We start from the raw sequence: 99,356 nt of genomic DNA on the forward strand, positions 1-99,356 counted from the left end.
GAAACAGAAACCTAAGTCGTGAGTCTTAGGAATCCCCCACTATATCGGTACTCCGATTAGTGGCGGGAGGATGTCAACATTGCCTCTGTATATTGATTTTCCGCTTCCAGATAGGCAATGACTTCAGGATTTTCGCGATCGCGCAACCAGTGGTAACTATCCAGCCGCTCATCTCCATGAATCGAGTGAGTATGTGACTGTTTGGGGGCGATGGGAGGAGAAAATTGCTCTTGCTCAGTCATTTGATCGAGTTTTGAATTTTACGAGTTCAATGCGTTCAAGTTTTAAGTTTTAGTTTAGCTTTTTAGCTCTTTAACCCTAAACAAGCTGATTTATGGACGATAGAGCCACAGGGGTAAACCATTAGTGGACAGTTCAAACTGAAGTTCATCGATCGCCATCCCAATACCTGACTTAGTTTGACTGCGACCAGGAATAAAACGATTAATAAAGGGCTTCGGTTCTTCAATATTAAAACATTCTGTTTTATCAGGGTCTAAACCTGCTAATTCTGCTGCCCAACGACGGGCATCTTCTTCTGTACCTAAACGGTCTACTAAACCCAATTCTAGAGCCTGTTCTCCCGTAAATACTCGACCATCAGCAAAGCTTCGCACTGTCTCTTCCTCTAATCCTCGTCCTTTAGCAACGGTTGCCACAAACTGACTATAGCTCACGTCAATCAGCTGCTGGAGAATTTGTTCTTCTGCTGCGGTAGTTTGGCGATCGAACGCCAAAATATCTTTATATGGGCCAGACTTAATTACTTTGAAAGAGACTCCTACTTTATCCAACAGACGTTCTAAATTGTTACCTCGCAGGATAACGCCAATACTGCCTGTGATTGTGCCTGGATTAGAAACAATATGCTTTGCGCCAACACCAATATATACTCCACCAGAGGCAGAAATGTTACCAAAGCTAGCAACTACCTTAACGTTTTTATCTGACTGTAGCCGTTGTAGAGCGGTAAAGATCTCATGAGAATCGGTTACTGTTCCCCCTGGAGAATCTATACGTAATAGTAGGGCGGGAAACTTTTTTTCTTCAATGGTTTTAAAAGCTTTAAGAACTTGCTTGCGAGTTTCCGAAGCGATCGCACCAGTGACTTCAATGCGCGCAATTTGTTTTTTAGTTTTGTTAAACGGCCAAATCATTAAATAATATCTGCTGTGTATAGTCAGGAATAATCCCTAATTAAAGGTAGCTGACATTTTATATATTTGTATCAACTGTAACTTACTTCTCGTTAAATTTTAACCGATTGCGATCGGCAAATTATTATAGATTGATTCAAGCAAATTACTAAAACCATATTTTGTGGCTCAAATAACAGAAAGTCCGTACCGATTAATCTATTCAGTACGGACTTGGGAGATTTAAACAACTAATAGTTGTCTTTACAGACGTTACTGCCTAGGAATTTTGACCAGATCGATCTAGCTTGTAGTTACTTGTCAGTTCTGCTTCAGAATTTTCCCTAGCTGGCACGCGACCATTATCAGAATCGTTTGACTTGCCATGACCAGAACTGCCTGAGCCTTTATCTTTTTTGATTAGAGATTCAAGACTTTTGATCATGATATAAAGAGAAGGGACGATAAATAAACCAATGACCGTTGTAACCAGCATTCCCCCAAACACTGCCGTTCCTAGTGACCAACGGCTTGATGCACCTGCACCAGTAGCAACTAGCAAAGGATAAAAACCAACTAAACTAGAGATGGCAGTCATCAAAATGGGGCGAAAACGTTCTTGTCCTGCCTTAATTGCTGCTCTAACAATATTTAGTCCCTGTTCTCTTAGTTGATTAGCATATTCCACAATTAAAATTGCGTTTTTACTAGCTAACCCAATCAACATTACTAACCCTACCTGAACATAAACATCGTTATTGATGATCGGCCAAACACTGCCAGCTTGAAAAATATTTGCTCTAATCCAAATAGCCGCGATCGCTCCCAATACCGCCAGAGGCACAGTAAGGATAATAATAAATGGGTCTACATAGCTTTCGTATTGAGCAGCTAAGACTAGAAACGCCATTAATAAGCCCAAACCAAAGATCAAGACCGACTGTCCTCCAGAGGATTTTTCTTCTAAGGCTGTACCAGTCCATTCATAACCCAAACTGCTTGGTAAAGTTTGTGTCGCCACCTCTTCCATTGCTTGAATTGCCTGTCCTGTACTAAAGCCAGGAGCAGGAGTACCTTGAATGTTAATTGAGCGGAAAAGATTATAGTGGGTAATAGTTTGAGGCCCAGTGAATTCTTTCAGTTCAACCAGAGTTCCCAAGGAAACTAACTGATCGTTAGCAGAACTTACATACAGTTTGTTGATATCTTGAGGATTAGCGCGAAAATTACTGTCTGCCTGGACATAAACGCGGTATTGTCTTTGTTCAAGGACAAAGTCATTAACATATCTCGAACCCAAATAAGATTGTAGGGTATCAAAAATATCGTCAACGTTAATTCCCAAGGCTTTAGCGCGATCGCGATTTACCGATACTTCAATTTGAGGAGTATTAGCAGCAAATTGGGTGAAGACGTTGGCAAGTTCTGGTCTTTGGCTAGCAGCAGCAATTACATTGTTGGCATTTTCTACCAGCGCTGAAATCGGTAAGCCAATTCGATCTTGTAATTGGAATTCAAAACCACCAAAGGTGCTTAAACCCCTGACAGGAGGAGCATTAACCGCCAAAGCTCTTGCCCCTGTAATACTTTGGAAAGAAGCATTAAGACGACCCAAAATTGCATAAACTGACTGTTCTGTGTCCCGTCTTTCGTCCCAAGGCTTGAGTTTGGTAAAAGCAAAACCACGATTACTGCCGTTACCGTCAAAACCAAAACCGCTCAGGGCAAAATAACTTTCAACATCTTCTACCTCGCCGAGCTTGTTTCCTATCTGTTCCATGATGTCTTGGGTGTAGTTGAGGGATACACCATCGGGAGCTTGAACAATGGTAAAGAAATAACCCTGATCCTCTTCAGGAATAAAACCTGTAGGAATTGAGTTATACAAAAAGTAGGTAAACAAAACCAAGGCAGTAAAGGCCGCCAAAACAAAAGGACGAACAATTTTTTTCGCCAAGAAAGTAATCGCTTGGGTATATTTATCAATAATCCAGCTAAATACTTGATTAAATTTGTTAAAAAACTTGCCTAAAATATTTCGCTCTCTGTTTGGGTTGGCAGGACGTAATAACAGACCTGCCATCGCAGGAGAGAAAGACAGGGCGTTAAAAGTAGATAAAGCGATCGCAAACACGATTGTTAGAGAAAATTGCTTGAAAATTACCCCTGTCGACCCAGGAAAGAAAGATACAGGAATAAACACCGCAGCTAGAACTAAAGATGTCGCAATTACTGCTCCGCTCAACTCATCCATGGTGTCCATAGCAGCCAGACGAGGCTTCATCCCCCGTTCCACTTTAGTGGCGATCGCTTCTACCACCACAATGGCATCATCTACTACTACCCCTGTAGACAGTACCATCGCAAATAAAGTCAAGGTATTAATTTGAAATCCGAAGATATTCAAAAAGGTAAACGCGCCAACTAGAGATACAGGAATAGCGATCGCTGGAATTAGGGTAGTCCGCCAGTCTTGCAGAAAGATAAATAGAATTAAAACTACTAGTAAAACTGCTTGAACTAGGGTAATTACCACTTCCTTTAAAGACACCTGCACGAACTCTGTCGCATCCAAAGCAATTTGGTAATTCATGCCTGGGGGAAAAGCCTGAGATAATTCGGCGATCGCTTCTTTAACTGCCGTGCCAACTTCTAGAGCATTACTTCCAGGTAACTGAAATATCCCCATCCCCACAGCAGGGTCACCTTTGAACTTGGCGGAGGTATCGTAATTTTCGGCCCCTAATTCTGCACGCCCAACATCTTTGAGCTTAATTAAATTACCTTCTTCTCCTGTAGCGACTACTAGATTTTCAAATTCTTCAACGCTCTCTAATCTACTGTTAGCACGGAGAGTAAACTCAAACTTTTGCTCCTGGGGAGAAGGTTGTTGACCAATTTTACCTGCACCTACTTGAATGTTCTGTTCTTCTAAAGCATTTACTACCGTATCTGCACCAAGATTGCGAGCTGCCAAAGCATCAGGATTAAGCCAGAGACGCATGGCATATTTTCTCTCACCAAAAATAACTGCCTGTCCTACCCCTTCAATTCGTTTAACCTGGTCGAGTAGATAAAGATCGAGATAGTTACTCAAAAACAGATCGTCATATTCTCCATTCTCGGCAAAAAAAGCAATCCCCAATAACAAGTCTGGGGAAGATTTCTGTACAGTTACGCCTGTTTGTTGGACAGCACTGGGTAATTGAGGATCCGCTAGAGCAACTCGGTTTTGTACATTGACTTGTGCAATATCACGATCTACATCTGGAGGAAAGGAAACGACAATGTTGCTAACGCCATCATTACTAGTATTAGAGGAGATATAACTCATATTCTCCACCCCGTTTACTTCTCGTTCAATGACGCTAGTAACGTTGGTTTCGGCAGTTTCTGCATCGGCTCCGATGTAGCTAGAAGTTACTTCTACCTGGATTGGCGCAATTTGTGGTAGCTGAGAGATAGGCAACATCGGAATGCTGATCACTCCAACTAGCACCGTAATGATAGAAATTACTGTCGTTAATACCGGTCTTTTGATGAAAGTATTAGCAATACTAAGAAGCATGATTTTTTAGGTAGAACAAGGTTACTAGGTACTTAGGACAAAATTAAATTCAACAGAACATCTATGATCTTGTAGCCTTTTTTTATTCATCTGCTTCTTGCTCACTGGTCATTGATACTACTCACTGATTCTTTGCTAGGTGCTTGTGTGGTAACAGCAGCACCGTTGGTAAGATTGAGAATGCCAGAGGTAATTAAGCGATCGCCTTTTTCTAAACCAGAAATAACCTGATAAGACTGACCCTGAATTTCTCCTAATTCAACGGGCTTTTGTTTGGCCACCAGCGCTGTTTTACCGTCTTTTTGCTTTTGTTCTACGGCTACAAAGACAAAGTTTTTCCCCGCAATCCGCGATACAGCTTCAGTGGGAATGAGCATTCCCGACTCTTCTGACCAAATAATTCTAGCTCTAGCGAAACTATCGTCTTTTAGCTTGCCGTTGTTGTTAATCGCTGCCTTAACTAAGATTGCCTGGCTGCTGCGATCTGCTCTGGGAGAGATAAAATTAATATCACCTTCGGCGATCGCTTTGCCTGTGCTGTCGAGGATTTCTACAGGCAAGCCCATTTTTAGCTTACTTGCCTGTTCGATTGGTACGCCTACATTAAGCTGTAGAGTCTCATCCTGAGTAATGCTAGTTATCTGATCTCCTGCTTCTAGATAATCACCAACTTTGGGCTGAATATCACCAACAATGCCGTCTATAGGGGCAGTAACCCGATTAAAGTCTAAATTATCGGTGGCAATGCCCACTCTGCTTTGCGCCTGATTAAGAGCCGCCTGCTGTCCCGCAATTTCTGACCTAGCAGAAACTACCCTCTGTTGAGCAGCACTAAGAGCTTTCTGACTAGAATTTAAGGCTGCCTTGAGAGCATCTGCTTGTGCCTTGGCTGCACTAAGATCTCTAGTGCGATCGTCTAATACCTGCTGAGACTGCGCCCCCTGTTTAACTAAAAATTTAGTTCTCTCTAAATTAGTTTGTGCTAGCTTCAGTTCCGCTTCTTGTCTGCGCAAATCTGCTTTGCTTTGTTCGACATCTGCTTCGGCACTGGCTACATCAGCCTCAGCGACTCCTAATTCTGCTTCAGCATTGCTCACGTTAGATTTTTGAATATTAACTTGAGACTTGGCTGCGTCTACTTCTCCTTGTTCTCGACTGGTTTGTAGTTGCAGGATTAAATCTCCCTGCTTGACTGTATCTCCTTCCTGCACGGCAATTTCTGTAATCCTACCGTCAACTCGTGGAGCCAAAGCTACTCTTTGTTTAGCTTCCAATCTACCAACAAATTCTGAACTTATTTTGACCTGATTGTTGTCTAAATTTTTGACGGCGACAGGAACGGCAGGTGGTGGAGCTTGTGCTTCTGGCTGTTGTTTACCGCAGCCTGTTAAAACTAAAAACAACAAGGATGCACCTATGGCTTTGCTGGCGATCGCGCTATTTTTCTTCATAGCAATATAAATAAATAATTAAGGTTGTACCCTTGGTTTATAATATGGCGTAGATAGACTCTTTTTTTCAAGTAGGTACTTAAAAGTTTCGTAGTTACCTTATGGTTTCCAAAACAGAACCAGAACTTATATTAGATAAAGATTGTCCCGTACGCCAGGTCATCAATATTGTGGGGGATAAATGGACATTGCCAGTTTTATATGTTCTTAATCAGGGGACAAAAAGGTATAGTGAAATACAGCGAGAAATTCCTGGCATCTCAAAAAAAATGCTAACTCAGACCTTAAGAAGGCTAGAGTCAGACAATATAATAAAGCGTAAAATCTATCCTGTCGTCCCTCCTAAGACAGAGTATGCTCTAACCACGTTTGGCAAGCAGCTCATCGAACCGCTGGAAATTTTAGCCAACTGGGCATGGGAGCATCAAGCCGAATTAAAATTAATTTGCGATCGCCGAGCGTTGACGGAGTCAAATCGCCGTCAAAAATCGACTGCCAAAAAATTAAAAAATCCTCACAAAAAGACGAATTAAGGTTAGGCTACGGCTAAGTTTTTGTCTCTTCTCTGTACCCATGAAAATTGGCGCATTAAAATTAATCGATCCCAAGAAAGTTGGTTTATCCGTGATGAATCTCTACATCATCAAGGAATTGATCTTGCCATTCTTGTTCGGCATGGGCATATTTACATCTTTAGGTTTATCTATTGGCGCAGTCTTTGAATTAATCCGCAAGGTGACGGACTCAGGACTACATTGGAGCATAGCTGCCAAAATCATGCTCTTGAGAATGCCTGAATTTGTCGTATTTGCTTTTCCGATGTCAATTTTGCTGGCAACTTTGATGACCTATAGTCGTCTTTCTAGCGATAGCGAACTCATTGCTTTACGCAGTATTGGTGTAAGCATTTATCGTCTAATCCTGCCAGCGATCGCTTTTAGTTTATGTATTGTGGCAACAACTTTTTTGTTCAATAATTTTGTCGCTCCCGCAGCGAGCTATCAGGCTTCATTGACTCTCAAGCAAGCACTGGGAGAAACTCGTGCCGAATTCGAGACTAAGAATATTCTGTTTCCCGAGTATGCAGAGATTGAAACAGAAAATGGTGAAACTAGAGAAGTATTGACCCGTTTATTCTATGCCGAAAAATTCAACGGCAAGCAAATGACTAACCTAACGGTATTAGATCGTTCCCGTAGACCAGTTAGTCAAATTGTCGTTGCGCGATCGGCCCAGTGGAATGTCTTAGAAAATATCTGGGATTTCTATGACGGGACAATTTATTTAATTGGCTCAGATGGAGGCTATAACAATATTGTTCGGTTCGAGCATCAAAAGTTAGCACTGCCAAAAGAGGCGCTTGATATCACGCAAACAAGCCGCAATCCTAATGAAATGAACGTTTTCCAGGCAATTGACTATCTTAAATTAATCAGACCTGGTAGTGATGAACCAAGAATTCGCAAGTGGCAGGTACGAATTCACGAAAAGATTGCCTTGCCGTTTGCCTGTTTAGTATTTGCCATGATCGGTGCAGTACTTGGGGTTCAACCTCAAGACTCGGGCAAAGCAACTAGCTTTGGTATTTGTCTGGTGCTGATTTTTGGCTATTATTTATTGTCTTTTATCTCTCAATCTTTGGGTATTTCAGGAGCTATTCCTCCTTGGTTCGCTGTTTGGTTACCTAATTTAATCTGCTTTGGCGCTGCTACTGGTTTACTGGTCAAAGCAACCGCTTAATATAGCAGTACTGTTTGATTCATGAAACTACATTGATTGGTTTTTAGGTAGTAGGTAGTAGGTAGTAGGTAGTAGGTAGTAAGTAGTAGGTAGTAGAAATTTTTCATTTCATTTAGGATTGCTATATAACAATTCTGATTGAATAGCAAAATTTTGGTTGAGCCAAACTAAAGAAATTGTCTTTACTATTCCTTGGCGCAGGGTTACCAGGGAGAAGCTCCGTTTGACATCTTGAGCAGTTTTGACTACACGGGGTACACAGGCAGCATTGAAATACACGGTTTGCTCTCTTACTTCGACTAACTTTCGCCGTTTACCACGGGGAATTTTCAACTCATGGTGCATGTGTCCGAAAGTGACCAGAGGAATAGATTTACCTGAATTTTGTACTTGAGCGATCGCTTTGGTTAAGTCAGGATCGCCGTAATCTCCCCCTTCTGCTTTCCAGTCTCGACCACAGATGGATTCTGTCTTTTTGCCTAGACCATCAGGGCCATTATGGGCAATAAAAATTAGAGTTTGATAAGCTGTATTTTGCGCAGACTCGACTATTTGCTGAGTGGATTCCTCAAAACTTTTAATGTTGTAGCGATCGCGATAAAACTGGCTATTTCTCCAGGTAGAGCCACCCCAGCTAAAGGGACGACTACCAACTACTGAAACATCAAACTGAGGAAAATCTAGCTTGCTATACCCGACGTGTGTTTCGCCTAATAAATCCAGTTGCTGCTGTACTCGATCCTCTTTAGACTTGTCGTAGGGTGCTTTTTGTCTACCCCAGGAAGAAGCACTATACCAAGCATCATGATTGCCCATAATTACGGCTTTGGGGATGGGGACTGCGGCAATTTCACGGACTATTTCTACTGCCTCGTTGCCAAAATCTCCCACAAATAGGACTAAATCTACCTTGAGGTGCTGCAATGCCAAACTATCTGCCGCTGACCATTGGTCGTGAACATCCCCTACTATCGCGATCGTAATCTCTGACTGCTGGCTCATTAAAACTTGATATCTGGTGCTATGTTGCTACTCTTTACAGATTAATAAAGTGGGTAACATCAATTATTTAATTTTAAACTGCGCCATTATTTTTACTAAAAATAATCATCACGGTTTTAAAAATTAGTTTGAGGTCGTATCGTAAACTCCAGTTGCGCTGATATCTTAAATCTAGCTTAATTACATCTTCAAAGTTGCGTACTTGAGAGCGACCGTGTACCTGCCATTCCCCAGTCATTCCAGGCTTGACGTTAAGTCTTTGCCACTCTGGAATTTGATAGGTTTCTACTTCTTCAGGAGTTGGCGGACGAGTTCCCACCAGACTCATATCTCCCTTAAGAACATTCCAAAACTGGGGTAGCTCATCTAAACTAGTACGCCTTAGAAAATTACCGATGGAAGTGATGCGAGGATCTTTGTCATTCTTAAAAAAAGCACCACTTGCCTGATTTTCAATTTGCTGCTTGAGAGCTTCAGCATTGGCATACATCGAGCGAAATTTCCAAATTTGAAACTTACGACCCATCCAACCGCAGCGAGTGTGATGAAACAAAACTGGGCCTTTACTATTAGATTTAATGGCGATCGCCACAGGAATAAATATGACTCCTGTAATGGTTAAACCAACAATTGCCCCCAGTATATCTATTAGTCGCTTAACAATAGATCTGACTGATGGATGAGTTTCAGGAGACTCTTTTGGCGACCACTTTGCCGAGGATTTGATGCTTAAGACATCACATAGCCCCGTCATTGAGAGAGTAGCCATTACAGGGGATTGAACTGACTCTAGGATTAATTCAATATTGCTTGCTTGGGCAAGCTTAAAATTGGCAATTAGCGCACCGATACCACTACTATCAATAAACCTGGTTTGACTAAAATCGAGCAGGATCTGGTGGTCGGCAATATTTTGCTCCAACAATTTTGCCACAGTTTGCTTAAAAACCAAAGCTTCTAAAACTGTCAAGCGTTCAGGTATTTCTATAATTGGGCTATCCTGTAAGCTGGACAAGGGAAACAAGATTTCTGGTGTCTCGTCTATCATTAATTCTCAACTTTAGCTATCAGCAAAATCAAACTGTACTTTGAGCCACTAGGCTTAATCGATCAAAATCGGCAAATTTATCTATCTTCTGAATTTTGAACCAGAAAACTAAATGAAATGGACTAAACTACTTGCCATGCTCCTCAAGCCTAAATATTACTAATTTGCCCAAACGCCTTATTTTACCAACATTTATTTATTTTTGTTGATTTAATTTAACAATTGAATTTTGATGAAACCCAGTATTGTCCCTGTCTAAAACAGGTGCAACAAATACAATGGTTTTAATGTATTTTAAAGACGATTATCTCTTCTGCCAATAGGTTCTCTACCTTCTTTCGCCTTTGCCTGATCTCTAGAAGCAGCACGACGTAGTGCTTGTAATCGCTCTTCATATTTTTTGCGTTTGCGACGGCTAGGGGTCATTTCAATCAGACTTCTTAAGGCGCTAGCAAGACTTTTATAGGCATTAGGTAAAGAATAACCAAAGCGAGTAGCTAAAGCGATCGCTTTTTCATCGGCTTCAATTGCTTCTGCGATAGTTTTTTCATTGCTATTTTTTTGCCAAAGTCGATACCCAGAAATACCACAGAGTGACATGGCGAGTAATAATAGTAAACCGTCTTGTACCCACAATTCCCCGACAGCACCACCCAAACCAATGGCTAAGGCTGCCATTTCCCAGCCTTCCTTGGGAATCGTATCATTTTGAACCCGCGCGACCTCATGCCAAAACAGCAGGTTGCGTTGGTCGATCGCTAAACTATCCCATTTAGCTAAATCAATTTGAATTTCAATCTCATCTTTGCCAATTTCTTCGCTACGGATTAAAGGCGGATTGACTTCGGTTGAACCTTCGACAATTACCCAGCTTTGCAGTTCAGGGGGAAGCAGGGTTTTTAAGCGACGCAGTTCATTGATTTCTGCTCTGGCGGAAGAGGTTGCATAACTCATACGTCTAACAAATTAGTATGGTGACTATTAGTAATTTCTAAGTGTACTCACTATATTCCTATAATATCGAAATTTATCTATTGATTTAAAAATGCTTGGGTTATGGATGATTCCCAGATACACTTGATATTTAGCATATTTATAAATGTTTTAGATTTGGGATTACTATACTATGTCTAGGCAGACCAACAATTATAAAAGTCTACTTTATTTTTTAGGCTTTGGTCTTGTATTTACCCTGATTTTTAATCAGCTAGGTCATAACCTCGTGCTTGCCAGTTCACCAGAACTTGTCTCACAAAATGAGGCAGCAGCGGGAGTAACCCAGGTAAATCTTTTTCAGGCAATAGTTTTGGGATTCGTCCAAGGGGCGACAGAGTTTATTCCCATCAGTAGTACGGCGCATTTAAAAGCCATTCCCGTATTTTTTGGCTGGGACGATCCTGGAGTTTCTTTTACGGCTGTGATCCAGCTTGGTAGTATTGCTGCGGTTATCTCTTACTTTTGGTCAGATTTAAATCAGATTGTCAAAGGAATAATTAAAGCAATTCGCCATTCTAATTATGAGTCTCCAGATTTTTGGTTAGCGGTAGGATTAGCGTTAGGTTCACTCCCACTTATTTTTGCTGGTTTGGTGCTGACAATTTTTGAACCACCAATTTATGAAACAGTTTTTAGAAGTATGCCTTCAATTGCGATTGTTTCAATTGTGATGGCTTCTTTGTTAGCTTTGGCAGAATATGTCGGGACTCAAAAACGTAATTTTGAAGATTTAACAGTCAAAGATGGTGTTTTCATTGGTCTTGCTCAAGCCTTAGCAATTATACCTGGAGTGTCTCGTTCTGGTTCGACAATGACTGCCAGTTTATTTAATAATATTGATCGCGCCTCAGCAGCCAGATTTTCTTTTCTGTTAGGAATTCCAGCGATTACTGCTGCTGGATTAGTTGGACTAAAAGACTTGATCGATACTGGTGGAGGTGATGCGGGATTTTTACCTTTAATTGCTGGGTTAATCTCTTCAACCGTATTTTCTTATTTAGCGATCGCCTGGTTATTAGCATTTCTGAAAAGAAGAAGTACCTGGGTATTTGTTTGGTATCGATTAGGCTTTGGCGTGTTTATCTTGGCTGCTGTCGCGCTAGGATGGATTAAGGGATAAGGGCAAAAATGAGTTTAGCTACTGTTCAACCAGCCAAAATTAGCCGTGTACTGCCAGATTCGATCGCTCAAGAGATTGGATTTGAAGTTGGGGATGCGATCGTGTCGATCAATCAAACTCAGCCACGAGATTTGATTGATTATCGTTTTCTTTGTAGTGATGAATATCTGGAATTAGAAGTAATCGATACGGCGGGGGATCTGCATCAGATTGAGATTGAAAAAGATTACGATGATGATCTGGGTTTAGAGTTTGAAACGGCTTTATTTGATGGTCTGATTCAGTGTAATAATCGCTGTCCTTTTTGTTTTATCGATCAGCAACCTCCTGGTAAACGGCAAAGCCTTTACTTAAAAGATGATGATTATCGCCTGAGCTTTTTATATGGTAGCTATCTTACTCTCACCAACCTGACAGAGAAAGAATGGCAACGCATCGAACAGATGCGCCTGTCTCCTTTATTTGTTTCTGTACACGCTACTGAAGCAAAAATTAGAACTCGATTACTAAAAAACGAGCGCGCAGGGCTAATTATGTCTCAGCTTCGATGGTTTCAAAAGAGACGTTTGCAAATCCACGCTCAAGTAGTTGTTTGTCCAGGCATTAATGATGGCGAACATCTAACCAGAACTTTATTAGATTTAGCTTCTTTCCATCAGGGAGAAATACCTGCTGTTGTCTCTGCTGCGGTTGTTCCTGTTGGTTTAACCCGCTTTCGCCCTCCAGAAGATGAATTAACTCCTGTCAGTCAGCAACAAGCGATCGCCGTCATTGAACAGGTACAACAATTGCAAGCTAAGTTTAAACGACAGTTGGGCAGCACTTTTGCCTGGTTGGCCGATGAATGGTTTTTGATTGCTCGTGAAGATATTCCCCCTGAATCACACTACGAGGACTATCCGCAAATTGGCAATGGTGTCGGCTCAATCCGTCTATTTCTCAAGCAATTTCAAGCTACTGCCCAAAAAATGTTGCCCAAGGCGATTCCTCAACCTCGTCGTTTTACCTGGGTAGTCGGCAACGCAGTTGAACAGGCTTTTCAACCCTTAGTCGCCCAACTTAATGAGGTACAGGGATTAGAAGTTAACTTAGTGGCATTAAATAGCCAATATTGGGGACAGGAAATTACCGTCACGGGTTTATTAACAGGACAAGATCTGCTTACTGGCTTGTCAAATAAAGATTTAGGGGATGGTGTGTTACTACCTTCCTTGATGCTCAAGCACGATGACACTAAATTCCTCGACGATCTAACGGTTGCAGATGTTAGTACTCAATTAGCAAGACCAATTTTTCCTGTTAGCGGTGTGGAAGAATTAATTAACCAATGTTTAGATTTAAATATCGTCGGGGTTTCAAGCTAAATAAATGATTACTCTATTTTTGACACTTCGTGAGCATGTTTACTTAAAATTTTCTGAACAATCGAGGCTACTTCGTTAGGTGCTTCAATCATACCCAAGTGACCACAATTATCAATTTGAAAAACATTGCTATCTTGCGAAGCAAATAAACTGTGAAAACTTGCTAAATGCTTAACATATTTAATTTCCATAACGCGATCGCGATCGCCAGCAATAAAATAAACTGGTTGTTGTAGACGAGAAACTAACTGAGGCAATAAATGTACTTCAGTCTCGGTGGTAGATTCAAGTAATGCCCCCATTGCAGCTTGTTCATCAGCCCGAATAAAATCCAGCACTCTTTGACGACCCCATTTCAGTGCTAGAGGACGTGCCACCATCATCCGAGAAAATACTAGGTTAAGCAAAGGAACGTAAGACAGCCAGCGTGGGCGAAACTTAACTAATTGTTGACCTGCATTACGGAAACGTTCAAATTCTTCCTTAAGATAAATACCGCCACCTGCATTGAGACAAACTACCCCCTGAACTACTTGAGGATAAAGTTCTGCTGCCCATAAAGCCACACTACCTCCCAATGAATGTCCGATTACCCAAGCGTATTCAATCGATAAACTGGCAAGTAAACAACCCAAGTCTTCTGCATAAGCTTTTAAGCTATAACTTTTCGGGTTTAATAACTCATCCTCCGTCAGGGAGACTTCGCCCTGAAATAACGGAGTTTCTTCTGACTGCGTTAAGCTAGCATCATGGGAAGTGGTGATGTGAGACGATTTAGACCGATAAGCTAATTGAGACTGAGACTCGCCAAAGCCACGAGCATCGTAAATCAAACATTGATATTCAGACTGCAACAGATCTACCAACGGCTGCCAATAACGACGACTGAGCAGCCAACCATGTACGAATACTAATACAGGTCGTTTTGAGTCGGCGACAGGTGCAGTTAGCTCATAAATATGAGGTGTTGTTAGTATGGTTATGGATGGCATTGTCTTATCGTATCATCACAGTCTAGCAGAATTCTAGATACAATCAACTATACAGTTGACGCGATTAATTTAGACGCTGAAAATCTTGATTCATTGTGCTTGGAACTAAAAAACTCATGTTTGCTTTAAACGGTAGCAGTTTTTCTGCTCAGAAATGATTTTGCGTCAGAAAATAGACTAATATAACAGACATATCATATTAAAAAACCACAAATAATTAAAGCCACATTGGCATGGTCTTTTGGAAAAAATTATTTAGTAGTTCAGACGCAGTTAATGCTGCTGAAAGCACTAGACTCAAGGAAGATTTATTTAACCTAGAAAACAACGATAGTTCTCAACCTCAAATTATCTTTAGTACCGAGAAAGATATTGACTTTTATGAACTAGAAGAACTTTGCGATCGCGTCGGTTGGGCGCGACGCCCTTTGCGCAAGGTGAAAAAAGCGATTGAACATAGTTTTCTAGTGGTTTCAATGTGGGAAGTTACTGGCAAAAAACGACGTTTAATTGGATTTGCTAGAGCTACTTCAGATCATGCTTTTAACGCTACGATTTGGGATGTGGTTGTTGACCCCAAGTTTCAAAGTCGAGGCTTAGGCAAAGCCATGATGAAATACGCGATCGCTCAGCTTCGCAGTGCAGACATTAGCAATATTACTTTGTTTGCCGATCCTCAAGTAATTAAATTTTATCAAAGATTGGGATTTATCTTAGATCCAGAGGGAATTAAAGGTATGTTCTGGTATCCAGACTAGAGCAATGAGCAATAAGGTAAAAATACGACTTGGGACTGCTGATGATCAATTAAAGCTGCGTTACAATCCGTAACTAACAAAGATATTAAAGATATTATTTAATTTGAGGATTATGACAACGGCTTTAATTACTGGGGCATCAACGGGAATTGGCGAGAAATTTGCCAAAGAATTAGCATCTAGACAAACTAACTTGGTTTTGGTAGCGCGATCGCAAGATAAGCTAGATAACTTAGCGACAGAATTGAGTAGTAAATATCAAATTAAAACGACCGTAATTGCCCAAGATCTGACCACAACCGCAGCCAGAAAAGCTGTCTTTGATACAGTTCAGGCACAAAATATAACTATCGACCTGTTGATTAATAATGCGGGATTTGGCGATTATGGCGCATTTAGCGATCGCCCCCTAAGTAAGATGATGGAGATGGTACAGCTTAATATTAGTGCTGTAGTTGAATTAACAGGCTTATTTTTACCTCTGATGCAAACAAGAAAAGACGGGGCTATTATCAACGTCTCGTCGATCGCAGCTTTTCAGCCCATTCCTTATATGTCTGTCTATGCAGCCAGCAAAGCCTTTATCCTGAATTTTAGTGAGGCGTTGTGGGCAGAAAACAAAGATTTGGGGGTAAGAATTTTAGCAATATGTCCTGGGCCGACCGAATCGGAATTTTACGATCGGGCGGATTTTCCTAAATCAACAACAGCATTCAATACTATGACCATGGCTTCAGCTGAGGCAGTTGTTAAAGAGAGTTTAAGGGCTTTAGATAAAAGCCAATCTACCGCAGTAGTAGGTGGCTTTAAGAACCAAATTATTGTTAATTTACCCAGACTGATGCCTAGAGATCTACTAGTTGGCGTTGTCGGCAAGCAATTCAAACATATTTGAGCTGTGATTTAATTGCTTTGGGTTGTCAATTTTTTGTCTGCCTATCTACAGATTGTCAAGCTAGTTATTTTTTTTCTAGAATTTCTAGACAGAAGTGTTTTTTTCTGTTCATCTTACTGAGATCAAACAATAGAGGTATTAATGTATTTAGTTACTGGCGCAACAGGATCATTAGGACGTAGGATTGTCAGACAATTAAGAGAAGATCAAGAGTCAGTGAGAGCTTTTGTCCGTTTATCAGCCCATTTTGGTGAACTAGAAGATCGTGGGGCTGAGATTTTTATTGGCGATCTTAAAATTGAACAAGACATTATTAAAGCCTGTGAAGGAGTTAAATACATTATTAGTAGTCATGGAGGCACTGATGCTCAAGCCATCGACTATCGAGCCAATATTAACTTGATCGATCGGGCGATCGCCAATAACATCGAACATTTTGTGTTTATTTCTGTCTTAGGAGTAGATCGCGGTTATCAAGATTCAGCCACTTTTAAAGCCAAGCGAGAAGTCGAAAAGTATCTGATTAAGAGCGGTCTAAACTACACAATTTTGCGACCTTCTGGATTTGCCAACAACTTAATTCCTCTGGCAGAGAGATTTCGCGATACGGGAATTTATTTTTCAATTGGGGAACAGCAAAATCGCTCTTCAATCGTTAGTACTGATGATTTAGCTAGAATTGCGATCGCCTCTACTAAAATTGAGGCAGCCAAAAATAAGATTTTTGCCGTGGGTGGGCCTGATATTCTTAAGCGCGAAGATATCCCACGTATTTTTGCTCGTTTGTTTAATCAAGAGCCAATTGTAATTAATCCTCCCCTACAGCTTTTTGATGGCTTAAGGTTTGGGGTTGGTTTAATTAATCCTCAATTAAACAAATCCTTGGGAACTTTACGCACCCTCTTAGCTCATGAATTTTTCTGTACTAGAGATGAAATTACTCTGTTAGAATCTACCTTTAATCTCAAACTGGAATCCCTAGAAAGTTTCTTACGGCGTTATGTAGGACAGTAAAAAAAGTCAGAAGTCAGAAGTCACAAATAAATCTGCGCAAACTAATTGGAATGACCATAACGCATTTACTTTGTTACAGCTTCTATTATCAAGACAGGTCTATTGACTGCGGTGCTAAATACAACTACTGTTAGCTGCTTAAAATGTTAAAAATGTACTGGCGCAAATCAATTGGCAGAAACATTTAATGAACATATTGCTGACTTGGATTAAAAAGTATTGGATATTTTGCACCCTGTTTATCTTGACATTAATCACTATTCTCTCGCTTCGGCCGCTAGAAACATTACCTCCCGTACCTGGAACAGATAAAATCCATCATTTTGTCGCCTATGCTACATTGATGTTGCCTACTGCTTTGAAAAAACCGAAATATTGGCTGGTAATTACGCTGTTATTTATTGCTTGTAGTGGATTGATTGAACTAATTCAACCTTACGTAAATAGATATTGTGAGGTTAAAGATTTGCTGGCAAATACTGCTGGTTTAGCCTGTGGATTAATCATTGCCGAAATTTTAAAACGCTTATTTTCTCTTGATGCCAAAGCTTCTTAAAAATAGCTTATAGCTTTAATCACAATCTTCATCATAATCCCCAATACTCAATCCTGTCTTGCAGCCATCCAGACTGTTTCCATCTAGCGATCGCGCGATTGACTTTGGTACGTAATTCTTGATATTGCAAACCTTTAGGCATTACTACCGCTAATGCCTCCCCAGATAGTCTTTCTGGCAGTAGGTGATAGTCGGGATATTCCTGGGTTAAACCGCTCAGGATAGAGCGATCGCCAGCAAAAGCATCCACCTGGTTGCTTTCCATTAATTTTAAGGCTGCCGTGTAAGAATCTACACCAATTAAAGCAGCGTTGGGTAGTCGATATTGAATTACGGCAATAGTGGCAGAATGGTTAAGTACAGCAATTCTTTTAAGAGGGAGACTATTGATATTTTTAATCTGCTGATTTTTCGTAACTATACCTGTACCGTCTAAATAGTAATAAGGACTAAAATCGACGATCCTACTGCGAGGAGTTGTCACCGCTACTCTGGCGATCGCAATATCTACTTCATCTTTTAAAACTACTTGCGATCGTTCGACATTATCAACAGGAATAAGCTCAATTGCTTTGGGATCGTTTAACAATTCTGCTGCTAACTGATGAGCAATATCGATTTCTAAACCAACTAAATTACCATTTTCCTTGGTAAAACCTAAAGGACGCAGATTATTTTTAACTGCAACTTTTAATTCTCCCTGGGATGCAATTTCTGACCATTCCCGCGCAGCTACTGACTTGGGAGTAATTGTCTGACTGGCGATCGCCAAGCTAATTGAAGATAGCGCTGTGATTAGATGTAAAAGCCTATATTTCATGATGCTGTCAGATTGATGCTCTCAAGCAAATCTAACACCTGACGAGGGTTTTGGAGAATAATAACCTGTTTATTTTCTTGCTGTTGATACTTGGCTAATTTAGCCTTAATCCTAGAGCGATGTACTTGGGGAAAGTTCCATACATATTGTATAAATTCTCTATTTAATCTTTCGGGACAATTAGCTGCCATATCTGGTCTTGTTTTACCAGGATACTTTAAATATCTTTGGCAAACTCTCCACAGACATAAGTAACGATTAAAATCGAGCCAGATGACTGTATCTGCTGCTGCTAAACGGATATTCATTGTATTGCCATAATTGCCATCAATAATCCAGCGATTCTGCTCAATTAATTTTTCCTGTATCTGTAGCCATTGTTGGGCATCGGTTGCCTGCCATCCAGACTGCCAATAGTAAGCATCTAAATGAATTACGGGTAAATCTAGTTTTTTGCCTAAGTTCACAGCTAATGTAGATTTTCCTGCACCGCAAGAGCCAACGATCGCTACTCTTTGCATCATAATCACCTCTGCGTTATTGGTAGCTCAAAAGCGTGAAACTCGGCTTCATAATGAAAACCGAGTCTCTACAAAATTAATCGCCATTCAATTAAACTTTAAATTTAATTTGCTGATTGAGCTACTTCCACTACTTTAGTAAAAGCTTCAGGATCTACCATTGCTAGTTGTGCGAGCATTTTGCGATTTAAACCTACTTCAGCTTGTTTAAGTTGATGAGTCAACTTGCTATAGCTTAAGCCGTTCATTCTGGCTGCTGCATTAATGCGGGTAATCCAAAGACGGCGAAAATCGCGTTTACGTTTACGGCGATCGCGATAAGCATTACGTAATGCCTTCATTACCTGCTGGTTAGCAGTGCGAAATAGTTTGGAATGAGAACCACGGAAGCCTTTAGCTAGCTTGAGGATTTTTTTACGACGTTTACGGGCGACATTACCCCGTTTTACTCTACTCATAGTTAATAGTTAATATTTATGGATCTTATTCAATGGACGTTAGCAACTAATATTTAGCTGTAAGGCATCATAGTGCGAACTGCTTTTTCATCAGTCTCGTGTACTACTGCCATATTAGATAGGCGACGGCGAGTACGCTCTTTGCTTTTGCGCTCTAACAAATGGTTTTTGAACGCCTTGCGACGCATGATTTTTTTGCCACTACCAGTAATACGAAAACGCTTGGCAGCAGACTTTTTGGTTTTTAGCTTAGGCATGAGCTACAGATAATTAAACACAATTTATAATTGTACCTTGTTTTATTAAGATCTCCAGCAATTCAGTATTCAAATAAATACTTGATGATCTAACGGCATATGCTTTAATGGCTTTGAGTGATTATCATAAAATGTTTCTATGGCTCAATTCACCATTTACATTGCGGTAACTAGTCACGGTTTTGGTCATGCTGTACGAGCAGCGACGGTAGCCGAAAAATTACAGCAGTTACGTCCTGATATTGCCTTGCATCTAGTCACTGTTGCTCCTGAATGGCTGCTCAAGTGTTATATCAAAGGGGATTTCGTTTATCGCCCACGAGTTTTTGATGTAGGAGTAATCCAAACAGATAGCCTGACCATGGATCGACAGGCTACCTTGAGCAAGATGCAAAACATTATGAGCCAAGAAAAGTTCATTATTGCTGAAGAAGCGCAATATATCAAAGATCAGAATATTGGTCTGATTTTGGCAGATATTCCCGCTTTAGCTGCGCCAATTGCCCATGCTGCGGGAATTCCCTGCTGGATGATGAGTAATTTTGGCTGGGACTTTATTTATCGTGATTGGGGATCGGACTTTGAGAAAATCGTCGCCTGGACAGAAAACTATTATAGTAAGAGCGATCGCCTGTTTCGTTTGCCTTTAGCCGAGTCGATGAGCGCCTTTTTAAATCACACTGAGGTAGGATTGACGGGAAGTACACCCCAGTTTAATTCTGAACAATTGCGCCAGCAGTTTAACTTGTCTGCACCTTTAGCGAAAACCATTTTGCTCACTTTTGGTGGCTTAGGTTTGCAGTCAATTCCCTACGAAAACTTAAACCATTTTCCCGACTGGCAATTTATAACTTTTGATCCCAACGCACCCGATTTGCCCAATCTACTGAAAATTGGAGATCAAACTCTACGCCCTCTAGACTTTATGCCCATCTCTGGGAGAGTGGTTTCTAAACCAGGCTACAGCACATTCTCTGAAGCATTATGTTGTGATACGCCAATTGTCTCATTAACTCGTGAAGGCTTTGCCGAAGCATCTGTATTACTCAACAGCATTCAAGATTACTCTCAACATCAAATTATTTCCACTGACGAGTTTTTTACAGGTAACTGGGACTTTCTCCATCAGCCTTTACTTGCCCCGCGTAAAAGTGATCTCTTATCTAAGGATGGTGCAACGGCGATCGCTCAAGAAATTTCTGACTATTTTTCCTCCGCTCGTTGAATTAATAATCATTACTGTATTTCCCAAGAATCAATCATTTTCTCCACCGTCGGATAAAACTTATAAAATTTTGCTTTTTCGGCAGTATAAATAGCAATGTAAACCTGATTGTTTTTAATTGTAAAAGATTCCATTTGTCTTAACTGCAACGATCCCTGTTGACGAGAGTAAATCACTGTTCGGGCAGGAGAGTTGTCAATAGTAGTTTGGAAATTTTCGTACAGTTCTTTGTTGCCGCTTCCTGTTTGATTAATGCGATCTAAAACAGTTTGACTATATCGCTTAAGATCTGTTGGGTCAGAAGATAAATTTTCCACTGCCAGATGAACTTTTTCAGCAAATAAATCATCATCTGTTTCTTGGGGAGAGGTAAAGACAACCACTTCCCCTGTAATTGGATCGTCTATTTGTTCCTCAGACCAAGTTTGCGGATATTTAAGCGAAAATTGATAGTCGCTGTTTGTGTACTTGAGCAAGTTTTTCTCAGAATTTCGATTGACACCAAGGAAAAAAATTACTGTGGCGACAATGAAAGGTAGAGAAAGCACAGCCCAAATTATGCCCCGAACCGATTTAAGCGAGCCGATTAGTTTCTGAAGCTTACCTGTAGATTTAGATTTAACTAATGATGATGATTGCTGAGGCAAACGAAAACCATGAGCAAAGGGAGGCGGAAAAATGACCACATTTTGCCCAAAGTCTAGGTCATTTAATACTTCCGTTGCCGATTGATAGTAATTATCAGGCTGGCTTGCCACCATTTTATTTAGTACCCTAGCTAACTCAGGTCTAATATTTGCCTTGGGAGAAGGATTTAAATTAGTTAGATTATGAGAAATTATTTCATCTGATTTTGCTTGAATAGACTCTGACAATATACCCGTTAGGGCATAAATAATTGTTTTACCCAAAGCATGAATATCTGAACTGAAATCTGATTTTGCTGGCTGAGATTGGGGAGAGAAATCGGGGTTAAGAACCCTGGTTAAATTCTTCTGCTCAAATAAAACGGCATTTTTGATCGCCGCAAAATTGGTCAGAAACTTTTTCCCCTCTGAGTCTTGGATTAAGCTTGAAGGCTGAATATTTAGATGAGCCATTCCCAACTGATGGATAGACTCCAAAACTCGCAAAATTTCTTCTAGCCACGCCAAAGCTTCTGATTCATTAATTAGCGAATTATGCAACTTTTGCTCTAAAGTTATACCCTGAATGTACTTCCGAACCAGATAAAATTCGCGATCGCATTCAAAAAAAGCCAATAGTTGAGGAATTTGCGGATGCTGACTTATTTTCAGGAGAATGTCACCTTGGGCTATAAATGTTTGTCGGACTTTTTGCCAAGATTGCGCCCCTAAAATTTCATGATCGTATTGTGGTTGCAGTTGCTCAATTTGACATTGCACTGGGTTATTTGGCGCTAAATCTTCCGCAAGATATACTGTACTCCAGTCGTCTTGACTGAGCTGCTGAACAATGCGATAGCGATCGTATAGGATCTTACCAACTATGGACTTCATTCAGGTTTAGCTACGCTCGTAGCTAGGAATAATCAAGATGAAATTCTATTCTAACTAAAACAATTTGCTAACTAGATAGTTTTTGTGCCAATTCGTCCAAACGGGCTAATACTTCCCGACTATGAATACTGGGTCTAACTCCCAAGAAAGTGGCGCGTAAAATACCTTCAGGGTCAATCAAATAGGTGTGTCGCAAAGACATTGCACCAAGCCAAGACCCATAAGCTTTACTCACGCTACCGTCTGTATCAGCCAATAAGGGGAATTTTAATCCCTCTGAATCACAAAATTGGGCATGAGAATCAACATCATCCACACTAATTCCCAAAATTTGAGCATTTCTCGCTTGATATTCTGCCAAATCTTGTTGAAAACGGCGGGCTTCGATAGTACAGCCAGAAGTAAAATCTTGGGGATAAAAATAAAGTACAACCCATTGCCCTAAATAATCATCAAGAGCAATTTCCCCGTCTCCAGTGTTGGTTTGTAAGACAAATTCTGGGGCTGGTTGATCGATTGGTGGCTGCTTACCGCCCATTGCCCAAGTGCTAGATGGTGTTAAAGCGAAAAGCAAGACAGACAAGACGATGCTCAACCAAAATTGAATTGAAAATAAACGCTGCATAATGTACATAAAATATGATTTACTTATCATAAGATTACAAGTAATGCTCAAACCATAATTAAAAATTAACTTACATCCGCTTATTAAGTAAGGTGGTGTAGTTCTGTATTGAGCGCAGGCTGAAATTATTTTTCACACAAGTTGCCCCAATAAGCATACAAAAAATACGGAATTTATGAGTACAGATTTGATTGCACCTCACGGTGGAGAGCTAATAAATCGCCTAGCTACTGCCAAAGAAAAACAGGACTTCCTGGCTCAAGCAGATTCTTTGCCTATAGTTCAGCTAGACGAAAGAGCAACTTCCGATTTAGTTATGATTGCGATTGGTGGTTTTAGTCCGATCAATGGCTTTATGGGTCAGAATGATTATTTAAGCGTAGTCAAAGACATGCGTCTGGCGAATAATCTGCCCTGGTCAGTACCTATCACTCTCTCAGTCACATCAGCAGTAGCAGAGCCTCTAGAGATTGGTAGCTTAGTTCGCCTTGACGATCCCGATGGCAAATTTATTGGCGTGTTGCAACTTACAGAAAAGTATACTTACGATAAGCAACTAGAAGCCGAAAACGTATATCGCACGGATGAAGATAAGCACCCAGGAGTTAAGGTAGTTTACGATCAAGGAGAAATTAATCTGGCTGGGCCGGTTTGGCTTCTAGAGCGAGCAGATCATCCTCAATTTCCTAAATACCAGATCGATCCTGCCGCTTCGAGGGACATGTTCCAAGCAAAGGGCTGGAAAACTATCGTTGGCTTTCAGACTCGCAACCCCATCCACCGCGCCCACGAATACATTATTAAATGCGCTTTAGAAATAGTTGACGGTTTATTTTTGCATCCTTTAGTGGGGGCAACTAAAAGTGATGACATTCCCGCAGATGTCAGAATGCGCTGTTATGAAATTATGATCGAAAATTACTTTCCTCAAGACCGCGTCATCTTGGCAATTAATCCTTCGGCAATGCGCTATGCAGGTCCTAGAGAAGCTATTTTTCATGCTTTAATTCGCAAAAACTACGGCTGTACTCACTTTATTGTCGGTCGCGACCATGCAGGGGTAGGAGACTATTATGGAACCTACGATGCTCAAGAAATCTTTGGTGAATTTACACCCAAAGAATTAGGTATTATCCCGCTTAAATTTGAACATGCTTTTTACTGTACCCTGACAGAACAGATGGCAACAGCTAAAACTAGTCCTGCCAATAAAGATGAGCGAATTCATCTTTCAGGAACTAAAGTTAGAGCAATGCTGAGAGAAGGAAAAACTCCTCCGCCACAGTTTTCTCGTCCTAAAGTTGCCGAAGAATTAGCCAAAGCCATGAAAGTGAATTGATCTTGTTATTCAAGCTTGAGTTTAAGGCAACTATCAATTGTCGAAGTGAAATACTATAATTGGTTACAGGTCTGCAAGATTGAATTGAAATATATCTATATTGGCCTGTAACCTTGGCATTTCAGATAATATTTAGCAGTTATCAATTGATAGGCTAATCGCAGATTTCTCAACGCTAATAGCTAATATGGGACTTGACCGCCGAACTTTTCTACAGCAGGCTGGACTGGCTTTATTTACCTGGGGAGCAACCGAAGCGGGGATTTCTTCTCTTGGTAATCATAACCGTCTGACAGCCTTACTCAAATACCAGCAGACTCTAGCACAACCGACCAATCGTAAACTAGCTTTACTAATTGGCATTAATCAATATACGGCTCAGGATCATTTAGCGGGCTGCTTAATGGACGTGGAGCTACAAAAAGAATTACTGATCCATCGTTTTGGCTTTAATGCTAGCGATATTTTAACTTTGAGCGATCGCCAAGCCACCAGAGAAAATATCGAAACGGCTTTTCTGGAGCATCTAACCCAACAGGCGCAACCAGATGACGTAGTGGTGTTCCACTTTAGCGGGTATGGAGGTCAGGTTAAAATGCCTTTAGCTTCTAAAGAGGAAACATTAGAAACAACAGAAATTGCCAGAGATGGTTTTCGTTTAGCTAACAGCTTGATTCCCGTAGATGGACTGTCGTCTACCAAGAAAAATCTGATTGCCAACAGTATCCTCCAGGAGACTCTTCTAGTCTTGGCGCAAACCTTATCTACCCCTAAATGCACTTTTGTTTTAGATACTAGTTTCAACCAAACTCCTCGCAGTAAACATGGCAGTTTTCAAGTTCGCTCCCTCTCCGCGACAGCCGACAGTCCTGGTTCTCAAGAGCTGGCTTTTCTAGCGCAGCTACAGCATGATTTTGCTGACAAGGGATTAAAGCCTAGTAAGCGATCGCTTTCTCTCCCTGGAATAGTGCTATCTGCTGCTCATGATAACCAAGTAGCGGTGGAAAGACATTGGGATGGTTTCAGTGCTGGGCTGTTTACTCAAGCATTAACTCAACATTTATGGCAGATTACTCCTAGTAGTAAAGTACAGGTGGCAATAGGGAGAACCGCAGAAACCGTCGAACAGGTGATGGGGAGGAGACAAGAGCCAACTCTAAATAATCCAGATAAATCGGCGATCGCCTATTATTTTGGCTTGAGTGATGCCCCTAATGCTGCGGGAATTATCAGCAAAGTAGACAAAAACAATCGTGCCGAAATCAAGTTATTAGGTTTACCTGCCAATGTCATTAATAGCTATGGGGTTAATTCCTGCTTTAACTTAGTGCCTTCCGCTGAAAATTCAGCACCGCTTCAAGTCAAATCTAAAGCAGGCTTGATTGCTAAAGTCGAACCTCTAGCCCTGATAGAACCACTTAAGATAGGACAGTTAGTGCAGGAATCGATTCGGATGCTAAATCGCAATTTGAGCTTGAAGTTAGCCTTAGATGCAGATTTAAACCGAGTTGAGAGGGTTGATGCCACGAGCGCCCTAGCCAATATTCCAGCGATTAATTCGGCGGTAGTTGCTAAAGAACAAAATGCTGACTGTGTTATTGGTAAGGTTTTTAGCACGCTAGAGCCAGTTACGACCAATTCAGACAAGAATAATCAACCCTTTGCTTATGGTCTGTACACCGCGGGAGGAGATTTGATTGGCGAAACTATGGGGGCAGAAGAAGAGGCAGTGAAAGTGGCGATTGATCGTCTGCAACCTCAGTTTAATAATTTGCTGGCGGCAAAGTGGCTAGAGTTAACTAGTAATGAGTTTTCTTCGCTAATTAAGGCTAGTGCCACCCTACTCACCCCAGAAATAAAATCCCCGCTCTGGCAAAGATCGACCTTAGTAGCCCTAGATACTCTTCCATCGCCCAAAAAAAAGCTGTTTGCCGATACTGCAATTGAAGCAGCTAATAACTTACCAATCATAGCTAAAGGCACTGAAATTAGAATTAATCTGGGAAATACAGACGATCGCCAACTTTATACCCTAATCTTGGGTACTGATTCCCACTGCAATATCTATGCTCTGTATACTCCAGCACAATCCACGACTGTTGATGGGGTTGTTCAGCTTGAAGAAATGGCGATCGCTCCTCAAGGAGAATTAGTTCTTCCTCCTCCTGAAGATTCTTGGAAATGGAAGGTTTCTGAATCACCAGGAATTAATACTCTCTATGTTGTCCTGTCGGTTCAACCTTTTAGCAAAACCTTGAAAGCTTTTGCCAACCAGCAAAACTTCAAACTAGACCAACCACAGGTGCTGAATGTGACTAATCCCATCACCGTAGTTAACGCTTTAATGCAGGATCTACATAATAATAGTTCGGTTGAAACCAAGCTGTTACCTAATGAAGATGTCTATGCTTTCGACGTAAATAGCTGGGCGACTTTGAAATTTGTTTATGAAGTGACGAACAATGAACAATGAGCTAAATAAAGTGATTTAAACTCAGCTAATTTGGATCGGCTAAATGCAACCAACTGATATTGTAATTTTGTCTAATGCTCCTGGAGAGGTGACGACATGGGTACGTCCTGTGGTTAAAGCTTTAGAGCGGGTTTTTGAAGATCGAGCAATCATAAGGATTTCAGTGCTGTTGTCTCCCTGTCCCCATAGTACGGGTAAAGAAGCGGAGATCGCCTCTAGCTATCCAGCAGTAGATCGAGTCTTACCTGCTACTGAATTTTGGTCTTTTTTACTGTGGGGTAAAACCAAAGATAATTGGCAATGGCATCAGCGTGGCATAGTGGTTTTCTTGGGAGGAGATCAGTTTTATACCGTAGCTATTAGTAGGCGTCTAGGCTACTCCAGCCTAATCTATACAGAATGGGATGCTCGCTGGTATCGTTTTGTGGATCGCTTTGCTGCTATGAATCAAAAGGCGATCGCTCAAGTACCAAAATCCTATCGATATAAGTTTTCTTTAGTAGGAGATTTGATGGCAGACGTAGCGTTAGAGGTAAAATCCAAATCCAAATCTAATCCTAATCTCACGTCAGCTTTTTTAGTAGGTTTATTCGTCGGCTCAAAGCCAGCCAAGCTGTCTCAAGGAGTTCCTTTATGTTTGGCGATCGCTGAGGAAATTCAGCAGCAGCTACCGCAAACTAAATTTATGATTCCTGTTGCACCCACTTTAGATCTAGTTACTTTAAGCAACTATGCAAGTCGGCAACACAATGATTTGATCCCATCTTTAGGGAATGTCACAGCAGAGCTAGTTTACTCAACCCCTCAGCCACCTTATCTCATAACTTCTGGAGGAACAAAAATTGAGCTTGTCACTGAGTTTCCTGCTTACCAAACCATAGTTGACTGTCAACTGTGTCTAACTACCGTGGGTGCTAATACTGCTGAATTAACTGCGCTGCGAGTTCCGATGATTGTTTTACTACCAACTCAACAGCTTGATGCTATGCGCTCTTGGGATGGACTTCCTGGCATTTTGGCTAACCTACCAGGAATAGGAACAGTATTTGCCAAAGGGATCAATTGGCTGGTACTAAGGCAAGGTCGCTTGTTTGCTTGGCCAAATATTTGGGCAGGAACAGAAATTGTCCCAGAATTAGTGGGCAAGTTAGAACCAGAAACAGTGGCTCAATTAGTTCTCGATTATCTAAAGCATCCCGATCAACTGAAGATTATGAGCGATCGCCTGAATGTTGTTAGAGGACAAACTGGTGCAGCGGAGCAGATCGCAGATATAATAAAGCAAGAAATAACCAAAATTTAACAATCATTCAAACCAGCCTAGTTTACAGCTATACTAAGCTATGTGGCTTTAAGAAAAGATTGACTATCTTGTCAAAGATTATTCTTCAAGGTTATATTCAGGTTAATATTTGGTAGTATAACTTCTCAGTAATTTAGCGATCGCGCAATAATAGTAGTCAAAAGAAAATAAATTTAACTGGATTAGCCTTTAGAGGCAGTTAAGCTAAGTGTCGTTTAAAGCAAATAAAATCCGCTGGATTCCTATAAAGACATTAATCGGCTTAGTTTTGACAGTGTGTTAAAACATGCGTTGTAAGCTGTTATTATTCCATTTGTTGAGACTCCATTGTTTAATTGCATAATCAAGGCTCTGCTCATGAAACTAAACCGATAGTAGGTTTAGTAATAAATTTCAAAGATTGGACTATATGCATACCCCGCCCGGCTAATTTCAACACCATTAATTATTGAAACTCTAGCGTCCCCAGACGCAACCTAAAAGCATTGCTTTCACTGGTCGAGAACTAAAATAACTAATTTAATGGATTGTCTGAAACGGTTAGGCAAAATCAAATTAAACTTTGATGCTTGAAGTCACAAACATCTGTGTCCGCATTTAGTCTGCAAGAATTAACTATAATTATTTTTGTCTGTATGCTTTTATTTCATCTAATAGCATGGTCTAAGACTAAATCCTGTTGAGGTACACCATTTAAAAGTCGTGTGAAGGCAGAGGGCAGAGGAAAGAGGGCAGAAGGTTTTGAACTTCGTTAAAACTCCCTCCTAAAAAGTTCACTTTGATGGTGAGGGACGCGGAGGTTTCTCACCCTTGTCTAATCACCGTGTTGAGAATCGAATTATAGTATCAAACCTAATCAATAGGATAAGGGTTAAGGAAATAGCAGTGTTTAAAGCTGTTTTTAATTCATCTAGCACTTTAGATATTCGTTGTTACCAAAAAAAGCTATTAGCTTTGAGCCTGAACGCTTTTCCTCAAGGATAAGCTTCGCAAATAGCTTATAGCTATAGGGAAAACATGTCCCCACCGAACAAAGTTTCAGTGGTCTACAATCAGGAAAAGTCAAAACTTTTTCTGCCATACGCTAAGAGCTAGGGCAAAACCCTTTACTGCTTCTAAACCAAAATATTTAGTTTGTCAGTATTTTTGAGGAGAATAAATTAGCAGAACTAAAGTTCTGTATTTAAAAATAAATAGCTGAATTATTCGCAAAGATGCTCAAATAAATATTATTCAGCAACACTTTGCAGCAGTTATTAATTGGCTAAACTACGATGTTGATAGACTGTTTTTGAAGCAGTCTATGCCAGGTAAGCTATTTTGAACTTTTTTGCTTCGATCAATATTACTAAGATAAATAATTAACCATTTCTCAATCAATGGATTGTGTGGTTTTAGAACAGGCTTATTGATAATTAGCCCATCAGAATTTTTGAGGAAAATTAATGCCAAAACAGATCATTATTGCAGAACAACACCATATAGCGGCTGTTTTCTGGGAAGAACAAATTCAAGAGTTAATCGTAGCTACGGGTCATCAGCAGGTAAGCGACATTTATCTAGGTACGGTAGAAAATGTTATTCCTGGTATTGATGCTGCTTTTGTTAATATTGGTAACAGTGAGCGCAATGGCTTCATTCATGTTACAGATTTAGGCCCTTTACGTCTCAAAAGAAGTGCCGCCGCAATTACTGAACTACTGTCTCCGCAACAAAAAGCTTTAGTTCAGGTGATGAAAGAGCCGACTGGCAACAAAGGACCTCGACTTACGGGGAATATCACCCTGCCAGGGCGTTATTTAGTCTTAATGCCCTATGGTAAAGGAGTTAAGCTATCTCGTCGTATTTCTAATGAAAATGAGCGTAGTCGTCTACGTGCCTTGGCAATTCTGATTAAGCCACCTGGGATGGGCTTATTGATTAGAACTGAAGCCGATGGCAAAGCCGAAGAAGCCATTATGGAAGATTTGGAATTTTTGCAAAAACAGTGGGAAACAATTCAGTATCAGGCTAACTATGCAAAACCCCCAGTCTTGCTTAATCGCGATGATGATTTTATCCAGCGTGTGCTGAGAGACACTTACTCAGCCGAAGTTAATACGATTATGATTGATTCCTCATCGGGAGTCAAAAGAATCAAACAGCAGTTAGCAAATTGGAGTAGCGGACGTTCTCCCCAAGGTGTATTTATTGATTATCATCGAGAATCGGCTGAGATTCTCGATTACTACCGTGTCAATGCTGCTATTAGAGAAGCCTTAAAACCCAGAGTAGAACTACCTTCTGGAGGATATATTATCATTGAGCCAACGGAGGCTTTAACGGTAATTGATGTCAATTCTGGCTCGTTTACCCGTTCAGCAACTGCCAGGGAAACAGTGCTATGGACTAATACTGAAGCTGCTACAGAAATTGCTCGTCAATTACGCCTAAGAAATATTGGTGGAGTAATTGTTGTCGACTTTATCGATATGGATTCCCATCGAGACAAAATCAAACTGCTAGAACATTTTAATAATAGTCTTAAAGGAGATAAAGCACGTCCTCAAATCGCGCAACTTTCCGAACTTGGCTTAGTCGAGCTAACTCGCAAGCGCCAGGGTAAAAATATTTATGAACTATTTGGTCAGACTTGTCATACCTGCGGTGGTTTGGGTCAAATAGCTTATCTACCAGGGAAACAAGAAGCCGAAGCTCTCGAAACAGTTCCCGTTACAACCCCTCTGGCAATTCGCGAACCAGTAACTACTATTCGCCCCATAATTGCTGCTCCTACAGAAAGACCAGAAAAAATTACTATCTCGACTAAGAATAGTCTAAACATAGAACAGGACGATGATGAGCAGCCATCAGATTTAATTAATCATCCCAACTATCAAGAACAAGGTGGCAACAATAATGGTCGTCGTCGTCGTCGTAGCCGTCGTAATGATCTATTAATTAAAGACGAGCTGATTGAACAAGAAGCAAGAGCGAATGATGAAAATCTAGACTCAATTGCAGATAATAATGAAGAAGAACATAAGTCGCGATCGCGATCGCCTCGTCGAGATGAAGCTAGTTTAGAAAAAGTTACTGTCGAGATGAACGATCTTGAACAGGAAATATATGCCTTGATGGGGATTTCACCGTTAGTGTATGCTGACCAAGCAGCTACCGATCCTAAATCTGTGTTGGTTTATGTTAAAAAGCCAGGGGAAGAACTAGCTGAAAATGACTTAGAATCAGCGACAACCAATGGTAACATCGAACAATTGAAAACTAATAAAAAGCTCAAAACTAGAGGTAGAAAACCTAAAGTCAAAGTTGAGCTTGAACCTGATGCGATCGAGTCTGAATTATTTACTGAGCCAGAAGCGCTAGCGGAACTTGAACCAGCATTATTAGAGGTAGTAGTTGAGCCTGAAACACAAGAGTCTGAAACAGAACCTGATGCCAAAAATGTTCGCCGTCGCCGTCGTCGTCGTTCATCTGCTACCTAAATAAGCACAGGTATAGAAAGAAAAAAGTTAATATTTTAAGGCGTTGGTGACTAAATGTACTCTAAAAATCTTAAAAATTATATCTAGATTCACCAACGTCTTTTATTCATCCAAAAGATTTAATGAATAAATCTGACTTTGATAGTTCTTTACTGGCAGAATTTACGGCTCAAGATACTTTGATTGCTGGGGTAGATGAGGTTGGTAGGGGTGCTTTATTTGGTTCAGTTGTGGCAGCAGCAGTTGTGCTGCCACTTTGGGCTATACCTCAGCTAATTGCTTTAGGAGTTAAAGACAGTAAAAAATTGTCTCCTGTAAAACGGCAAAAACTGATCCAACCAATCCAAAATCTAGTTACAAGCTGGCAAATTAGCTTTGCTACTGTTGCAGAGATAGATAAACTGAATATTTTACAGGCTTCCCTATTGGCAATGAGGCGATCTGTACTAAACTTACCTGTTACTCCTGATATTTGTCTAATAGACGGTAATTTTCCCATTCCTAATTTAAGTATGACGCAAAAAACGGTGATCAAAGGAGATTTGCGCTCGCCAGTTATTGCTGCTGCGAGTATTCTGGCGAAAGTGTGGCGGGATGAACTAATAACTGACTTAGCTTATTATTATCCAGAATATGATTTGGCTTGTAATAAAGGTTATCCTACTGCTAGACATCTTTTGGCGATCGCCCAGCAGGGAATTACCCCCGAACACCGTCGCTCTTTTAAGTCTTGCCAATAAATAACCATAGCCGTAAAAAGTTAGCGGCGCGTTTTGAGTATGAAGATTCACACTCAAAAGCCGCCGCAGATTAGGATAAGTTTAGTTAACTGTTCGTAGGTAGTAAATGTCCTAACTTGAGTAGGTATTGCTATATAGAAAAACTTCTGTTCTATCAAAACCCCAAATCGGGAGTTAATTTAGAAGCAGATTCTGCTTTAGGCTGGACTTCCTGTGATGTCCATCTGAGATAGTCCTGTACCAATTGAGTCATTAATTTTTGCTTGATTTTGCCCAAAACTCCCTTGAGCAACTTATTCCCAGCCTTTTCTAAAAATGTTTTAGGTGTAAACATTAATGCTGTAGGCAATTCAACACCTACTTCTAAATCTGCTTGTCCTTCTAAAGTGGTTTGTCCATTGTGTTCATGAGGATACAGGACACCTTTTAACTTGAGGCTAAAACGATCATTAATGTAGTCAATTCCTTTAATTTGACAACCTACCGACTTTAAATAGACACTACTTTTCGAGCCAGACCAAACCTTAAGCTGGACAATTGGCTGAAAATGGTAAATCTCCATAAAGTTAATTGGTCTCATTTTTAGCTCGTACAAATCATCAGACATCTGTTTAATTAGCTGCGGATCGGCGATCGCCTGAACTAGTCTTTGAGGCTGACGTAGATAATGTTGAATCGGCGTTGCTTGGTTTTCTACCGATATTTGAACGGATTCTGATGCGTTAAAGCTAACGTACATTGTGTGAAACTGCTGATGTTTTTACTATTTATTAATTTTAAGTTACATTTCGTGACTATATTCTTTTTATATGAACAAATAATACTTTAGTCGTAATAAATTTTAGTTTTGATGAAATTATCCCTTGCTTATCTTGGTCCGACAGGAACTAATTCCGAAACTGCTGCTTTGGCATATTCAGCCTGGTTATCTGATAGCCAACAAGTAGCTGCTACTTTAAATCCACATCCTAGTATTGCTTTGGCGATGCAGTCTGTAATTAGAGGTGAAGCAGATCGAGCCGTCGTACCGATTGAAAACTCAATTGAAGGTAGCGTCACAGTTGTTCTCGATACTCTTTGGCGATCGCCTAAACTACAGGTACATCAAGAATTAACGCTCCCAATTTGCCATGGTTTATTATCCTATGCTGATTCACTGACAGATTTAAAAACTGTCTATTCTCATCCTCAAGCTTTAGCGCAATGTCAGCAGTGGCTAGAAAACCATTTACCTCAGGTACAGCTAGTGCCGACAAAATCCACCACAGACGGAATTCAGTTGCTTAAAAACGAGCCAACCGCGGCAGTCATTTCTGCCCCTAGAGCAGCCAAAATATACGAAATACCATTACTAGAAACAGATATCAAAGATAGCCCAGATAACTGTACTCGTTTCTGGATTGTCAGTTCGCAAATTAGCGATCGCGGTAGTCATCTGGCTTTAGCCTTTAGTTTGCCTCACAATGCTCCAGGAGCATTGGTTAAAGCTTTAGAAATCTTTGCTCGTAGAAATATTAATCTGAGCAAAATTGAATCCCGCCCCACGAAGCGTTCTTTGGGCGAATATATTTTCTTCATCGATTTGGAAGGCAACTCTCATGATCGACAAATCCGAGATGCCTTGGCTGATTTAGCAGCCTGTACGGAAGTTTTGAAAGTGTTTGGCAATTATAATCTCTTACCAATAGCAGGTTAAACCAGGTTCATTTTACAGCCTATAGTTTTGATGATAAAAAAAAATCTAACTCCATTGTCTAGATTAACTGTCTAGATTAATCCTCTAAAGCATCTTTTAAAGCTGTTCTAGCTGCTAAATGACTACGGGTGGAGCTTAAAATCTCATGCTCTCTTTGTAAACGTTCTAGAGTATCCTGCATTTCTAATAAAGCTTGCTGTTCTGAGGCTACGCCATATAAATTGCTTGCTACCCAATAAGATAGCTCTGTAGGAGAACTAGGTAGATCATCAGGAAGTTCAATTTTTTGACTGGTTAATTTGGCAGAAAGATGCACCACATCTCGTAGTAAATCCTCGACTTCTGTTGCCATTGGATTAAGGTCTTCTGTAGCTGGTTTATCCTCTATCCATTCGACTAAACCGACGCGATAGGGCTTTTCGCGCACGTATTCTAAAACCTTAAATCTTTGCTGTCCAAAACTGAGCATTTTCATGCGATCATCAGGCAGTCTCTGGAAATGAAGAATTTCAGCACAACAGCCATATTCGGCAATCTTCCCTGTAGCAGGATCGATGGACAAGACCCCAAAACGGCGATCGTGTTCTAAAATCGTATTCATCATAATCCGATAACGATATTCAAATATATGTAGCGGTAACGGACGACTAGGAAACAATACTAATTCAGGCAGAGGAAATAAGGGTAGTTCTCTAACTGCGATGGAAGAAGATGTCATCTAAACTTATTTTTAGCTATTTTTGATACTATTGCTTACTTATCTACTTTAGCTGATTTCTTAGCAGAAGGTATCTACTCACAAATCCTTGACTTTTAATCCTAATAAACTTCTATTATTAAACTATTTTTTGCTCACATATTTCTCAAATATACGATTAAAAAAATTAATCAAAGATCATCGAAGATTAAACACCAATTAATAAAGGCATTTTGACCTATCCCTATGGTTGACTTATGGACAATTTTAAAACCTAACTTTTGATAAAATCTAACATTCATTTCTTTTTGAGTCATTAAAATTGCTGGAAAACCAGAAGGAATCACTCTCGATTGCAACTGTTGAGACAGAAGTTGTGTGCCAATTCCTGTTCCTCTTAATTTTCTCTCAACCACCATATTATTCAGATACCATGTTTGCTTTTGAGCTACTACTTGCTCTTTGATCTGATCAATTGCTGTCATGACTTCAGATAATCGTTGACATGTTGCTCGACCAACTTTTAAAGGTGCTAATAGCCAGCCTGAACGAACCTTAGCGATAAGACCAAGAGAACTAGATTCGGGAGGATGCCAAAAAGCCATTGCTTTAATTTGTCTTATTCCAGGAGGTTGATCGGATTCAACTAAAGCAAAACTTTGACCAATAGGCATAGGTGGAGAAAGATTGAGTTTTAGGTTAGCTTTTAAACCCCACCGTAGCGATTTTAACCTAGTTGATGGATCGACAAAAATGTATTCATGAGAGGGATTATTATAAAAAGCCTCGGCTAACAAAACAGCAGCTAAATCAAAATCTTGAGGAGTTAATTCAACAGTCTCTAGCTGAATCTTGTTTTCCATAATTACAAAATTTAGCTATTTATTTTGGTTTTCTAACTTTATATTTACAAAATTACCCTCTAGAAGCAAATCTAAAGGGCAAAGAAAACAATAATTATATATCTATCTAAAAAGTATGCTTAAAGCTTAACTTCAATATCAACACCAGCAGGTAAATCTAACTTCATCAAGGCATCAATTGTTTTAGAAGAAGGTTTGTAAATATCAATAATACGACGGTGAGTACGAGTTTCAAAGTGTTCGCGAGAGTCTTTATCGACGTGAGGCGATCGCAAAACACAATAAATTTTTCTTTTAGTTGGCAAAGGAATTGGACCAACTGCCGAAGCATTAGTTCGATTTGCCGTATCAACTATCTTGTCACAAGATGTATCCAGTAAGCGTTGGTCAAAAGCTTTGAGGCGGATGCGTATTTTCTGTTGTTGGATCGTTGCCATGATTGATTGTCGAGGTACAGGTACGGAATAAAATGTTTAGCTCAAGGCTGGCAGAAGATACTGTCTGCCTATTTTTATTGTCTCACACAAAGTAGGGGAGAAAACAATGTCGGCGATTTAGCTGGGTAAATCCCTAACAATATTCTCCCCACAGGATTAGGTTGTTCTTAAGACTACTTAATAATCTTAGAAACTACACCAGCACCAATAGTGCGACCACCTTCGCGAATTGCAAAACGCATTCCTTGTTCGATCGCGATGGGGTTGATTAACTCCACACTCATTTTAATGCGATCGCCAGGCATTACCATTTCTACTGCGCTGCCATCATCAGAGGTGTAGTCAGTGATCGTACCAGTTACGTCGGTAGTACGAACATAAAATTGAGGACGGTAGTTTTTGAAGAAAGGAGTGTGACGACCACCTTCTTCTTTGGTTAGAACGTATACTTCTCCTTCAAACTCGGTATGAGGAGTAATAGAACCAGGTTTTGCCAAAACCATACCGCGCTCGATGTCTTCTTTGGCAATACCGCGAAGAAGCACTCCAACGTTATCTCCCGCCATACCTTGATCCAAAGTTTTTTGGAACATTTCTACGCCAGTTACAGCAGCAGTACGGGTATCTCTAATACCAATAATGGCAATAGTTTCACCTACTTTAACAACACCCCGTTCAATACGTCCAGTTGCCACAGTACCACGACCAGTGATAGAGAATACGTCTTCTACCGCCATCAAGAAAGGCTTATCGATTTCACGTTCTGGAGTTGGGATATAGGTATCAACCTGCTCCATTAGAGCGTGAATTTTGTCAACCCACTTGTCTTCTCCTTTTTGAAGTTTAGGGTTAGCAGCCAAAGCTTCCACTGCTTTTAAAGCAGAACCAGAAACAATGGGAATATCGTCACCAGGGAAATCATATTCGCTCAATAGCTCACGAATTTCCAGCTCAACCAATTCTAGTAGCTCCTCATCGTCTACTTGGTCTTCTTTATTCATGAAAACTACCAAACTAGGAACACCTACTTGTTTAGCCAATAGAATGTGTTCGCGAGTTTGAGGCATTGGGCCATCAGCAGCAGATACTACCAAAATACCGCCATCCATTTGAGCAGCACCAGTAATCATGTTTTTAACATAATCAGCGTGTCCAGGACAGTCTACGTGAGCATAGTGGCGATTTTCAGTTTCGTACTCAACGTGAGCAGTATTAATTGTGATCCCACGAGCTTTTTCTTCAGGAGCCGCATCAATATCTTCGTAGTTTCTGGCTTTAGCACCACCCATAGCAGCCAAAGCTAGAGTAATAGCTGCTGTTAAAGTAGTTTTACCATGGTCTACGTGACCTACAGTACCAATATTAGCGTGATCTTTATTACGTTCAAACTTTGCGCGTGCCATTAATTTATTTTTTCCTTATTTAAACAAAAGTGTTCCCTTTATTTCTAGCGATAATTGCCTCAGCTTCATTTTGAGGAACATCACTATATTCGCTGAACTCCATTGAGAAGATACCTCGTCCTTGGGTTTTAGAACGGATATCTGTAGCATAACCAAACATTTTTGCCAAAGGAACTTGAGCATCAACTTTGGCTATGCCACTGTCAGAATTCATGCCTTCAATGTTGCCTCGACGAGAGTTTAAGTCACCAATTACATCCCCCAAATAATCTTCGGGAACTTCGACTTCAACTTTCATCATTGGCTCCAACACCACAGGAGCAGCCTGATTGACCGCATCCCTAACTGCCATAGAACCAGCCACCTTGAAAGCCATCTCGTTAGAGTCTACATCGTGGTACGAACCATCAACCAACGTCACCTTGATATCTATCAAAGGATATCCTGACAAGATACCAGATTCGCAGGTTTGTTTCACCCCTTGCTCAATCGGCGGGATAAATTCCTTGGGAATTGTGCCACCAACAATTTTAGAAATAAACTCAAATCCAGAACCAGGTTTGGCAGGTTCTACTTCTAAGACGGCATGACCATATTGACCCTTGCCACCGCTTTGCTTGATGTACTTGCCAACTCCTTTCCCGCTGCGACGAATCGTTTCTCGATACGCGACTTGAGGTTTACCGACAGTAGCCTCAACGTTAAACTCCCTCAACATGCGATCGACTAAGATTTCTAGGTGAAGTTCACCCATTCCAGCGATCACAGTCTGATTAGTTTCAGGGTTGGTGCTGACGCGAAATGTTGGATCCTCATCTGAAAGAGTTTGTAGAGCTTTCGATAGCTTTTCTACATCACTTTTAGTTTGAGGTTCAACGGCCACAGAAATTACTGGCTCAGGAACATATAGAGATTCTAAAATAATTGGATTTTCATCATCGCATAATGTGTCACCTGTAGTTGCAAACTTAAGACCGACTATTGCTCCCAAATCTCCTGCTCTAAGCTCATCTACTTCAATGCGCTCATTGGACTTCAGCACTACTAAGCGAGAAATCCGCTCTTTTTTTTGCTTGGTCGAATTATAAACGTAAGTTCCCTTTGCTAAAACTCCTGAGTATACTCGAATAAAAGTTAAACGACCAAATTTATCACTAGCAATTTTGAAGGCTAATGCAGCAAAAGGCTCATCATCATCAGAATGTCTGACGGCTTGCTCTCCATTAGGTAGTTCACCAGTAATTGCTGGAACTTCAGGAGGGGCAGGTAAGTAATCTACTACTGCATCTAATAAATCTTGTACTCCTTTATTTTTAAAAGCAGAGCCACACAACACCGGCATGATTGAACTGTCAATAGTTCCCTGGCGAATTGCTGCCTTAATTTCAGCTTCGCTAAATTCCTCCTCCAGCATAAACTTTTCGAGAAGTGCCTCGTTTATTTCTGCCAGAGACTCGATTAACTTAGCTCTATATTCTTGCGCTTGAGCCTGAAGCTGTTCAGGAATATCGGTTTCCTCAATTTCTTTGCCGAGATCATCTTTGTAGACGATCGCTTTCATCCGCACTAGATCAACAATCCCCGTAAATTCAGCTTCGTTACCAATAGGAATTTGAATTGGCACTGCATTTGCCTGAAGTCGCTCTCTAATTTGTTCATGAACCTTAAAAAAGTTGGCTCCGGTGCGATCCATTTTGTTGATGAAGGCGATTCTAGGCACATTGTACCTATTTGCCTGTCGCCATACGGTTTCAGACTGAGGCTGTACACCGCCAACAGAGCAGAAAACAGCGATTACGCCATCAAGAACCCGCATTGAGCGCTCCACCTCAATCGTAAAGTCTACGTGTCCAGGAGTGTCAATAATGTTGATTTTGTGGTCTTTCCAGCTAGTACTGATAGCAGCGGCAGTGATGGTAATTCCTCTTTCCTGTTCCTGCTGCATCCAGTCCATTGTGGCAGCACCATCATGAACCTCCCCCATTTTGTAGGCGATGCCAGTGTAAAAAAGAATTCGTTCTGTTGTTGTTGTTTTGCCCGCATCTATATGAGCTGCAATACCAATATTTCGTACGCGCTCGAGAGGGATGTTACGTCCCACAAATACCTCCTTGCATCTTGCAGGATGAAACTGCTAAATAAGTATCAATATTTAGCACCATTTATAATTCTATACTTTTATCCAATAATTAAGGTGACAGTCTTAGATTAATTCCTTAAGTATTTTGTCTTAACTGATTTTTCAATTTAGCTGAAAATACAATGACCAATTGAGAATCTAGGTTTTAAATAAAATTTGAATTTGAAGCAATTGTGCCGATGACTAAAAAATATAGCTAAAGCTGAATAATTTTAACAGATAACTAGCTACATAAATTTAGACATCAGCAGCTTTATGATTAACAGCCAGCGACTTGTCTAGTTAATGTTTAATAACGATAGTGAGCAAAAGCTTTGTTTGCTTCTGCCATACGATGAGTCTCATCTCTTTTTTTCATTGCACCACCTGTTTCATTGGCAGCATCCATGATTTCGCTGGCAAGCTTAGTCGCCATGGTACGTCCACCTCTTGAGCGGGCAAACTGAATTAACCAGCGTAAAGCTAAAGTAGTTCCTCTACCCTGCCTTACTTCCATTGGGACTTGATAGGTTGCTCCCCCAACTCGGCGTGCCTTAACCTCTACTAAAGGAGTTAGATTCTTAATGGCTTGCTCAAAAACTTCAATTGGTGCATTTCCAGTTCTTTCGCCGATAATTTCCATGGCATCATAAATGATGCGGGCTGCCAAAGACTGCTTGCCACTACGCATGATTCTTCTAATAGTCATGCTGAGTAGACGACTATTGTATACGGGATCGGGGGGGACGGGGCGTTTTTTATTGCTAGAACGACGAGACATTTGCTTGTTGGTTTAAGTTAGAGAATATATAAATATGAATGAATTACTTTCAAGATTGATCGCATTAGCATACTTAAAAGCGATCGCTCTAAAGAAATCAACCAATCATAAACAGAATTATCTGTGATCAAAAGCTGATTAGATTAGCTTAGTTAGTTCTGTTAGGAGAGTGGAAAATACTTAATTAAGTATCACCACCATTATTACTGACTGAAGCTCTCATCATTGGCTAGCTATCTAAAAACACCATATTTTTAACGGCAACTCTTAAAATATAGATGTATCATAGCTGTTTAACTTCAACAGTTTAAAATGTCAGTTTTGCCTATGATTTAGGACGTTTGGTTCCGTATTTAGAACGGCTTTGAGATCTATCTTTGACTCCTGTTGTATCCAAAGTACCACGCACTATATGGTATCTAACCCCAGGAAGATCCTTAACCCGACCTCCTCGAATCAGAACTACAGAGTGTTCCTGCAAGTTATGTCCAATTCCAGGAATATATGCTGTGACCTCAAATCCTGAAGTTAGACGAACCCTGGCTACCTTTCTCAGTGCCGAGTTAGGCTTTTTAGGTGTGGTGGTAAAGACTCTCGTACATACTCCTCGACGTTGAGGGCATTCTTTAAGAGCGGGAGATTTAGTTTTCTTTTGAAACTTTGATCTTTCGCTACGGATGAGCTGCTGAATAGTGGGCATGAGTTATTGGCTTGTGTGATTTTTAGTCTCCTTAATTGCTTAATGTCAAAAAGATATAGCACAATAGCAGACAAATTCCGATTATAGATTAATTTTAACCAGTGCGTCAATTTTTAAGCAGATTTAGGAAAAGAAATACCACAGCCACAAGTTTTTGGCTGGTGAGGATTGTGGAAGCGAAATCCTCCTCCCATGAGGTCTTCAGCATAATCTAGTTGTAAAAATTCGACATGTTTCCAAGACTGAAAATCGACTACTAGGTTAATTCCGTTGACTTCTAATCGGCGATCGCTTTGAGCGATCTGAGACTCGTTTATTTTTACTTCAGATTCAAAGGTCAAATCGTAAAAAAAATCCAGACACCCACCTGGCTTAACAATAAGTCTTAGGTAAGCATCTGGAATCTTGCGATTCAGCTTGATGCGCTGAATTTCAGCTACTGCCGCGGGACTAATCTTAACCATAAAAACGCTTGTTCTAACTAATTTATCTCTATATAAGTTATGCTACACAAAATTTTTGCCGGCGATCGCTTATAGTTAATCAAAATCAAGATATTTATAGTCAAGCTAGTTGTGCAAAACAAGCTGACGTTGTTTAGTTACTAGGCGAAAAGACTACTATTGGCGAGCATAATCATCACTGAAGCGAATAATGTCGTCTTCTCCTAGATATTGGCCATTTTGGACTTCAATTAAGACCAAATTAATTACCCCAGGATTTTCGAGTCTATGGGTGGTACATTGAGGAACATAAGTAGATTGATTACTGCCTAAGATCATTACCTGTTCACCACAAGTAACTTTAGCTGTACCTGAAACTACAATCCAATGCTCACTGCGATGATGATGCATTTGCAAACTCAAACGATGACCAGGATTTACTTCAATCCGCTTGATTTTATATCCTGTTCCTTCTTCCAAGGTAGTAAACGAACCCCAAGGACGAATTTCAGTAGCAGCAACTCCTGATGGCGCAGCAGGCATGAATTTTACTTCGCTGAGGTTAGAACTTGATTTGGTTTTTGTAGATTGAGACATAATTGCTTGACTTATGTGACGAAAAATATAATTTGAACTTAATTTAATTTATATCTGTAATTTGCTCTTGTCATGCTCAAACAGAGTCAACTTACCCACAAGATAACAAACAATTGTCGAGAAATTAAAGACAAAGTTTTAATACAAGCAGGATCTATATCTAATCTTCATATAAAAGAGTTTGTAAGCGCCAAAAACTGCAACTGAATTAAAGTTTGATTAAAGCTAATGGTTTTCATCCGAAATATCTAGTACATACATAAATGCTTCCTAAATATTTATTTAAGAATTTCGCACATTGAATTCAGGACTACTAAGATACCCTCTCAGCGGGCAAAAGCCAATAAGTGAAGCGTTCTTAGGAAGTGAGTGAGCTTACTAGATGTACGTGATTAATAATTTTGCCGAAACTGTAATGGATCGAGCTTTTTATTAGATGTTAGTTCCGCTACAATAATATTATGCTATGAAATCGAGACGCAAGTGTTCAGCATTTATACAGATATTAACCCTGAAGATTGATTAGATTGCTTGTCAAATAATCATTTGAAATTTTTGTATATTTACTTTATGTAAAGCTAGCTAATATCGTAAGATTAGCTAGCCTTCTCGATTCAACGTCTAGTACTTTTTGATGGGCGTTATTCTGTAGTTTACATTTAGCGCAAGCGTCGCAGGCAAATCCTTAAAAGTATCGGTATAAAAATATACCGATACTTTGTACCCCTCATCAATAGTCTGGAGATCAAGTCTATCCAAATATAATGACAAGCCAAAAGTTATTAAAGAGTCTTTAACTTACTCCAGAAAAATTTTAAATAGCACCCATTCTGCAAAAGGTTATCTCTAACAATTTATTACATCTGTATGAGCGAGCAAGAAATGAAAATTTTAAATAGCAGTAATAATACTAATATAGTATCTCAGCAAGATTTATCGACTAAGCCATTTTCAGGTCAACGATGGCTAGTAGAAGAAAGAGACGCTTGTGGAGTAGGTTTTATTGCCTATCAAGATGGTCGTCAAAGTCACAAAATTGTTAGACAGGCTTTAAAAGCATTGGGATGCATGGAACACCGTGGTGGGTGTAGTGCCGATCGCGATTCGGGAGACGGTGCAGGGATCATGACTGCCTTACCTGCAAAGATTTTTACTGATTGGTTTGCTCAAAATGAGATTACTCAGCCTGAAGCAGAAGCATGGGGAGTGGGAATGGTGTTTCTACCTCAAGCTAGTGAGAAAATTGCTGAATTAAAACAATACATAGAGAAAGTAGTAAGAGCAGAAGGTTTACAGATATTGGGCTGGAGGGAAGTTCCTGTGCGTCCTGAAGTATTGGGACAACAGGCGAGAGATAACCAACCTCATATTGAGCAAATTGTGGTGAGTTCACCTGATGGGTTAAGGGGAGATGATTTAGAGCGAAAATTATATATTGCGCGATCGCGCATCGGCAAGAAACTCTCGGACGATTTTTATATTTGTTCTTTTTCCTGTCGTACTGTTGTCTATAAAGGCATGGTACGAGCAGTTATTTTGGGTGAGTTTTATCAAGATCTAGCTAATGCAGATTACGAAAGCAGTTTTGCTGTTTATCATCGTCGCTTTAGTACCAACACCATGCCTAAATGGCCCTTTGCTCAACCAATGAGGATTTTGGGTCATAACGGCGAAATTAATACTCTGTTAGGCAATATTAACTGGATGTCTAACCGAGAAAAAGAATTAATCGCCAACAATGAGGTAACTCTACCAGGCTGGACTCACGATGAGATTGAGGGATTAACACCAATTGTCAACAATGATAACAGTGATTCTTATAACTTAGACAGTGCCATGGAATTATTGGTGCGAACAGGTCGGAGTATTACCGAAGCAGCCATGATCCTCGTGCCAGAAGCATACCAAAATCAGCCTTCTTTGGCAGAGTATCCCGAAATTGTGGACTTTTATGAATATCACAGTGGACAGCAAGAACCATGGGATGGGCCTGCTCTATTAGTATTTAGTGATGGCAAAACTGTAGGGGCAGCTTTAGATCGTAATGGTCTGCGTCCTGCTCGCTACACGATTACTAAAGATGGTTATGTAGTTGTAGGGTCAGAAACAGGAGTGGTAGGTATTCCTGATGAAGAAATAGTAGAAAAAGGTCGCCTAGGTCCTGGTCAAACCATTGTGGTCGATCTTCAAACTAAAGAAGTGTTGCGTAATTGGGAAGTAAAACAAAGAGTAGCTAAAGCAAATCCCTATGGAAAATGGATCGAGCAACATCGCCAAACAATTGCTGCTCAGGAATTTGGCAGAGAAAACTTGTTAACTGCGGAGCAACTGTTGAGTTATCAAACTGCTTTTGGCTATACGGCAGAAGATCTTGAGCTGATTATTCAGTCGATGGCGATCAATGGGAAAGAACCCACCTTTTGTATGGGAGATGATATTCCTTTAGCGGTACTTTCAGATAAACCAAGACTGCTTTATGACTACTTCAAGCAAAGATTTGCCCAGGTAACCAACCCCGCAATCGATCCTTTACGGGAAAGTTTAGTAATGTCTTTGTCCATGCAGCTTGGAGGCAAAGGCAACATACTTAATCTTAAGGCTGAAGATGCTAGGTTGTTGAAGTTAGAGTCTCCTGTGTTAAATGATGAAGAATTAACAGCGATCGCCTCTTCTGGGTTAAAGACTCAGACTCTTTCAACTCTATATCATATTGTCACTGGCCCTGATGGTCTTAAGGATGCAGTGGCTCAACTGTGTCAAGAGGCGATCGCTGCGGTTAAAGCGGGAGTAGAAATTATTGTTTTAAGCGATCGCGAAGCATTCCCAGAGGGAAATCGCCCTGCGGCGGAAAATATAAGCTCTGAATATAGCTACATCCCCCCATTATTAGCTGTAGGCGCAGTGCATCATCACTTAATTGAGCGAGGATTGCGCTTAAGAGCTTCATTAGTGGTTGATACTGCTCAGTGTTGGAGTACCCATCATTTTGCTTGCCTGATTGGTTATGGCGCATCGGCTGTCTGTCCTTATTTGACTTTAGAAAGTGTACGTCAATGGTGGAATAATCCGAAGACGCAAAAACTGATGGAAAATGAGCGCATTGAAGCCATTAGCCTGGCTAAAGCACAGCAAAACTATCGTCAGTCGATCGAGGCAGGGTTATTAAAGATTCTTTCTAAGATGGGAATTTCTCTACTATCTTCCTATCATGGAGCGCAGATTTTTGAAGCTTTAGGTTTGGGGATGGATTTGGTCAATCTTGCTTTTACAGGAACAACTTCTCGTTTAGGTGGTTTGACGGTAGCTGAGTTAGCTCAAGAAGTAATTGCTTTTCATCACAAAGCTTTTCCTGAACTTTTGGATAAAAAGCTGGAAAACTATGGCTTTGTTAAATATAAAAAAGGTGGAGAATATCATATGAACTCCCCTGAAATGTCGAAGGCTTTACACAAGGCGGTAGAAAGCAGAGATTACGACCATTACGAGCTTTACAAGCAGCATCTACACGGAAGACCAGCAACGGCACTCAGAGATTTATTAGACTTTAACAGCGATCGCCAATCTATTGCTCTAGACGAAGTAGAATCGGTAGAGAGTATCTTGAAACGCTTTTGTACTGGCGGGATGTCCTTGGGTTCACTATCTCGCGAAGCTCATGAAACCCTAGCCGTAGCAATGAATCGTATTGGCGGAAAGTCAAACTCAGGGGAAGGTGGCGAAGACTTGATCCGCTTCAAAGTTTTAGATGATGTAGGCGCAGATGGAAAATCCCCCACACTACCTCATCTCAATGGCTTGCTCAATGGCGACACTGCTAACTCAGCAATCAAACAGGTGGCATCAGGACGCTTTGGGGTAACGCCAGAGTACTTAATGAGCGCTCAACAGCTAGAAATAAAGCTAGCTCAGGGGGCAAAACCAGGAGAAGGAGGACAACTACCAGGGAAAAAGGTTAGTCCTTATATTGCTTCTTTAAGACGTTCTAAGCCAGGGGTGACTTTAATCTCGCCTCCTCCCCACCACGATATCTATTCCATTGAAGATTTGGCACAGTTAATTTTCGATCTCCACCAAATCAATCCTCAAGCCAAAGTGTCGGTTAAGTTAGTGGCAGAAATTGGCATCGGGACAATTGCCGCAGGGGTAGCCAAAGCCAATGCCGATGTCATCCAAATTTCGGGTCATGATGGAGGAACAGGAGCATCACCTCTAAGTTCGATCAAACACGCAGGAGTACCCTGGGAGTTAGGGCTAACGGAAGTACATCGAGTGCTGTTGCAAAATCAACTGCGCGATCGCGTTTTACTCCGTGCTGATGGTGGGTTAAAAACTGGCTGGGATGTAGTGATGGCTGCTTTGATGGGTGCAGAGGAATATGGCTTTGGTTCAATCGCGATGATTGCTGAAGGCTGCATTATGGCAAGAGTTTGTCACATGAATACCTGTCCTGTAGGGGTGGCAACACAACAACAGCACCTAAGAGATCGTTTTAAAGGTATTCCCGAAAATGTGGTTAACTTCTTTTTCTTCGTGGCCGAGGAAGTGCGATCGCTTTTAGCAAAACTAGGTTATCGCAGTCTGGATGAGATTATTGGCCGTACCGATCTCTTAGTGCGTAATACTGAAGTTCAAATTGCTAAAACTAATGGTTTAGATCTAAGTTGCCTGATCGAGTTACCTAGCGTCAAATCAAATCGAAGCTGGTTAAAGCATGGAGATGTTCATACTAACGAGACAGTATTAGACGATGAAATCTTAGCAGATGAAGCGGTTCTAGCAGCGATCGCCGATCATGGTAGAGTAGCTAAAGACTTAATTATTTTAAACACTGACCGTAGTGTTGGTGGTCGGATTTCTGGAGCGATCGCTTCCCAGTATGGCAATAGTGGCTTTGCTGGTGAAATTACTTTGATCTTTAAAGGCTCGGCTGGTCAAAGCTTTGGTGCATTTAATTTACCTGGAATGAACATGATTATTGCGGGTGAAGCTAACGATTATGTTGGCAAAGGAATGCATGGTGGCGAAATTATTATTGCTCCTAGTAGCAAGTCTACTTATGATGCTGCAACTAACGTAATTATTGGCAATACCTGTCTTTATGGCGCAACTGGTGGCGCGCTTTATGCTAATGGGCGGGCAGGAGAAAGATTTGCCGTACGTAACTCCATGGGCAAAGCAGTGATCGAAGGTGCAGGAGATCACTGTTGTGAATACATGACAGGCGGTTTAGTTGTCGTCTTGGGTGAAGTTGGTCGCAACGTCGGTGCTGGGATGACGGGTGGTTTAGGCTATTTCCTCGATGAAAACAATAGTTTTCCTAGCAAGGTAAACACTGAAATAGTTAAGGTACAGCGAGTTGAATCTCAGGTGGGAGCAAAACAACTTCAAGAAATGATCGAACAGCACGTTGCGAAAACTGGTAGTGCTAAAGGTCAGGCTATTTTAAAAGATTGGGATCATTATCTTGGTCAATTCTGGCAGGTAGTACCCCCTTCAGAAGCCGATAGTCCAGAAGTAACTGAGTCCAAGACTCTTACCTCCGTCTAGTTCAAAGCTCTAAGCTTTGCTCCTTTATTCAAGCAATCGCTGTTTTAATTTTAAAGATGGCAACAATCCCAGTCATAATTTAGAGTGAGAGGACGCAGTTTTTAGTGTCCTCTTTTTGTTTGGCAATACAATAAAATTTAGCCTTTACAGTACAGCTTCATGACTATTAGCAGCGATCGCCCAAAACTAGTTAACTTTTATACTTCTCCTGTCGGTAAAAAAATCATTACAGGGATTACAGGACTTGGTTTAACTTTATTTGTCCTCGTTCATATGGTGGGCAACCTGACCTTGTTTGCTGGAACTAAAGCCTATAATCAGCTTGCTCATTTTATTGATAGCTTGGGGATTTTACTTTATCTAATTGAGTTGATCTTATTGGCGATCGCCATTTTTCACGCAGTAGTCGGCATTAGCATTCGGCTAAACACCCTTAAAGCTCGACCAGTTGCCTATAGCCAGTTAAAAAGCGTAGGAACACCTAGTAGACAGTCAATTAGTTCCCGCAGCATGTTAATTACTGGCATAGTGCTATTAGGATTTTTGGCCTTACATCTAGCAACTTTCAAATTTGGGGCATATTACTCCACTGTGATTGATGGAGTGGAGATGCGAGATCTATCAAGCTTAGTGATGGAAAAGTTTCACAACCCTGTTTATGCCTTCGGTTATGCAGGAGTAATGATTGTCTTGGCTTTGCATTTGCGCCACGGAATCTGGAGTGCTTGGCAATCAATTGGTGTGCTTAACTCAAAAATTAGTCCTGTAGTTTATGCGATCGCTCTTATTTTAGCTATTTTGATTGCACTGGGCTTTATTGTTTTACCTTTAGCTATCTATTTCAATTTGCTTAATTAATATTAATGTAATTAAATCGCCTAAATGCCACAGATTAAAGTTTACGGACTACAAAAAAATCTTGAACCAAAGCGCCTTGCTTTGTCCCATGCCATTCATGCAGCATTAATGGAGACGATTGGCACACCAACGCAAAAAAGATTTCAGCGTTTTATTATGCTTGAGCCAGAAAACTTTATTTTTCCTAGCGATCGCAGTAATGACTATACAATTATTGAAATTAGCATGTTTAAAGGTCGTTCTATTGAAGCCAAAAAGAATTTAATTCGTATTCTGTATCAAAAAATTGCGGAAACCGCTCACATTGAATCACAAGATTTAGAAGTCACCATTTTTGAAACACCTCAAGAAAATTGGGGTATCCGAGGTGTCCCTGGAGATGAACTAAAACTTAATTATCAAGTAGATGTTTAATGTTGTTTAAATTTAAAATTGGTCTTTCATGCCGCGAATACGCCCAAAAACCCTTACAGGTTCATTGATCTTGGCCGCAGCTTGTAAGGCAGGAGTATCCCAACGCAAAAAAGGATTGGTCTGCTTTTCTTCCCCCAACCAAGAAGGTATAGTAGCTAAACCTTGACTTCGAGCTTGTTGTACTTTTTCATATCTAGCTGCTAAGTCTCGATTATCAGGATCTACCGTCAAGGCAAACTTAAGATTACTTAATGTATACTCATGAGCGCACCAAACACGAGTCTGATTGGGAAGCTGGCGTAGTTTAGCGATGGAATTGAGCATTTGTGCGGGAGTTCCCTCAAATAATCTGCCACATCCTCCAGCAAAAATCGTATCACCACAAAATAATTCACCGATCTCGTTAGCTCCTGTCGGCGGAAAATAATAAGCAATATGAGCGCGAGTATGTCCTGGAATAAAAAAGACTTGAGCTATCCTGTCAGCAAACTTTACTGTATCTCCTTCTGCAAGATAGACTTGTTGCTGAGGTATTCTGCCTCGATCTTCTGCGCCACCATAAACACAAAGATCGGCAAACTGTTTAACTAACTGTTTATTTCCTCCAACGTGATCTCCATGATGATGAGTATTCAAGATGGCAATTAATTTAGCATCAATTGATTGAAGATATTCAATCACGGGTTTCGCTACAGCAGGATCGACTACCGCAGCAACTTTTAATTGCCGATCCCACAGCACAAAAATATAGTTATCTGATAAGACAGGAATAAGTTTAATTTCCATAATGTTTAAGAGATGGTTGCTAAGGCTTTTAATGCTTCATCAGTAACACGACAAATACGCCAATCAGGCAATACTTTTGCTCCCAAACTTTGGTAAAAAGCGATCGCACTTTGATTCCAGTCTAAAACGCTCCACTCTAATCTTCCTGCCTCTCTCTCAATGGCTAACCTGCCTAAATAAGACAACATTGCTTTTCCTATTCCCTGACGGCGGTATTCTGGCAACACAAATAAATCTTCTAGATAAAGTCCTGGTTTGGTCAAAAAAGTTGAGTAATTAGGAACAAACAAAGCAAAACCAACGATTGTATCCTCGATTTCGGTAATGATTGCCTCTGCATAAATACGCTTGCCAAATAGATGCTTTCTTAACTGCTCTGTCGAACCTGTCACCTGATGGCTCAATTTCTCATATTCTGCCAATGCCTTAATCAAACCAAAAATCTGCGGAACATCATCCACTTCAGCTTGACGAATATTAAATCGATTCATTAAGATTTGCTTAACTATAAAATAGCTTAACTATCGTCTCAAAAACTGTACCACAGTAGGCACAACAAACAGTTGAAAATCTGTCTAATGTATGAGTTTTTTCTAGCGCATATCGCATAATATAACATTCATAGTTAGTCTAACTATGTCTTTATGTCTAGCAACAATTTATGCGTGGTGTGAAAAGTATGAAAAGTTTGAAAAGTTTAAATATTAAAACTGCTGTTTTAGCAATTATTTTGGCTACAGGTTTTCCCTTAGCTGCTCAGGCACAAGATACAAAAGACTATGAGAGCCTTAAAGTTTCCTGTCAGTCTGGCGTAGAATGTAATAACTTTAACGTTAATCTCCAAGAGCAAGGCGATGAAATTGCTCAAACCAGAAGAACCAGAACTCGGCGCACTCGTAGTAGTAGCAGTAGCGTTGACAGCAAATACTATGTTGGAGGAACTCTAGGTATATTCTTCCCTAGCGAAATTGATAATTTTAACGTGCCAGTAACAGCAGGTGGAAATACTACATTACAGCGAGTGAATCCTGGTACTGGATTTGGTGGCAGTATATATGGTGGGTATAACTTTAGCGAGCTTATTAGTGCTGATGCAGAAGCACTTATTTATTTCGGTAATGCCGATCCTCTCGATGGATCTTATCGTTCTTTTAACTTTTTTGTTGGCCCCAAATTTACCTATACTTTAGACAAAACTAACGATCAAAGTCTCTACATATTCGCTAGCCCTGGTATTGGCGTAGGTAATGTTAACTTTGGCGGAGATCTTGGTGATGCATTAAGTGATGATTCTGGAACTGGATTTGCTTTGCAAGTGAAAGCTGGAGTTGGTTATCCTGTCTCAGATAAAGTCGACATTATTGGACAAGCGAGGTATACAAATATTTTTGGTGCTTTCGATGTGCCTCAAATTGGCGAAAATGGTACTGTCGTCCAAGGAGAAACTGATAGCAAAGGTGTAGATGCATTTGGCCTACAGATTGGAGCGCAATATAATTTCTAGTTTGTTAATCAGTGATTGTTATAGACAGTCAGTAACTAAATTTAACTGTAAATGGAGGCGACAGGAATATTTCCTAGTTCGCCTTTTGCTATTTTCTAGTTATTGAGTTTCAAACTCTTTCTTGTCTAGATGATGGGCAAATAAATTAAAATCTTTTATAAATATTTCTGCACCACTAACCAACCTGTCCAAGATACGTAGGCTAATCCGACAAATAAAATGACGTTGATCGTAATATGGAGCGATCGCGCCCAATCATTATCAGAACTAATTTGATTGGCACTCCAAGCGGAAAGGCAAATTAAACCCACTACAAATAAGCCCGACCACAGGTGATCGGAATGCCCCAGACTGCCATAGTAGCCTACTGTACCGACAACACCGATCGCCAGCAACAGGAACACTAAAAAAACAAGAATAATGCCCCCAAAATAGTGAGCATTTCTGAGCCAAGGTGGACGACCAATTTTAGCTACACGCCCATAAAACATTAATGCTCCTGAAGCAAAAAGCAGCAGATAAAAAGCGATCGCTCCACCCATTGCCCAAGCAGCAATTTTCCAGAGCCAGAGAAATGAAGGTAAATTCAAGTTTACTAATTGAGTATTGTCTTATACTAACGAGCTTTAGTTCTTTTAACTTACCACAACCAACAGGGTTGTTAGGAATAATAACCCCACATAGTCATCTTTGTCATCTTTAATTTTATTGAGGATATTGCCTTTATTCGTATTTTATACAGCAAAACGAACTGATGCTGCCATGTCTATTTTGCCGAGAGAAAGAGAAGTATTCCCAGTTTGTTCAATATCTGCCACTTTCTGAGTTTTCGGGCGATCTTGCTCCTCTTCGGTATTTTTCAGCTTAAGCTTAATACAGGGAATTGTATCGGATAAAATAGCACTTGCCATCATTCCCGAATGAATTTCTAAAACTGCGTTTTCGTGTGCTTCAAACACTAATCGCTGACCAGGAAATACTACTCGCTCAAAATACCAGTTCGAAATATTAGTAATACGCGCTATCTGGATCTGACTGGTAGCGTTTACATAACAACAAAGAATGCTGTTGTTTTGATCACGAGGAAAAGGATCTAAGGTTTGAGACATAACTATTAAATAATGCTAGGTAAAAAATACTTTTTATTGATATAAATAACCTAACATTTTTTGATCCCAGCAATTTGTAAAACAAACTACCAATAGATATTTTGATTATCTTTTGATTATAATTTTTTTGTGAATTTATATTTTAATAAAATTTTTATTTTTAAATAATTCTCCTATCCTAACTAACACCTGTAAAAAATTAGGAATCAATCTATACAAATTTATTTTTTTCGCTTAATTACATCGCCGTTGATTGTTAGTTACAGCCTGAAAAATCCAAAATATGATTGAACCCTGGTTGATTGTGGCAGATAATCTCGCTAAAGTTAAGTTATATAAATAATTTATGAGCGCCCGTGGGAGGAAACTTCTAAAGTATCCCCAGATTCAACTCATGAAAATTGTCAATAATAATTCCATAATTCTCACTTATGACTCAGCGCATTCTCTATGTTCGTTTGCCCTGCAACCCCATATTTCCAATTGGAGTTGTGTATCTGGCAGATCATGTACACAAACTATTTCCTGAAGTTGAGCAAAAAATCTTTGATTTGGGAACAGTTCCTCCGCTAGACTTTAATCAAGCTTTGGATCGCTGTGTTGATGAATTTAAGCCATCTTTACTCGTATTTTCCTGGCGAGATATTCAGATTTATGCTCCCGTTGGCGGAAGAGGTGGAAATCCTTTGCAAAACGCCTTTGAATTTTACTATGCCAAAAATCCTCTGATTCGCTTAAGAGGTGCTTTAGGCGGGTTTAAGGTAGCATCTGCTTACTATGGAGAGCTATGGCGCAATAATAATCTGATTAAACGGGGATTAAATAGAGCCAAGCAGCATCATCCAGAAGCCCGTGTGGTGGTGGGCGGTGGTGCAGTGAGCGTATTTTATGAGCAGCTACAAAAATCGCTGCCAAATGGTACAATTGTTTCAGTGGGCGAAGGGGAACAGTTGCTAACTAAAATTTTGAATAATCAAGAGTTTCGAGACGAACGTTGCTACGTAGTCGGAGAAAATCAGATTAGAGAAAGACTGATCCACGAGTGGCCTACTCCCTTTGAAAAAAGCGCCTGCAATTACGATTATATCGCTACAGTTTGGTCAGAATTTGACTATTACCTCCAGGAAAATGATTTCTATATTGGGGTACAGACAAAAAGAGGCTGTCCTCATAACTGCTGCTACTGCGTTTATACCGTAGTTGAGGGTAAGCAGGTACGAATCAATCCTGCTGACGAAGTAGTCAAAGAAATGCGTCAGCTTTACAACAGAGGTATTCGCAACTTCTGGTTTACCGATGCTCAATTTATTCCTGCTAAAAAGTATATTCCTGATGCGATCGCCTTGCTACAAAAGATTATTGATTCAGGCATGGAAGACATTCATTGGGCAGCTTATATTCGTGCTGATAACGTAACTCCTGAATTGGCAGAACTGATGGTCAAAACTGGCATGAACTATTTTGAAATTGGTATTACTAGCGGTTCGCAAGAGTTGGTGCGTAAAATGAGAATGGGGTATAATCTGCGGACTGTCTTACAAAATTGCCGTGACTTAAAGGCAGCAGGCTTTAACGACTTGGTGTCAGTTAATTACTCGTTTAATGTGATTGATGAAACTTACGAAACAATTAGACAAACCATTGCTTATCATCGAGAGCTAGAAGCAATTTTTGGGCAAGAGAAAGTTGAGCCAGCAATTTTCTTTATTGGTTTACAGCCCCATACTCATTTAGAAGAGTATGCCCTAGATCATCAAGTTCTCAAACCTGGATATAATCCCATGAGCCTAATGCCTTGGACGGCTAAAAAGCTCTTGTGGAATCCTGAGCCGTTTGGTTCTTTTTTTGGTGAAGTATGTCTTCAAGCTTGGAACCAAAATCCTAACGATTTTGGACGGGAGGTCATGCAAATCTTAGAAAATAAGTTGGGGAAAGCTCCTCTCGAAGAAGCCTTGACTGCTCCTGTAAAATCAGAACAGCAGAGAATTACTACTGCCGTTTAAAAACAAATAAAAACAAATATAAATTAATCAAAAGTGTAGCCTTCGGATTACACTCCGTGTAGCCTTGGGATCCCACTTGAAATTTAACTAACTAACTACTAAATATCTACTATGCTGGAAGGTTCGATATTACAAAGATTAGAAGAGGCTCATCATCATAGCGCGCAACCGCTAAACCTTGGAGTTTACTACAAAAATACTTTGGTTGCCCTCTGTCATGCTTTAGAAGATTTCATTTTGGATTCCCAGAGTCCCCCCCTAATGGTGACTGCTTTTCAGCGTGGAAAATGGTATCTAGAAGAAGCAGAACGTTATCGCGATTTGGCAGATAAGTCAGAGCATGTCGTACTGATGGCAGCCCCTGATGCGGGATTTGATAGCCACCCTACTAGCAAGAAGGTAAACGTGGCGCTGGTGCAGCTTAATCCAGAAGATCCTGTGGCGGAAGAATGGCATTTGATGATTCTCTCGCCAACCTATACGGCAATGGTGCTGTGTCAGGAATTATCCGATGCAGACTATGGTGACAACAAGCCCAAAACAGATTTAGAACGTAAATTCTATGGCTTTTGGACATTTGAACCAGAATTAGTGAAGGAAAGTGTAGAATTGGCGATCGATCATGTGAGTAAATATGACCCTCCACTAGCCCAGATGATGACCACTAAAGTTGCCAAAATGACTGCTGAATCTGCTACTAGACAAAGAGATGATTTAGATGCGGTGGTTTCTCAGGTAATTAAGTATCTCCAAGACTCCCATAAAACATTAAATCAACCACAACAAACGGGGAACTTTAAAGGCTTCCAAGATTTAAGCGAAAATATTGTTTCCAATGAAATGCAGGCGTTTCTGCGGATGGCTCAATTATTGGATGCTACCGACGTTAGCAATCCCATGGCAGCCTCAGAAGTAGCATCAATGGCAGAAGCAATGTCTCAATTGCTCGATCTACCTGCATGGCAGGCTAAAAGGTTGTATTTATCTGGCTTACTACATCGAGTAGGTTTACCAGATGTAACTAGACGCAATCAGCGATTAGGCTCTGGGAATGCTTCGCAATCGCCAGTTCAAGCAGAAACTTTAGCCGATCAATCTGCTCCTAAAGCCTCCGTATTGCGAGTTATGCCCCAGTTAGAAGCTGTTTCGAAGATTTTGACCCATCAAAGAGAAGCTTGGGATGGCTCAGGTATTCCCGCAGGGTTAGCCTATGATGAGATTCCTTTAGAGTCGCGGATTATTTGCTTGCTAGCAGATTTTCAGCAAAAAATGAAGGCTTATAAGCAATATTCGACTGACAAGAATCCCACCGTCAAGGCTTTAACAGACTGTCAAGCACTAGCTGGCAAGCGATACGATCCCAAGTTATTAGATGCTTTATCGCTCCTGGTGATGGGAATGCAACAGGGAATGAGCCTTCAGGCTTATCGACCCAAAATTGCTACGGGGATGTGGCTAGTAGATTCTGGTAGCGAGAATAAAAACAAAACAACTTCTTAGACTATTTAACAAAAAATAAAACCCAAAATAAAATATACAATAAAACATAAATAATGACCGTAGATACCATTCGCGCAGGACAAGAAAAGAACTTTCCAGGAATAGATTTGGAAGATGAAGATTTGGCTGATTGCCAACTTGAAAAAATTAATCTAGCGGGAGCTAATTTGGTCGGCACAGATTTTTCGCGCTCTAATCTCAAAGGAGCAAGACTGGATGGGGCAAATTTAATGCAGGCAGATCTCCAGCGTACTGATCTACGGGCGAACCTATTAGGGGCGAATTTAATGCAGGCAGATTTAAGTAGTGCTGATTTACGGGGTAGCAATCTGCGAGGGGCAAACCTGATGGGCGCAAAATTAGCCCAAGCTTCTTTATCAGGGGCATTTTTGAGTGGAGCTAACTTAACTGGAGTAAATCTTAAAGGAGTGGACTTAAGAGGGACAGATTTGCGGGGTGTTAACCTCAACAGTGCCAACCTTAAAGGTGCTAATCTATCTCAGGCAGATCTCCAGGGGGCAAACCTGAGTGAGACTAATCTTGAAGAAGCTGATTTGCGCGGAGCAAACCTGGCTGGGGCAAACTTAACTGGAGCAAACTTACTCTGTGCGGAATTAGAAGGCAGCAATTTGGATGGTGCAACCATGGAAAGAACTTGCTTATTGGGTACAGCGATCGCTCAACAAACTTCATAATAACTATTTTCAAATTTGCGAGCTTTTTTGGCGATCTACTTTCTTTAGTTTATGTTAAAGAGTTAAAGGCGATCGCTTTCTCTTTACTCTTTACTTACAAAACACTAAATCGTAGCATTTTCAGTGGTCAATGTCGTTGTGGACATCAAGGTATCTAAAGCAAAATCACCGAGCAGATCGTGAAAAGCAGCCGTTGGATGAGTATCATCCCAGAATAGATATTCGTCTGGGTTGCTACTACTAGGATTAAGAGTAACAGGGTCTAAGAATGGATCTGAGACATTAGTAAAACCAAAATTTTCTGGATTGGTAAGAACGTTTTCAAAAAGACCGCTAACATCTAAAGGTACTAGGTTAATCTCATTAAGAGAGTTATCCAGTTCGTTCAACGTTCCAGCTAACAAAGAGTTATGTTGCTCAGTAAAATTAGTCAGAGCGTCGGCAACTTGTGGATTATCTAACCCTGTAACAGCAGGTAGTTTGCCCAAATCTGGTAAATCGGCAACTAGAAAATTACGCGCGCCAGTATCATAAAGGCTTTCGATAGATGTTTCTAAGTTGTCAACAGTTGCTTCGGGGTCGCCACCATTAGTATAATAATCATTAGCACCTGCCCAGATAACGTATAGAGCTTCAGGATCGGCAGATTGCTGTACTTGTTGATGATCTTTGATAAATGAGTCAACCTGACTTGTTACTCCAGGAATTAAATCGCCAAACTCGCCAGCACCATTTGTTCCTGTTTGTGCAGCGCCGTAAGCAAAGTTAACGCTTTGGGTAGTAGTAGCACCGTTGAAAAAAGGACTGGCTGCCACACCGTCAGGAGTAATAGTAATGGGAGAAGGTATAGGCAGTGCAGGATTAAATACTGACAACTCACTAGCAGGAGTAGAAGTTAGACCTAAATCATTTTCCAAATTTTCAGTCCAAACTGGACCATTAGAAAAACGACCTTCAAAGTAAGGCGGACTTGGGGGAGTGACAGGAATATCGCGACCTAACAGTTCTTCAAATGGCTGCAAAAAGGTACTGCTATTAAAGATATTACCAGGATCAGAAAAGCTGTCTCCAAAGATGTATATTTTATCAAAAGGCTCATTTTCTGATGGCTCAACAGGTGTATCAGTTGCATTGTTAGAAAATAAATTATCTAAATCGCTACTAGAAAAATTATTGTTAATAAAATCATTGGCTTCAACTAAAATATTATTGATTTCAGTCTCGCTGAGGTTTAAGTCTTCCTGCTCAACTAGATCGTTAATTATTGGCAGTAATGTTTCTGAGATTGCATCAGCTTCGATACCTGACGTATTTTCAGTTGAAAAATTTTCTGTAGTGCTAGATAAATTAACAACATATTCATGGTCTTTTAAACCCGTAATCAGATCATTGCCTTCAGTAGATTCGTTACCAGCATCAGAATTAAGTGTATCGAAAAGATAAGTCATAGAATCGTTGCCTCAAATCATTTTATGTAAACTGTTTGTTTGATTATAGATAGAATATATAGCCAGGGATTATCAATGCGTACGTAACCTCTATTGTTCAGGTTAGTTAGATACCTGTAGACTAGAACCCTTTTCGTCTTTATAAACCTCAATCCTAGTTTGAAAAGCTTCTTTAAACTGAGGCATATGAGTCACTGTCAGGATACAGGCAAAATCTGAAGCGATCGCATTAATCGCTCCTACTAAACGATTACACCCTTCCGCATCCTGAGTACCAAAGCCTTCATCTACAATCAACATTTGTAGAGACGTTCCCGATCTTTGCGCTAGTAGTTTGGCTAAAGCTAGACGTACTGAGAAGTTAATCCGAAACGCCTCCCCGCCAGAATAGGTTTCATAGGGGCGAGTGCCACCAGCATCAGCGATGACGATATCTAGAGTATCAATTAGCTTGGTTTTTTTCTGGGATGTTCCCTTAGAAGCTTTTTGAGTAAGAAACTGCACATGAAATTGATTCCCCGTTAATCTAGCCAAGATCTGATTGGTTTCGGCTTCCAACTGAGGCAGAATGTTTTCAATAGTTAGTGCCTGAATACCATTTTTACCAAAGGCTTGAGTTAAGGTTTGATAAATGCGATGTTGTTTTTCATAATCTTGGAGTTGTTTACCCGTATCTTGATATTGAACTTGAAGCTGCTCAATCTGAGTTAAAGACTGTTGCAATCTACCACTGCGGGAAATAAGTTCGTCTAGCTGCTGACGGCGCTGCTGAATTTGCTGTTCTAGGGTGTTAATTTCCTGACGATGATCGGCAATATTATCTTGCTGCGCCAGATGTTCCTGTAGTTGTTGGTAGCTTGCTTGTTTGCTCTCTAGTCTCGCCTGGAGAAGTTGCTCTAATTCTCTTAATTTGGCTTGAATCTGAGGATATTCTTGTTTAGCTTTCTGTAATTCTTGATATTTTAACTGCCAAGATTGTGATTGACGCAGAGAATCTAACAGGTTTTGGTGAGTTGTGCGATCGTAACCTAAATCGTTGATTTGGCGATCAAGTAAATTAATTTGCTGTTGGATTGGAGAGTCAATGTGCAGCTTTTCTAATTTAGTCTGTAGATCGCTTATTGCTGTTAGAAGTTGGGGCTTTTGCTCGTCTAACTTTGCCTGTCGCTTTTTCGCATCTTCAATCTTTGCCTGCTTGATTTCTGCCCAATGTAAGCTCTTAACTTCCCCCCTAACTAAAGCATGGGTTTGCTCATCATAATTGAGGTTGGCAAGTTCCTCAGTTAAGCGCTTGATTTGTGCCTGTAATTCCTCAGCATAGTGACCATTTTGCAGCGATCGCTCTAGACTATCTCTTTCTTCTTGAGTTACCCTGAGCTGATCGTAGATGGCTTCGGTAGCTTCTAGCTGGGCTTCTAACTGTCCATATTGCTGCTGTAGAGTATCGTAGGTAGAAATTTCGTTAGATATTTCTTTGTGTTCTTGAAGCAGTAACTGTATTTCGCGATCGCAGGTAGATAATTGTTCGCGGATTACCCAAATCTGTTCATGTATATCCTGCTGTTGTTTTTGCGTCTTATTTACCACCTGATGACGATGATGTTCGTCTAATTCACGCTCGCATAGTGGACAGTTCGCACCTGGGGTATCGAGCATTTCCAGTTTTTGCTGAATTTCGTGTATCTGCCGTTCATAGATGCGTTGATTTTCTTGGAGTTTAGATTGGAATGTCCTCCTTTCTGTACCTTTTTCTTTAACGCGATCGCGATAAATTCGCTTTTTTTCTAGTTCGCCAATTTGAGCATCTACTGTTAACAATTGATTGCGCTGTTGGGGAACTCGATCAATATCTAAGGCTAACTTTTGGATAGCGCTGTGTAGCTGTTCTAGCTTTGCTGCTAACTTGGCTTCTTCGCGATTAATCTCTCGTTCTAAAGTGTTTTTTTGCTGAAGCAAAGGAGAAATGTACTGCTGTAGTCGATCTAACTCGTTTAGCTGCTGACGAGCTTTGGCTAGCTTTGCCAACGCTGATTCTACCTCTACAGATTTTCTTAAAGTCTTGGTGATTTCCTGTTCTTGCTGTTCAATACTTTCAAGACGAGTTTGAATTTGATTAATCTCTAGATTTAGCTGGTTTTTTTGTTGAGATAGCTGTTTTTCTAGCTGTTGTCTTTGTTGTTGGGCTTCTTGATGAGCATTGAACTTGGAGGACAAGTCTTTTTCTGCTGCTTGCCAAGCTATTAATTGATTATATGCTTGAGTAATTTCGGCTGCTTGGGCAATTAAACTATCTAAAGATGCCAGTTGTGCTTTGATACCTTGAATATCTTTTGTCGCGCGATCGCAATCTTGTGCTAAATTCTGATGCTGACTCTGCTGCATAGTTAACTGCTTCGCCCAAGTCTGTCGCTGATACTCTACTGCCTGTAGCTGCTGTAAACTAAGGCGATCGCTATCTTGTGAAGTCTGTAATTCGCCTAAATCTTGCTTAATCTGTGCTGATTCTGCTGCAATCTCTTCTCTTTTAGCAAGTTCAAGTTCCAATGGTTCTAAATTCTGCTTTAGCTGTTCCAGCTTGCCTTTATACTCCTTTGCCGTATCTTTTGCCTGACTCGCCAACTGTTCATAGCGATCTAACTTCAATAAATCTGCCAGAATTTGCTTCCTTTCACTAGGACGACGTAACATGAATTCATCTGCCCTCCCCTGACGTAAATAGGCTGAATTCGTAAAGGTGTCGTAGTCTAACTTTAAACAAGCAATAATCTCGTCCTGAGTTGCCCGCAATCCCTTCGCCGTAATCGCTCTAAAGTTTCCCGATTCTGTCTCTACCTGAAATTCTAAAGAACTACTTCTTCCTCTAGTGCGAGATCTAATAACCCGATAAACTTGATTATTGCAGCTAAAGTCAAAATCAACCCGAACGTTGCTTCCCCCACCATTGATCACATCATCTTCCGTCGCTGCACGGCTTTTGCCCCACACTACCCAGGTAATTGCTTCTAATAAAGATGACTTCCCTGCACCATTTGCCCCACAGATACAGGCAGTGTGCAACCCTTTGAAGTTTAAAGTTGCATCTCGATAACTTAGAAAGTTTTTTAAAGTTAACTGCAACGGAATCATATCTTATAACAATTTCCTTAATTTAAATTAAATGATGCTTATTAGTATCTTTGCATTAATTTATTAGTCTTAGTCTGAATTTTGGAGGATTTCGGCATTTTATCGCTGTCTTTTACAAAAATTTACACAAATTTCAGGCAATGCTCGAAATTATTGATTTCTACTGTTTATGATTAATTGATAAGTGCCTTAATGCTTAGAGCTAATCAAAAACGATCTAACAAAATTCAGAATCAATACTCAGTGCTATCAGAAATTAATCAAGCCAACGCTTTAGTAGTTGGTGCAAGTCAAGGGATTGGCTTTGGGTTCGTGCGATCGCTTTTACAGCAGGAACATATTCAACATATTTTTGCTACCTACCGTAATCCAGATACAGCCAAGCAATTACTAGATTTAGCCAGTCAATCTGGCGACCGCCTAAAATGTCTTCAGGTTGATATTACCGCAGAATCGGACATAGCAGCAGCCGTTCAGCAAATCCAGCAATCAGTCAAACAAATACATCTGGCAATCTATTGCGTAGGAGTACTGCACGATCAAAATCTAACTCCAGAAAAAAGTCTCAAACAAATTAATGCTGAGAATTTAATCTATTCTTTTCAGGTTAATAGTATCGGTGCGGTATTACTTGCTAAACACTTGATGCCTTTATTTAACAAGACTGAAACCAGCATTTTTGCGAGTATTTCCGCCAAAGTGGGCAGTATTAGCGATAATCGTTTAGGCGGCTGGTATGGTTATCGTGCTTCCAAAGCAGCTTTAAATATGTTTCTTAAGACTACAGCGATCGAATATAGTCGTCGATGTCCTAAAACTATTGTGGTAGCACTGCACCCAGGTACTACCGATACTCAACTTTCTCAACCCTTCCAGAAAAACGTGCCACTGGATAAGCTATTCTCTGTCGAACATACGGTAACTCTTTTATCTCAAGTTATCTCAGATTTATCTCTTAAAGATAGTGGTGAATTTTTTTCTTGGGATGGGACTAAATTGCCTTGGTGAACCAATATAGCGGTGCAAGATTAGGTTAGGACATATTAAAGTTATTTGCTCATAAGTAACAAGTAACAAGTAACGAGTAACAAGTAACAAGTAACGATTGTCCTAATATAACCTGAGTTCGGGTTAAGCAGATTAATTGGTGGAGATAGCTGTAAGCTCTAAGTTCTAAGCTAATAGCTTTTGAGATAGTTTGGATGGCAACTCTACTATGAAAGAAGAACGGAAAATAGTATTTTTTAAATACCTTCAAAATAAGGATTTGAGCTAATCCCGAACTCAGGTTAATATAAGTGCGTATCGCTATACTGTTCAAAAGTGCGATTTCTGTTTTAGACTTCTCCTAAAGGAAGGATTTATACTTTTCTGAGTTAAAAAATACCTAGGTTTGAGCTAATCTATCGAAATACTAATTTCTTAGTTGTACAGGCATGACTAGATAAGTCATGGTCAAACCACCCAAAGGACTAAAGATAACTGGCTGATGACCTTCATTTAACTGCATTTTAATTTCGGTGGTGGGTATAGCTTTTAATCCGTCCATCAAATACTTGATATTAAAAGCAATCTCAATATCGTCTCCTATAATCTCAGCGGGTAGAGACTGTTCAGCGTTACCTACATCTTGAGCATCTGCGGAGACGACTAGTTCTGAATTATCGTTATGCAGGCTGAATTTGACCAAGTTATTTTTCTGTGCCAAAACTGCCACCAATTCTAAACTAGAAATAAGACGTTTGCGATCGAGGATAATTTCGCGACTAAATTTTTGGGGAATCAACTGACCATAAGCAGGGTAATCTCCTGAGATTTTGGTGCTGGTTAAAAGGCGATCGCCATATTCAAACACCATCACCTGTTCATCAAAATTCACTTTGACCATATCGTTTTCAGCCGCATTACTGACAATTCTTTCTAGTTCCCGCAACGCTTTAGCAGGAATAGTTACAGCTAGCTGAGGTAGCTCAATAGTAGACTCTGATGCCAAATCATTAAGGTTAGTGGCAACTACCGCCAAACGATGACTGTCTGTAGCCGCAAATTCTAAAATATCCCCGCCGCCTTTACCAACATCCTGAGTTTTTAAGTGAACTCCTGTTAAGATCTGTTTGGATAATTCCGTCGAAGCAGCAAATAAACATCCCCGCAAACCTTGATTGAGGATAGCTATAGGCAATTCTATCTTTTGAGATTCTGGGTCAATAGTAGGAAGTTCGGGAAACTCAGTCGCATCTATGCCTGTTAGTTGAAATTGACCTGATGTGGAACTAATTGTCGTCACAAAATTAGCTTCTTGCTCAGTCCGCGCAACGCCACTTCGCGCTTCTTCTAGTTCAGATTCAGGGACTTCTAAGGTAATTTCGATCTCTGGTAAACGAGTGACAATATCATTTAATAACCTAGCAGGGAGGGTAATACTGCCACCTGTATCAACTTCAGCATTAAAACTCGTCTTAATGCCCAAACTGCCATCAAAAGCAGTCAAACTCACTTTTTGGCTACTTTGGCTGGCTTGAATCAAAACATTCCCTAAAACAGCGGGTTCTGGACGAGAAGGAACAGCACGACTGACAAGGGAAAGATGATCTTTTAGGTCAAATGAGGCGCAGATAATTTTCATCTCAGCATCGAAATCAAATCAAGGAATGTTGCCGATCAATTGTACTACGTTTACAAGGCAGCTTAACTTTGCACTATGCACTTTAGACGATAATTAACTAAGTTCTTTAATTAGTGAAATGATCCAAGCTAAGGCAAGAGTTATTAAGACCAAAATTTCTAAAATTTTAAGCAAAGAAAAAGATAACCATTGCTTAACTAAGGTAATACTCAAATTATTGCGCCAATGAAGAAGATGTTCACGCCACAAAGCAGGACTATCTTGACTACGAAATCGCCAATTGAGCATCGATAAAACTAGAGGAACGCCACCAACCTTAATACTCATTAAGAGATGAAGAGCGATCGCCACTACTAAAATTAGCCAAGCAACAAGATGAGCAGAGTACCAGAAATGATTAAGTTCTCCTTGAGGTAGCCACTTTTCACTCATCATCTTGCCAGAAAAAAGTGCAAAAGTTAGACTCAAAATACTGATGGTATTGACTAAGCGATGCAGGGTATACCACCAGATTGGTTGACCCACTTGAGCTAGTTTATTTAAGGAGTTGGACTGAATTAATCTTCGTTGACCTCGATTAAAAGCATAGACGACAAAAAAAGGGAAAATAAGTAGAGTCCAAAGCCCAAAAGTTCCGTGAATGCCTTCAATTGCCTCAAATTTAGGCAAGGGTATGCGCCCCCAGCGTCCATCGTAGGTATTGTATGTCCAAAAAGCAGTAGCTATTGCTGCGATCGCACTGAAGCCAGTTAAACCGTGAAGTATACGCAGTAATAAGGGTTGATATGGTGGCGAAAATTTTGCCGACATAAAATTAATTTCCTACTTTTTGCTACTTAAAACTGAATTTCCTAGTTTAATCAGTAACTCCGAAAACTTCATTAAGCCATCACCATCTCAATGCGTAGTGATTTGTCTGAGCCTACTTTAGAGATTAAATAGCTAATGCTAACATTACTAAGCAAAGCTCATGATATCTACTTTATTTAATTTATTTTAGGTTTAATAGTGGCACAGGTCGTAGTTGAAAATGTCTACAAAAGCTATCGCGCAAAGGCAAATCGGGCTGATGAATTGCAAACAGCAGACATTGCTTTGAGCAAAGATCAATCTCAGCCAGTTAGTGTGCTGCGTAATATTAACTTTACCGTTGAAGATGGGGAGTTTCTAGTCTTGGTTGGGCCATCAGGCTGTGGAAAAAGTACCCTATTACGTTTGCTGGCGGGGTTGGAAGACTTAACTGGAGGGAATATTATGATTGGCGATCGCTTAATTAATAATTTACCCCCCAAAGCGAGGGATATTGCCATGGTGTTCCAAAATTATGCCCTGTATCCCCACCTAAATATTTACGATAATCTTGCCTTTGGCTTACGGAGAGATTCGAAAACAGCTAGTAAAAGCAAAATTCAGGCTAATTTGTGGGCAAATTTGTTAACAGGGACAACTCGTTATTTGCCTCGCCAGATGAGGTATATGTCAGCCAAAGAAAAGAATGTACGGGATCGGGTGCGCTATGTGGCGAGTTTATTACAGATTGAGTCTTTATTAAATCGTTTACCTAAAGAACTGTCTGGAGGGCAAAAACAAAGGGTAGCCCTAGGTAGAGCGATCGCCCGTAACCCCCAGGTATTTTTGATGGACGAGCCATTATCTAATTTAGATGCCAAACTACGGACGCAAACTCGCGCGCAGATTGTCCAACTACAGCGACAGCTAAAGACAACTACAGTTTATGTAACCCATGATCAAACAGAAGCAATGACCATGGGGGATCGCATTGCCGTAATGAACAACGGTCAAATTCAGCAAATTGCCCCGCCTTTAGAAATTTATGAACGACCTGCTAATCGTTTTGTCGCCGAGTTTATTGGTTCGCCACCGATGAATTTTTTACCAGTAAATTTAGCATTTCCTCTCAAGTTAGTTAGCCCGTATTTTGCTGTGGATCTGCCCCCCATTTGGATAAAATCTCTAGAACACAGTCAGGGAAAATCTCTCATCTTGGGTATTCGCCCCCAACATTTCACTATTGATCGCGAAAGCGAATCTAATCTCCAAATTGAAATAGATTTAGTCGAGGCGTTAGGCAATGAAACCTATATTTCGGCACACTTAATCCCAAAACCCGATACTATCCTGACAGTATCTCTACCACCAGATCGACAAGTAAGAATTGGCGATCGCCTATGGTTGAGTATAAATACTGATAAAATCCATCTTTTTACAGTTGATGATGGTCGGGCGATCGCTTTTTAATAATTAAGTTATTAATTAATAAATATCAGGAAAATCTGCCTCCTGCCTCTCTCTTCCACCAACAAGAACAAGTATTAACCAAGAGCCATGATTAAAACACCAAATTGGGTCAAAAATGCCGTTTTTTATCAAATATTTCCTGACCGCTTTGCCAGAAGCGAATCTACTATTAAAGGGCAATGGCAAGCTTCAAGCTACGAAGGTTGGGACGCAACGCCAACTTACCAGGGATATAAGGGAGGAAATCTGTGGGGCGTAATTAAGAAGCTAGACTACATCAAAGATTTAGGCGCAAATGCCATCTACTTCACTCCTATCTTCCAGTCGGCTTCTAACCATCGTTATCATACCCATGACTATTATCAGATAGATCCCATGTTAGGGGGCAATGTAGCCTTTGCAGCCCTAATAGAAGCTGCTCATGAACGAGAGCTCAAAATAGTGCTAGACGGGGTGTTTAACCATGCTAGCCGTGGCTTTTTCTTTTTTAGCGATATTTTAGAAAATGGATCAAACTCACCCTGGTTAGACTGGTTCACGATTTATGATTGGCCTTTGTCTGCTTATGATGGCAGTAAACCTGCCAACTATGAAAGCTGGATTGGCGATCGCGCTTTACCCAAGTTTAATCATAATAATCCCCAGGTTAAGGAATATATCATGCAAGTGGCTGAATACTGGCTACATCAGGGTATTGATGGCTGGCGCTTGGATGTGCCAAACGAAGTAGATGCTCCTGGATTTTGGCAAGAATTTCGCGATCGCGTTAAAGCAGTTAATCCTGAAGCCTATATTGTGGGAGAAATCTGGGGGGATGCGACTCCCTGGTTAGATGGGACACAGTTTGACGGGGTGATGAACTATCGCTTCACGGAAGCGGCGATCGCTTTTGCGGGAGGAGATAATTATCTACCTGAATTTTGTCACGGGGAATTAAAACCCTATCCACCTATTTCTGGGACTGAATACGCCATTCGGATTGATGCTTTGCTTAAGCTTTATGACTGGGAAATTCAGCTTGCTCAACTCAATTTATTAGATAGTCACGACACTCCTCGCATGTTAACTGCGGTGGGAGAAAACAAAAGCAGTTTTATGCTAGCAACTTTGCTGATGATGACTTTTCCTGGTGCGCCCAGCATTTTCTATGGGGACGAAGTGGGTTTATTGGGAGGAAAAGATCCTGATTGTCGGCGCACTTTCCCCGAACCTGAAAACTGGGATGTTGAGATTTTAAAAGATTATAAACAGCTTATTGCCTTACGTCATGAATATCCTGCTCTACGTACAGGGATATATATAACTCTTTATGCAGAGCAAAATTTATATGTCTTTGCTCGTATTCTGGATCGAGAAGAAGTATTAGTAGCTGTAAATGTTGGTGCCAATCAGTGTGATGCTGTTTTCAATGTAACCGAATTGCAGTCTCAACCAGAAAAAATAGTCTATGGTTCAGGGAGGATCAACTGGCATAATACTACCAACAAAAAACTAGAATTGATTATTCCTGCCCACAGCAGCATCATCGTTGTTTAAATTAACGTAGGGGCGAATGGTCATTCGCCCTAACAATACATATGTAGGAAACGCAATTTAATCTAATTTAATTTGATATTAAAACAACAGTTACACGATCATTTAAACCAGATTGTACGGCAAAGAGATCCCTATCTTAATTCTGGGGGGCATTTCTTCGTTAGGGAATATATTCGTGAGACTTTAACACAGTGGGGAACAGTAGAAGTTCATGAGTTTAAATTTAACGGCAAAACTCATCAGAATTTAATTCTCAATTTGAATTCAGCTTCTAATTCAGATCTACCACCAATTTTAATTGGCGCACATTACGACGCTGTACCAGGAACTCCTGGTGCAGATGATAATGCGACGGGAGTGGCGGTTTTATTAGAAATGGCACGGGTATTTGCCAGTAATCCTCTTAAGTACCCCGTGAAACTAGTAGCCTTCGATCTAGAAGAATATGGTTTGTTAGGCAGCACTGCCTATGCTAAATATCTCAAAGACAAAGAGCAGAAATTAAGACTTATGCTGTCTTTAGAAATGCTCGGTTATTGCAATCATGCCCCAGGTTCTCAGACTTATCCCGATCTGATTAAGCCATTTTATAGCGACCGCGCCAATTTCATTGCCTTAGTGGGTAACCTATCCGCTATCTTCGACATGAATTCTCTCAGTAAACAAATGAAACACCATGGCACTCCTATCGAAATCTTACCCGATCCCAGCGCTGGCAAATTAGTGCCGATTACGGGATTTAGCGATCATCGTCCCTTTTGGCAACAAAAATACCGCGCCATCATGGTGACGGACACGGCAATGTTACGCAATCCTCATTATCACAAAGCTAGTGACACCATTGAAACTCTGAATCTGGACTTCTTAACTAATGCTTGCCAGAGTTTAATCGCGGCTTTAAGAACAATTAACTAGGATTGATGAGAATTAGTAACTACTTATACCTAATATACTCATAAACATTAAGATACTGACTTCCCGCAGCTTGCCAAGAATAGTCATATTCCATCCCCTGCTGAACTAACTGTTCAAATTCTTTTGGATAGTCATAATAAAGTCCGATCGCTCTTTTCATTGCCGATTCTAAAGCAGCATTGTCCATTTGATAGAATACATAGCCATTGCGTTTTTCGGGCGCATGATCGGGATCGTAGTCGCGGTCAAATACCGTACTGAGTAAGCCACCGACACCCCGTACAATTGGCACTGTGCCATATTTAAGACTGATTAACTGAGTTAAACCGCAGGGTTCAAAATTACTGGGAACAACGATCATATCTGCCCCTGCATAGATCAAATGGGCTAGTTCTTCGTCAAAGCCAATTTCTAGGTGTACATCAGGATTATCGTTAAGGAAGTATTTTTCGTGGAGGAATTTATTGTTGACTTCTGGGGATGTACCTGAACCTAATAGTACATACTGAGCATTATGCTCAAGAGCATAGTAAATAGAATGATGTACTAGATGTACTCCTTTCTGTTCGTCTAAACGACCAATGTAGGCAATCAAAGGTCGATCGGACTCCTGTAACAATAGTCTTTGACGTAGGGCTTGTTTGTTTTTGGCTTTATCTTTTAAATTATCGATGTCATAGTTAGCGGGAATTAATTTGTCTGTGGCTGGATTCCAGAAATTGTAGTCAACCCCGTTGAGTATGCCACTAAATTTGTCTTGATGGATGGCTAGAGTATGACCTAAGCCATAGCCGACGTCGGTAAAACGAGCTTCCCAAGCGTGGTGAGGGGAAACGGTATTAACGTAATTGGCATAAACAATTCCCCCTTTCATGAGGTTAAGAGCAAAGGGATTAAAGTTGTCCTGAAGACGAGCATAATCAAAGTAGTATTCTGGTCGATTTAAACCTGTTGCTGCTAGAATCTCTTTGCCACAGCTGCCTTGATGTCTGAAGTTATGAATTGTATAGCATACTCGTTGACGCTCCATACCGTAGTATTGATACATCTCATAAAGCATGACAGGAACTAAGCCTGTTTGCCAGTCATGACAGTGGATAATATCAGGGCGCTTGTTACTTTTGAGTAAGAATTCCATAGCTGCTTTACTAAAAAAAGCAAACCGCATCGGATCGTCATGGCTACCATAAACATGACCCCGATTAAAAAACTGATCTTGGCTTTTTGACTGGATAAAGAAGCAAAGTCTACCATGTACCCAACCACAAAAGACATCACACTTAATTTCACCACCATACCAAGGCACACCCAAATCAAGATAGGCATCATGCAAACCCCAGATATGGTCATATCTCATGCAGTCATACATGGGTAGAATTAGCTCGACGCAGTGTCCTCGCTCTTCTAATTCTCGACTCAATCCGTAAACGACATCCCCTAAACCACCAGCTTTAATGACGGGAGCGCATTCGGAGGCAATTTGCACAATGTACATGGGTTATTTCTCTCTTAATAAAACTTTATAATTATCGATTTTATTTAAGATTTTAGACCACAAAGTCAATTTACGTAGGTTTACCAGGAAAAAAGCTAAAAATATTATTTTAAACGGTATGTGCTAAAGAGAAAAATAGATAGTTGCACCGCGATCGCATTCTCCTTCTGCCCAGACTTTTCCCCCGTGACGATAGATAATCCGCTGTACGGTAGCAAGTCCAATGCCTGTGCCAGGGAATTCAGCCTGAGTATGAAGTCTTTGAAAGGCAGTAAATAGTTTATCAACATAGTTTTGATCGAATCCTGCGCCGTTATCTTGAATAAAATAAATCGGTTGGGAGATATTATCGGCGATGATCCCAAATTCAATCCGAGGATGGGATCGCTTGGAAGTATATTTCCAGGCATTATGTAGTAGGTTTGAAAGCACGATTCTTAAAAGTTGGGAATCGCCTTTGGTTTCTAAATCAGGAGCAAGTTTTACTTCTACCTGGCGTTCGGGATCTTCTCCTTGCAATTCTTCGATGATATCTTGAGCGATCGCACTGAGATTTACTTGTACAGGCTTCATTTGGCTGCGAGTCACTCGCGATAGTTCCAACAGAGCATCAATCAAGTCGCTCATCCACTTGCTGTTTGCCTGAATTCTCTGAAGATAATGTTTGCCGCGATCGTCTAAGTTGGGCAGATAATTGTCCCAGAGTACCTGACTAAAACCGTTGATAATTCTTAGAGGTGCTTGTAGATCGTGAGAAACAGAATAGGAAAAAGATTCTAATTCTCGATTGGCTGCTTCTAGCTGAATTGTCCGTTGAGATAGAGCTTCTTGAGTAGCAGCTAGATCGGGAATATCACTGGAAGTCCGCAGTAGAGAATAAATATTGCCCTGAGCGTCATAAAGAGGTGTCACCACTGTATCAAAATAATGAATACCATCAGGCAAGGTTACTTCTTCTTGAATACGCAGCACTTGTTTATAGATGGTTACCTGCTGATGTTGCCAGTTGATTTGTTGAGCATATTCCCAAGAAAAACATTCGGCGATCGCTTTGCCATTTACTTCCTCTTTGGCTAAATTCAGGCTGATGGCTAATCCAGAATTCATTAAAGAAATACTGTTGGTATTAACATTTACTACAAATAAAAAGTAAGGCAATAAGTCGATGATTGTTCTCAATTCTGATAAAGATTGAGCCGTATTTTCTTGCATAATCAATAAATCAGATTCGGGCAAGTCACAATCTAAAGTAGAGCCGATTGCTGATGATAGACGATTGTTTTGCTGCTTCGTTGCAGTAATATCGATAACTACCCCATTTAGGCGAACTGCTTTACCTTTAGGACTGTAGTGTAACTTACCTTTGGTATGGATTTGCAAAACTTGTTGATCAGATTTAACCACCGAGTACTTTAAATTTAAATCTTGGTGTGCCTGAATTGCTTTGGCAATTTCTAAATCTACCGACTCTCTCTCTTCAGGATTAATTGATTGCAAAAAACTTTCATAACTGCCATCAAAATTCTCCAAGCCTAAAATAGTTCGACCTTGATGGCAAACATCAACCTGATTAGTAGTTAAATCCCAACTCCAATTACCTGTTTTCGTAGCCTCTAAGACTAATCTCAGCTTGGCTTCTAACTCTACTAATTTGGCTTCATGATCGACAAGATCAGTAATATCTTTGGCAATGGAAATAACTAGTTCATTTGCTTCACTTTCAAAGCTTAATGTAGTTGAATACAGTTCCCAATCAAGCTGTGCGCCATTTTTAGCCACTACTGTTACCTCACTCCGAACCGCATCAGTTAGTTGCATTTGCGTCTTAATTTTAGTTTGAGTTACTGCTGGAGCAATTTCAATTAATGAGTTGATAATTTTCTGCAAAGTAGTGCTAGCCTTAACCGCCGTTTGATGAGTAGAATCAACATATTGATGATCTCGATGATTTGGTTGACAATTATTAACTGGTAGCTTAACTATTTCTCTTTTTCTGAGGTGAGCTTTCTGATGCCATTCTTGCATCGTCGATATTTCTTGTGCATCATAACCAGTTGCCTCCAGCCAATTACGATTAAGGTGAATAATTTCTCCCTGACGATTGTGAATCATGACGGGAAAAGTTTCCTCAGCTAGAGCAGTGATAATTTTTTGCTTGAACTTCGGCAATAAAACTTGAGTTGAATGATTAATGTTTGCTTTGACCAGATTGTTCTGGCGAATTGCTGGCAGATTGACTGTCAAAGAGGTTGTGGGTTTTACCTTCGCCGTTAAAAACTGAGCTAGCTCAATGTTTTCTAAAAGCAGAGGGCCAAGATGTAGTTGAGAGCGACGATCCTGTTGATGTTCAACATATTGATTGCTACGTATCCACTGATGACAAAGCTTGATATATCCCAAAAAAACAATTAAATAATGATAGTAAACAGTACCCAACAATTCTTGCAACTCGACTGATAAATTAACTGTCTCTTGGGGGTGCAAAAAAATTAAGCTAGAACAACGCAGCAAACTAATTTCTAGCTCAGAATCATGTTGCCATTCTCCACCTTTGCGCCATTGTTGACTAAGAAGTTCAAGATCCGCTGCCACTTCTATCTCTGATTGGGGATACTGAAGTTTTTCCAATGCCAGAATTTCTGTGGCGGAGATTCCTAGCGATCGCAGCGTACAGCTATGACAAATGGTAAAATAACTGATCCCAAAATAACGAGATAAAACTACAAATAACTTTTCTTTAAACTGAGCAGGCAGCGGATTATTGATATAAGCGAATAAAGTTTGCTCTACTAAACTTTGGTAAATTAACGATGACTTGATTGCAGGAGCAATAAATGCAGGAAAGCAACCTAGCTCCTTAATTATTTCTGTCTTAGCCAAGCTAAAAATAGCATGATTCATTGATGATTTAGAGGTTGTTATACAGATAAAGCCAAAACAGTATTAAACATCTTATATTCAGCTAAACAAATTAAAGCTTAACTTTAGATAGGATGAATTATAAATCTTTTGAGATTTTTAAAAGTAATTTAAAGCACACAATTTTTAAAAACTAGGCAATTTTTATGCTTAATTTATAGTCAATTAAAAACAAGAAAATTGCAACAACAACAGCTTTTTTTTAGATTTGATGAGTAATCTTCAAAGCCAATACATCTCTAAAAGCAATTATCACCGCAAAAGGTACAGCAAAGCAACAAAACTCCATATAAAAATACTCTAGTTGATTTTAGAGAATATTAAATCATATTTTGATCGAGACTCAGGCTTAATCTTTAAGCATCTTTCCTCTGTGATCTGTTTTAGGTTTAGATACTTCTAAGTGCGACAATGGGGTCGAGCTTGGCGGCAGCTTTAGCAGGAAAAACGCCAAAAGAAAGACCGATCGCCCCTGAAACGCCGACAGCTAAAACAATTGCCACAGGAGAAATCGTCGGCGCTAGGGGAGAAACAGCACCCACAATCACAATACCTGTGATTCCAACCACGGTACCAATCGCTCCTCCCGCAGCCGAGAGAATAGTCGCCTCAATCAAAAATTGCCAGAGAATATCAGTCGACTTAGCGCCAATTGCCTTGCGCAAACCAATTTCTTTGGTTCTTTCGGTAACGGCTACTAACATAATATTCATCACGCCAATTCCACCTACAATAAGTGATATACCTGCAATAGCAGCCAGCAACACCGTTAAACCACTAGTAACAGTGCCAACGATTTCTAAGACATCCTTTTGCGTTCTGACGCTAAAATCATCTTTGCCGATAATTTGATGTCGCAGACGCAGTAGATTTTCAATTTGTAGTTTCGCAGCACGAATGCTGTCCTCGTCATTAGCTGCGATGGATATAAAGCTCACTCCTGTACCATAAGGAGAAGTATCTCCCACAACCTGACTTGCCATGGTAGTAAGAGGCAAATACACCGTACGATCCTGATTGTCGCCCAAAAATGAACCCTTAGCTTCCAAAACCCCAATCACTTCTACATTAATATTCTTGACCCTGATTTTCTTGCCTAAAGGATTTTGTTGCGGAAAAAACTTCTCGGCGATCTCCGATCCCAAGACTACCACTCGCTGATTGCGCTTAATATCTAAATCGCTAAAAAATCTGCCTCGATCTACAGTGAAACTGCGGGTGGTTAGATATTCTGGAGTTGTCCCCACAACCTGCTCGTTGGCATTGCGATTACGATAGGTGATTAGTTGGTTAGCATTGATTTGAGGAGCAACTTCCTTGATACTCGGTACTTGTTCGGCGATCGCGATCGCATCTTCCCAGACCAAAGTTTGAGGCCGATTAAAGGTGGTGCGTCGTTCTTCTTCTGAACCTGGAACAATAAAGAGAACGTTAGGGCCAAGAGACTCAAACTGTTCTGAAGCAAGATTTTTTGCCCCCTGTCCGACACCCACCATGGCAATTACTGAAGCATTGCCAATGATGATCCCCAACATTGTCAGGCTGCTACGCATTTTGTTGGCGAGGAGGGTTGAAGTCGCCATCTTAAAGTTTTCAATTATTTTCATTGTGATTTTTTATACAATAATTAGTAACTAGTAATCAATAATTATTCATGATTGGTATTTGGATTTTAGGCGATCGCCTCACGAAGCAGCAGTTAAGCTTACAAAACAATCAAGATCACAAGCAGCAAACGCCAGTTATTTTGATTGAGTCTAATAACCATGGTAGACAACGGACTTATCATCGGCAAAAGTTAGTCTTAGTTTGGTCGGCAATGCGTCATTTTGCCCAAGAATTACAGGCTGATAATTGGCAGGTGACTTATGAAATTGCTACAGATTTTGTAACTCCTCTAGCTAAATGGATCGGGGAACATCAAATTACGGAATTACAGATTACAACTCCCTGCGATCGCCCTTTCCTCAAGCACATTCAAAGCCTGGATTTAACATATTTAAACTGTGAAATAACGTTTCTTAGCGATCGCCATTTTCTCTGGAGTGGTGAGGAATTTGTGACTTGGGCAAAATCCCGCAAAAGAATGCTGATGGAAGATTTCTATCGAGCAGGGAGAAAGCGTTTTAATATTCTGATGGAGGAGCAAAAACCTCTTGGTGGCAAATGGAATTACGACCAACAAAACCGCAAACCACCCCAGAAAAACTTGCAGACTCCCAAACCTTTGATTTTTCAACCTGACGAGATTACTCAAGAGGTAATTGAATGGGTCAAACAAGAGCAATTTTCTGATTATGGCAAACTTGAGCCGTTTAATTGGGGTGTTACCAGAATTCAAGCTCAAGAAATTTTAGCTTATTTTGTCGAGCATTGTTTACCCCAGTTTGGAACTTATCAAGATGCCATGATTACAGGGGAGTATACGATGTGGCACGGTTTAATATCTCCTTATCTTAATCTAGGATTACTTGAACCCATAGAGGTAATTGAGGCGATTGAAACGGCTTATCATGAGCAAGAGCTACCCCTAAACAGCGTTGAGGGTTTTATCCGTCAGGTGCTGGGTTGGCGCGAGTATATGCACGGGATTTACTTCTTGCAGAATGAGGAATACGAAGAATACACCGAAAGCAACTGGTTTAAACATCATCAATCCCTACCAGAGTTTTATTGGGACGCTAACAAAACCGACATGAACTGTCTCCATCAAACTCTGACTCAGGTGGAAGAAGTAGCCTATGGTCATCATATTCAGCGGCTGATGGTGTTAAACAATTTCGCTTTGATTGCGGGAGTGAATCCTCAAGAATTAGAAAACTGGTTTCATAGCGCATTTATTGACGCTTACGACTGGGTAATGCAAACAAACGTCCTCGGTATGGGACAATTCGCTGACGGCGGGTTATTAGCCTCCAAACCCTATGCTGCATCGGCTAACTACATCAACAAGATGAGCGACTACTGCGGTAACTGCAAATATAACCATCGCGATCGCACAGGAGAACAAGCCTGTCCTTTCAACTTCTTCTATTGGGATTTTCTTAATCGTCATCGCGATCGCCTTAAATCCTTGGGGAGAATGAACCTGGTTTTAAGCCATATTAAGCGAATTTCTGAACCAGAACTTGCAGAAATAACTGCTCTAGCTAACAAATGGTGGTCAGCAGAATTGAGTAGTAAATAGTCACTGTTCTTAACTTATTGGTCATCGATCAGTACCTTTGAACTTTTTTTCAAAAGTCAAGGAAAAATTATTAAAACTTATTCTAAGCAACGGTTTCAGCTTCTCAATTCCCCCGTAATTCCACAATGTATTTTCAGTTTTTCCACATATTACCCAGCTTTTTCCACAGGGTACGACGCAGTAATCAAGCCTTGAGTATCAGGCGGTGGATTTTGAATTTTTACCGATAATTAATCTTTTCACAACCTAGTTTTATCAAGAAACGTAACAAAAAAATAGGCATAAGCATATATTTTACGTAGCGATCGCAAAAATTTAAGACTCAACTTAATCTTTCTTAGCATTGACAAACTGACCCCTTTTAAGAGGACAATGAATCAACAAACATCTTATTAGGCTAAATCCTATAAATCAGAAATTAGCCCTGTAATCTAAAATCAAAAACCTGTTGATGCCCATCGCTAGTTTTTAACCCTGGAAGATAACAATAGCGATCGTTAAAATCTTTTGCGGTGCGCTTTTGATGTCATTCATGGTGTTTAATCACACAAGATCAAACAATATTTTTCATTTTTAGGAGCTTTTAACCAACCCATGAACTCAAACGTAAGTATTTTGGCTGATATCCCCGAAGAACTGCACTTTTCCTTAAAAAGTTACTTAGAAACTCATCCTCATTGGGATCAAGATCGTGTCTTTGCTGCTGCTCTATCCTTATTTCTGTTGCAAAACAACACTAGTCAGGCAATCGATCCAGATCAAAGCCACCGCGCCTGCGCTAAAGTTTATCTAGAGGCTTTATTTCAATCTAACTAAAGCTCAATTTACTCTGCTTATCTTTTTCTTTAATATCCTGTGATTGCTGATTCGACTGCTTTGATTATTCCTGAATTGATTGTGGGTTTAGGTAATCCTGAACCAAAATACGACAATACTAGACATAATATTGGTTTCGCCGCAGTCGATGAGCTAGCTAAAGTTTGGCAAATGCCTTTGAAAGAAAATAAACGTTTTCAAGGGCTATTTGCTGAAGGAGTTACCCAAGGAGGACAAAAAGTTCGGTTATTAAAACCGCTTACCTACATGAATCGCTCAGGACAATCGGTAAGAGCAGTAACAGACTGGTATAAAGTTGAACCTCGTTCCGTGCTAGTTATTTACGATGACATGGATCTACCCGTAGGCAGATTACGGATGCGTCTATCAGGTTCTGCTGGAGGACATAATGGCATGAAGTCAATTATTGCTCATTTGGGCAGTCAAGAGTTTCCCCGTCTCAGAATTGGAATTGGTAAATCTGAGGTGGAGAAAGGCACGATCAGCCACGTATTAGGTAAGTTTGCCCCCGAAGAATTTAAAGCGATCAACGAAATATTATACATATCGGTTAAAGCGATCGAATTAGGCTTAAAACAAGGTATTGAACAATCCATGAATCGCTACAACGGGTTTACTAATTACTGATAGTTGTTCATTGTTCATTGTTCATTGTTCATTGCTCATTGCAAAAAAAAGACCCCAGTTACCAGACTGAGGTTGATTATGAAAAGATTGTTTGCTCTAGAAGTTGCTTTCGCTCAAAATAATCTAGTAGTTCAATATAAAAACTAAATAAACTATATATATAAAGTGAGAAGTGTATCTAAAACTATTGCCATAAGTTGACTACGCTTAAATTCAAAGTTTAAATAGCGCTAAATTAACTTATGTAAATTATTATAGCAATATATATTAATTTATGTAACTTTATTTAATCTATCTTGAGAATTATTTTTGGGTCATTAAATATATGAGCGATGCCTTCGGTGAATTTCGCGATCGCCAAGAAAGACAAGCAAGAAATAAATCAAGTCTATTAAATAATCTATTAGACAATATCTATCGCTGTGCTGATAAAAGTACTTGGTATGATTCAGTAGCATCAGCTTACGATCGCACAAGACCAAGATATCCTGCTGAAATTTTGGCTCGGATGCAGGAAATAGCAAATTTACAGGGAAAATCAGTTTTAGAAATTGGTGCGGGAGTGGGGATTGCTACGGTTGAATTGGCTCGCTTAGGAGCAAAAATAGTCTGTCTTGAGCCGAGTCAAGCTGCTTGCACCATAGCAAGAGATAAATGTGCAGCTTATGGCAACGTAGAGGTAATTAACAATACTTTTGAAGAGTGGGAGTTGGGGAAACAGAAGTTTGATGTTGTAGTTGCAGCAACTTCCTTTCATTGGATCACCCCAGAAGCCAGATATGCTAAAACCGCAGCAGCTTTAAATGATAATGGGTTACTAGTTTTGCTCTGGAATACACCTCCTCAACCCAGTTATGAAATATATCAAAGTTGCCAAGCTATATATCAAACCCATGCACCTGAATTAGGCAAATATGAGAGTCATCAGGATTATCAGCGCAATATTGGCAAAATAGCTCAAAAGACGATCGCTTCAGGTTATTTTCAAGATTTAATCACTCACCAGGCAGTTATGACCGTTACCTATACTGTAGATGACTACCTGACATTACTAAGTACTCTTTCTCCTTATATTAAACTGGCATCGACGCAGCGTCAGGCTCTATTTAGCGAATTAAAGACTGAGTTAAAGCGATCGCTCAATAGGCAAAATCTACTGGAACTTTCCTACCTTTCTTTGTTGCAGATAGCTCATAAGCATTGAAAAGGCATTTCTGGGAACTATAAAAGTAATGGTCAAGAATGTTTTTTAAATCCCTAAGAGCTTGAGATGTAACTATCGCAAGATGTAGAGCATTTACTGAGGCAAAATAGCTACCATAAAGTAGTAACTGTGTGAAAACAAGATTCATCTAACTCAATTAATCCAGATCTAGATAGTAAATATATATTTCGGAATTAAACAACATATATGAAATTATCTATAAACAAAAATTTTCAACCTAGTCCTGTTGTGGCTACAAGTATAGTAGCAATATGTTTAGCTCTAATCGGTTTGACTACCTACAAAGTAGTCAAAGGCAATAACTCAGAAATTGAGATTGGAGAATTAACCGTACCCGTTAAGCAACAAGATCTTAATCTTGAGATTGAAGCCAGTGGTAGGGTTGAGCCGATTAAAAACGTCAACGTTAGTCCCAAAGATCCAGGAAGACTAGTAAAACTGCTGGTAGAACAAGGCGATCGCGTTAAGACTGGTCAAACTCTGGCAATTATGGAAAACACTGAACTGGCGGTTCAAGCTGGTCAGACACAAGCGGACTTAAAGCAAAATCGCGCAACTTTTGGCGAACAGAAAGCAAAAATAAATGCTGACATTGCTCAATCTCAGGAACAGTTAAGGCAGCTTGAAGCAAAATTAAATCAGGTTCAAAATAGAATTCCGCGCGATATTGAACAAACTAAAGCGCAAATAAATGCTGCCACATCTCGTTTAAACTTGGTACAGCAGAGGGTTAAGCGTAACGAGTATCTGTTAAAGCAAGGAGCAATTTCTCAGGATACCTTTGATGAGATTAGTGATAATTCGCAAAATGCTCAGTCTAGTATTAATGAGCTACGACAAAAATTAGCACAGCTACAAAATACTAGTAGTGGAGAAGTTGAACAGATTAAAGCAGAGATTGCCGAATCGAGAATTGTGCTAGAGCAAAAACGGGCAACTGCACCCGATGAAATTGCTGCTTTAGAAGCATCCTTAGAAAAGGCAGAAATGTCTTTAGAGCAATCACAGATTCAGTATAACGATAGTATCGTCAAAGCTCCTTTTGATGGCATTGTGACCCAAAGATATGCAGTAGAAGGAGCATACGTTGCGCCGAGTACTTCTGGTTCTGATACAGCTTCGGCTTCGGCTAGTTCAATTTTGGCATTAGCTCAAGGACTAGAAATTATTGCTAAAGTTCCTGAATTGGATATTGGTCAGCTACAACCAGGACAAAAAGTCAAAATTGTGGCTGATGCTTATCCAGATCGCGAATTTACAGGCGAAGTCAAGCGTATTGCTCCTGAAGCAGTTGTTGAAGAAAACGTTACTTCCTTTGAGGTACGAGTTAAGCTACTTACTGGTCAGGATGTTTTACGTTCTAAAATGAATGTCGACGTTACTTTTATCGGCAAGAAATTAAGCGATAGTTTAGTTGTGCCGACTGTGGCAATCTTTACTGAAGATGGTAAGCAGGGAGTTATGATTCCCGATCAAAATGATCGACCAGTTTTTAAGCCTGTTAAGGTGGGCATATATCTAGGAGAGCAAACTCAAATTCTGGAGGGAATTAAAGCTAATCAGCAAGTTTTTATCGATCTGCCAGAGTCCAAAAAACGTGATCAAGAATAATTAATAATTGGCGTTGGTAATTTATAATTTAATTTATGACTTACATGTGTCTCGTTTTATAGCTTTCAGCTTTTAGCTATTAGCTTTTAGCTTTTTTGATTGAACTAGCTGGCAGTAAAATTAAAAACTATACTTTTATCTAGCAACGCCGAATAATTAGATAGTTTAATCTTTGGCACAGCGAAAACCTGCAAAGATTTGTCTAACTTGAGGATGATACCAGTTACGAAAACTAGCTCTAATACCTACGCTACTGGTTGCCCAACTACCACCCCGCAAGACTCGATGCTGACCATCAAAATATACTTGTGAGTAGCCTGGATAAGGATAAGGGCTAAATCCTGGATAACCATCAAACCAAGAGGCTGTCCATTCCCAAACATTGCCTAACATATCCTGACAACCATAGTGACTAGTTTCAGCATATGTATCTACAGAAGTGGTATGTCCAATTAAATGACCATGATTGCAGTTGAGAGATGCCCCTAAAGCTGCTTTTTCCCATTCGGCTTCGGTAGGCAGTCTTTTCTGGACAAAATTGCTATAGGCTTCTGCTTCGTAATAGCTGACACCGTATACGGGATGCTCTAACCAATCGGCATTATTAGACCAATATAAAGGCTGATTAACAGGATATTGCTGTAACCATTGCCAGCCTGCTTCACTCCAGTATTCTCGCCCTTGATATCCTCCTGCTGTCATAAATTGAGCGTATTGTCTACAGGTAACAGGATAGCGATCGATCCAATAGGTATTTAGATAGATCTGATGTGCAGGGCGTTCATTATCTAAAGCGTCGACAGCGTCACTACCGATCGCAAATTTTCCCCCTTCAACCTTAAGCATTTCAGTCACATCAATCGTGGTTGCTACCATCTTTTCAATATTTTTAGCTGGACTTAATTGATACGTATTTAAGCTGGCTATATCTAAATGGCGTTGCTGATGTAGTTGCCACAGAAATGAAATAGTTTCGCAATGTTGAGTTTCATGTTGAATTAACCAGCGCCAAAGTCTTTCTTGTTGAGCAATAGGGGCAGTTGCAAGATAGTCTAAAGTTTGACTTCTAACTGTCTTTAGATACTCTTCAATCGCTCCTACAGCAGGTAGATTTTGACGCTCCTGTTTTGGTAGTCCATCCGCAGCAAACAATCGCTGATATGTTTTGGGAACACTTAAAGTAAGATCGCTCAATTGTTGCAACCAATAAGCTTCGGTCCAAGCAATATGCCCAAAGTGCCAGCCTATCGGACTAAACTCGGGATGAATCTGTGGGCAAAATAATGATTCATCAATCTGAGTCAGTAACTCCAAAGTAGGCGATCGCGTTTGGGTTAAGGCTGTGGTAATCGAATATCTAAGAGATTGAATTGACGCTGATTTCAAGATTTTCTCCTACACCAATAATACTTGCTTCGGGACAGCTGATCCAGTCTCCTTTAAACATAGGTTCTGAAGCGATTAAAACTCCATTAGATAAAAAATGGTGGTCTTTTATATAGTATAAAGTAGGACTTGCTTCACGGTTGGAATAGCGAGAAGCTACCAATTCCTTACCATTACTGAGAATAATATTAGCAGAAAAAGAAATTTTATCTGTATCTGCTAATTTGATTAAGCGTGTAATTGTACGGCCTAAAGCCTGTTGCAGACTAATATTGTGGTTTACCTCGAATTCGTTGACAATCAGCGCAAAAATATGTTCTGAATCTGTAGTACCCTCAATACGCTGATAGGCAAAATCGTCTAGTTCGTTGCGAATTGGTCGGTAGAGAGTTTTACGAAAATTGTCAATAAAACCATTGTGAACAAACAACAGATTCTGATGTAAAAATGGCTGACAATTGATTATGTCTACCGAAAGGTTAGAAGTCGCACTACGTACATACCCTAAATAACATGATGATTTAATGTAACGACCTAGTTGGGGTAAATTAGCATCATTCCAGATGGGCAAGACATTTTTGTAGGCATAGGGCGGATTTTCTGGTTCATACCAACCAATGCCAAAACCATCAGCATTAAGTAATCCTGCGGTCATTTGTTGAGGCTGGTAACTTTGAACAACTAAAGAATGTTCTGGCTTAAGCAATATACGGTCTAGTTGAATTGAAGAACCTAGATAACCTAATAATCGACACATTATTGATATTGATGATGCTGGGAGTGAGATCGCTTCGTTAATAGTAAACGTTTTTGAGTTTTTAACTTGAACAATCACTACAATTGCAAAATGGCGATGCCTTCGGCTACGCGAAGCGTAATCGCTTATTATATATAGTGATTATAAATTTAGTCTATCTCTGACGACTAAACCAGGTTTGTAATTGTTGCCGACAAGATGTTTCTTTGATTCCTGCCAAAACTTTTAAACGATGATTGGAACAACAGCTATCAGGCAGATTGATAACGCTACGTATTGCGCCAGTTTTGGGGTCATCAGCACCATAAACCAGCAAGCCTAAGCGAGAGTGAATAATTGCTCCCGCACACATCGGACAGGGTTCTAGAGTAACGTAAAGAGTGCAGTCTTGTAGATAATAACTTTGCTTTTTTTTGGTGGCGGTGCGAATTGCTAAAATTTCAGCATGGGCTGTGGGATCTTGTTCTCTGGTTTTGCGGTTAACTGCTTCAGCGATTAAATTTCCCTGACGGTCAATAATTACTGCCCCAACGGGGACTTCTTCTAAGTCTGCTGCGGTTTTAGCTAGCTGAAAAGCAAATTCCATCCAGCGACTGTGAATCAGGTAACCACTGTAGTCTAGTTCTGCTAGAGCATTGTATTTTCCTGAATGCCCAGGTCTTTTAGCCATCAAGTCAAACTCAAAATATATAGAATTGCAGATAGTTTAATCAAAGAAAAATATTAAACTGATCTTAAATCGAATTTGATTAAATCTCGCTCTTATCTAATCTAATCTAGCCATGGAAATAACGGCAATATCACCTATCCTCGAACGCCTTTTTGATAGCCAAGACATTCAACATGATGTAGAAGAAGCGTGGCAAATTAAAAACTCTCAAATACATTTACTGGTAATCCTTTCTGAAAACCATAATTGGCTAAGATTACTATCTCCTATTGCTACTGCTGATGAAGCTCAATCTTTATTGCCTCAGCTGTTGGCAGACAATTTTGATACGACTCAAGAAGTTCGCTATGCCCTCAATCAAAACGTTCTTTGGGGAGTATTTCATCATCGTTTGGAAAGCTTGACTACGGAAGATTTGGAAAGTGCGATCGCGGCTTTGATTTCTCTAACGAAAAAAGGTTTGTCTGAACCTTTTAATCAGGTAATTGAAAGACAAATTATGCAAATTGTTCAAGCAGCCAAAGCGCAAGGGCAAAGTCTAGAGTCTACCTATCAAACTATTGATCGTTTTTATCAAGAAGGGGTTATGGGTGGTGTCGATCAAGATCCCGCTCAACGAGAACAGTTTTTGGCAGCTTGGAAAGCTCAATTACAGCGTTTATGGTCTGAAGTCTAAAGCGGCTATCAGCTACCAGCCATTGCTGACAAGTTAAACAAAAATTGAATTAGTCAATTACTACATATAGTGTTTTGTTAATTGCTCTCTACTAAGTGTGGACTTAAATTTTTCTTTATGCGATTGCTCTCTAAAAAGTTAGAGTTTATTAAAAATGTCTCAAAAGCTAATAGCTAATAGCTAATAGCTATTAGCTATTAGCTAAAAACGATTGACAAACAACGTAGTCCCTTAACTTGTCACGAATGGCTATCAGCTATCAGCTTCAAGAATCTAGCAATTATTCTGAACAATTTAAATCTTAAGTTATGAACGATCCATCATCAAGTACTCATAATTCCCAGGTAAAGGATTTAATCGCCATTCTCGAAGAAGATTATGCTAGATTTCCTGAAAACCAAACCTATGATATTTATGCTGATGATGTCTATTTTAAAGACCCGTTGAATGAATTTCGAGGAGTCAAGAAGTATCAAGCCATGATTGGCTTTCTCAATAACTTCTTCAGCCAGGTTGAGATGAAAGTTCATAGTATTGAATCAGAAGCAGGACTAATTAAGACTGAGTGGACATTAAATATGACCCCCCCTCTACCTTGGCAACCGCGTCTCTCTATTCCAGGCAAGAGTGAACTAAGGGTTAATCAAGATAACTTGATTGTCTCCCATATCGATTATTGGCATATTTCTCCCTGGTCAGTTTTACGTCAAAATTTCTTTTCGGGCAAAAAAGCGTCACAATAAAGTTAAGTAATGTAAATATATTTAATTTGGGATCTAAGATTTAAGATGCGGGTAATTTTAATGACGGGTAAAGGCGGTGTGGGAAAAACTTCTGTTGCTGCTGCTACTGGTCTTCGATGTGCTGAATTGGGTTACAGAACCTTAGTATTAAGTACCGATCCTGCACATTCTTTGGCAGACAGTTTCGATCTAGAACTAGGACACGATCCTCAAGAGGTGAAACCTAATCTCTGGGGGGCTGAACTTGATGCCTTGCGCGAATTAGAAGGTAACTGGGGTGCGGTTAAACGTTATATTACTCAAGTGCTACAAGCAAGAGGCTTAGATGGCGTACAGGCGGAAGAATTAGCGATCCTGCCTGGGATGGATGAAATCTTTGGTTTAGTGAGAATGAAGCGTCACTATGACGAGGGGGAGTTTGATGTTCTCATTATTGACTCTGCGCCGACAGGAACGGCTTTGAGACTGCTAAGTTTACCTGAAGTTGGTGGCTGGTACATGAGACGCTTTTATAAGCCATTACAGGGAATGTCTGCTGCTTTAAGACCTTTGGTCGAGCCATTTTTTAAACCCCTTGCCGGTTTTTCCTTACCTGATAATGAGGTGATGGATGCACCTTATGAATTTTATGAGCAAATTGAAGCTTTGGAAAAAGTTTTGACCGATAACACCAAAACTTCTGTACGTTTGGTCATGAACCCCGAAAAAATGGTAATTAAAGAATCTTTACGCGCCCATGCCTACCTAAGCTTATATAACGTGGCGACAGATTTAGTCGTGGCTAACCGTGTAATTCCTAACGAAGTTAACGATCCCTTCTTTGAACGTTGGAAAGCAAATCAAGACCTATACAAACAAGAAATCTATGATAATTTTCATCCCTTGCCTGTGAAAGAAGCGCCTTTGTTCCCCACTGAGATGTGCGGGATGGAAGCTTTAGAAAAACTAAAAGAGATTTTATATCAAGACGACGATCCGACCCAAGTTTACTATAAAGAAAACACGATTAAGATTATTCAAGAGCAGGGGAATTTTAGCCTACACCTATATTTGCCAGGAATTCCCAAAGAACAAATCCAACTAAACAAAACTGGGGATGAGTTAAATGTGAGAATTGGTAATCATCGTCGTAATTTAGTTCTACCTCAAGCCTTGGCTGCACTGCAACCATCAGGGGCAAAAATGGAAGATGATTATCTGAAGATTAGCTTCAAAGATATGACGATGGTTTAGCATTTCATCATATTCATGTGATAGATATATAGATAAAAAACTCGCGATCGCATTATGCTATTTAGCATGACAATATTAAAATGCGATCGCTTTAACTAAACCACCCCAAAATAAACTGAAAAAGTTTATAGGAGTGAGAGGCTAAGAAGTTGGGCTAGGCAGACTCGAACTGCCGACTTCCACAATGTCAATGTGACACTCTAACCAACTGAGTTATAGCCCATCGAGATTATGTAATTATATCAATAAAAGTTATAAAATTACAGGTAATTCTTAATTTGTTCCCTTTGAGATTGCCAACTAGCTGGCAAAACCGTTTAAAAACATAAAATAATCGACGTTCTCTAATTTAAGGAACGCCCGATCAAACAATCTAATTATCTTCTTTTAGAAAATCCTGAATTACTTTATGCTCACCTAATTCGTGTTCGGAAGGATTATTACGGGTATCTGTAATCAGCCAGTTCAAAGCAGCAGCCTGTAGATCGATCGCTGCCCCCGTTTTATCGACACAATAGCGCCCAAATACCAGTTTATCAACCAAGCGAATTCCTTCTCCCAAACGAGAATATTCAAAAATCACGCTATTATCTACCGTTGCCCCACTACAGATATAGCAGTTAGGGCCAATCATGGCAGGACCAACAATTTTTGCACCATCTTCAATTTTGGTCATGCCGCCGATATAAACAGGGCCTTTAATGTCTACTTTATCCCAATTGACCGCAACATTTAAACCAGTATAGATTCCAGGGGCAACTTCTGTACCAGGAATATTGACGTTTTTGATTTCTCTGGTGAGGACACCCCGAACAGCTTGCCAGTAGTCAGGAACTTTACCAATATCAACCCATTCAAAATCCATCGAAACAGCATAGAAGGGGGCTTCTTTTTCCACTAGCTTGGGAAATAATTCGCCACCAATATCAAACTCTTGTTTGGGAGGAATATAATCAAATATTTCTGGCTCGAAAATATAAATACCTGTATTAATATCAGTGCTTAAAGCTTCTTCAACCGAGGGCTTTTCTTGGAAAGATTTAATTTTGCCATTGTCATCCGTCACCACCACACCGTAGCTGGGAACATCTTCTTTAGGCACTTTTTTAGTAACTACAGTAGCGATCGCGCCATTTGCTCGATGTTGCTTGACGGCTGCGGTTAAATCCAGATCGATGAGAGCATCACCACAAAGAACTATAAATGTATCATCAAAAAAAGCATTGAAATCTTGAATTTTGCGTAATCCACCAGCAGAACCTACCGCTTCGCCGACCAACTTACCATCAACAATGCTGCCTTCGAAAGAATAGCCAATATCTACGCCAAAACGTTGACCATCACGGAAATATCCTTCAATTTCATGGGCAAGGTGACTGACATTGACCATGATTTGATCGAAACCATGCTGTCGCAGCAGTTCCAACAAAAACTCCATGACTGGTTTTTGTAAGATCGGAATTAAGGGTTTCGGGATTGTGTATGTTATGGGACGAACGCGAGTGCCTTTGCCAGCCGCCAAAATCATGGCCTTCATTCAAGCTTCTCCTCAACCAGACTTAAAAATAACTATTTAAACTATTCCAGTGTATCAACAATGTTCACCGAAGAATCAAGTTGGCAAACACGAATTTAAAGGACGGATACTTAAATCTTGGTAAAACTCTTCTTGAAACAGTTCAACTTTCGACTGTGCCGAAAGTAATAGCAATGCCCAGAAGACCCCTGCCCGATCTGAATCTAAGTGTTCTTTGACTTCCATTTTGGCTAATTTATCAATTTGCCATTTTTGTAATAGCTGTTCCCAGTCTACATAATCTTGGTTGGGCGATAAATGAGACAAATTAAGGTGTAGAAAATTTTCTAGCTGGGCTGCTAACTCGGTTAAATTTTCATTGTGGGCAAGTTGCGCGATCGCTTTAATGGCAGCACTACGGGAACGTTGCGTGCGACGGGGAGAGCCATCGGTGGCAACAGCCTCAATCTCTGCGGCAATATGCTCTAGCTGTTCGATTAACTCCTGTAGGGTAACTCGACGTTTGTTGATTGGTTGAACCGAAGTCCGACGACGCAAATGCTGTTCTAAATTAGCAGGTAATGACCGTTTTTCGAGATCTAAATAAATTTCTTCAGCAAAAAAATCATCTGCATCTATATCTGCTAGTTCCTCTTCTATTTGATTCAGACTATCAGCTTTGAGCAGTACTAACATTGATGCCCACAGAAAAGCTTGACCAGAACGGGGTAAGTCTGCCTCTTGGTGTGGAGATTCGGTTTCTCCGATTAAGCCTAGTTCAGCCAAAAATCGATCAATAATACTAATCACAGGAACATCCCAGGGATCGATTTCTCCGCGTTCGGCTAGATTGATTAAATTGGCGATCGCTTCCTGTGCAGGAGTTATAGTCATAATTTACAGTTGACGATGTTTATAACTATTGTTTTGATTGTTTTGGAGGTTGAGGTTAGCCGATTTAGACTAATGAAGGGATCATCATATGGGCGATCGCTGTTTAAGTCAATTAAATATTTCTATTTAACTAACACTTGTGTTTTGTGTTTTTTTATTTTAAAGCAAGATTATAAATCCAAAAGAATTTAGGGTAAATATCAGTATTTACACTTAAACTTAGGGCAAGTACGGCTACAATAAATTTGCTTTACTAATTTTAAAAATATTAATTTGAGCAAAAAATATGGCTTTAAGGGGTAGTTTACTCAATTTTTGTCAAACGGCGATCGAGACTCCTAACTTCTTCTTTGAGTTCAATTAATAATGTCGCCAATCTTGCGTATAAAGGATCGCTGCGCCCTATTACCTGTCCATCAACTGCGGGAGGGTTACCTATTGTTGTGGGAGACTTGGGCGGAGTAGAAGGCTGATTTAGTTTCGGAGGAGTTAGCTCAAGGGGTCGAGAATTAGAGCTTCTAAGGCTGCTTACTTCTTGTTCCAAACGGCTAATACGTGCTTGCAGGGAAATAATGTCGGATTGAAGATTGAGATCCGATTGAGCCAGCAATGGTTGATTAGTCGTCGGAAATACATAGGTCAGGCTTATGAGTATAAAGCTTAGACAGATAGTAACGATAAAATTGCGCCATGGAAAAGAGCGGTTAATCATAATTAGTTTTGATTACCCAGAGATTGAAGCCAATTCTTGTCTGGGTCATTTCATATTCATTGTTGCTATGTAACTATACTGGCAACATCTGTCAAACTAAATAAATCAAGTCAGAAGTCAAAAAGCAAAAAGTTTATAATTAACTTTGCTAAGGGGAAGCATTAATTGGCATTAACTTCTAACCGAACCATAGCAACATGACTGAAACCTTGAGCATCCAAAGGGTTTTTAGCCAGATATAACTCAACAAATTGAGCAATAAAATCGTCACGCTGAGATTCTGGTACATATTTAGTAAAAGGCATCCAGGTGGTGCGTATCCAGCCAGCTAATCCTGCTTTCCCTTGATGAGTCATGTCTTTGGGGACTAGTTCTAAGCGTTTAACGGCAAAGCCAGATTGTTGTAGCCATGTTTGATAGTCTTCAAGTCCATAAAAGAAATAAGGATTATCAAAATCTGCAAAATAAGGCTTCCACAAATCCATAGCTGTTAACTGGGCAAAAGTATCTAGAACTTTCGCTGCATTACCTTTTCCCCCACAGGAAATAATTAATTTTCCCCGCTCTTTTAACGCTGTCTTCGCACCCTTGAGAAATGTTTGATGATCGTTTACCCAGTGAAGAGTGGCGTTGGAGAAAACTAAATCAAACTCTTGATTAAAATCAAGCGATCGCGCATCAACGCAAGCAAAACTAAGATTAGGATACTGGCTAGGGGGATATTGTTCAGCAGCATAAGCAATCATCTCAGGTGAACTATCTACCCCAACTATTCGATTTTGAGGCAAATTAGCAGCAAAGTCAGCGGTAATTTTGCCGTCACCACAACCTACGTCCAGAATAGACTTATATTCTGTTAAGTTTAAGTCTTTAGTAAGCGATCGCGCCCATTGTAATTGAGCATCTGAATTTTTCGCATAGTCCTCTGGATTCCACTGTAAATATTGTGCAGTCATGACATATAGATTAGTTAGTTTTGTGATTAATTTTAAGCATCTAATTGTTTTAAAATTGCCGAAACTCACAAAATAATCACAATTGTTTTCTAGTCTGAATTTCTAGTCTGAAAATGATGATCAGTTATTTGATGATCTATTCTGGAGTCCAGCGATCGCTTTAATAGAAACAGACACAGAACTAGTATTCAAAGTTGAAGTACCTAGAATTGAAGCCAAAAATTTAGATATTCGAGTGGGCGAGGGGATGGTTTCAATCACAGGAGAAAGAAAAAAAGAAAAACATAAACTTGAAATAATTGAGCAATTACTAAAAAATGTGATTATCGTTAGCTCGATTTAATTGTTGTGTATCTAGTAAAATTCATCAGAAAATTAAGGGCAAGTTTTCATTATGGTAAATCTAGCTTCAGAAACAACGACACAAGTCACAAAAGAACGAGCATTTGTCCTTTGGTTTGAAGAAGTAGGAATTGCAGATATAGCCTTGGTAGGCGGAAAAAATGCTTCTTTAGGAGAAATGATTCAACAGTTAATACCCAAAGGTGTCAGTGTACCGACGGGCTTTGCGACTACTGCCCATGCTTTTCGTTATTTTATCAAACAGGCTGGATTGGAAACCAAACTAAGACAAATTTTTGCCGATCTAGACGTAGAAGATGTCAGCAACTTAAGACAAAGAGGCAAGCAAGCACGGGCATTAATTTTAAATACCCCTTTTCCTCAAGAATTAGACGAGGCAATTAGTGACGCTTATTTACAACTGTGCGAACGTTACGGTGCGGATACAACATTGTGCGATCGCTTTGAAGCGGATTATCAACAGCAATGTCAAGAATATAGCTACGACACCGATGTAGCAGTAAGGTCTAGCGCTACCGCCGAAGACTTACCAGATGCCAGTTTTGCAGGACAACAAGAAACCTATCTCAACGTCCACGGTGTCAGAAACGTATTAGCAGCAGCCCATAGATGCTTTGCATCTCTGTTTACTGATCGCGCTATTTCCTATCGCACCCAAAGAGGCTTCGATCATTTTGAAGTTGCCCTTTCCGTTGGCGTACAAAAGATGGTGCGTGCCGATTTAGCTGCATCGGGAGTGATATTTTCCATCGACACGGAAACTGGTTTTAAAAATGCTGCATTAATTACCGCCGCCTATGGTTTGGGAGAAAACGTCGTGCAAGGTGCGGTTAACCCAGATGAATTTTTAGTCTTTAAACCGACATTGAAAGAAGGTTTTCGACCGATTCTTAAAAAACGTCTCGGTAGTAAAAGCATCAAAATGATTTACGATCTCGGCGGCGAAAGACTGACGAAAAATATTACTGTACCCAAATCAGCCAGAAAGAAATATGCGATCGCCGATGAAGAAATTCTTACCCTAGCAAAATGGACATGCATTATTGAAGATCATTATTCCCAAGTACGGGGTGTATACACACCGATGGATATTGAATGGGCAAAAGATGGTCAGACAGGAGAATTATTTATCGTTCAAGCGCGCCCCGAAACCGTCCAATCGCAAAAATCGGCTAATATTTTGCGTACCTATAAATTACTCGGTACAGGTGAAATATTAACCAATGGACGTGCTGTAGGAGCAACAATTGGTACTGGAGTCGCCCAGACAATTTTAGATGTGCGCGATAGTGCGGACTTTAAAACTGGAGAAGTTTTAGTCACCAATCGAACCGATCCAGACTGGGAACCAATCATGAAAAAAGCCAGCGCGATCGTTACTAATCAAGGTGGACGCACTTCCCATGCAGCGATTGTAGCGCGTGAAATGGGTATCCCTGCGATCGTCGGTTGTGGTGATGCAACTGATAAAATTGCTAAAGGTATTGAGATAACCATATCTTGTGTCGAAGGCGAAGAAGGAAAGGTATATAAGGATAAAGTACCTTTTGAAGTAGAAGAAATTCAACTAGATAAATTACCTCGCACACGCACGCAAATTTTGATGAATGTGGGCAATCCAGATGAAGCATTGAGTTTAGCTTCGATTCCTTGTGATGGAGTTGGTTTGGCACGTTTGGAGTTTATTATTGCCAATCATATTAAGGTGCATCCTCTGGCATTAATTAACTTTGAAAAACTAAAAAACATTCCAGTCAAACATGAAATTAGCAAGTTAACCGCCCTGTATTCTCATAAACCAGATTTCTTTGTCGATAAACTAGCTCAAGGAATCGGTACAATTGCGGCGGCTTTTTATCCGAAACCAGTTATCTTACGCTTATCTGACTTCAAGAGTAACGAATATGCTAATCTCCTCGGTGGGGAACAGTTTGAACCTCAGGAAGAAAATCCGATGTTGGGTTGGCGCGGTGCATCTCGTTATTACGATGAAAATTATCGCGAAGCATTTGCTTTAGAGTGTAAAGCATTCAAACGAGTCAGAGAAGAAATGGGATTGACTAATGTTATCCCCATGATTCCTTTCTGTCGTACCCCAGAAGAAGGGCGTAAAGTATTAGCAGAAATGGAAAAATACGGATTGAAGCGAGGGGAAGAAGGTTTGCAAGTATACGTCATGTGCGAGATTCCCAGCAACGTTGTTTTAGCCGATGAATTTAGCAAAATCTTTGACGGTTTTTCCATCGGTTCTAACGATCTGACTCAGTTAACTTTGGGACTCGATCGCGATTCGGCATTAGTTACGCATCTTTTTGACGAACGCAATGAAGCTATTAAAGGCATGGTAAAGATGATAATTGAGAAAGCCAAAAAAAATCAGCGCAAGATTGGTATTTGCGGTCAAGCACCCAGTGATTATCCTGAATTTGCCCGTTTCTTGGTTGAGTTGGGAATTGATTCTATCAGTTTGAATCCCGATTCGGTTCTTAAGACACTGCTAGATGTAGCTAAAGTCGAAGAAATTAGCTAATTAAATCTAAGTTTGATTGGGAAATATTGAATCTGGAAATACTAAAACTGTCTAACTAACGATGAACGCAAAGCTTATCCGCTGATTCAGAGTAGTGCGAGATTTATTAACCTTTAAGCTCTATAGAGAGGCTATTTTTGCTGATGTCCCAGAAATGTCACTCTTTTCCTTTAAGTTAGGAAATTATAATCGCGTAACTTAGGAATTTGATAATGCCTTTAATTATTGCTATCGTCATCATGGGTATCGCCTGTAACTTTTTTCTGCCAGGAGCTTTAGGATAAACTCAACATTACCTAGTAAAAAACCCAGTTACCATCTAAGTAACTGGGTGTAACTAATATTTATTTGACTGCGTTCATTATCTCTTCTAGATTAATGAAGTAAGCTTGTGGTAATTAAACATTTAGTCGGTATTCATGGAGCAACAGTGATTGTTTATCGTGTTGATGATTATTTTCAGTATGAGATGGTCTTCGGGGATAGTTCGATCCATCATCCATCAGCCCGAAGAAATATACGAAACAGCAGATAAAGCCCGTGATGTAGGGCTGGAGAGCATTAAGATTGTTATTGGTTATCCGTAACAAAATTGATGTTGAAAATTTCCGAACAAGTTAATATTCCCAGCCATGAAATCGATATAAAAGCTGTACGTTCAACTGGAGCGGGTGGTCAAAATGTGAATAAAGTAGCCACTGCCATACATTTACGTTTTGATATTTTAGCGTCGTCACTTCCTGATTCTTATAAAGAAAAGCTATTGAAACTGAGCGATTCGAGAATCTCAACCAACGGTGTAATCTCTATCAAAGCCCAACAGTTTCGCACTCAGCATCAAAATAAAGAAGATGCCTTAATACGACTTAAAAACTTAATTAAAAGTGTATCAATCCCCAAGAAGAAGCGATTTGTGACTAAACCAAGCAAAAGAGCAAAGAGAAAACGTTTAGATAATAAAACCAAACGAAGTCAACTAAAGGCATTAAGAAAGAAAGTTGATTATGATTAGATGAATCGAGGCGATCGCATCATTCACTATGATTATCCTGAGTGTGGTTGGATAGATGATTCGATGTGACGCGATCGCTTTATCTTCAATTGTTGCTATGCCTAGCACGCTTCGCGATCGCTTTTTTTCTATAGAATCATACTTAGATTCAGCAACGCCGAAAGGTTTAGTTCTTATTTACCCCTGCTTGATATACTTTGCGAATTTGAGCAATTACCTGATCGAGTACAGAATGAGTTTTTAAATTACTTGGGTCTAAAGTTTGAATCTTGGTCAATAAAGATGCTTCTTCAGTGGCAATATCATCATCGCTATAAACCAATTGACTGACTGCGTTGAAGAGATGTTCATAATCTGCGGAGGTAGGATTTGTACCCAAATACTGTTCTAAAAGCTGATAACATTTTTCTAGAGAAGAATTTTGATGTTGTGTCAGCAGTTGTTGTAACTCTATTGTCGAATCCAAATTTTGTTCTGTAGCAATCTTGGCTAAAAATTCCTGTTCTGCGGGTTGAATTTCGCCATCAATCCAGGCAATTGACACCAGTATTTCTAGTAAGTTTTGATTATTACTTTTAGTTGATTGAATCATAATGATGCTGCTTTAATTAACTACTAGTGATCTTGACAACGAGCAATCTTGCTGGGCATTATTGATGCTTAAATCTTAGAAAAGAATTTAATTATCTAGCAAAATTAAGTTATCTTTCTTTGCTAAAGTCCAAACAACTTTAAAAAAAAACTTGTTTCTTCGTATTGACAAGCTACTTGTTACTTAATTTATGCCCACGTCTACTAGAGAGAATTTAGTTCCTCTCAGATTAACCAATCGCCTAAAAAACAGATAACTAGTGACATAATATAAACGCAAATAATTCAGGACAGCGAAATTTCGACAGCTAATTATGAAAATTATTGACTCCAAAGGAAGACTATTCGGCAAGTTAAGCCTACTTGACTTAGCGGCTGCCTGTGTAATTTTGTTGGTTGTTGTCGGTGTTTTCTTTTTTCCAGGTACACCCCTGACGGGTAATTTGATAGCTCAAACCAAACAAAAACCAATCGAAGTCCAAGTGCTGGTTAGAGGATTAAGTATTGCTAACTATGATGTTTTAGCCCAAGCATTCAAAAACGAAAAACAGGCAGATATTGTGATTCGCAATCAGCCTGCGGGAAAAGTCACCATTTTAGAAAGTAAAATATTGCCCCGCACCACTGTTGTTCCCCAACCAGACGGTACAGTGAAGGCGCTCAACGATCCTCGTCCCGAAATAACTATGGTGAGGGATTTGCTCATTACCTTGGGTAGCAAAGCTGAAATTACTAACACGGGTTATGTTTTGAGTGGCAGTAAGAAGATTAAAATAGGCTCATCAATTCAGCTACAGGGCAATATTTATGACTTTAGCGGTACAGTAATTGCTATAGCTGCCCAAGAGTCTTAAATTGATTTAATTGTGCTTGATATTTCTTTACTATGCCTATTCGTATTCGACAGCATGTTAATCCTCTAGCACGTAAGTTCCAGTCACCTATTGCCATACCAGATTGGCAGGAGATATACCAGACAGGCGCTCGCCCGATTCATCTAGATATTGGCTGTGGGCGAGGTAGGTTTCTCTTGAATCTGGCACAGCAAAATCCTGAAGTTAATTACCTAGGGATAGAAATCCGCAGACAGCTAGTAGATTTGGCTAATCAAGAACGAGATCACTTGGGTTTAACTAATTTGCACTATCTATTTGGCAACATGAATAGTTCAGCCAAAATACTCTTAGAATCTTTACCTGAGAATAGGCTCAAAACTATCTCGATCCAGTTTCCCGATCCTTGGTTCAAAAAAAAGCACAACAAACGCCGTGTGGTTCAGCCAGAATTAGTTACCCTGCTGGTAGATTATTTAGGATCGGGAGGAGAAATTTTCTTGCAGTCAGATATTAAAGAAGTAGCGGTAGAAATGCGCGATCGCTTTGCAGCCAATTCAAATTTAATTCAACAGCATCCAGATTGGCTAGAGACTAATCCGTTAAATGTTGCTACGGAACGAGAATTATACGTACTGGGACAAAATCTCCCTGTCTATCGAGTTCTGTTGGCAAAATCTACTACCTAAAATGTTCAGACATAAAGTACTATTTTGCCCAGATACAGCGGTTTATCAAGTACGAAACGTTTTACAATAGTCAATCCCGCAAAATAGATAAACAATGGTAGATTTAAATCCCAGTGCTAGCTTTAGCTTAAAAATTGAGTTGGAAATTCCTAATCGTCCTGGTGCATTAGCCTCAATTATGAGTACGATTGCTAATCATGGCGGTAGTTTAGGCGATATTGTTCTGTTACAGCACAACCTCAAGTTTACTCAGCGAGAATTAATGGTTGATGCCTCTAGTACTGAACAGGGAGATAAAATTATTGAAGCGATTAAAAGCTTGCCTCGCGTGAAGGTAATTAGCTATAGCGATCGCACTTTTGCAGTTCACCAGGGGGGCAAAATTAGCGTTGAAAGCAAACTCCCGCTTCATTCTCAATCTGATCTGGCAATGGCATATACTCCAGGAGTGGGTAGGATCTGTCGGGCGATCGCCGAAGCTCCAGAACGTGTCTATGAGCTAACCATCAAAAGTAATACCGTGGCAGTTGTCACCGATGGTAGCGCCGTACTAGGCTTGGGTAATTTGGGCGCAGCAGCTTCTTTACCAGTCATGGAAGGGAAGGCGTTGCTGTTTAAAGAATTTGCGGGGATTGATGCTTTTCCCATTGCCCTTAATACTCAGGATACAGAAGAAATTATCAAGGTAGTCAAAGAAATTGCCCCTGTATTTGGCGGCATTAATTTAGAAGATATTGCTGCCCCACGCTGTTTTGAAATTGAACAGCGATTACGCCAAGAACTAGATATTCCTGTTTTTCATGACGATCAGCACGGCACAGCAATTGTCGTCTTAGCAGCACTATATAATGCGCTTAAATTAATTGGTAAAGAGCTAAATCAGGTTAAAATTGTCATTAATGGTGCAGGGGCAGCAGGAATTGCGATCGCTTTGTTGTTACGCAAGGCAGGAGTCAATAAAATTGTGATTTGTGATTCAAAAGGAATTATCTCAAATCAACGAGACGATTTAAACGAGAGTAAACAGCAATTTGCCCTTGCCGAAACTGGCAATTTAGCCGATGCCATGCAAGATGCCGATGTTTTTTTAGGAGTTAGTGCGCCAGGAGTTGTTACGCCTGAAATGGTTCAGAATATGGCACAACAGCCGATTGTCTTTGCCATGGCTAATCCAATTCCTGAAATTCAGCCTGAACTAATCTATGATAGCGTGGCGGTGATGGCGACAGGGCGTAGCGACTACCCCAATCAAATCAATAATGTGTTAGCCTTTCCTGGAGTTTTTCGTGGAGCATTAGATTGTCGAGCCTCGGCAATTACTACCAACATGTACCTGGAAGCAGCAAAAGCGATCGCCAATTTGGTAGATGATGCCGATTTAGATCGTGAGCATATTATTCCCTCAGTATTCGATGGCAGGGTAGCACCAGCCGTAGCCCAAGCTGTATGTATGGCTGCCCAACAAGACAATGTGGCACAAAAAATCAATAATTAGCAAATTTATACTAGTTGATGACTGAATCATGGAAGAATTTGAAATTCCAGAGGCAATTAGAGAACACCGAGAAATACCCAAAAAATCTGGATTACCTCTGCCGTTGTTAGCTGTTGGTGTAGTATTGCTCGGCATTATTGGCTTTATTTTCGTGCGTATATTCTTACCTGCGTCACAACCAACCCCAACTGTAGTCGATGCCCCAACGGCTGAACCCCTCCCTCAGACTAAACCCAAACCTAAACCCAAACCCACCCCTGCACCAAACAAGGAACAAGGCAATCTCTTGGGGCATTTACCTTATGACGTTGCCTCCGAATCAGCACTAGTCCCTGTAATGGCTAACAGTAGCTTAAAAATGCGCCCCGCTGCTGCTAGTAAATTTCGAGCAATGCAGGCTGCTGCTAAAGCTGATGGTGTAAGCTTGACCTTGATTTCTGCCTTTCGCGATCTCAAAACTCAAGAACAGCTATTTTTTGGGGTCAAAGAACAGCGAATACAGGATGCCACGAAAAGAGCTGAAGTTAGCGCGCCGCCAGGATATAGCGAACACCATACGGGTTATGCCATAGATCTTGGTGATGGTAACGCTCCTGCAACCAATTTAGAAAAAGACTTTGCCAAGACTGCTGCATTTGGCTGGCTTCAGCAAAATGCTTTAAAATATAGTTTTGAAATGTCTTTTCCGCCTGATAATATCCAGGGAGTGAGTTATGAACCCTGGCACTGGCGTTTTGTCGGCGATCGCGATAGCCTAGAAACCTTTTACAAGGTTAGGAATTAGGCTCTTTCAATTAAATCTAGCTAACAGCGCGAAAAACCGTTGTGGGGGTTTCCCCCGTTAAGGTTATTGAGCAAGAAGCTAATAGCTAACAGCTAACAGCTAAAAAAAATGACTAACTTTGAAGTAGAAAAACAAAAATGGTGGGTAGAGCGATGGTTAGATTTATTAGCGTCTTATCGCTTTAAAAAACGCTTGGAAAGAGGTCGCAGCTACGCTAGAGAAGGAAATGTCCTCAGCATGGAATTTGCCAACTCTAGAGCTAAAGCAGAAGTGCAGGGGAGTGACAACCAGCCTTATAAAGTCTCCCTGTCTTTAGACTCTTTTAGTAATGAAGACTGGAATTTTGTTATCACCAAAATGTCGGAAAAAGCGATCTTTTCGGCACAACTGTTAGCGGGAGAAATGCCCGAAAGCATTGAAGCTGTCTTTACGGCTAGTGGTTTAAGCCTGTTTCCCTTTACCCTGAACGAAGTGCGCTCTCGCTGTAGCTGTCCCGATCAGGCTAATCCCTGTAAACATATCGCAGCGGTATATTATCAGTTAGGCGATCGCTTTAGTGAAGACCCCTTTATTATTTTCCAACTAAGAGGACGCACTAAAAATCAAATTATTGAACGTTTAAGGCAGATTCGTAGTCAAAAAGCCCAAAAGCACCTAAAAAATACCCCAACAACAGGTCTTGCCCAGCTCAATTTAGCTCTCCCTCAAGATATTAGTGCAGAACCAAAAGGTTTCTGGCAATATAATGAACCATTAGAGTCTAGTTTAGTGGCGATCGTGCCACCAATGGAACAAAAAACTCTCTTGGATATTTTGGGCGCGATGCCTCTGGCTACTGAAGATGCCAATGCAGTACAGCAATATTTAACTCAGGTATACCAAACCGTAGGACAACAGGCGCTTATTTCAGCTTTAAATCGCGCGTCTTGAAAGATTGAAAACTCCTTTAAGCCATGCTAATCATTTGTCCTGGAATTCATTCGCCTGAACTAACTGAGCAGTTTATTCAAGGTATACAAGAAAGGGTTAAACAAGATTATTTGGTATTACCTAGAGAATATCTTCCCTATTCAGCGATCGCTGTTTCCCAGTGGCTAGGTCGACAGGGGCTATGTAAAAGCGAATCACTATCTTTTATCTCCTTTAGTGC

The 99,356-nt window shown here is 40.2% G+C and carries 86 protein-coding genes, 1 tRNA gene and 1 pseudogene; 44 read left to right on the forward strand and 44 right to left on the reverse strand.

Translation table 11 applies throughout. The features are described from left to right. Positions 1–56: 56 nt before the first annotated feature. From C7B62_RS02220 to C7B62_RS02235, 4 genes are all read right to left on the reverse strand, one after another. Entirely contained in the window at positions 57–242 is a 186-nt protein-coding gene (locus C7B62_RS02220; RefSeq protein WP_106232978.1) for a hypothetical protein, read from the reverse strand. A 90-nt stretch (positions 243–332) separates the two neighbouring features. Beyond that, positions 333–1,157, reverse strand: coding sequence for a signal peptide peptidase SppA (sppA, locus tag C7B62_RS02225; RefSeq protein WP_106232979.1), 825 nt, complete (start codon positions 1,155–1,157; stop codon positions 333–335). A gap of 259 nt (positions 1,158–1,416) precedes the next feature. After that, on the reverse strand, positions 1,417–4,704 hold the full coding sequence (locus C7B62_RS02230; RefSeq protein ID WP_106232980.1) for an efflux RND transporter permease subunit: 3,288 nt from the start codon (positions 4,702–4,704) through the stop codon (positions 1,417–1,419). Between the two features lie 101 nt (positions 4,705–4,805). Beyond that, positions 4,806–6,155, reverse strand: a complete 1,350-nt coding sequence (locus C7B62_RS02235; protein ID WP_106232981.1) for an efflux RND transporter periplasmic adaptor subunit — start codon at positions 6,153–6,155, stop codon at positions 4,806–4,808. A gap of 101 nt (positions 6,156–6,256) precedes the next feature. On the opposite strand from C7B62_RS02235, the gene C7B62_RS02240 reads away from it, so the two are divergent. Both C7B62_RS02240 and C7B62_RS02245 read left to right on the forward strand, forming a co-directional pair. Further along, positions 6,257–6,688 (forward strand): helix-turn-helix domain-containing protein, encoded by a 432-nt coding sequence (locus tag C7B62_RS02240; RefSeq protein ID WP_106232982.1) that lies wholly within the window; start codon positions 6,257–6,259, stop codon positions 6,686–6,688. 40 nt (positions 6,689–6,728) lie between these two features. Then, the gene (locus C7B62_RS02245) at positions 6,729–7,895 is read left to right on the forward strand and encodes an LptF/LptG family permease (protein ID WP_106232983.1); all 1,167 of its coding nucleotides are present in this window, start codon (positions 6,729–6,731) and stop codon (positions 7,893–7,895) included. A gap of 108 nt (positions 7,896–8,003) precedes the next feature. On the opposite strand, the gene C7B62_RS02250 is transcribed toward C7B62_RS02245, so the two are convergent. From C7B62_RS02250 to C7B62_RS02260, 3 genes are all read right to left on the reverse strand, one after another. Further along, positions 8,004–8,897, reverse strand: coding sequence for a TIGR04168 family protein (locus C7B62_RS02250; RefSeq protein WP_106232984.1), 894 nt, complete (start codon positions 8,895–8,897; stop codon positions 8,004–8,006). 73 nt (positions 8,898–8,970) lie between these two features. Continuing rightward, on the reverse strand, positions 8,971–9,945 hold the full coding sequence (locus tag C7B62_RS02255; protein WP_106232985.1) for a sugar transferase: 975 nt from the start codon (positions 9,943–9,945) through the stop codon (positions 8,971–8,973). 294 nt (positions 9,946–10,239) lie between these two features. Beyond that, positions 10,240–10,899, reverse strand: a complete 660-nt coding sequence (locus tag C7B62_RS02260; RefSeq protein WP_106232986.1) for a DUF3318 domain-containing protein — start codon at positions 10,897–10,899, stop codon at positions 10,240–10,242. A 172-nt stretch (positions 10,900–11,071) separates the two neighbouring features. Between C7B62_RS02260 and C7B62_RS02265 the strand changes: the two genes are divergently transcribed. Together C7B62_RS02265 and C7B62_RS02270 are read left to right on the forward strand one after the other, a co-directional pair. Next, positions 11,072–12,061 carry an undecaprenyl-diphosphate phosphatase gene (locus C7B62_RS02265; protein WP_106232987.1) on the forward strand — a complete coding sequence of 330 codons (990 nt, stop codon included), beginning with the start codon at positions 11,072–11,074 and terminating at the stop codon, positions 12,059–12,061. Between the two features lie 8 nt (positions 12,062–12,069). Further along, entirely contained in the window at positions 12,070–13,425 is a 1,356-nt protein-coding gene (locus tag C7B62_RS02270; RefSeq protein ID WP_106232988.1) for a TIGR03279 family radical SAM protein, read from the forward strand. A gap of 8 nt (positions 13,426–13,433) precedes the next feature. Here C7B62_RS02270 and C7B62_RS02275 read toward each other — a convergent pair whose 3' ends face one another. Next, positions 13,434–14,417 carry an alpha/beta fold hydrolase gene (locus tag C7B62_RS02275; protein ID WP_106232989.1) on the reverse strand — a complete coding sequence of 328 codons (984 nt, stop codon included), beginning with the start codon at positions 14,415–14,417 and terminating at the stop codon, positions 13,434–13,436. A gap of 233 nt (positions 14,418–14,650) precedes the next feature. Between C7B62_RS02275 and C7B62_RS02280 the strand changes: the two genes are divergently transcribed. The 4 genes from C7B62_RS02280 (at position 14,651) to C7B62_RS02295 (ending at position 17,640) form a co-directional block, all read left to right on the forward strand. Continuing rightward, a complete protein-coding gene (locus C7B62_RS02280; protein ID WP_106232990.1) occupies positions 14,651–15,175 on the forward strand; it encodes a GNAT family N-acetyltransferase in 525 nt (174 codons plus the stop codon). 112 nt (positions 15,176–15,287) lie between these two features. Next, positions 15,288–16,070 carry an SDR family oxidoreductase gene (locus C7B62_RS02285; RefSeq protein WP_106232991.1) on the forward strand — a complete coding sequence of 261 codons (783 nt, stop codon included), beginning with the start codon at positions 15,288–15,290 and terminating at the stop codon, positions 16,068–16,070. Positions 16,071–16,211: 141 nt separating this feature from the next. Then, the gene (locus C7B62_RS02290) at positions 16,212–17,084 is read left to right on the forward strand and encodes an SDR family oxidoreductase (protein WP_106232992.1); all 873 of its coding nucleotides are present in this window, start codon (positions 16,212–16,214) and stop codon (positions 17,082–17,084) included. Positions 17,085–17,271: 187 nt separating this feature from the next. Beyond that, positions 17,272–17,640: a VanZ family protein gene (locus C7B62_RS02295; protein ID WP_106232993.1), complete on the forward strand. Its 369-nt coding sequence runs from the start codon at positions 17,272–17,274 to the stop codon at positions 17,638–17,640. A gap of 31 nt (positions 17,641–17,671) precedes the next feature. Here C7B62_RS02295 and C7B62_RS02300 read toward each other — a convergent pair whose 3' ends face one another. The 4 genes from C7B62_RS02300 to rpmI all read right to left on the reverse strand — a co-directional run bounded on the left by C7B62_RS02300 (position 17,672) and on the right by rpmI (position 19,696). Further along, positions 17,672–18,460: a transporter substrate-binding domain-containing protein gene (locus C7B62_RS02300; RefSeq protein ID WP_106232994.1), complete on the reverse strand. Its 789-nt coding sequence runs from the start codon at positions 18,458–18,460 to the stop codon at positions 17,672–17,674. Next, entirely contained in the window at positions 18,457–18,984 is a 528-nt protein-coding gene (locus C7B62_RS02305; protein ID WP_233219777.1) for a DNA topology modulation protein, read from the reverse strand. The genes C7B62_RS02300 and C7B62_RS02305 overlap by 4 nt, the downstream gene beginning before the upstream one ends. Positions 18,985–19,085: 101 nt before the next feature. Continuing rightward, the gene (gene rplT, locus C7B62_RS02310; RefSeq protein WP_106232996.1) at positions 19,086–19,439 is read right to left on the reverse strand and encodes a 50S ribosomal protein L20; all 354 of its coding nucleotides are present in this window, start codon (positions 19,437–19,439) and stop codon (positions 19,086–19,088) included. Between the two features lie 53 nt (positions 19,440–19,492). Further along, a complete protein-coding gene (rpmI, locus tag C7B62_RS02315) occupies positions 19,493–19,696 on the reverse strand; it encodes a 50S ribosomal protein L35 (protein WP_106232997.1) in 204 nt (67 codons plus the stop codon). A gap of 139 nt (positions 19,697–19,835) precedes the next feature. Here rpmI and C7B62_RS02320 point away from each other — a divergent pair, with 139 nt between their 5' ends. Next, positions 19,836–20,921, forward strand: coding sequence for a glycosyl transferase (locus tag C7B62_RS02320; protein ID WP_106232998.1), 1,086 nt, complete (start codon positions 19,836–19,838; stop codon positions 20,919–20,921). A gap of 11 nt (positions 20,922–20,932) precedes the next feature. On the opposite strand, the gene C7B62_RS02325 is transcribed toward C7B62_RS02320, so the two are convergent. Both C7B62_RS02325 and C7B62_RS02330 read right to left on the reverse strand, forming a co-directional pair. Further along, the gene (locus tag C7B62_RS02325; RefSeq protein WP_106232999.1) at positions 20,933–22,441 is read right to left on the reverse strand and encodes a PsbP-related protein; all 1,509 of its coding nucleotides are present in this window, start codon (positions 22,439–22,441) and stop codon (positions 20,933–20,935) included. Positions 22,442–22,508: 67 nt separating this feature from the next. Then, positions 22,509–23,066 carry a peroxiredoxin gene (locus C7B62_RS02330; protein WP_106233000.1) on the reverse strand — a complete coding sequence of 186 codons (558 nt, stop codon included), beginning with the start codon at positions 23,064–23,066 and terminating at the stop codon, positions 22,509–22,511. Positions 23,067–23,241: 175 nt separating this feature from the next. Here C7B62_RS02330 and sat point away from each other — a divergent pair, with 175 nt between their 5' ends. The 5 genes from sat (at position 23,242) to C7B62_RS02355 (ending at position 32,403) form a co-directional block, all read left to right on the forward strand. After that, positions 23,242–24,405, forward strand: coding sequence for a sulfate adenylyltransferase (gene sat, locus C7B62_RS02335; RefSeq protein WP_106233001.1), 1,164 nt, complete (start codon positions 23,242–23,244; stop codon positions 24,403–24,405). 187 nt (positions 24,406–24,592) lie between these two features. Next, the gene (locus tag C7B62_RS02340) at positions 24,593–26,878 is read left to right on the forward strand and encodes a caspase family protein (RefSeq protein WP_106233002.1); all 2,286 of its coding nucleotides are present in this window, start codon (positions 24,593–24,595) and stop codon (positions 26,876–26,878) included. A gap of 43 nt (positions 26,879–26,921) precedes the next feature. Further along, entirely contained in the window at positions 26,922–28,181 is a 1,260-nt protein-coding gene (locus C7B62_RS02345) for a lipid-A-disaccharide synthase (protein ID WP_106233003.1), read from the forward strand. A 1,445-nt stretch (positions 28,182–29,626) separates the two neighbouring features. Further along, positions 29,627–31,663: an Rne/Rng family ribonuclease gene (locus C7B62_RS02350; protein ID WP_106233004.1), complete on the forward strand. Its 2,037-nt coding sequence runs from the start codon at positions 29,627–29,629 to the stop codon at positions 31,661–31,663. 122 nt (positions 31,664–31,785) lie between these two features. Beyond that, the gene (locus C7B62_RS02355; protein ID WP_106233005.1) at positions 31,786–32,403 is read left to right on the forward strand and encodes a ribonuclease HII; all 618 of its coding nucleotides are present in this window, start codon (positions 31,786–31,788) and stop codon (positions 32,401–32,403) included. A 154-nt stretch (positions 32,404–32,557) separates the two neighbouring features. On the opposite strand, the gene C7B62_RS02360 is transcribed toward C7B62_RS02355, so the two are convergent. Next, a complete protein-coding gene (locus C7B62_RS02360) occupies positions 32,558–33,142 on the reverse strand; it encodes a DUF1997 domain-containing protein (RefSeq protein WP_106233006.1) in 585 nt (194 codons plus the stop codon). A gap of 111 nt (positions 33,143–33,253) precedes the next feature. On the opposite strand from C7B62_RS02360, the gene pheA reads away from it, so the two are divergent. Next, entirely contained in the window at positions 33,254–34,099 is an 846-nt protein-coding gene (gene pheA, locus C7B62_RS02365; RefSeq protein ID WP_106233007.1) for a prephenate dehydratase, read from the forward strand. Positions 34,100–34,175: 76 nt separating this feature from the next. Here the strand turns inward: pheA and C7B62_RS02370 are convergent, their stop codons facing one another. The 9 genes from C7B62_RS02370 to C7B62_RS02410 all read right to left on the reverse strand — a co-directional run bounded on the left by C7B62_RS02370 (position 34,176) and on the right by C7B62_RS02410 (position 42,139). Continuing rightward, a complete protein-coding gene (locus C7B62_RS02370; RefSeq protein WP_106233008.1) occupies positions 34,176–34,817 on the reverse strand; it encodes an LON peptidase substrate-binding domain-containing protein in 642 nt (213 codons plus the stop codon). A 170-nt stretch (positions 34,818–34,987) separates the two neighbouring features. Then, the gene (locus C7B62_RS02375; protein WP_106233009.1) at positions 34,988–35,659 is read right to left on the reverse strand and encodes an N-acetyltransferase; all 672 of its coding nucleotides are present in this window, start codon (positions 35,657–35,659) and stop codon (positions 34,988–34,990) included. 119 nt (positions 35,660–35,778) lie between these two features. Beyond that, positions 35,779–36,096, reverse strand: a complete 318-nt coding sequence (gene rpsJ, locus C7B62_RS02380; protein ID WP_106233010.1) for a 30S ribosomal protein S10 — start codon at positions 36,094–36,096, stop codon at positions 35,779–35,781. Positions 36,097–36,269: 173 nt separating this feature from the next. Further along, the gene (gene tuf / locus C7B62_RS02385) at positions 36,270–37,499 is read right to left on the reverse strand and encodes an elongation factor Tu (protein WP_106233011.1); all 1,230 of its coding nucleotides are present in this window, start codon (positions 37,497–37,499) and stop codon (positions 36,270–36,272) included. Between the two features lie 19 nt (positions 37,500–37,518). Beyond that, entirely contained in the window at positions 37,519–39,600 is a 2,082-nt protein-coding gene (gene fusA, locus C7B62_RS02390) for an elongation factor G (protein ID WP_106233012.1), read from the reverse strand. A gap of 328 nt (positions 39,601–39,928) precedes the next feature. Next, a complete protein-coding gene (gene rpsG / locus C7B62_RS02395; protein WP_106233013.1) occupies positions 39,929–40,399 on the reverse strand; it encodes a 30S ribosomal protein S7 in 471 nt (156 codons plus the stop codon). 325 nt (positions 40,400–40,724) lie between these two features. Further along, a complete protein-coding gene (rpsL, locus tag C7B62_RS02400; RefSeq protein WP_106233014.1) occupies positions 40,725–41,099 on the reverse strand; it encodes a 30S ribosomal protein S12 in 375 nt (124 codons plus the stop codon). A gap of 113 nt (positions 41,100–41,212) precedes the next feature. Next, the gene (locus tag C7B62_RS02405) at positions 41,213–41,563 is read right to left on the reverse strand and encodes an iron-sulfur cluster assembly accessory protein (RefSeq protein WP_106233015.1); all 351 of its coding nucleotides are present in this window, start codon (positions 41,561–41,563) and stop codon (positions 41,213–41,215) included. A gap of 156 nt (positions 41,564–41,719) precedes the next feature. Further along, positions 41,720–42,139 carry a phosphomannose isomerase type II C-terminal cupin domain gene (locus C7B62_RS02410; protein ID WP_106233016.1) on the reverse strand — a complete coding sequence of 140 codons (420 nt, stop codon included), beginning with the start codon at positions 42,137–42,139 and terminating at the stop codon, positions 41,720–41,722. 882 nt (positions 42,140–43,021) lie between these two features. Between C7B62_RS02410 and gltB the strand changes: the two genes are divergently transcribed. From gltB to C7B62_RS02425, 3 genes are all read left to right on the forward strand, one after another. Next, on the forward strand, positions 43,022–47,686 hold the full coding sequence (gltB, locus tag C7B62_RS02415) for a glutamate synthase large subunit (protein ID WP_106233058.1): 4,665 nt from the start codon (positions 43,022–43,024) through the stop codon (positions 47,684–47,686). A 159-nt stretch (positions 47,687–47,845) separates the two neighbouring features. Continuing rightward, complete coding sequence (locus tag C7B62_RS02420) at positions 47,846–48,544, forward strand: succinate dehydrogenase cytochrome b subunit (RefSeq protein WP_106233017.1); 699 nt, start codon at positions 47,846–47,848, stop codon at positions 48,542–48,544. 24 nt (positions 48,545–48,568) lie between these two features. After that, positions 48,569–48,958, forward strand: a complete 390-nt coding sequence (locus tag C7B62_RS02425; protein ID WP_106233018.1) for a tautomerase family protein — start codon at positions 48,569–48,571, stop codon at positions 48,956–48,958. Between the two features lie 12 nt (positions 48,959–48,970). Here C7B62_RS02425 and gloB read toward each other — a convergent pair whose 3' ends face one another. Together gloB and C7B62_RS02435 are read right to left on the reverse strand one after the other, a co-directional pair. Next, on the reverse strand, positions 48,971–49,744 hold the full coding sequence (gloB, locus tag C7B62_RS02430) for a hydroxyacylglutathione hydrolase (RefSeq protein ID WP_106233019.1): 774 nt from the start codon (positions 49,742–49,744) through the stop codon (positions 48,971–48,973). Between the two features lie 5 nt (positions 49,745–49,749). Beyond that, the gene (locus C7B62_RS02435; RefSeq protein ID WP_106233020.1) at positions 49,750–50,235 is read right to left on the reverse strand and encodes a GNAT family N-acetyltransferase; all 486 of its coding nucleotides are present in this window, start codon (positions 50,233–50,235) and stop codon (positions 49,750–49,752) included. Between the two features lie 188 nt (positions 50,236–50,423). Here C7B62_RS02435 and C7B62_RS02440 point away from each other — a divergent pair, with 188 nt between their 5' ends. Further along, complete coding sequence (locus tag C7B62_RS02440) at positions 50,424–51,248, forward strand: outer membrane beta-barrel protein (RefSeq protein WP_158260613.1); 825 nt, start codon at positions 50,424–50,426, stop codon at positions 51,246–51,248. 155 nt (positions 51,249–51,403) lie between these two features. On the opposite strand, the gene C7B62_RS02445 is transcribed toward C7B62_RS02440, so the two are convergent. Together C7B62_RS02445 and C7B62_RS02450 are read right to left on the reverse strand one after the other, a co-directional pair. Continuing rightward, positions 51,404–51,838 (reverse strand): DUF4079 domain-containing protein, encoded by a 435-nt coding sequence (locus tag C7B62_RS02445; RefSeq protein WP_106233022.1) that lies wholly within the window; start codon positions 51,836–51,838, stop codon positions 51,404–51,406. A 144-nt stretch (positions 51,839–51,982) separates the two neighbouring features. Continuing rightward, a complete protein-coding gene (locus tag C7B62_RS02450) occupies positions 51,983–52,357 on the reverse strand; it encodes a DUF1830 domain-containing protein (RefSeq protein ID WP_106233023.1) in 375 nt (124 codons plus the stop codon). Between the two features lie 431 nt (positions 52,358–52,788). Between C7B62_RS02450 and C7B62_RS02455 the strand changes: the two genes are divergently transcribed. The 3 genes from C7B62_RS02455 to C7B62_RS02465 all read left to right on the forward strand — a co-directional run bounded on the left by C7B62_RS02455 (position 52,789) and on the right by C7B62_RS02465 (position 56,555). After that, positions 52,789–54,360 carry a photosystem II high light acclimation radical SAM protein gene (locus tag C7B62_RS02455; RefSeq protein WP_106233024.1) on the forward strand — a complete coding sequence of 524 codons (1,572 nt, stop codon included), beginning with the start codon at positions 52,789–52,791 and terminating at the stop codon, positions 54,358–54,360. 111 nt (positions 54,361–54,471) lie between these two features. Next, positions 54,472–55,860 (forward strand): DICT sensory domain-containing protein, encoded by a 1,389-nt coding sequence (locus C7B62_RS02460; RefSeq protein WP_106233025.1) that lies wholly within the window; start codon positions 54,472–54,474, stop codon positions 55,858–55,860. 53 nt (positions 55,861–55,913) lie between these two features. After that, positions 55,914–56,555 (forward strand): pentapeptide repeat-containing protein, encoded by a 642-nt coding sequence (locus C7B62_RS02465; RefSeq protein WP_106233026.1) that lies wholly within the window; start codon positions 55,914–55,916, stop codon positions 56,553–56,555. A gap of 104 nt (positions 56,556–56,659) precedes the next feature. Here the strand turns inward: C7B62_RS02465 and C7B62_RS02470 are convergent, their stop codons facing one another. Next, entirely contained in the window at positions 56,660–58,003 is a 1,344-nt protein-coding gene (locus tag C7B62_RS02470) for an SGNH/GDSL hydrolase family protein (protein ID WP_106233027.1), read from the reverse strand. A 102-nt stretch (positions 58,004–58,105) separates the two neighbouring features. Then, complete coding sequence (gene sbcC / locus C7B62_RS02475; RefSeq protein WP_106233028.1) at positions 58,106–61,129, reverse strand: exonuclease subunit SbcC; 3,024 nt, start codon at positions 61,127–61,129, stop codon at positions 58,106–58,108. Positions 61,130–61,321: 192 nt separating this feature from the next. Here sbcC and C7B62_RS02480 point away from each other — a divergent pair, with 192 nt between their 5' ends. Then, positions 61,322–62,137, forward strand: coding sequence for an SDR family NAD(P)-dependent oxidoreductase (locus tag C7B62_RS02480; protein ID WP_106233029.1), 816 nt, complete (start codon positions 61,322–61,324; stop codon positions 62,135–62,137). A gap of 406 nt (positions 62,138–62,543) precedes the next feature. Here the strand turns inward: C7B62_RS02480 and dnaN are convergent, their stop codons facing one another. Together dnaN and C7B62_RS02490 are read right to left on the reverse strand one after the other, a co-directional pair. Continuing rightward, complete coding sequence (dnaN, locus tag C7B62_RS02485; RefSeq protein ID WP_106233030.1) at positions 62,544–63,755, reverse strand: DNA polymerase III subunit beta; 1,212 nt, start codon at positions 63,753–63,755, stop codon at positions 62,544–62,546. Positions 63,756–63,848: 93 nt separating this feature from the next. Continuing rightward, a complete protein-coding gene (locus C7B62_RS02490) occupies positions 63,849–64,565 on the reverse strand; it encodes a cytochrome b/b6 domain-containing protein (RefSeq protein WP_106233031.1) in 717 nt (238 codons plus the stop codon). Positions 64,566–64,763: 198 nt separating this feature from the next. Between C7B62_RS02490 and C7B62_RS02495 the strand changes: the two genes are divergently transcribed. The 3 genes from C7B62_RS02495 to C7B62_RS02505 all read left to right on the forward strand — a co-directional run bounded on the left by C7B62_RS02495 (position 64,764) and on the right by C7B62_RS02505 (position 68,465). Next, positions 64,764–66,014 carry an ABC transporter ATP-binding protein gene (locus C7B62_RS02495; RefSeq protein WP_106233032.1) on the forward strand — a complete coding sequence of 417 codons (1,251 nt, stop codon included), beginning with the start codon at positions 64,764–64,766 and terminating at the stop codon, positions 66,012–66,014. 87 nt (positions 66,015–66,101) lie between these two features. After that, positions 66,102–67,550, forward strand: a complete 1,449-nt coding sequence (locus C7B62_RS02500) for a glycoside hydrolase family 13 protein (protein ID WP_106233033.1) — start codon at positions 66,102–66,104, stop codon at positions 67,548–67,550. A gap of 72 nt (positions 67,551–67,622) precedes the next feature. Beyond that, positions 67,623–68,465, forward strand: a complete 843-nt coding sequence (locus C7B62_RS02505) for a M28 family peptidase (protein WP_199194035.1) — start codon at positions 67,623–67,625, stop codon at positions 68,463–68,465. 19 nt (positions 68,466–68,484) lie between these two features. Here C7B62_RS02505 and glgA read toward each other — a convergent pair whose 3' ends face one another. From glgA to C7B62_RS02520, 3 genes are all read right to left on the reverse strand, one after another. After that, positions 68,485–69,960, reverse strand: coding sequence for a glycogen synthase GlgA (gene glgA, locus C7B62_RS02510; protein WP_106233034.1), 1,476 nt, complete (start codon positions 69,958–69,960; stop codon positions 68,485–68,487). Between the two features lie 123 nt (positions 69,961–70,083). Beyond that, entirely contained in the window at positions 70,084–72,861 is a 2,778-nt protein-coding gene (locus tag C7B62_RS02515) for an ATP-binding protein (protein WP_106233035.1), read from the reverse strand. A gap of 407 nt (positions 72,862–73,268) precedes the next feature. After that, on the reverse strand, positions 73,269–74,486 hold the full coding sequence (locus C7B62_RS02520) for an ABC transporter permease (RefSeq protein WP_106233036.1): 1,218 nt from the start codon (positions 74,484–74,486) through the stop codon (positions 73,269–73,271). A gap of 47 nt (positions 74,487–74,533) precedes the next feature. On the opposite strand from C7B62_RS02520, the gene C7B62_RS02525 reads away from it, so the two are divergent. From C7B62_RS02525 to C7B62_RS02545, 5 genes are all read left to right on the forward strand, one after another. Beyond that, positions 74,534–76,066, forward strand: a complete 1,533-nt coding sequence (locus C7B62_RS02525) for a cryptochrome/photolyase family protein (RefSeq protein ID WP_106233037.1) — start codon at positions 74,534–74,536, stop codon at positions 76,064–76,066. A gap of 594 nt (positions 76,067–76,660) precedes the next feature. Further along, positions 76,661–76,882: a DUF2811 domain-containing protein gene (locus C7B62_RS02530; RefSeq protein ID WP_106233038.1), complete on the forward strand. Its 222-nt coding sequence runs from the start codon at positions 76,661–76,663 to the stop codon at positions 76,880–76,882. A gap of 42 nt (positions 76,883–76,924) precedes the next feature. Next, positions 76,925–77,530, forward strand: a complete 606-nt coding sequence (pth, locus tag C7B62_RS02535) for an aminoacyl-tRNA hydrolase (protein WP_106233060.1) — start codon at positions 76,925–76,927, stop codon at positions 77,528–77,530. A 325-nt stretch (positions 77,531–77,855) separates the two neighbouring features. Beyond that, positions 77,856–78,734, forward strand: coding sequence for a class I SAM-dependent methyltransferase (locus tag C7B62_RS02540; RefSeq protein WP_106233039.1), 879 nt, complete (start codon positions 77,856–77,858; stop codon positions 78,732–78,734). Between the two features lie 207 nt (positions 78,735–78,941). Next, on the forward strand, positions 78,942–80,366 hold the full coding sequence (locus C7B62_RS02545; RefSeq protein WP_106233040.1) for an efflux RND transporter periplasmic adaptor subunit: 1,425 nt from the start codon (positions 78,942–78,944) through the stop codon (positions 80,364–80,366). 165 nt (positions 80,367–80,531) lie between these two features. On the opposite strand, the gene C7B62_RS02550 is transcribed toward C7B62_RS02545, so the two are convergent. From C7B62_RS02550 to tadA, 3 genes are all read right to left on the reverse strand, one after another. Next, the gene (locus C7B62_RS02550) at positions 80,532–81,752 is read right to left on the reverse strand and encodes an SUMF1/EgtB/PvdO family nonheme iron enzyme (protein ID WP_106233041.1); all 1,221 of its coding nucleotides are present in this window, start codon (positions 81,750–81,752) and stop codon (positions 80,532–80,534) included. Then, positions 81,724–82,509, reverse strand: coding sequence for an ergothioneine biosynthesis protein EgtC (gene egtC, locus C7B62_RS02555; RefSeq protein ID WP_106233042.1), 786 nt, complete (start codon positions 82,507–82,509; stop codon positions 81,724–81,726). The genes C7B62_RS02550 and egtC overlap by 29 nt, the downstream gene beginning before the upstream one ends. 154 nt (positions 82,510–82,663) lie before the next feature. After that, complete coding sequence (gene tadA / locus C7B62_RS02560) at positions 82,664–83,095, reverse strand: tRNA adenosine(34) deaminase TadA (RefSeq protein ID WP_106233061.1); 432 nt, start codon at positions 83,093–83,095, stop codon at positions 82,664–82,666. 196 nt (positions 83,096–83,291) lie between these two features. Between tadA and C7B62_RS02565 the strand changes: the two genes are divergently transcribed. The 3 genes from C7B62_RS02565 to C7B62_RS02575 all read left to right on the forward strand — a co-directional run bounded on the left by C7B62_RS02565 (position 83,292) and on the right by C7B62_RS02575 (position 85,831). Then, entirely contained in the window at positions 83,292–83,855 is a 564-nt protein-coding gene (locus C7B62_RS02565) for a hypothetical protein (protein ID WP_106233043.1), read from the forward strand. A gap of 308 nt (positions 83,856–84,163) precedes the next feature. After that, complete coding sequence (locus C7B62_RS02570) at positions 84,164–84,598, forward strand: DUF2358 domain-containing protein (RefSeq protein ID WP_106233044.1); 435 nt, start codon at positions 84,164–84,166, stop codon at positions 84,596–84,598. A 45-nt stretch (positions 84,599–84,643) separates the two neighbouring features. Then, entirely contained in the window at positions 84,644–85,831 is a 1,188-nt protein-coding gene (locus C7B62_RS02575) for a TRC40/GET3/ArsA family transport-energizing ATPase (protein ID WP_106233045.1), read from the forward strand. Between the two features lie 149 nt (positions 85,832–85,980). Here C7B62_RS02575 and C7B62_RS02580 read toward each other — a convergent pair. The 5 genes from C7B62_RS02580 to C7B62_RS02600 all read right to left on the reverse strand — a co-directional run bounded on the left by C7B62_RS02580 (position 85,981) and on the right by C7B62_RS02600 (position 89,909). After that, positions 85,981–86,054, reverse strand: a tRNA-Val gene (locus C7B62_RS02580). A 150-nt stretch (positions 86,055–86,204) separates the two neighbouring features. Continuing rightward, entirely contained in the window at positions 86,205–87,368 is a 1,164-nt protein-coding gene (locus C7B62_RS02585; protein WP_106233046.1) for a sugar phosphate nucleotidyltransferase, read from the reverse strand. 75 nt (positions 87,369–87,443) lie between these two features. Next, complete coding sequence (locus tag C7B62_RS02590) at positions 87,444–88,241, reverse strand: segregation/condensation protein A (RefSeq protein WP_106233047.1); 798 nt, start codon at positions 88,239–88,241, stop codon at positions 87,444–87,446. A gap of 304 nt (positions 88,242–88,545) precedes the next feature. Further along, positions 88,546–88,953, reverse strand: a complete 408-nt coding sequence (locus C7B62_RS02595) for a hypothetical protein (protein ID WP_233219779.1) — start codon at positions 88,951–88,953, stop codon at positions 88,546–88,548. Positions 88,954–89,114: 161 nt separating this feature from the next. After that, positions 89,115–89,909 carry a class I SAM-dependent methyltransferase gene (locus C7B62_RS02600; protein ID WP_106233048.1) on the reverse strand — a complete coding sequence of 265 codons (795 nt, stop codon included), beginning with the start codon at positions 89,907–89,909 and terminating at the stop codon, positions 89,115–89,117. Between the two features lie 163 nt (positions 89,910–90,072). Between C7B62_RS02600 and C7B62_RS27040 the strand changes: the two genes are divergently transcribed. The 4 genes from C7B62_RS27040 to arfB all read left to right on the forward strand — a co-directional run bounded on the left by C7B62_RS27040 (position 90,073) and on the right by arfB (position 93,814). Beyond that, a complete protein-coding gene (locus C7B62_RS27040) occupies positions 90,073–90,252 on the forward strand; it encodes an Hsp20/alpha crystallin family protein (RefSeq protein WP_370303738.1) in 180 nt (59 codons plus the stop codon). Between the two features lie 51 nt (positions 90,253–90,303). Further along, the gene (gene ppsA, locus C7B62_RS02610; RefSeq protein WP_106233050.1) at positions 90,304–92,802 is read left to right on the forward strand and encodes a phosphoenolpyruvate synthase; all 2,499 of its coding nucleotides are present in this window, start codon (positions 90,304–90,306) and stop codon (positions 92,800–92,802) included. Positions 92,803–93,193: 391 nt separating this feature from the next. Further along, positions 93,194–93,337, forward strand: coding sequence for a hypothetical protein (locus tag C7B62_RS25560; RefSeq protein WP_158260614.1), 144 nt, complete (start codon positions 93,194–93,196; stop codon positions 93,335–93,337). A 60-nt stretch (positions 93,338–93,397) separates the two neighbouring features. After that, a complete protein-coding gene (arfB, locus tag C7B62_RS02615; RefSeq protein WP_106233051.1) occupies positions 93,398–93,814 on the forward strand; it encodes an alternative ribosome rescue aminoacyl-tRNA hydrolase ArfB in 417 nt (138 codons plus the stop codon). 166 nt (positions 93,815–93,980) lie between these two features. On the opposite strand, the gene C7B62_RS02620 is transcribed toward arfB, so the two are convergent. Then, complete coding sequence (locus C7B62_RS02620) at positions 93,981–94,406, reverse strand: TerB family tellurite resistance protein (RefSeq protein WP_106233052.1); 426 nt, start codon at positions 94,404–94,406, stop codon at positions 93,981–93,983. Positions 94,407–94,719: 313 nt separating this feature from the next. Here C7B62_RS02620 and C7B62_RS02625 point away from each other — a divergent pair, with 313 nt between their 5' ends. The 6 genes and pseudogenes from C7B62_RS02625 to C7B62_RS25305 all read left to right on the forward strand — a co-directional run. Further along, positions 94,720–95,259 (forward strand): DUF4330 domain-containing protein, encoded by a 540-nt coding sequence (locus C7B62_RS02625; RefSeq protein ID WP_106233053.1) that lies wholly within the window; start codon positions 94,720–94,722, stop codon positions 95,257–95,259. Positions 95,260–95,291: 32 nt separating this feature from the next. After that, positions 95,292–95,927 carry a tRNA (guanosine(46)-N7)-methyltransferase TrmB gene (trmB, locus tag C7B62_RS02630; protein ID WP_106233054.1) on the forward strand — a complete coding sequence of 212 codons (636 nt, stop codon included), beginning with the start codon at positions 95,292–95,294 and terminating at the stop codon, positions 95,925–95,927. A 94-nt stretch (positions 95,928–96,021) separates the two neighbouring features. Next, on the forward strand, positions 96,022–97,422 hold the full coding sequence (locus tag C7B62_RS02635; protein WP_106233055.1) for an NAD-dependent malic enzyme: 1,401 nt from the start codon (positions 96,022–96,024) through the stop codon (positions 97,420–97,422). 28 nt (positions 97,423–97,450) lie between these two features. Further along, the gene (locus tag C7B62_RS02640) at positions 97,451–98,206 is read left to right on the forward strand and encodes a D-alanyl-D-alanine carboxypeptidase family protein (RefSeq protein WP_106233056.1); all 756 of its coding nucleotides are present in this window, start codon (positions 97,451–97,453) and stop codon (positions 98,204–98,206) included. A gap of 108 nt (positions 98,207–98,314) precedes the next feature. Next, a complete protein-coding gene (locus C7B62_RS02645; protein WP_106233057.1) occupies positions 98,315–99,136 on the forward strand; it encodes an SWIM zinc finger family protein in 822 nt (273 codons plus the stop codon). A 23-nt stretch (positions 99,137–99,159) separates the two neighbouring features. Further along, positions 99,160–99,356 (forward strand): annotated as a pseudogene (locus tag C7B62_RS25305) (hypothetical protein); the annotation flags it as partial.

It is taken from the genome of Pleurocapsa sp. CCALA 161 (assembly GCF_003003995.1).
GTDB lineage: Bacteria > Cyanobacteriota > Cyanobacteriia > Cyanobacteriales > Xenococcaceae > Waterburya.

Excerpts from the sequence above, each read along its gene's own strand:
- C7B62_RS02565 (WP_106233043.1), top strand. The coding sequence starts at position 83,292 with ATGGAAATAACGGCAATATCACCTATCCTCGAACGCCTTTTTGATAGC.
- rpsG (WP_106233013.1), bottom strand. The coding sequence starts at position 40,399 with ATGTCTCGTCGTTCTAGCAATAAAAAACGCCCCGTCCCCCCCGATCCC.
- C7B62_RS02640 (WP_106233056.1), top strand. The coding sequence starts at position 97,451 with ATGGAAGAATTTGAAATTCCAGAGGCAATTAGAGAACACCGAGAAATA.
- C7B62_RS02585 (WP_106233046.1), bottom strand. The coding sequence starts at position 87,368 with ATGAAGGCCATGATTTTGGCGGCTGGCAAAGGCACTCGCGTTCGTCCC.
- C7B62_RS02370 (WP_106233008.1), bottom strand. The coding sequence starts at position 34,817 with ATGACATCTTCTTCCATCGCAGTTAGAGAACTACCCTTATTTCCTCTG.
- C7B62_RS02305 (WP_233219777.1), bottom strand. The coding sequence starts at position 18,984 with ATGATGCAAAGAGTAGCGATCGTTGGCTCTTGCGGTGCAGGAAAATCT.
- C7B62_RS02620 (WP_106233052.1), bottom strand. The coding sequence starts at position 94,406 with ATGATTCAATCAACTAAAAGTAATAATCAAAACTTACTAGAAATACTG.
- C7B62_RS02465 (WP_106233026.1), top strand. The coding sequence starts at position 55,914 with ATGACCGTAGATACCATTCGCGCAGGACAAGAAAAGAACTTTCCAGGA.
- C7B62_RS02355 (WP_106233005.1), top strand. The coding sequence starts at position 31,786 with ATGAATAAATCTGACTTTGATAGTTCTTTACTGGCAGAATTTACGGCT.
- C7B62_RS02455 (WP_106233024.1), top strand. The coding sequence starts at position 52,789 with ATGACTCAGCGCATTCTCTATGTTCGTTTGCCCTGCAACCCCATATTT.
- dnaN (WP_106233030.1), bottom strand. The coding sequence starts at position 63,755 with ATGAAAATTATCTGCGCCTCATTTGACCTAAAAGATCATCTTTCCCTT.
- C7B62_RS02480 (WP_106233029.1), top strand. The coding sequence starts at position 61,322 with ATGCTTAGAGCTAATCAAAAACGATCTAACAAAATTCAGAATCAATAC.
- C7B62_RS02520 (WP_106233036.1), bottom strand. The coding sequence starts at position 74,486 with ATGAAAATAATTGAAAACTTTAAGATGGCGACTTCAACCCTCCTCGCC.
- C7B62_RS02245 (WP_106232983.1), top strand. The coding sequence starts at position 6,729 with ATGAAAATTGGCGCATTAAAATTAATCGATCCCAAGAAAGTTGGTTTA.
- pheA (WP_106233007.1), top strand. The coding sequence starts at position 33,254 with ATGAAATTATCCCTTGCTTATCTTGGTCCGACAGGAACTAATTCCGAA.
- C7B62_RS02490 (WP_106233031.1), bottom strand. The coding sequence starts at position 64,565 with ATGTCGGCAAAATTTTCGCCACCATATCAACCCTTATTACTGCGTATA.
- C7B62_RS02330 (WP_106233000.1), bottom strand. The coding sequence starts at position 23,066 with ATGCAGCGTTTATTTTCAATTCAATTTTGGTTGAGCATCGTCTTGTCT.
- C7B62_RS02440 (WP_158260613.1), top strand. The coding sequence starts at position 50,424 with ATGAAAAGTTTGAAAAGTTTAAATATTAAAACTGCTGTTTTAGCAATT.
- ppsA (WP_106233050.1), top strand. The coding sequence starts at position 90,304 with ATGGTAAATCTAGCTTCAGAAACAACGACACAAGTCACAAAAGAACGA.
- C7B62_RS02340 (WP_106233002.1), top strand. The coding sequence starts at position 24,593 with ATGGGACTTGACCGCCGAACTTTTCTACAGCAGGCTGGACTGGCTTTA.
- C7B62_RS02260 (WP_106232986.1), bottom strand. The coding sequence starts at position 10,899 with ATGAGTTATGCAACCTCTTCCGCCAGAGCAGAAATCAATGAACTGCGT.
- gltB (WP_106233058.1), top strand. The coding sequence starts at position 43,022 with ATGAAAATTTTAAATAGCAGTAATAATACTAATATAGTATCTCAGCAA.
- trmB (WP_106233054.1), top strand. The coding sequence starts at position 95,292 with ATGCCTATTCGTATTCGACAGCATGTTAATCCTCTAGCACGTAAGTTC.
- sbcC (WP_106233028.1), bottom strand. The coding sequence starts at position 61,129 with ATGATTCCGTTGCAGTTAACTTTAAAAAACTTTCTAAGTTATCGAGAT.
- gloB (WP_106233019.1), bottom strand. The coding sequence starts at position 49,744 with ATGGAAATTAAACTTATTCCTGTCTTATCAGATAACTATATTTTTGTG.
- C7B62_RS02635 (WP_106233055.1), top strand. The coding sequence starts at position 96,022 with ATGGTAGATTTAAATCCCAGTGCTAGCTTTAGCTTAAAAATTGAGTTG.
- C7B62_RS02270 (WP_106232988.1), top strand. The coding sequence starts at position 12,070 with ATGAGTTTAGCTACTGTTCAACCAGCCAAAATTAGCCGTGTACTGCCA.
- C7B62_RS02240 (WP_106232982.1), top strand. The coding sequence starts at position 6,257 with ATGGTTTCCAAAACAGAACCAGAACTTATATTAGATAAAGATTGTCCC.
- C7B62_RS02280 (WP_106232990.1), top strand. The coding sequence starts at position 14,651 with ATGGTCTTTTGGAAAAAATTATTTAGTAGTTCAGACGCAGTTAATGCT.
- C7B62_RS02420 (WP_106233017.1), top strand. The coding sequence starts at position 47,846 with ATGACTATTAGCAGCGATCGCCCAAAACTAGTTAACTTTTATACTTCT.
- sat (WP_106233001.1), top strand. The coding sequence starts at position 23,242 with ATGAGTACAGATTTGATTGCACCTCACGGTGGAGAGCTAATAAATCGC.
- C7B62_RS02410 (WP_106233016.1), bottom strand. The coding sequence starts at position 42,139 with ATGTCTCAATCTACAAAAACCAAATCAAGTTCTAACCTCAGCGAAGTA.
- C7B62_RS02530 (WP_106233038.1), top strand. The coding sequence starts at position 76,661 with ATGAACTCAAACGTAAGTATTTTGGCTGATATCCCCGAAGAACTGCAC.
- tadA (WP_106233061.1), bottom strand. The coding sequence starts at position 83,095 with ATGGAATTTGCTTTTCAGCTAGCTAAAACCGCAGCAGACTTAGAAGAA.
- C7B62_RS02405 (WP_106233015.1), bottom strand. The coding sequence starts at position 41,563 with ATGGTTAAGATTAGTCCCGCGGCAGTAGCTGAAATTCAGCGCATCAAG.
- C7B62_RS02600 (WP_106233048.1), bottom strand. The coding sequence starts at position 89,909 with ATGACTGCACAATATTTACAGTGGAATCCAGAGGACTATGCGAAAAAT.
- C7B62_RS02450 (WP_106233023.1), bottom strand. The coding sequence starts at position 52,357 with ATGTCTCAAACCTTAGATCCTTTTCCTCGTGATCAAAACAACAGCATT.
- C7B62_RS02345 (WP_106233003.1), top strand. The coding sequence starts at position 26,922 with ATGCAACCAACTGATATTGTAATTTTGTCTAATGCTCCTGGAGAGGTG.
- egtC (WP_106233042.1), bottom strand. The coding sequence starts at position 82,509 with ATGTGTCGATTATTAGGTTATCTAGGTTCTTCAATTCAACTAGACCGT.
- C7B62_RS02500 (WP_106233033.1), top strand. The coding sequence starts at position 66,102 with ATGATTAAAACACCAAATTGGGTCAAAAATGCCGTTTTTTATCAAATA.
- C7B62_RS02515 (WP_106233035.1), bottom strand. The coding sequence starts at position 72,861 with ATGAATCATGCTATTTTTAGCTTGGCTAAGACAGAAATAATTAAGGAG.
- C7B62_RS02360 (WP_106233006.1), bottom strand. The coding sequence starts at position 33,142 with ATGTACGTTAGCTTTAACGCATCAGAATCCGTTCAAATATCGGTAGAA.
- C7B62_RS02525 (WP_106233037.1), top strand. The coding sequence starts at position 74,534 with ATGATTGGTATTTGGATTTTAGGCGATCGCCTCACGAAGCAGCAGTTA.
- rpsL (WP_106233014.1), bottom strand. The coding sequence starts at position 41,099 with ATGCCCACTATTCAGCAGCTCATCCGTAGCGAAAGATCAAAGTTTCAA.
- C7B62_RS02300 (WP_106232994.1), bottom strand. The coding sequence starts at position 18,460 with ATGAAATATAGGCTTTTACATCTAATCACAGCGCTATCTTCAATTAGC.
- C7B62_RS02460 (WP_106233025.1), top strand. The coding sequence starts at position 54,472 with ATGCTGGAAGGTTCGATATTACAAAGATTAGAAGAGGCTCATCATCAT.
- C7B62_RS02575 (WP_106233045.1), top strand. The coding sequence starts at position 84,644 with ATGCGGGTAATTTTAATGACGGGTAAAGGCGGTGTGGGAAAAACTTCT.
- tuf (WP_106233011.1), bottom strand. The coding sequence starts at position 37,499 with ATGGCACGCGCAAAGTTTGAACGTAATAAAGATCACGCTAATATTGGT.
- C7B62_RS02235 (WP_106232981.1), bottom strand. The coding sequence starts at position 6,155 with ATGAAGAAAAATAGCGCGATCGCCAGCAAAGCCATAGGTGCATCCTTG.
- C7B62_RS02285 (WP_106232991.1), top strand. The coding sequence starts at position 15,288 with ATGACAACGGCTTTAATTACTGGGGCATCAACGGGAATTGGCGAGAAA.
- rpmI (WP_106232997.1), bottom strand. The coding sequence starts at position 19,696 with ATGCCTAAGCTAAAAACCAAAAAGTCTGCTGCCAAGCGTTTTCGTATT.
- C7B62_RS02250 (WP_106232984.1), bottom strand. The coding sequence starts at position 8,897 with ATGAGCCAGCAGTCAGAGATTACGATCGCGATAGTAGGGGATGTTCAC.
- arfB (WP_106233051.1), top strand. The coding sequence starts at position 93,398 with ATGTTGAAAATTTCCGAACAAGTTAATATTCCCAGCCATGAAATCGAT.
- C7B62_RS02625 (WP_106233053.1), top strand. The coding sequence starts at position 94,720 with ATGAAAATTATTGACTCCAAAGGAAGACTATTCGGCAAGTTAAGCCTA.
- glgA (WP_106233034.1), bottom strand. The coding sequence starts at position 69,960 with ATGTACATTGTGCAAATTGCCTCCGAATGCGCTCCCGTCATTAAAGCT.
- C7B62_RS02275 (WP_106232989.1), bottom strand. The coding sequence starts at position 14,417 with ATGCCATCCATAACCATACTAACAACACCTCATATTTATGAGCTAACT.
- C7B62_RS02435 (WP_106233020.1), bottom strand. The coding sequence starts at position 50,235 with ATGAATCGATTTAATATTCGTCAAGCTGAAGTGGATGATGTTCCGCAG.
- C7B62_RS02320 (WP_106232998.1), top strand. The coding sequence starts at position 19,836 with ATGGCTCAATTCACCATTTACATTGCGGTAACTAGTCACGGTTTTGGT.
- rpsJ (WP_106233010.1), bottom strand. The coding sequence starts at position 36,096 with ATGGCAACGATCCAACAACAGAAAATACGCATCCGCCTCAAAGCTTTT.
- rplT (WP_106232996.1), bottom strand. The coding sequence starts at position 19,439 with ATGAGTAGAGTAAAACGGGGTAATGTCGCCCGTAAACGTCGTAAAAAA.
- C7B62_RS02375 (WP_106233009.1), bottom strand. The coding sequence starts at position 35,659 with ATGGAAAACAAGATTCAGCTAGAGACTGTTGAATTAACTCCTCAAGAT.
- C7B62_RS02590 (WP_106233047.1), bottom strand. The coding sequence starts at position 88,241 with ATGACTATAACTCCTGCACAGGAAGCGATCGCCAATTTAATCAATCTA.
- C7B62_RS02470 (WP_106233027.1), bottom strand. The coding sequence starts at position 58,003 with ATGACTTATCTTTTCGATACACTTAATTCTGATGCTGGTAACGAATCT.
- C7B62_RS02265 (WP_106232987.1), top strand. The coding sequence starts at position 11,072 with ATGTCTAGGCAGACCAACAATTATAAAAGTCTACTTTATTTTTTAGGC.
- C7B62_RS02545 (WP_106233040.1), top strand. The coding sequence starts at position 78,942 with ATGAAATTATCTATAAACAAAAATTTTCAACCTAGTCCTGTTGTGGCT.
- C7B62_RS02570 (WP_106233044.1), top strand. The coding sequence starts at position 84,164 with ATGAACGATCCATCATCAAGTACTCATAATTCCCAGGTAAAGGATTTA.
- C7B62_RS02540 (WP_106233039.1), top strand. The coding sequence starts at position 77,856 with ATGAGCGATGCCTTCGGTGAATTTCGCGATCGCCAAGAAAGACAAGCA.
- C7B62_RS02645 (WP_106233057.1), top strand. The coding sequence starts at position 98,315 with ATGACTAACTTTGAAGTAGAAAAACAAAAATGGTGGGTAGAGCGATGG.
- C7B62_RS02595 (WP_233219779.1), bottom strand. The coding sequence starts at position 88,953 with ATGATTAACCGCTCTTTTCCATGGCGCAATTTTATCGTTACTATCTGT.
- C7B62_RS02220 (WP_106232978.1), bottom strand. The coding sequence starts at position 242 with ATGACTGAGCAAGAGCAATTTTCTCCTCCCATCGCCCCCAAACAGTCA.
- C7B62_RS02350 (WP_106233004.1), top strand. The coding sequence starts at position 29,627 with ATGCCAAAACAGATCATTATTGCAGAACAACACCATATAGCGGCTGTT.
- C7B62_RS02425 (WP_106233018.1), top strand. The coding sequence starts at position 48,569 with ATGCCACAGATTAAAGTTTACGGACTACAAAAAAATCTTGAACCAAAG.
- C7B62_RS02295 (WP_106232993.1), top strand. The coding sequence starts at position 17,272 with ATGAACATATTGCTGACTTGGATTAAAAAGTATTGGATATTTTGCACC.
- C7B62_RS02290 (WP_106232992.1), top strand. The coding sequence starts at position 16,212 with ATGTATTTAGTTACTGGCGCAACAGGATCATTAGGACGTAGGATTGTC.
- sppA (WP_106232979.1), bottom strand. The coding sequence starts at position 1,157 with ATGATTTGGCCGTTTAACAAAACTAAAAAACAAATTGCGCGCATTGAA.
- C7B62_RS02325 (WP_106232999.1), bottom strand. The coding sequence starts at position 22,441 with ATGAAGTCCATAGTTGGTAAGATCCTATACGATCGCTATCGCATTGTT.
- C7B62_RS02230 (WP_106232980.1), bottom strand. The coding sequence starts at position 4,704 with ATGCTTCTTAGTATTGCTAATACTTTCATCAAAAGACCGGTATTAACG.
- C7B62_RS02255 (WP_106232985.1), bottom strand. The coding sequence starts at position 9,945 with ATGATAGACGAGACACCAGAAATCTTGTTTCCCTTGTCCAGCTTACAG.